We start from the raw sequence: 86491 nt of genomic DNA on the forward strand, positions 1-86491 counted from the left end.
GGGATTTCAGAGTCATTATTTTCCTGAATTAAGTATCCGTCTTTTTCAATATAGTCTTCCTGTAGGTCAGTTTCTATAAAATATTCTGGTTTACCACGCGGCGTTTTTTCAGCTCTCATCTGAGCGAGCCGCTCTTCAGAATTCAGTTGACCATATTTAGGATTCAAAGAAGCCAAAAGGTAGGCAATTTGAGCACTACGCCCTTTTCCTTTTCGACAATGTGCATGGATATTTTGTTCTGGAGGAGTTGATTGACCGATTTTTTTGACATAGGATAATTCTTGCGGAGTTAACTCCAGGGGTTGTTTATCCCGAAGAGGGAAATGGTGCACTTGAATCGGCGCACTTCCATTGATGCTGATTTCATAAGTTATAAATCGTCCTACTTTTTTAATTGGACGTGAAGTAATATGAATATCTTCAAGTTCAGGAATATCAGGAAGAGTCACTCGTCCATTGGCATCGGGGATGAAATAATTAATGAAATCATTTAAAGCCTCATCTGTTCTTATTTCTCTTTTACCGGAATCTTCTTGAGGATAATAAGGAAACACTCGACCTACAGCAAATACATGAGCCACATTATTTGTTAGCAAATTCGTTAAATATCTTGCGATATCATGTTCCGCTTCATAAAGTTCAGGATTTGTTTCAGGGGTAAGTGATCTGGCGGCGCTAGGTCCTGGGGACATGGAAACATTGGCATCTTTGAATTTTAAATAACCCATGCCTATCATTTGCCGAGTTGGTCCTGTTAACTCCATACCTAAGGGATTTGCAAGTCGAAACATAGTCGGTGGTAAAAAATCCGCGAAACACTGTTTCGCCAATCCTTTACTTGGCTGATTCGAGTTTATATGCTGATCATGGCTCAGATCATTGATTACAGAGCGAATGGCAGATTCAAAAATGATCATTTCTCTTAACGAGAGATGCTTGAACCCATAAGATTCGAGTCGTGTTTTAATTTGATGTTCAGCAAATGTTATCTGGTATCGTGCGGCAATATCTTTATTTATAGAGCCGTCTGCATTAAAAACCCCATAAGCGTCCAGTTCACGTAAAGATGCAGATTTAGATTTTCCAAAGGTATCTTTTATTTTTGCAACATTTCCTTCAAGAACAGCTTTATCCATCTTATTAGGATCTGACAAGAGCTGACCTAATCGAATCAGAAACTTACGTTTTTCATCTTCTGAAAACTCAACCTCCTCTTCAATCTCTTCTTCTTCACCGTGTATTATTGGTTTAGATTTGGCTAGTGTCGCGGATAGATCTCTACTTGCATAACGTAAAGAGTCTTCTTTATTGCCACGGCTATCCAATACAGCAATAAAATCTTGATTGTAGGCTGACCTTGGGGCGCCAAGCTCTTTCATTTTTTTATGGCTATAAGCACAGGTAAAGTCTCCGCAAGCATACATATCTTTTTGTGGATGAATAGGCCCTGCGGTTTTAATCGTTACTTGACTCGCATCGATTCCACAATGTTTTAATAACTCTAAAGTCATTTCCTCGATTGCACTTGCACCTCCTGGGCCATAGGGGTCAAATAATTCAACCTGATATTTACCTTTGCCGCCCACGGGTTTTGTTAAATAAATACCTCGCCAATGACCAGGTCCTACTGGAATAAAAATATGGTCAAAACGTTTATTTTTAAGGGCTAAGTCCAAGCCTTCTCGCGCTGCTCCAACAGAGCCTGGGTCAAAGCGGTTTATTGGACCCAATACTTCGATATTCCCATGGGATTGGGGCATTAACAAGGCCATATCGTGGTCTTGTAATTGATCTTTCAGGCTACGCTGATGAATATATTTTAGATCAAAACGACCCACAGCGCGGTGTTTACGCCTATTTTCATGGGTTTCACGATCGTTTTGCTCGATGACCATAGAATAAATTGATGCAGCAACCTTTTGAAGGGAAGACTCATCAAAAGGTTTGTCGAGCTGTTTGCCAACAAGCTTAATAACCTCATCACTTTGAAAACCTAAAGGCACATCATAAGTAGCTGCTAATTTATTGATGGCATCAAGAAGAGTGTTACTTTGAACGGTTAATTTCTTTTTGTAACGTTTAATGAAATTTTCTAGGCTTCTATTTCGATATTCTTCACTTAATGCCATCACTATTCCTCAAGTATGTCATTACTTTGTTAAAAAAAATGCTCGAACTCTCTTGCTCTCAACAATTCGCCAACGGATTTATTGTGTTTTTGTGGCACAGAGCTCCTTATCATTAAGTTTATCTCACGAACATTAAGGAAATATGAGCAATTCGTTAAGGAAAATGTCATTAGATACGGATTAATAATGACATTTTTCCCATCAACACTATTAAGTGTACGACTACTGCCTCTTATGATCAATATTTTTAAATGTTGTTCTTGACAAGGGCATCATGAGTCACAATAATCCGATTGATTTTGAAGTCACTTCGCTGCAAGGACTGCGGGCTCTAACTAGGAAAAGAATATGAAGAATAAAATAGTTATGTTGGCTCTAACCTCTTTATCTTTTACTTGCACCCTTGATGCTTATGCTGTTGATTACCGTTTGAATGGCTTGTCGTTGAGTACTTCTCTAGGGGTCCTATCAGGTAAGGCTCATGAATATGTTTATAACCAAAAGACAGATACTAAGCTAAGCCAGCTCAATTGGCGTATAAAAAATGCTGCAATAATAAACGGGGAATTAAATTATGATGTCCTGACCTGGCTTAGTATTAATGGTAGGGGTTGGATCACCTTGGCGAAAAACAAGGCTGCTATGGATGATTATGATTGGCTCAATCCCTATCAAGAAACCTGGACTGACTGGTCACATCATGAAAATACACATCTTAATTATGCCAATGAATTGGATCTGAATTTTAAAGCTTGGCTGATGCAAAATGAAAATTACAAGCTAGGTCTGGCAGCAGGTTACCAATGGAGTTCCTTTAGCTGGCGAGCAAGTGGTGGTTGTTACCAATATAACAGCGGCACGGATATGGGTTGCTTTCCTGATAATCAACTTGGAATTGGATACCAACAAAAATTCAGAACTCCTTATGTTGGTTTAGCAGGGAAATATTTCATCAATAATTTTGAATTCATTGCTCTTTTAAAATACAGTGGATGGGTTTCAGCACGAGATCATGATGAACATTATGCTCGCAACTTAACGTTTAAAGAATATGGGAGCAACTCTAGATATTATGCTGCGACAATTAATTCTGGCTATCATGTAACACGTAATGCAAAAATTTTTGTTGAAGCGTCTTACAATCATTATTCTAATGGTCGTGCTGATACCGAAGTAATCGACAACGATACCGGTGAGCATTTCTATGAGAACGACTCAGCTGGTTTATCTAACAAAAACTACAGCGTCGCGCTTGGCCTGCAGTACCTTTTTTAGAATGAGGGGAACACCCCTGTACTTGCTGAGGAGGGTAGCCCTGGTCGCTTGCAAGCGGGGCTTTTTCGACAAAGGAGTTGAGCATTGACCTATATCCGTCAAGCGAAGCAACAAGTGGATGTTGGGCATTCTTGCGAAGGCAGGAATCCATCCCTGATGCAGCTGACTGCCAATGTAAAAATGGATCCTCGCCTGCACGGGGATGGCAGTCACTCTACTTGCTTTTCTTTACGCACTGCGACCGGCACTTAGTTTGCTCCCCTATTAGAGAACATGCTGGTTACTTCATCGTGTATTGCGCCGCCGCCATTGATAATATTTCTTAGGGTATTATCCACTTCACCAATATTTTCGTTGGGTGAGTTTTTGGTAAAAAACATTCCTGAGAAATAAGTTCTCCCCTGATTGAGCAGATTGGAGCCCGGCCTTCTTTTTTTCCCTATGTCATGGAGTTGCGAAATTAACAATCCGTTTATTATCAAACCTGCTGCTAAAGCAAAATGGGTGTCAATTAAGAGCAGAGGGGATAGCAGCAAATTTACAACTCCCAAAACCTGTAAGGTTTTTTGCATTTTTACTTCAGGAGTATCGTTTCTAGGCATAGTAAAGCTCCTTATTATTTGTGAAAGACTAGGTGGGAAAATAGAGGAATTCAACCAAGCATATGCCCGATTATAACACAGAGTGCTAAGGTGGCAACTGATTGATATTAATATTGTTTTTCTATTTCCGCTTATTTTTCCTGCCTCTAATTTCGTCCCGTAATTGACTTCAAAACAAAATATTTTATACTAAAAAGTCTCATGCTGTACCATGAATTATCTAAGTTCAGGAAGAACGCCGATGCTTTTCCACCGGTTACCTTTAAAGTCTTTGTCTTATTTTCACAAAGCCCCCATCCCTTTTATGGCTCAAGCCGCTCACTGCCATGGGGATATAGCTGGTTTCCATTGCCTGTATCAGCGTTTATGGGTAATTCGCCAGCCTGATTTGGCTGATTCCCTAGTGAAACATAGCGATTTTGCCAAGTCTTCTCTTGTTTTTAAACAGTTAGTCCCTATTACTGGCCGCCAAGGTTTGGTTCAGTTAAATGATAATGATTGGAAACATAGAGTGCCTGCAATTAAGCCACAGTTTTCTATTCAAGGCCTGAATGAATCATTACCTTTGATAACTACTAATATTGATAATGCATTGCAACAGTTTGATAAAGGGCTCATTGATATTTACCCCATCATTATGAGATTGACCATGGGCAATATATTAGCCTTGATGGGTATTGAAGAGGTGACGGATACCTCACCAATTATTAATGACATGTTGGTATTAAACCATTACTGTGGTCAACGCATGCGGCAATTGCTGCGGTTGCCTTTATTTTTGCCCTTTCCTTCACATCGATTGATTCACAAGAAAACGTTCGAGTTGAGAACCAAATTAGACTTTATATTACAAACAGCCAGAGTCCGCACTAATTCGCCATTACATCAGCTTCAATTACATTGGTCTAGAAGGGAATGCATAGACCACTTGAGCACGTTTTTATTTGCAGGTTTTGAAACGACAGCAAGTTCCATTACTACAGCTCTGCGTTATCTGGCTAACAATCCAGCCTGGCAACAGGCCATACTAGAAGAAAGCACCAACAGTGCACAGTTATCAGTGCATTCAATGAAGCAATGGTCTTGGACTCAAGCGCTTTATTGTGAAACACTTCGTTTGTATCCTCCGGCATATATGCTGGTGCGCCAGCCAACTGCCGATGTTAGTTTATACAATCTGAATTTCCGGTCCAATGATCTAGTGATCATCAATGTTCATGGTATGCACCGACATGAAAAATACTGGCCGGATCCAAAGTTATTTGATATCAGGCGCCATCTGAATAGTTCTCCATTTGCAAATAAAGCATTCATGCCATTTGGTTTGGGTAAGCGTATTTGCACCGGGCATCAGTTGGCCATGACTGAAAGCATGATGATTTTATCTGCAATATGTCGACATTTTCGCTTATCAACACCAAGTATTATCAAACCAATAATGAATGCTGAAATTACTCTACATCCAAGGAGCCATATATGGTTAAATTGCCAGCCACGCTAAGCAGTTGGTTAAGTGAGTATCTGAGACTGGACATGGGACGTGATGAGCGTTTATTTACCCGGTTTTTGTCTTTTGGTTATGAAAAAACTACTTTATCCAGCGTCAGCACTCTTTTTTATGAACAATGTCTATTGGCAAAATGGATGCTAGGCTCACTCATAACTTTGACAGATGATTTCACTGATCATCCTTCATTCAAGAGTATGCAATGGGTAACAAGCTTTATTGCTGCAATCCAAGGTGGTCACCAAGTGGCTCCTCTATCTGCTCATCAGCTGCACGCATTAAACCTGGCATGTCAATTGTACGGATGGTTACAACAATCCATTCATAAGATGACACTGCAGCCAAGACTTATTGCTCTCATTGAGTTTGACTTGCAACAGTACTTTCTCAATATGCGTTTTAGTACCTTTCTCAATAGTGAGCCTTTATTGATTTGTAAACGAGAGTATTTATGGCATGCGCCTCATAACATGGGCATGGTTATTGCGGGAATGATGGATTTGGCCTGCAGTGATTACATTGAGTGGCAGGAAATGGCAGCTATGCGCGAAATTTTTTATTGCTCTCAACGCAGTGGGCATATCTGTAACACATTAACCACCCTGGATAGAGAAACAGAAGAAGGGTGCATCAGCAATGAAATTCAACTAAGAAAAATGCATGGGAAGAATGGGAGCGAAGAAAGCATTATTGAACTTCTGCAACAAGAACGAGCTAATTTGTATCAAAAAATAGCTGAGGAATCTTTAAAAACATTCTCGACCCAAGGCTATGTGCAAGGGCTTCGGCAGCTGCAAACTTTGCATGAAGACATGCAAGGTGTGATATGAAATCCTCACTAACTATCATTGGTGCAGGTGCAAGCGGGCTATTATCAGCACTGGTTTTAGCGCCGCACTATGAAGAGATTTTACTGATAGACCGCTATTGGCCTGATGAGTGTGGTATCAGTCAAGGAACACCTCAAAGTCACCATTTGCACGTACTGTTAGCAGAAGGGCTGCGATTATTAAGTTCCTTATTGCCGGATGTTTGGCAGCAATTAACGGCTGACTCACTCCCTGTTGTTGATTGGGGCAAAGATACCTGGTGGAAAACTACGCAGGGCATACTTAAGCCTAATGATTGCAACGTGAGAACTCATCTGTTTAGCCGGCACTTCTTTAACCAGGTTTTATGGTCTCAATGCCAGCAACGGAAAAACATCAGAACGTTAACCGCTACAGTGGAACAATGGCTGATTGAAAAAAGAAAGATAAAACAATTGCAATTTAAAGAAAGAGAATCGCTAGCTATAACAGGACAGGTTGTTGATGCGCGGGGTAGAGCTTCAAGTTTGCACAAGCAATTGGGTCTGGAAAGTTTACAAGTGAATAATCAATATCGCTATTTTTCTACTCGGTTAGAGCAAAATGATTGGTTAACCGATTTAAAAGCGAAACAGGTTTATATTCAAGCATGTCCTAAAAAACAACCTATTGGTCTGGTTTTGTCGCCCATAGAGGGAAATGCACTGATTTTAACGTTAATTGATACTACAGGTACTATCAAAACTGATGAGCAAAAACAATTGGCGGTAAGCTGCTTATTAAAAAAAAACCAGCTGGGCCATATCTATTGTCAGGGAAAGCCCTGGATTCCTTATGCTAATTTGAATAATAAGCGTTTAATTATTGAACGTCGCCGTTGGCCTTTGAACTTATGGGCTGTAGGAGACAGTATTGGATATCAAAATCCAGTCTATGGACAAGGTTTAACGATTATTCTTAAGCAAGTAGAAATGTTAAAGAGAGGCGGGAGAGTGAATTGGTTGAAGCAAAAACAGCTTCACCGATGCAGTTGGATGCCTTGGTTATTGGCTTCTAATCAGGATATGCTTTGTGAGAAGAATAGTTTTTTTCAATGGGTTATGCAGAAACTTTTGCGACAGGCATCCTATGATCCATCCGTTGGAAAAACATTTATTCAGCTTTTGCACCAAATCAAATCTCCCTGGATTATGTCGAACCCAAGATTGATACTTAAACTTACCCGCAGAGGTGATTATGATTAAGTTATACCAATACCCAGGTGTTTGGGGTATGCCCAGTTTATCACCCTTTTGCAGTAAGATATTTTATTTTTTAACCTGGGCTAAGCTCCCTTTTGAGGTCATCCAGGTCTTCAATCCCCGCCAAGGCCCCAAAGGTAAGTTTCCCGTGATCGAGGATGATGGTGTTGTGGTGGCCGACTCGGAATTTATTATTAAGTATTGCCAGAGCAAATATGGGGTGAATATCGAAGATCCTATTGATGACTTGTCTATAAGACGATTATTAGAGGAACATCTTTATTTCATTATTTTATATTCACGTTGGATCGATCCACAAAACAAAGAACAGATTGATAGAGCATTTAGGCATTTTTTTCCTAAGGGCACAGGAAAACTCGTGTTATCTCTAATCCGTCGACAACTACGAAAGCAAGGCTATTTTCAAGGAATTTCTCGGCATAACAGGCAGCAGATTTATCAAAAAGGCGTTGATGATTTGCAGACTGTTGAGTATTTCATTGTCCAGAGTAAGCAAGATAAGTGTCGTGTTATTGATATGTCGTTGTATGCCTTTTTGCAAGTCATCCAACAAACACCACTAGACATCCCTATTCGTTCTTACCTAATTGAGTCCAAAGCCATACAGGATTATTTAGTTCAAAAGAGAAACCTATTTGAGCAGTAAACTAATCTATATACGATTTGTTCTTAAGAAACTCATAGGGCATACAGTTATTCAAATTTTCAAACCACATCCGTAGCACGGTTTGCTTAAATTCTGTAAAAAATTTTCAACAAGACTAATCTATTATTGCCCACTTTATAAGCGTGGAGTAGAATTTCTGCGGCTGCAGTTAAGAGTAAGCAGAAAACTCAATACATATAAGGAAGCAATAAAGTGGAACGAAGTTCTCCTCCTGTACACCAACATTTCAAATATCGTGCGGACATTGATGGCTTAAGAGCTATTGCTGTCTTATCGGTAGTGGCTTTCCATGCTTTCCCCCAATGGGTGAAGGGAGGGTTCGTTGGTGTAGACATTTTTTTTGTAATTTCCGGCTTTTTGATTTCCACAATCATTTTTGAAGGCCTTGAAAAAAATAGTTTCAGTTTCGTCGATTTTTACAAAAAAAGAATCAAGCGCATATTTCCGGCATTGGTGTTCGTGCTGTTATTTTGCTTAATATTAGGATGGTTCGCCTTATTTCCTCAGGAGTACAAACAGCTGGGGAAACATATTATGGGGGGGGCTGGTTTCATATCTAATTTTTTACTTTGGTTTGAGACAGGGTATTTTGATAATGCAGCGGAAACCAAGCCGTTGTTGCACTTATGGAGTTTAGGCATAGAGGAACAGTTTTATATTATCTGGCCCTTTCTCATTTGGTTCGTATGGAAAAAAAAATTAAATCTATTCTCCGTAACCGTACTGATAGTGCTTATATCGTTTCTCCTTAGCGTAAAAAGAGTTAGCGTAGATGCCACGGCTGCTTTTTATTCACCGCAAACCCGTTTTTGGGAGTTATTATGCGGAAGCTTGTTAGCCTATATTACTTTTTATAATATTAATTTTTTCAATAAGATAGGAAAAAGAATAGATGTAGTCCTTGCCAAAATTATTTACCAACAGGAAAGAGAGTCTAATGGGGAGATATTAAAAAACACCCTTTCTTTCTGCGGGATTGTGCTGATTGCATATTGTCTCCATACGTTTTCAAAAGCCACAACCTTTCCTGGGGCTTTTGCATTACTGCCTGTGTTAGGGGCAATATTCCTCCTTGCAGGGAAAAACTCATGGATAAATCGTACCATCCTTTCCAATCGCATTATGGTATGGTTTGGTTTAATCAGTTATCCGCTCTATTTATGGCATTGGCCCTTACTTTCCTTTGTAAGAATTATGGAAGAAGATCTTCCTAATAGAACTATTCGATTTATTGTGGTTGGACTTTCGATTGTTTTGGCTTGGATGACTTATAAATTAATCGAAAAACCAATACGACATGGAAGTGGGCGGGATAGGACTAAAGTAGCTTTTCTTGTAGGGTTAATGTCCATCATTGCGAGTTTCGGTTTATTTCTACAAAAATATAATGGGCTCGATTTTAGAATTAAAAATCTAAACAATTTAAATAGCGTACACGATATTGTTGCTCTTCCCTTGCTACCCCTAGAAAATACCACTCCATGCGAAAAGATAATTCCTGAGTTCAAGAATTTTAAGTATGCTGGTGATGGCGTTTGTGTTTTATCAAAAAATCAGGAGCCAGATATTATGTTTCTTGGCGATTCTCATACTTGGCATTATCAAAATGCATTATGGAAGCAATTTCCTTCGCAATCGGTTTTGATGCTTGTATCAACCTCCTGCCTGCCCTTTTCCAGTAATTACTTTTTAAAGGGCGAGTGTAGGAAAAAATACGATGAAATACTTTCATTTTTGGAGACTAATAAATCCATTAAAACGGTAGTTTTAGGCGGTTATTGGGCTTATTTAATGACAGGGGGGTTTGAAATACAAGGAACAAACTGGCGTACAGCAAAAGCTATAGATCCGGAAGGAGCTAAGAGTTTCCTGGAAAATGGACGCTATTTTCTTAATAAAGCGCTTAAAGGAAACAAGGAGGTTGTTTTTATAAAAGATATACCTGATTTAAATTTCAATATAAATACGTGCTTTAAAACAAGACCTCTGCAGTTGCCTCATAAAGTGGTTTTTAATAAAGAGTGCTCCATGGATAGAGCCAGTTATGAACAGCGGGCTAGTGGTTATGACAATGTGGTGAACCAATTGTTAGCAGAATTCCCGCGAGTAAAAATTTATGATCCCAGGCCTTTATTTTGTAAAGACGACAAATGTACAGCGCGTGGTGAGGTGCTGCCTTATTACTTTAATGGCGATCATTTAAACTATTATGGTGCGAATATTGTCATTGAAGATTTAAAACATAAAGAACATTTAGATCAAAAAACAGACTTGGTTATGATGGAGCCTAAGAAAACTAGAGGATAATAGATTGGATTCAATGCCTGAAGTATTGTCAACTGTTTTGATTAGAGATCTTTATTTAAGAAGTATTTTACTTACTACATCCCGCGGACAAGCCGCGGGATGTACAAACAAGAGATAATAATCGTGACGATCCTAAGTCTTTAATCCCCAACTTACTATACTGCCGTTGCAGTTAAGAGTAAGCAGAAAACTCAAAACATTAGAAGGAAGCAATAAAGTGGAACGAAGTTCTCATTCGCCTGTGCATCAACATTTCAAATATCGTACAGACATTGATGGCTTAAGAGCTATTGCAGTTTTATCAGTGGTAGCTTTTCACGCTTTTCCTAAATGGATGAAAGGAGGATTTGTTGGCGTAGACATTTTTTTTGTAATTTCTGGCTTTTTGATTTCCACTATTATTTTGGAAGGCCTTGAAAATAATAGGTTCAGTTTCATCGATTTTTACAAAAAAAGAATCAAGCGCATATTTCCGGCATTGGTGTTCGTGCTGTTATTTTGCTTGATATTAGGATGGTTCGCTTTATTTCCTCAAGAGTACAAACAACTGGGGAAGCACGTTATGGGAGGAGCTGGTTTCATTTCTAATTTTTTATTTTGGTTTGAGACAGGGTATTTTGATAATGCAGCGGAAACCAAGCCATTGCTGCACTTATGGAGTTTAGGTATAGAGGAACAGTTTTATATTATCTGGCCCTTTCTCATTTGGTTCGCATGGAAAAATAAATTAAATCTCTTCTCTGTAACTGTATTGTTAGTGCTCATATCGTTCCTGCTCAATGTAAAAAGAGTTGGCGTAGATGCCACGGCTGCTTTTTATTCACCGCAAACCCGTTTTTGGGAGTTATTATGCGGCAGCTTATTAGCCTATATTACTTTTTATAATATCAATTTATTGAGCCGGGTAGGAAAAAAAATAGATGCTGCACTGACCAAAATTATTTATCGAAATCGAAGAGAATCCAATGGGGCACTATTAAAAAATATCCTTTCTTTTTCTGGGCTTTTCATCATTATTTGCTCCTTTTTTACCTTTTCAAAAGCTACGGTTTTTCCTGGGGCCTGGGCTCTAATTCCTGTGCTAGGGGCTTTTCTTCTCGTGGCTGGGAAAAACTCATGGACAAATCGTGTCATTCTTTCCAATCGCATTTTAGTGTGGTTTGGTTTAATCAGTTATCCACTTTATTTATGGCATTGGCCTTTGCTCTCCTTTGTAAAAATTATGGAAGGAGGTTTCCACCATAAAATTTATCAATGGGTGGCAGTTGGACTCTCTATTATTTTAGCCTGGATTACTTATACATTAATTGAAAGACCAATACGGCATGGGCTTGGGAGGGGTAGGGCTAAAGTAGTTTTTCTTGTAAGTTTCATGTCCATTATGGCGGGTTTCGGCTTCTACATAGAAAAAAATAACGGCCTCGACTTTAGGATTAAAAATCTAAATGATTTAAATAGCTTAAACGCAATCATTAATCTTCCCCTCCTTCCAATAGAGCCCGCTTTTGGATGTGCTTTGAAAATTCCTGAGTTTAAGAATTTTAAATTTGCGGGTGATGGTGTTTGTTATTTATCAAAAAATCAAGAACCTGATATTATGTTTCTTGGCGATTCTCATATTTGGCATTATCAGAATGCATTATGGAAACAATTTCCTTCGCAATCGGTTTTGATGCTTGTATCAAGTTCCTGCCTGCCTTTTTCCAGTAATTATTTTTTAAAAGGCGAATGCAGGAAAAAATATGATGAAATTCTATCATTTTTGGAAACGAATAAATCGATTAAAACGGTAGTTTTAGGCGGTTATTGGGCTTATTTAATGACTGGAGGTTTTGAGAAAGAAGGATCTCACTGGCGTATGGCCAAAGCTTTAGATCCGGAAAGAACTAAAAGTTTTCTAGAAAATGGGCGCTATTTTCTTAATAAAGCGCTTAAAGGAAACAAGGAAGTTGTTTTTATAAAAGACATACCTAGCTTAGACTTTAATATAAAAACGTGTTTTAAATCGAGACCACTGCAGCTGCCTCATAAAGGAGGTATTAATGAAAAGTGCTCCATGGATAAGGCTATTTTTGAACAGCGGAACAGTAGTTATGACAATATTGTGAACCAATTATTGGCAGAATTCCCGCAAGTAAAAATTTATGATCCCAGGCCTTTATTTTGTAAAGACGACAAATGTACAGCCCGTGGTGAGGCGCTGCCTTATTACTTTAATGGCGATCATTTAAACTATTACGGTGCGAATATTGTCATTGAAGATTTAAAGCATAAAGAGCATTTAGATGAAAAAACGGACTTGGCCATGATTGAACCTAAGAAAAGCAAGGTACAATAGATTGGTGCAAACGAATAGGTACACTCAGCTATTTTACCTGTTACAAAAAAGATATTGCCCTATGCAAGTCTCTGGTTCTCGCAGTGTATAACAGTTCAATCTTATACAATTACAACGAATTATATCTATGTTATTTACAATTAATCCTTTTTGATTTTATTGTGATTAAAAGGTATTGAATAAATCATTGTGATCTAGTAGATTACATTTTAGGTTAAATAATTACTAAAGGAATAATATTATGCCAACCTATTTTGATCCAATTATGTTGGAAGACACCCTGCTGAACGAAGGCAGCAGCGTTTACTTAGTGAAAATCGGTGATAATAAATTCTGTATTAAAGGCGTATCTTCAGGATTAGAGAGACTACCCGGTGATCCCACTACGCATGCCACAGAATATTGGCCCATTTCCACTGAAACTTTAATTAGCCTTGCAAGTAATGAGATCCTCTTTGAGGATGATAAGTTAACAACTAAACCACTCACAAAAGAGCAGATTAAAGAATTTTTTGATTTTGATCCTAATGAAATATCTCCTCAACAGTTTAATCGCTCCATTACCCAACAATTAACAGATGAATGGACAGAGGATTTAATTCAAAACACATTCGGCCAATCAGCGCTAAACCCTCAGTCATTCTTTTTCCACCCTGTTTTTTTACACGCACATCATGGAAACCATAATCCTGGCGTACAGAATGGTCCTAATCCGATAATTCCAGCAATCCTGGTATTTCATTTGATGCCCACGGAAAATAATGAAGAAGGAGCTGATCCATTAGTTTTTAACATGTTGATGTTTATGATGGATTCCGAAGAGCACCCAGAAGAAGAAAACGAACAAAATAGTTCCAATAATCTAAGAGGAACTTCCTAATTCCATTATTTTAACGTAAAAAGGCAGATTGGTTGGTTCAGAATGAGTCAAAAATCTGCTTCACTAATCGAAAAGCTTTGAGATAATGGTTGAAATTATTCTATACTCTTACATACATAAAAATGAAAGAGAAAAATATGCCACTTGAACGATCTGAATTTGAACCAATTGATAATGCAATTATAAAAACGCTAAATTCATTACTAGAGCATGAGATGGCAGGTGTGGTGCGTTATACCCATTACTCTTTTATGGTTTTTGGTTTTAATCGTATCCCTATTTGTAAATGGATGCGTGACCATGCCCAAGAGAGTTTAAACCATGCTCATTCAATCGGTGAGCTTATTACCCATTTTGCCTATCACCCTACGCTTAAGATTGGCAAATTATTAGAAACCCATGAACATAATATCGGCCATATTTTAGAAGAATCTCTTGAGCATGAAAAACAAGGCTTGAATTTGTATTATCAACTATTACAACTCTCAGAAAAGAAATCTGTGTTAGTCGAAGAATTTGCTAGAAACATGATTCTAGAAGAAGAAATGCATATTGGTGAAATACAAAAAATGCTTATGGATCCCAAGACTTTGAGAGATTAAATAATATTCCCCATATTTTTTATTGTAGCCTGGGTGCGAGTCCGAAGGACTGTAGCCCGGGTTCTACTGCGTTGCAACCAGGCTATATTTATTGGTAATTTCTAACCCCACATTATTACGTTATTGAAAATGCAATCAATTCTCATGAACTTATGGAGAGCCCAATGAGTACTGGGCTAAAAGTCCGGGTTTTATCCAATTTATTTAATTTTAAATTTAACTAAATATATTTAATATGACCAAGTATAAATTTGAACTTACAAAACAAAATGGAGATATTCAGATATCAGCCAAAGAAAGAGCAACAGGTGTAATACATGGCTATGTTCAAATAAGTTCTTCCAAAACCTTGGAAGATAAAGATTTAATAGAAATAGCCCAGCTCTTTGTGAACCAAAATATTAGAGGGTCTGGATTAGGAAGCGAACTTGCATCAAGAGCAATCGAGTATGCTCTTAAAGCGAATAAAGGCATTCAGATGATGATACAGCCTGGATCGGTAGGGTTTTGGAAGAAATATTTTAATAACCGATTTGATGGAAGGCGTATGACCCTATTTGGCGGAGAAGCTTTAAACTCAAAGTTATCTGACGGAGTAGTATTTGAAATATCTATGATGAGCATAATTAAAAATTATAAGTTTCCTTTGGATGAAAGTTTACGAGCTCCGGGAATCGAGCGAATCTGTCAATATATAAGTTGGAGCATTTTGAACAAACAATTTTAAAAGAGTCGTTTTCTGATAAAACTAGGAAATAACAGCGAACCCCTATAATTTTATGGGGTTGTTGTTATTTCCATATATTAAAAAATGTTAGAAATTAAAATAGTGTCTCTCATAGCAGTATAAAGTATGTTTCTGATCGTTTACCATCACCGCGACGGTTTTTGGTGTTGAGAGAACATTGACTTTTGTGATTTTTTCGAGACTGCAAACACGTTCAGTAGAGTCAATATTTAAGAAATAAAAACCGCCTACAGGAGTGACCGTTGCTGGTAAATAGTACACATCATTACGAGACTCTACATTAGTAAAAGTAGGAGCAGTTGTTACTCCAGTAATACTCACTTTGTTATTCACTTCTGTTACATTGGCATTTACATCCACGTTTGTAGCATTCACGTTGCTGCTGGATTCGTTAATATTTGTGTTGGAAGCTCCTTGCTCATTGCTTGAAGGCGTTGCTCCAGGAGCGCTTGTATCCGTAGAAGGAGTAGAAGCAGGTGATGCGTTCGTGTCCGTTGAGGAGGGAGTGCTTGTATCGGTTGAAGAAGGAGTACTTGTATCAGTAGAGGGGGGTGATGTTGTGGCGTTTTGACCATTAGTGTTAGTACTTGTGCCATTAGATTGCATGTCCGTGTCAGCAAAAGCCATAGCACTGCTTAAAAGAAGAGAGGTACATAAAATAGAACCTTTTTTGCTCATTTTCTTTCTCCTTGAAGTTTAGGAACAATAATAATATTAGACTAAAGCTAGAGTTTTGTTAGAAAAAAGAAATTATCAAGAGCAATGATGATATCTAATAATGACATACTTTTAATAAATCATGAGTCTTCCCATGACTCCATTGAACGAATGAAATTGCGAATTGTGCACCAAATGTCAGTTAGTTACATAAAGAGATCTAAAAAATGAAAAATCATACACTTATTCTCAAATGGGCAACTCATTGTCTGCTTTCTCAAGGATACTCCCTACCGCATTCACCTGAAATCATGCTGGAAACCCCTTGGTCTAATGTGATTCGAATTTCAACTTCAAAAGGCAATATTTATTTAAAACAACCTGCACCGTCTATTTCCCAAGAGTCAAAGATCATGCAACTGTTGGCAGATCAATTTCATGCCAGCGTTCCTAGTGTGATAGCGATTAACGATGAGCTGCATTGTTTTCTGATGAAAGATGCTGGGCAATCACTGCGTGAATATTTGAAAAACGAATTTCAGACGAACTTATTGTGTCAAGCCATTAAGCAATACACATCAATGCAACGCTCAACAGAGAACCATATTGAATCGCTACTTGCAGTGGGAGTTCCAGATTGGCGATTAGACAAATTACCCAAACTCTATGATCATATTACTAATCAAGAAGAGTTTTTAAAAGCAGATGGCATGACGGATAAAGAACTACGATCAGTACGCGATTTAAGCTCGCAAATTTCAGCAGAATTCAAGTCATTATCCCAATACAAGATTCCGGAAACAATAGTTCAATCTGATTTTCACAGCAACAATATTCTGATTGATCCGAGTACCAAAAAATTGACATTCATTGATTTGGGCGAGATAGTGATAACTCATCCTTTTTTTTCCTTACATACTTTTCTTCGTCAAGCCATTACCCATCATGGTGTTAAAGAACAGGATCAAACTTATCGCCAGCTTCAAGACACTTGCTTTGAAAATTGGCTGGATGTAGCAGCCAAAGACACTCTCTTAGAAGGATTTTTGATGGCAAAAAAATTATGGCCTATTTATTCCGCACTTGTTCATTATCGGATAATGAACAGCCTCGATCTGCAGGCTTTCAAATCCTTCTATGCCAATAAGCCTAATCATCGACTCGCCAGTATTTTTAGACAATATACTGATCTCACTTAAACCCACTTCTTCCGAGTAAATGAGTTGGATTATTTTAAGATTTCATTCGATTTTTTATTACACTACAGAGATATCTATTTTAATTCATACTCAAATCCGATGTAGATCGATTTGGCATTTCTTGGAAAATCTTACTCACCAAACAATCCATTTCTACTGATTCCGCCCTTTTTCTAAATAGCATATTAACGAAATCGTCCGCTTGAAGCGGCCAATGATCTTCAGGATTGGCTTCATTACTATTTTCTTTCTTGATAATTTTTTCATTTTCTTTTAACAAGTCATTTACAGCTTTTTCATCGTATGCCACTAGGGCTCCTGAACGAATACTTAAAAAGCCGCCTTTGGGAATGACTTTGTATTCTGCATTATCTGACATTCGGACATATTTTTTTTTGTGTGGGTCATAAGCATACATCTCTTCCGGGAGAGGGTTAGGAATAATAAAAAATTTTAGCCCTGATTTTTTTAAGGACAGGGTAACTTGAAATAGCTCAAATCCTGAACTACGAATTGCATCTAACGGTAAATATCCTAATGCTTTTGTTTTTCCAACTTCTGACAAATCGCTCATTTTTGGATGAGAAAAAAAGTCACTAGGCGTTTGATTTGGAAAAAACAGGGGTTTGCTCTGAACAGGTTCTTCATCGTGAGATGTATTAGTTGTTGTTTCACCGGAATCATTTTTTGACGGGGTGAGTTTTTTTAGAAGTTTTTTAAGAGATCTCATAATTGTCAATTGGGTTGATATTTATTCAGATTATAGGCAAAAAACTCTGATGCTTCAAAGCAAAGAGGTTGACAGTACTCTGCAGAATAATGGAATGACCAGAAATGAGCGATTTGAGTGGTTATTATTTGCGATTATCATTAATCGGACTAATCTATAGGTATAAGGAAAAAAGAGGTAAATATTGGAGGAAAACAAATGAAAAAATTATTGATATCTTCCTTTCTCACTGTATTGAGTACGGCAGCCCTGGCTGAGAGTGTCATCATAACAAAAACCCAGACATGGAAAAGCGTACCCATTACAGTAAATGCTGAGAGGCATATCTATACTGTTAATGAGGGAGACGTACCTCTACCTGGGAGCGAATTTTATTATACTTATTCTGGTTATCGATGCATAACAGAGAAAACAAATATTGTTGGCGTAAATGCAGTGGTATATCATGCAGGTATCACTGGTGGAAGTGATATATATTGTTACCCCGAATAATGGTTAAGCAAATTGAAGATATGATCCTGATTGCTTGCAGCTAGGATTTCTAGAGAGTGTTCCAAAGGCCTTGGCTGCAGCAGCAAAGCTACATAACAGATAATTATTTACGTATTTTTTTATTCATATAGTGACTGAGGAATAGCTCCAAAAAACTGATAAAGTTGTTTGATTTTATTAGATTTTTTGACTTGAGACGTATTATAAGCTTTGTGAGAATAAATTGGAGCAGTTTGAGACGGAAATAATTTAAAAGTAATCGATAAAACATTAAAATTCCTAATATAGAACAACTATTAAAATTATAGTCTATTTAAGCTTTATCGAACCACAAACCAACTTATCTTTATCAAAAAAAAGAGACGTTCTTATCTGAAAAACGCATTGCTCCAGCCGGTTGTCGTTTAGTAAATGTTTGATATAAGTCTTTAACGAATTCAAACATCCCCTCAGATAATATGTTAAAAAATATTATAATCAAAAAATATAAAAGTTGATTTTATATCAAGTATTTTAGTCCCGTGTCATTAGATAGCACAAATGGCATTTAATTCAATTTTGGGGAGGGAGATAATTCAACTGCCTCTTTAATCTTCGAAATATAGGCTGGTTCTATATCTTTTTTTTGAGTATCAAAAAAACCAAGATTTTCATGTGCCTGCTTAGCTAGAATAACTCCCAATAGTGAAGATTTATTGCATAGTTCATCCACAGCGTAAAGTTGCTCCTTATGAGGCATTTTTTTTATATTATCAATTACTGCGTCCACCAATTTGTCTTGATTTAATACAAGCATTCTTGCAGTGAGTGACGATAATTCCTTGATGCCGTGTGCAGGCATGGTGTTTAACATGCAACATACAGCGGGCCAATGATTTTTCTCTAATGCCCTACGAAGGGCACTTTTACCTAAAGCATCATCCTGAAAAAAATTGGCACCATGCTTTGCAAGTACTGGAATCACATCGACATTACCTTTATTCGCTGCATAATCACTAGGTGTATAACCATTTCTATCAGCTTGGTTAATACTAATGGAGCTTTGGCTGAGATATTCAAGAATTTCAGGATGATTATACATCGCCGCATAAGCAGCAGGAGGCACCCCATTGGCATCTGTTGCAGCCAAATTAGCTCCGAGCATGGCAAGACATTGCAAACATTCCAATTTACCCGAGGTAGCAGCATAAGAAATGGCCGATAACCCATAAGTATCACATTGATTAATGTCTGCACCACAAGCTTTAAAGATACGTATTAATTGAGGATCATCCTTAACTGCTGCCAAACAAATGGGAAGATGGAGTTTATTGTCAATCAATACATTGTCATTCAGATTCACCCCTGATTCTTTTAAAAATTGAATCAATTCAGGATATACACTATTCAGGGCATGAGCCAGCAAGGTAATTTTTTTATCCTCTGGGCCTTGAATTTCTTTAGATAAATCCATACCGCAGGCAGCTAACTTTTTGAGGGTATCAATATCACCAAGAGTCGCAGCCATGTAGGGTAAAGAGGAGCCTAAATTGGTCCGCATTTCTATCATTTCTGCTGTAACAACACAGGATTGTTTCAATCGCTCCAATTCTTTTTTAATCTCGGGGTTAAAAGTTTGTGCTGAGGTGGATAAAGAAATATGCATGGCAGTAACAGGCCTTTCATTAAAGGCCTTCATGATGTATTTTCCTGGAGAACGAGTATAAGTGATGAATGGAATTCGATTTGCATCGAAAATATGCCATTGTTTTGATTTGTTATTATAGGTAATTCCTATTCTATGATTAGTGCAGGATAGAGAAATAGGTACTCTCATTGTTGGATCTTGCGCAAGAATATTACGGAGATTTTTAAAGTACGAATTCAGGTTTTTTTCAGTAAAAACTCCTGCTTGAGACATCAATGGTACAAGGAGGCCTTTCTCCTCAAGTTTTACAGAGGATGTAGTTTTGTTAGAAATTTTTGTTATATTCTCTTGAGTTAATTTTTCTCCAAAAATTTCTGCATGCTTTTGGGGCTCTTGTGCAAGCTTGACACCATCAAAGAATGGCATAATTTCTGTTGTATCCCTTTCTTTTTTTCTTAAAGCACTTTTGGTTTTAACTTTATTCTTTGCTGCATCAATTAAATTAGGGAGTTGATTCGCAGGAATTGTAAGGAGCAACGATAATCTTTGAATAAATTTATCTTCTTCATCGATTGCTATAGCTTGCATCCACATTTGTGTTAAGCCAGCACAAATTCCATCACTGCTAATGTCATAATTTAGTTCTTTCATTTGTGCCCATATGACGCCATGAGTACTTGGCAAGAATGAAAGAATGAGTGATTGTAAGGAATGCATAGTGACCCTCCTTTTTATAAGTATAGCGAAGGTGGCCACCGATAATAGTTGAAATAGTCTGGAGCTGAACAGTTGACGGGCTCTTGTCAACATGCAACTTTAATTTAGGAATTGGAAATAGGACGTTCCAGTTTAAGTATACAATATACCATTTGTTAAAACGTAACTTTTACATGGTTGGTCCTAACGATATTTCTGAATTACAATTAAAAATTATATAATTTTGTATTCTGCTTTATCAAACCATGAGGACATGAGCACCCCAGATGAATAGAAATTTAAGTCCCTTGAGTTTGCTTTGGATTTCGATTACCAGCATGGTAGGCTCCGGTTGGTTATTTGGCTCTTTATACTCTGCTCATTTTGCCGGCCCTGCGGCCATTTTAGCCTGGCCTTTGGCAGGTTTTTTACTTCTATTTGTTGCCTTTACCTATGCTGAATTAGGTACGATGTTTCCGCAGTCCGATAGCCTGGCGTGCTTACCTTTATATACACACGGCCGCTTAACAAGCGTTATTATGAGCGGCCTGACTTGGTTCTCTCTGGCTATCCTGCCAGTAATTGAAACCCAAGGTGTGATTCAATACGCGAGTAATTACATTCCAGGTCTGGTGACCCATTATGGTGTGCACTATAAAAATGCTCCATTAGGTTATCTGCTGTCTTTAGTGGTATTAATGAGTTTTGTTTTATTGAATTATTTCGGTATTGGTTTGTTTGCCCGTATTAATGCGGCATTTACTGTTTGGAAGATAATAATTCCCACGCTCACCGTGGTCAGCTTAAGCACCATGAGTTATCACCCGGAGAATTTTTCCCAATACGGGGGGTTTATGCCCTATGGTTGGCAGGGTATTATGGCGGCGATGTCAAGCGGGGGTGTCCTTTTCTCTTTGTTGGGGTTTAGGCAAGTAATTATCATGATGGGAGAATTAAAAAAACCAGGGTCATACATCCCGCTGATTTTGGCTGGTTCATTATTATTCACGACCCTACTTTACACAGGATTACAATGGTCCTTTATTGGTAGTGTCAGCGAGCAAGCGCTCGCCAAGGGCTGGGCGAATTTATCATTTACCGGTGAAGCAGGGCCATTTGCAGCTTTGGCTGCACTAGTCGGGATGGTTTGGTTGAGTGTATTATTATATGTTGATGCGTTTATATCACCTTATTCAACCGGTTTAGTTTATTCAACGACTGCAGCGCATATGCTAAGTAGTATGGACTCAGTGATTCACACACCAAAAATCCTGGCTCAGCGAAATAAGTACCAGGTGCCTTGGGTTAGTTTAGGAGTGAACTTTTTACTTGCCGCCATAATGTCGTTTGTATTACATGGATGGCAGGAAATGTCAGCTTTTCTTGTGGCAATATTAATGGTTAGCTATTCCATAGGACCTATAGGGCTTGTTTGCTTACGTAAGCAATTGCCTAATTATAAAAGGCCCTTTCGTTTGCGAGGCGGTAATCTTATTGCTTTTATTGGATTTTATGTCTGTACGGTTGGTGTTTATTGGGCAGGATTTCATAGTGTACGGAAGTTATTGGTGCTCACAATCTTAGGCCTAATATGCTCTTTTCTTTATTGTTTCATAAAAAATACATATCGAAATCTTGATAGCAAACAAGCACTTTGGTTTATAGTGTATCTTTTGGGGCTTAGTGTTTTCTCTTATTTTGGTAATTATGGTGGCAAGCATATCCTGCCTCAGTATTGGGATTTGGTGTATTTATTACTTTTCAGTCTGTCTGTATTTGGGCTTGCTGTATTGTCCAGAAAACCCAGTACGCATACACAAAAACTTGTTGTCGAACTTCATCTGCATACCTTAGTGTGTAAGAATTAATGGAGTGCTTTTTATTGGAGTTTTAGCAAGTTCTTTCTATGTTCTATACTGAGCTTCTCTGGCTCTCTTCCTTGGAACCCTCTTGCCCTAGCTGCTTGACGACCAGAATTTTTGCTTTGATTTTTTTTATTGCGCTCGATACCCTTTGGTTTATAGCACCGACTCCAATAAATTGCGTCAACTCTTGCAGTTTTTAGATCTAAAATAATGCCTTGTGGAGAATATGCTTTAATTCAAGCTGAGCGGTTAGTGAGTCATTAATTTCCTTGGGGCTGTGATGAAACCACCGTGCTTGCTCTTCGCCATAAACACAGCTTTTTCATCCGGAATTTAGACTGGAATCGCTGTGTCTTGATTCGTGCACGCTTGAAAGTACGCCGGATTATCAACCAATCATGAATCCTGCCAAGCCAAACTAATGCGGGACTCATGCCATCCTTATTTATTTTGTTGTGTAGAGGCATTTGCTCTACGGGTTGAGGCGAAATAGCGAGCCCGGGCCTTTAACTCCTCTAGTTGGACTTGTGCATGTAGGGTGTTGAGCTGCACCTGGGTGGTCATTTGTTCGCGTTGATTGACTAAAAATAAAGTGCTGTCGCCTTGATAAAACTTTATTATTTCTCCTTGTTGTACCTTTTGCGCCAAAGCTAATTCTTTTTTTAACAAGCTGACTTGCTGCCTACTTCTGTTGATGCCAATTAAAATGTTTGTAAATTCATTGTTGAGTTGTTCGTACAAAAATCTCTTTTCAACACGAACTTGGCGTAACTCACTTTCTGCCTGGATTAGGTTCCCTTTGGCTTGTCTTTGCAATAAAGGAAATTTAAACGATACACCAACCATTGCTGCTTGTGGAATTAATAAGGGGTCTCCTCCTGCTCCACTTTGCTTAAAGGTGTAGGCGGTCGCATCTAATTGGGGTAGGAGCTCGTTACGTGCCTGATTGCGTTTGAGCTCCATCATATTAGCGAAATTGCTAAGCTTCTTAATCTCTGGATGCTCTCTGAGTTGTGCCTGAATTCTTGCGATGCTATTTGAGGTACTGGTCAAGGCAGGTAAGGACCGCTCACGAGGAACTAGCGGCTTGCCCTGCGGGTCTCGAAAATAAAGAGATAAGTTAATACCTGCTTGTTCAAATATCATTTGACCTTGATTAAGTAATTGTTCTCGTTGAATAATTTGTTGTAAATTTTCACTGATGGCAAGCCTTGGCAAATCCCCTTGATTTGCCTGTTGTTCAATGGCGTGTTGTCGTTTTTTTGCTAAGTCTAAGAGTTGTTTGAATGTGTTTAATTGAAGACCTGCTTCGACCCATTGCCAATAGGCTTTAATCGCTTCTTGGTAAATTTTTATTCTAACCGCTTCAGCATCGTGTATTTTCATGAGCATTAATTGAGCAGAAGATAGTATGCCTGTTCTATCTTTATCGATTAATCGGTCGCGAAGTAAAGGAAGTGATAATCCTGCTCGATATTCTCCACCGGAGTTGGTTAAAAAGTTTTGATAATAACTTGGCCAATTACCTTCTCCATTACGATAGCCCGCAAAAAGCTTCACGCCATTATAAAGGGTCGGGATGGTCAGTTGCGTATCACCGTAATTATTAATATAACCACCCGCCGGTTGCGAGCGGGTACTGGCCTCCAATGATGGGTCAAATTGTCCCTTCGCGTTGATAAATGCACCACTGGCTTTTGCTACTTCAAGATGGGCAATTTTTACTTGGGGGTAATGCATGTCGATGCTTTGCAGCACATTCATTAAGCTTAATTTTTGTGTTTTTTCTGAAGCATAGGCCCCTGAGCAGAATAAAGCGCTTAATCCAATAAAAATAACTAATAATCTGATGAGTTGCGATTCCCTCATAAGCTTGTCTTCTCCGCCACACTTTCTGGAGGAAAGCCGTTAAATTGACGCCATAACTCATACCACAAGGGTACTTCGCCTAATTGCACCCAACCATGTACGCGCACTCCTTGTCTTAAAAAAGTTGGATCGGGCCAGGGTTCATCAGGCACAATCACGACGCGGAATAATCCCATACCGTTATCGGTGGGGTCGATAAAGGAGACTTTCCCGCCAAAGGTCCCTACGGCAATTTGCGGCCAACCTCTAAATTGAATGGCGGGCCATCCTTCAAATTGAAGGCGTGCTTTTTGATTCAGATGAACAAATGGAATGTCGTTACCATCAATCCAAAGTGCTACTGCTCTTGATTCTGTTTCGGGTATAATTTGCGCCAATATTTCCCCTTCTTTAACCACAACACTTTCTTGTCCGGTTAAGCGCTTAAAGATGATTCCCGGGACATGGGCTTTGATGAGCTGGGTTTGCTGCCTGGCAATGCGAACATCAATGCTGACCTTATCAATATTGGCTTGTGCTAATTCGTTTTGGTATTTGGCGTATTCAATTTGAGCTAATTCGTATTGGCGTTTTGAGTTGATGCCCTGCTGATATAAGTTCTTTTGGCGTTCAACATTGGCTTTTCCAGCGATTAATGATTGTTGTGCGGCTTCGATGCGAAGCAAAACGGCCTTTTTTTCCAACTCCAACCGCTTAAGTAATTCGGGATCATTATCGGTAATATCCACGATGGGGTCGCCTGCACTGACACGTACCCCTTCGTCTACGTACCATTTTTTGATTCTGCCATAAATGGGTGAATTGACGGTATGCAATCGCTCAGTGGGTGAAAACGCAATCACTTTTCCACTCCCGAGGGCAAATTGTTGCCAAGGAGTAAAGCTCAGAAATAAAATTAAAATCAGGAGTACTAAAAAAATAATCTTGGCAATTTTGCTTGGATTAGGTAATTTGCCAATCATTTGATAGGCGTGTAGCTTCATGAGAGCACCAAACAGTTAGGTAGTGGTATGAGATTTGGATATTGAGTAATTATAATTAAAAGAGTTTCATTGAGTGCTGCCAAATGGCTTAGCAGCAACTCAATGTCTTTTGTAGTCATTCTATCAAAGAGGCCATCGATGATAATAAGCTGGGGCTTGGCAATCAAGGCACGAATCACCATGAGTTGAATGAGCTCGAGCTCAGTAAACACCTGTTCCCAATCGTAAATAATGCTTTTTAAGCCATGAGGTTGGCGCATGATTTTGTCCATCAGTCTAAAGGATTTTAAAAGCTCTTTTAATCGCTGTATAGAAAAGGACGGCTGATTGAGCCGTATATTGTCATAAATGCTGCCAGCAAACCATTCCTTATCTCTAAGTAACAAGGTGTGCTCACGAAGGGAGCGTCTGTATTCTTCATGACAGAGGGTCTCATTGATATAGGCTGTGAGGTTGGTGTTGTTTTCAAAACCCAAAATAAAATCGGTGAATGAAGTCTTTTTTTGAGTTTCATTCACGCAAATAACTAAAGGATTGCCTGGAGTGCAAAATGCTTTTTCTTGATCTTGAGTCACTAGAGTGATGTTTTTTATAGGAATAACAAGCTCACTTAACTCGGTGTTGATAAGTTCAGTTGGAAGATTTAATACCTGGTCAATTTTATGCTCGGAAGCAACTAAGTCGTAATAGTTTTCCAGAAGAACACTAAAACGTTTAAAAGCATAGATTAACGCGCCAAGCACAATCTCTGCAGCAACGAGCTGACCTAAACTTAATTGATTGTTAATCACGAGATAGCCTCCTAAGCCGAGTAGGAGACTGCTCGCGATTGCTGAGAGGAGATAAAAACCAATCTGATGTTTGATGAGTTGTTTAAAATGCATGTTGCGTGCCTTTAAAAAAGAAACCAGGCGTTTATCTGTTTGTTGGGTCGCATAATGATGATAACGATTAAAGCGAAACAAAAAACGATTGGCTAGTAACTCCTCTAACCAAGCACCTATTTGATGTTTCTCGGTACACTCTTTTTCAGAGCTACTTAAGCCTTTACGATAGGGCAGAAAAACAATTAAAATAATACCGAATACAATAAATCCATCAAATACAAGAAAGAGAGGGTGATAAAAAAGAAGCAAGATTAAACCAAAAAACAACTGCAAACTTAAGTTCACGCCGTAGAGTAAAAGACTTGATAACGCTTTGTTGATGGTCACCACTTCGAAAAAACGATTAACGAGTTCTGGGCCATGATGGGAGGAGAAATTATCTAGTGATAAATGAGTAAATTGACGAGTTAGATTAAGACTTATTCTAACCATTAATTTTTGTTGAATCACTTCGATGATAATACTTTGCCATACATTTAAAGCCCCTAGTGCAATCATTAATATGAGCACCATGATGCTTAGCGTGACTACCGGTTGCAGTAATTTACCAAAGGCAATCAGATTAACTAAGGTTTGAGCCGCAATGGGAATACTTAAGCTAAGTAAACTCACGATGACGCTTATCATGGCTATTGATGCAATAGTTGCTTTATCCAAAACCTCGGCAATTGAATTCATTTCTTGTCTCATCATAAGGCTTATATCCTATATTTAATGCTTTAATTTATCTATGATAAAAAACTCCAGGGAGTCAATTGCTTTATTTGCACCTTCCTTTTTAATTAAGGACACATGGATGTCCCTCAAAGAGGGCAGAAAATCATCATCCAGCCTATCCAAATAGTTAGGAATCATACTGCGTTGTATGGCAGTAATCCCAAGGCCTGCTCGAACAGCAGCCATTTTGCCCGCATAACTTGGGCTACTAAATGCCAACCGCCATTTTAAATGATGTTGATTGAGAGACTCAATGACGTTGCCGCGGTAGACGCAAGGAGTGGGTGAAAGAATCAATGGGATAATTGCTTTATGATTAAGTATGGGCAGTAGCTCTTTTTTGCCTACCCATTCTACGGGCTCATTCCATACATTGACGCCTTCGGTAATTTGATTTTTTTCATTCGTTTTTATCAAAATCAAATCAAATTCATCGTGATGAAATCGTTCGATTAAATTCAGTGTTAAATCGCATTCCACATTGAGCATGACTCTGGGGTGAAGTCTTGAAAATTCCACCAAGATATCCGAGAGCATCATCGATGCAAAGTCTTCCGGCAGACCAAAACGAAGTTCACCCTGAAGCTCCGGGGTTTTAAATCGATCCAGGGACTCACGATGTAGTTCATAAATTCGTTTCGCATAGCTTAAAAAAAGCTCCCCATCAGGGGTTAAGGATAATTCTCGTCCGCGGGTAATTAATTGTTTTTCAATTAAATTCTCAAGCTTGGCGATTTGCTGACTGATGGCGGATTGAGTTCGGCCCACACGTGATGCTGCCTTAGTGAAGCTTTGAGTTTCCGCCACCGCTAAAAAGCATTGTAAAGTTACTGTATCTAGTGACATTAGAACTCCTAATAAAAAACATAAATATTTTTAATTTCACTTATATCAGAATATCTAATATATTTCCATTCTAGCAAAACAATTTCTAATGGGGAATAATGTGAATACAATAGTTCTATTTTTTTTATGTCTCATGTTGGCCTGTCCAATTAGTGCGCTTACCTTTAACTGCGGCTTAATTGCTAGACCAATCATTGCAGCTCGCTTGGCAGGTTATTGTATTGGGTTAGGATTTTTGACAGGGGTAGGTTTACTTTCTTATTTATCCTTATCGCACAATCCTAAAGTCTACTTATTAATTAGCCTCAATACATTGAGCCTTTTGCTATCTAGTTTAGTGTTATTAGTGAGTTTTATTGTGCATCGCTTTTCATTAAGGTACATGCATGGGGACAGACTCTACACACGCTTTTTTCTTCTTTTATCGGCTCTAACCCTAACAGCCATAATTATGGTTCTTGCAGATAATTTATTTTTATTCTGTGGCGCCTGGTTGTTTTCTAATTTATTTCTCGTGCTGTTGATGGTGCATAAGAAAGAATGGGTAGCTTCCAAAAACTCTGGTCTTTTGGCATTTCATACTCTGGCAATAGGAAGCCTGTGTTTACTAATCGCGTTTATTATTTTAAGTGTCACTTACTCAATAAACTCTATTTCGGCTTTAACTTCATTATCCAACCCTGGCTACTTATCATCACTTTCACTTTCAATGAGTCTTATCTTGGTTGCTGGACTTGCCCAATCTGGATTGTTTCCTTTTCATCGATGGCTTATCAGCTCTTTAAATTCACCAACGCCGGTCTCTGCGTTAATGCACGCAGGTCTTATTAATGGCGGAGGTATTCTAATCGTTAAATTTGCACCACTAATGATGTTTTATCCAGGATTGTTAACTGTACTGTTCATAGTCGGCTCTATATCCGCATTACTTGGTACTGTTTGGAAGTTGATGCAGCACGATATCAAGAAAATGTTAGCTTGCTCTACCATGGCGCAAATGGGTTTTATGATGATGCAATGTGGCGTGGGTTTATTTGCTGCAGCCATAGCGCATCTTTGTTGGCATGGATTATTTAAAGCGTATCTTTTTTTAAGTTCAGGCTCTGCGGTGAAACAAAAAAAATCAGAGACTCATTCTTCGAAAGCATCTCCCATCATGCTCCTTACCCCTCTCCTCGGTGGTGTGGTTTCAATGATTTCCTTTGCTGTCGTGACACATAAGTCCATGTCAGTGTATGAGGCAAGTAGCTTTGTCTTGTTCTTTACTTTCATTACCGGTGCACAGCTCATCCTCACTTGGATTCGTGCTCACCAAACGGTGTTAGGTCTCGTCTCAGGCCTTGCGCTTGCTTTGCTTTCAGGGCTTATATATGGCGCGAGTATCCAACTGATTCAGTGGTTAATTCCAAGTATATCGACACTACAAGCACCCCAATTATCGCTAATCCATTGGACCATAATGATTTTATTTGGTGTTTTGTGGGCTGTATTTAATCTTGGGGTACATAAAACGATAGGTCAATCAAAACTGGGCTGTTGGCTTTATATGAATTTGTTTAATTCAAGCCAGCCATCAATGAAAACAGTGACCGCTTTACGAAACGATTATAACTACTAAACGTATTAAGGAGTATTTATGACTAATGCAAAAATGCTAACGAAACACGATGCGATAGGGACAGGAGTTAAAAAGACAGGGGGGGCCAAAAGCAGAGATATTGAAATACAGGCATTAGTGCACAACGCCGCAAAATGCATTGCTCCTGTTTGGCCGCTTGAAACCTTTATTGCATGCAATCCCTTACAAGGCTTTGAAACACAAACATTTGAAGAGGCAATTGCCCAAGGTGGCTTTAGACGCCGAATAGTCGAGCGCAACCGAAAATTAGAGGCGGTTAATCTGCAAATGATTAAATGGTGCGGGGGGTTTTTGGATGCAGGGCAAGGCAGTATTGACATGCCCCATCGTGAGAATGGGTTTTATTTGGGATTCTTAAAGTTAGCTTATTTTGATAAGCAATTGCACCGCAATAAAAAAGAAGCAAAAGAGTTTCTGCAACAATTACCTGAGTCGGCAGAAGAGGCAATTAAAACCTGCCTTTTAAGACTTCATGTTCCAGAAGGACAAGAAGAAGCTTTTCTTTCACAAACACTTCGCCATTTGCCAGGTTGGGCAGGTTTCGTGAAATGGAAGATGGATTGGCAGAATTCAAAAAAAACAGAAGAAATGAGAGTTACTCTCATTGATTTTCTTGCTGTGCGTTTAGTGCTAACTTGCGTCCTCTGGCCTGATGCAGTGAATGAAAGACAAGGTATCGAAGATAGCTCTCTGGTAAAAAAAGTGCTGGCGAAATTAAAAAGCAATGAGGATTCCTATAGACAAAAGCTCTTAAGTCTGATTTTGCGAGAGGTAAAAAAAAGACAGGTTAATCTTGCACGTAGAAGTGCTCAGTTGGTTTTTTGCATTGATGTTCGCTCCGAACCATTTCGTCGTGCTATCGAGTCTTTGGGAGTCTATGAAACGTTTGGCTTTGCCGGATTTTTTGGAATTCCAGTGCGTATTGATGAGTTTGATACCAATAAAAATAAAGAGTGTTGTCCGGTCTTATTGAAACCGAAATATGCTATTAAAGAAATGCCGGCCGCTGCAAATAAAGACGATTTTGAACGTTATCAGCGAGGAAAGGCATTCATTAATAGCTGTAAAAGCCTTTATACGCAACTCAAACACAATGTCTCTACACCCTTTGCCTTAGTTGAATCATTAGGACTTTGGTGTGGTTTGAATATGACTTTAAAATCTTTATCGCCAGAGTTAAGTAACAATTCATTATCAGCCATCAAGAGTTGGTTGAAACCGCCTATGCCAACTAAGGTGGCTTATGAGTTAAGTGAAACGGATGGAGAACAGGGGTTGTCGTTGCAAGAGCAGATTAATTATGCTGAAACGGTGTTACGTCTTATGGGGCTGACTTCAGGTTTTGCGAAACTCATTATTCTCTGCGGTCATGGAAGTACTACCGAAAATAACCCTTATGCTTCAGCTCTGGATTGCGGCGCATGCGGGGGAAATCACGGTGGCATAAACGCGAGACTATTGGCATCCATTCTTAATAAACGAGAGGTTCGACGAGGTTTGGAAGATCGTGGCATGCATATTCCACTGGATACGGTATTTTACGGAGCACTGCATAATACAACTACCGACAGCGTTGAACTTTATACTCAAGACGTAGCAAAACACATTTATCCTGAACTTCTAAGTCAACTGCAAGAGGATTTAAAAGAAGCAAGGCTTTTAACAAATTATGAACGAGGAGTGAAATTGCAGAGTTGCACTCCTTATAAAGACATTATCAGGAGAAGCTTAGACTGGTCTGAAACACGTCCTGAATGGGGTTTGGCAAGAAATGCTGCTTTTATTGTTGCCCCCCGCCATCTGACAAAAAAAATAGCTCTTGACGGTCGTTGTTTCTTACATTCCTATCGCTTTCAGGAGGATAGTGAAGGCACATTACTCGAGACGATTCTGACCGCACCTATGGTAGTGGCTGAATGGATAAATACTCAATATTTGTTTTCTACCTTGGATAACGTTGCCTTTGGAAGTGGCAGCAAGATTACCCACAATGTGGTTGGAACCATTGGGGTGATGCAGGGTAATGGCAGCGATCTAATGCATGGGCTTCCCCTACAGTCGGTTATGAGCTCTGATCACGAAGCGTATCATCAGCCGCAGCGTTTATTAACAGTTGTTTATGCTCCCAAAGAGATGGTTTCTCAAGTGATTGAAAAACACTTGATATTAAAAAACCTATTTTTTAACCAATGGGTGCACTTGGTAGTTATCGACCCAAGGAATCAAGATGCTTATCAATTAAACCAATCTGGTGAGTGGATTTTACTAAAACAATAGTTAGGAGAAAAAAATGAGTGTGATTAAAGTTCAAGAGAGAAAAGATATTGGTATTAATTTACATCTGATGAAAAAAATTGAGATTATTGTTGCTGGAGAACATGAGCATCTTATAACGTCTATGATGGAAGAGGCATCAGTTACAGGGTATACATTAATAAGAAATGTCTCTGGAAAAGGGCATCATGGTTTTCATGAAGGAAAAATCATGTTTAATGACAAATCCTCTTTAGTTTTATTTATTGCCGTTGCGCCTGAAGAGGTAATTGTAACCCTTGCTTTAGGGATGAAAACTTTGTTTCAAAACGAGTCTGGCGTCATGTTTGTTTCCGATGTTTCGGTTGCAAGGCTTGATTATTTTCACATTATGAATACTTAATTATGTACTATAAAAATAAGAACATTTTACTAGCATCCAAGCATGAAAAGGAACAAGCAATTGCTCCATCTTTTATGACTAGGTTATCGTGCACACTAGATGTGCACGATTTTGACACAGATCAATTTGGGACCTTTACTGGAGAGATAGCAAGGACATTAAGTCCCTATGATACCTGTGTTTTAAAAGCAAGATGTGCTGCAGAACACTACGGTTACGATTTAGCGATTGCGAGTGAAGGAAGTTTTGGTTCGCACCCTGCGTTCCCCTTTATTCCTAGTGACCATGAAATCATGGTGTTTTTAGATCGTAAAAACAATTGGGTGATTGCTGAGCAATATACAACACCCAAAACAAATTATCGCATGATGGCCATAACCCCACAAACAGAGCTTGACGATTTTTTAGAAAAAGCAGGATTTCCCGAGCATGCTCTAACTCTTCAAACCAACACAGATAAAACGGTTATTGCAAAAGGGATTAGAGAAATCGAGGCACTCCAAGCTGCTCTAGCTCTTGGTTTTCAACACGAAAAAGAGCTTTTTCTCGCAACGGATATGAGAGCCATGATGAATCCAACCAGGATGAATGCGATTTCTGTACTTGCCGAAAAGCTGGCTCATCGAATTCAATGTTGTTGCCCCAGCTGCCTCACTCCTGGCTTTGGGTTTAAAAAAACCTCAGGTAGTCTTCCTTGCAATGAATGTTCATCCCCGACCTCTCTATACCAGCATGAGGTTTGGGGCTGCATCCAATGTGATTACCAGGAGACACACCCACGAAAAGATGGTTTAAAAGCAGTTGAGCCACAATATTGTGATTATTGTAACCCTTAAAAAGTAACCCAATTAGGAGTATTTTGAAATGCAAGAAAAGCTTTAGTGGGCATCACTATGGGTTCACAAAGTGATTGGCCGATACTTTGTGAGAGGCAAAAATTTTAAAGGCATTAAAAATTTCCTTTGAGGCAGAAATTGTATCAGCACGTCGCACACCAGACTAACTCGATGACGATGCACGAAACGCTGCAGAACGCGGAATACAGATTATTATTGCAGGTGCTGGAGGTGTTTCCATGAATGATGGCAGCAATGACAAGACCTCCTGTTTTTGCTGTCCCAATCACTTCTTACTTATCTAATGGATTGGATTCACTCCTTTCCATAGTACAAATGCCAACAGGTTTACCCGTTGGCACTTTAGCAGGCGCAATTAATGCGGCACTCTTAGCTGCCGCAATCCTTGCTAACAATAACACGGAGATATGTGATAGCTTAGAGCAATACAGGGCGAAACAAACCCAAAAGGTTCTTGATGACAATAAGCCCCAATTAAAGTCATTATGAAACTCGGTATTTCAGGTGCTGGGCAACTTGCAAAAATGTGGGTTTTCGCTGTGTGCTCGTTATTTTTTAGGGATGTCTAAAGTCATAGACGCAAAAATTTCTTTTATGCCAGGGTGCCCCAAAAAAAATGTGCGTCTAAAATGAGCGATTTAGTAGAACTTATTGTATCGAACACTTTTCTTCATTTTGTGGTTCAAGTGCTGCCTCTTGTGTCTTTTTATGCTCTGTTTGCAAGCTTTGTTTCAGCTCAGCCAAGAGGGTGACCAGACTATTCTTTCTTCCTTGCTTTGATTCCTCAGACACCATGTTGTTATATGCATTATCTGCACTTAAGTTATTGCAGACAATAAACGTGTCACCTCTTTTTTGAATTTGGATTCCAGGTGTGTTTGGCCCGCTATTTATAGCCAAAGTAGTATCATTGACCTTATACAGTCCGTACTTGTTATTCAATGGAATGCTTTGTCTCAGTGGAAGTTCAGCAAACCATATTTTAAATGGCTCATAAGTTGTTAAAGCGACGTGTGTTCCAGTATTTTGCGAAAAGGCGATACTACTTTCTTCATATGAAAAAAGACGAATCGTATCATAAAAATCTTTTGCTTTTTGCAGTTCATTTTTCATTTTAGTAGATGCATCGATTAAAGAAAGTTGCGGTTCAAGAAAACTAGCAATCCCATTGAGACAATCTTCAGGCATTTTTCCAAAAAAACTATCACGTGATGTTCTGCCGACTTGGGCAAGTAAAGGCGCAATTTTTTTTATTTCTGACTTAAATAGGAATCCATTTTTTTTAAGCTCCTCCATAAACTCTAAAAATTTAGGATGATTTGCAGCTTCAACTTTTGACTTCTCCCATTCATAACCATAAGCTGCTCTTAGCTCGAAAGAGTATATACTAACTAAAGAATCAAATTGTTTATTTGCTTTAATGGATAGGTAATCAGGATAAGCTTTTTCGAGAGTTTGAATAAGCAACTTCCCATAGAAATTATTTTGAAAGCCATGTCGTCCTGAATTATTTTTTCTGCGAGATTTTTAAGATGTTTTTCTTTCCAGTCAGAATAACTGTTATCAATTTCTAAATTGCTTTGCATGGCATACTCCAGTGAATCAATATTGGACTCTGGCCTATAGTGACAGAGTTTATGCAATAATATCTTCCAATTATTAAGGATTAATTAAGCAGGATAAGAACTTTTTGAATGAACCTACATATCTTTGTCGACTCAAAAATAGATAGTGTAATTAGTTGCTTATGGAAAGTTTGTTTTTAGCAACGTATCCTGGCTGCAAGCAGCCAGGATACTGGGTTACATACCGCTTACTTCCAGATCAAAATCAATATTACCGCGAGTAGCGTGGCTATAGGGACAGACTTTTTCGTGTGTTTCTTGTACTAAAGCACGAGCCTCAGCAGTCGGTAGGGATGGGACTTTAACATTCATTGTAACAGCAAGACCAAAGCCGCCACCTTCACGGGGTCCAATAGAGACTTGGCAGGTTACAGTTGCTCCTGCAACATTTTTTTTGTGCTGGCTGGCTACAAATTCCAAGGCGCCACCAAAGCATGCTGCATAACCAGCAGCAAAAAGATGTTCGGGTGTTGTCGTATTTGGTAGACCAGGGCCTCCCATTGCTTTGGGAACGGAAAAGTTTGCACTGACAGAATGATCTGTCGTTTCCGAATGACCGTTTCGTCCTCCTGTGTTAATCGCCGTTGCAGTGACTAAAGGTTGTATGGTGTTGGCCGACATTTTACGCTCCTTGTTTCTATGTTATTTGAGGTTTGATTATTATAATTTGTAATTTTTTTCAACCACATAGATATCTTTTTAGTGTGAAAATGAAGTGTCTAACTTAGCATATTATTGATGGAGGACACCCTATTTTATTGAATTTTTTTTCAATAGTCCCAATCAACCTGCAGGTCACTAAAAAAATTAATCAAAGTTAGTCCTTCAGCGGGGCACCATTGAAGAGATTTTTAACTGGCCTCAAAACTTACTCTGATAAGTAATCATTTCCATTTTTTAACGATCTGAAATACTCAGACTTGAGTCATTCCTTCGGAAAGTAATGGCTAGATCAATGACTAAATATACCGGAAAATAAAGGCAAGGTAGTACTTGCTACTCTCTTGTAATATGCAAAAAAACAGGTTCTTGCTGCAACACCCAGGCTATGTATGCTTACTTTATTCGCTTATCATCATAGTTGGATTTCATCAGTAACCAGCAAGGAGCTAAGCTGCCCTAGACATAAGCTATCTTAATATTTTTACTTATAGAAAATGTATTGGTACTCATTGGGAAGCTACTTGGGTAGCTGGACGGTCCTGGCATTAAGCCAAACACTACTAATCCTTTTGTATGGACAGCTGGCGCTATATCTTCAAATGCGACATTCACTACATTAGGAAGAAAACGATAACAGTTTTGTTGTTTAAAATCTATTACTGTTGGCAGCTATTGCGGCAGTTGAATAAAATGTAGCTTAACTTTCAAAATAGTTTTAGCTCTACTAAATATATAACTAGAGAATAAAGCACACTAATAAGCAAAAATACGATTAATAAAGTCATTAAGGTAGATTTTATATTAATATAAATTTGGGGTTTCAGAAAAAAAGAATATGCCCCTAGGAAGCCGCAAGCAGCACCGAGCAGTGCACCTCCTATTACATCGGTGAACCAATGAACCTGTAGGATTAAACGAGCAAATGCCTCGAGTATAATGAGAAGGCACGCACTCATTATCCCTAACCAACGATAAGAAATTTGTGGAATTACAAGTGCAGACAGGAAAGTAACATAGGCTGAGCATAAAGTTACATGCCTACTAGGGAAAGCATAGCTTGGTAGCGTACTCGTTGATATTTCCGGTCTGGGATAAGCTATAGCATTCTTTAAAAGGTGTGCTAGTAGAGCTGCAATTAAAACAACACCAATTAAATGTAAGGCGAGCCAATGCTCCTTTTTTCCAAAAAGCATAACACTTGTTATGACAAAAGTAGGTATAACAATATATCTATCGCCAAATAGCGAGACAAAAATGCTCAGCCAATATAAATAATCATTCTGTAATTTTATGCTTAATAAATATAAGTCAACATTAACAGAGAGATAAGGGCTTTGAATTAAAATTGTCCTCACGAGGAGGAAAAATAAAAAAATGCATACCAAGGCACTGATTAATAAATAGAGCTTATTATTCTTTATTTTATCTAATTCCATTTTTTTTCCTAAAAGTGCGTATTTTTAATTTCCTTTTGATTTAATATTCAGGAACACTTTTATCAGCAGGAAGTATTTTTAATTTTTTTCTGTTTTTTCCTTCTCTTAAAAAGTATAGCCAAAGAAACTCTTTAAAAAGTCTGATAGAGATAAAATTGTTTTCGTTGATGATTAATTTAATTGCTGATCAAAAGTTTTTAACGAAGGTTACTTCAATTATTACCCTGGCGTCTAAAAGTTGATTATTTCCATGCGGCATATTTAGTTTCATTTTTAAAAAAATTCATAATTTTAAATTCATTAAATTGTATTTTAGTCAGGTAAAGTCTGATGTATATAAGTAAGTCACGCATACATCTGACTGGTTAAAATAAGCAAGCATTAGCTTTCACATCCTGATTGACCAACTCTTGGGGATTTAAGTCTGAGGAATAAGAAGGCAAAAAAAATGTCTATATCATCATTAAACTTCTTAACATACCGTACTACTTTTTTGCTGTGATGCATGCATGATTATCGACAATCAAAAAACTTTCTGTTTGACCTGACGGCGTAATCTGTCCAAAAATTCTATAAATTTCTTACTGTCACAATGATTCTCAAAGACTATCCAGTTCATAAATCCCTGAGGGCCAATGGCTGCAAGCATAATGACTTTAAAGCGACTGCCAGTCTTCTTTATAACCGGTTTTTTTTGACAAGACCATAGGTTCTACCCCGATTATCACACGATTGAAGGCCCATTTTCATCAGCCCAGTAAATCCTGGCGCTTTTACGCACCGCCCTTACTTTGATTGCAAGATAGGTTTCATTGAGCCATTCAGATACTTTATTAAGATCTCGCTGATAAGCCTGCTTGATTGGCATTTGAGATGAAAATCCTAATCGTTTAAGAAGTTCTCGCAATCCACGGCCTGAATACCTTATGCCAAATCCCTTTTCAATGTAGGTGCATATCGCTTTACTGTTCCACAGGGTATAATCAAGACCAAGTTCATCAGGAGTTTGGTGAGCAACGTTTTTGATAGTTCTTTAATTTGGACTTTAGATAAAAAGCACTGCTCAGACTCCTTTACATCGCGCTTTTTATAATAAAAACTTGATTCACCATTGAGTTTAAAATTTCGTATATACTTACTCACCGAGGTCAGACTAAAACCGAATAGTTTGGCTGCTCAAGGACTGCATAGACCACTTTTTCACGTAACTCTAATAATACTTCTACTGATAACTCCCTGTTACTCATCTCAAACAAATTCAATAATTCTAAACCACATAAAATATCACATAAAATCAATAACTTTTAGACGCCAGGGTAATACCAATGCACGCCCATATGGCGGACAAACTGGTGATAAGCAAATATTTGTATTAGCCTTGCCATACGTCCTTAATCCAAGGAATAGATATGACGATGCAAAATTTAGGGCAACTTTATAAAGGATTGAGTATTCGTCTAGCCAATAAGAACTTTACTGAGGTGAGACCTGCCCCCTTTTAAATTTCGCGTGCAGGATTTTCAAATGGTGAATCAGCTACATAGCCTGTTGCTTGCGCACAGGCTATGTGTTCCATTGAGATAAAGTGCTTAAGGCTTTTGCCAAATTGGGGCGCCGGTATGTCTGTTAAGACAGGTAATATAAGTTTTTGTTCCTTTACGGTCTTTAGAGAAAATAAAAACAAAATCACCCGCAATTTGCCATGATAATATTTTAGCATGGAAGGGTGCATTCCATAAACGTACTCCAGCATAGGTGTAGGCAGTGACGTGATCCTCACTGTCAAAAGTTGAAATAACCATTACCGAGTCAGGAGTAAGCTTCATCCGCTCTTGTTGGAAATCATAATCCTCGATTGGAGCAGCTGATACTTGCGTGATTAGCGCGGTGGAAAAAAACAAGCCAAGGAACATCATTCGAAATAATTTCATTGTAAAAACCTCTTGGATGTAAATAAAGATAAGCCCCTGCAGTCAACTTTCCTACGGGGCGTATAGGACAATTCGATTTGAGTATCGTAAGAATCCTCGCGGACAATACAATTATTCTGTATTTTTGTAAACAACATGAGAGTACGGATAATTCAATTGCTTACAAAAGGAAAAGACCAGATGAATTTTGAATGTTTTGCTTCAAAGTATGGTTGCTTTGAGCTAATTGACGTTTATATTAATTTATAATAGCGTATTCAGGTTGCATGGCCTGAGGGATCAGATAGTTACGGATAATTATGCGTTCACCTAAAATACTCTTTATTAGCTTTGCATTACGACATGTTTATTCCGCAGAGACTACGGGAAATGTAGGATCTTTTAAGATTGGCATTCAATACCTCCATCATTTAACTACTGGTTACACCAATGCTGCTGCACTAGCGTGCGGGATCCCTGTATAACTCATTACTCAACAAGGACGCTACATGATTAAAAGATTAATGATAAAAAAAATATGGAGTGTTTTTTTTCTTGTTTTCATCCATCACTCTGTTTCTGCAGCCCCAGGACGTTTTTTTTCAATTATAGGGAATGGAGCTCCTATTGATGTCAATGTTACTTTATGTCTCAATGCAAAAGGACCGGTAAGTTGTCAAGATTATCATGTTTCCGCTGCCGATTTAAATATACTGACTACTGTACCAAATCATACCTATCCTTTTGCTGGAATTAAGATTAATTCTCCTCAGTATTCAATAGCAGGGTGCACCCAATTAAGCAACGGGTTTTGTACGTTTTCAGTGAGCAACACAGCACCTGCACTGATTAAGATTCAAGTTCCTGATTACATTATTATTGGTGCAGGTACTGCGGGCGCGGTTTTAGCTAAAAAACTCAGTGACGACTTTAACACGTCAGTTGTTGCCTTGCATAATGGACCTAATCTCAATCATGATCCACTTATTAATCTCTCAAAAAACTCCGTGCTCACGGTATTATTAGGATTAATCGGACCTCCACTTTATGCACTCACGAATACGCTTCCCCAAAAATTTGATGATAATCGGATGTTAAATTGGGTTTATGCATTACCGCTGGGCGGCGCATCATCAATTAATGCAGGGGCTTGGGTTCGTGGTACCAATCAAGTTTATTCCCAATGGGAAGCTCTGGCAGGACCAAACTGGTCGGTGGCAAATATTCAGAATGCCTATGTTGAATTAGAACGTTATATGGGGTTAACGCCGAATCCTGCTGCCCGAGGATTTAGCGGGCCACTCCCTATTCGACAAGAAACCGCGCCTACGCAAGTATCAATTAAATTTTCACAAGCAATTATGAATGCTACTCATGTGGGATTTGTTTTGGATTATAATGATCCCAATACCCCTATAGGGGCTTCTCCCCAATTGCAATACACACAAATGGGTCCCGATGGTGCTTTTCGAGCAAGCAGTGCGATTGTTTTTTTAAACAATAATGTCATGGATCAAAATGGCAATGGAGTTCATGGGCGTAAATTGCGGGTACTTTTTAATGCTACTGCAGATAATGTGATTTGGAGCGGTAAGAAGGCAGTAGGAGTGAATTATTTCCAAAACGGTACCGCTAAAAAACTTTATGCAGCCAAAGGAATTATTGTAAGCGCTGGAATTAAAAGCAGTGCGTTTTTAATGCGCTCGGGGGTAGGGGCAGCCCCTTTATTACAGGCACTCAATATTCCTGTAGTCTATAATAACCCTAATGTAGGTCAGGGATTGGCTGATCAACCTCATGTCATACTGATATATACTTCTAATCCCAATGATACGCCTTCATCGCTCGTGCTGCAGATTGCAGGCAATATTATTTCTGCTTTAGCAAATACTCCTATTGGCCAACAACTGATTAAATATATTGGTACGCATGTGAACGCACCAAATGGTTTATTTTCGCAAATTGCAATGTTGCCGGATCCAAGTGGTGCGAATCCAGGAGTACGTGCTGTGCGATGGGCCTCTATTAATCCGATTCCGGGCATCACTGTTGTCCTTGTAGATTTGGTACAACCCGCGAGTACTGGCTTTATTATGATTAAAAGCAGCAATCCTTTTGTAGAACCCAATATGGACTTGGGCGAATTTAAAAATCAATCTGATCTAACGCTTTATATCAATACACTGCAAATTTACATTAAGAATATCAATACCCAACTGCAAGCTATTGATCCGAGCTATCAGATGATTTTCCCTGACCCATCGGTGCTCGACGATGTATCGCAACTTACTGATTTTATCAAGCAAGAAGTGGGAAGTAACATGGTTTTCCAAAGCCATTGCCGTATGGCTCCCTTAAATCAAGGGGGGGTTGTGGATGGTACGGGGCATGTCTATGGAGTGCAACATCTCATTGTGGCGGATGCCTCTGTTGCCCCTGTGCCAATGGATGGCACCCCTATGGCCACAGCTTATTTGATTGCAGCAAAGATAGCGGATATTTTGCAGGGACAATAAAAACGTAGGTCGGGCGAAAGCCCGACAACTCGTTGACTAAATAAAAGAAATTTGTTGGAACTTATGAACTCTAATGCCGGGCATAACGTAGAGTGCAACAACTTGAATACACTGATATAGAGTATCAGAAGCGTCGATTAATTGGGCGTGTGAATAAAGTTTTTAAAACAGCAATGCGATGGTGATTGGGCCTAAACACCCAATCTGCCTCGGCATCAACACTCAGCTATGCAATGTTATATTGAACCTAATTTCATTGACTCTAAGGTTGGCTCTTCCAGTTTCGCTTCTTCTTTCTTTAAGTTTGAGAGCTGCTTTCCTAAATCATCTTGTTTCAGTTTATTGTTCCAAATTAGGAGATGAGTTTTATTGGATATTTCTGTTTTGATAGTTCCAATTTGTTCTGTTGTAAGTTCCTGGGTATGACGATAGTAAGCATAAAGCTGAGCACATATCTCCTCAATTTTTTTCTCCTCACTTAACCCCTCACTATCAGGCTTTAAGTGAAAATCAATCACACAACACAATGTGGTGCGCACATTATTCATATGGAACCAAGACAAAAATGCTCGATAATAAGCACTATTGCGGACAAATACAGGAATAATTGGATTTTGTAAACTCCAGAAACCATCAAGTCTCAGAACATGAATAGGGGTTTTATTCATCAATGCAAGTTTTGCTACCCCGGTGTAGACTCGAGGGGGTTCTTGGCCTAATCGTGCGAAATTACCTTGAGGAAATAGCGCGACACAGCCATGTTCACTAAGTGCTTTGCTCGCATGTTCTAACGCGCCAGCATTTGCAGAGCGCCCATTATCACTTTTAGCTGCAGTTGCTTCGACCGGTATCGCTTTAAACATCTTCAGAAAAGAAGAAACACCGGGTATAGAATTAAAAGCAGTTGTGGCAAAAAACTGAGGTGGTGTGCCCTTCATTTTTGAGGCAACAACAACTGCTTCCCAGCCAGTTCGATGCGGACCTACTGCGATGAGTTTATTTTCTGTTGGTGCAGTAGTGATTTCTAAATCGCCGCTTTTTGTATGCATCATACGGGTCATAAACAACAAAAGACCGGCTATTATACGGGCAAAACGATTTTCATAGTTAAGTTGATTGTTTGACTCAGCGAGTTTTGCAATGGCATACGTCGCTGCAGCGAGAGCAGCAAGTAAGAGCAATACCGTATAAGTACTCGATACTGACTCATCGTAATTATTAGTTGGCTCTAAATGGGAATACACGTTGATTACTCCTTGTAAAGACTAGACATATGAAGAACTAGCTCTCCAAAAACTGCTATAGTACCTTTAAAAATGATGTTGTCAATTAATGCCCAAAAAATAACGTAGAGGCTTTAGGTTTTTGTGAACCAAGGAGGTTGATGTGTCAGTTTTTGATAAAAAATTAATGAATTAAGCCATTTATTCAATAAATGGCACGGAAAGTTGGTTGATATCTATAGGTCGAATCATTTAAAAAGGTGACGATACCTCCAGTCATTTTGACCCAATACCACTTAACCCTATCCTGTTGTCAGCATACCACAAGAAATGCCTGTGACAGTTTTTCTTAAAAGAGGTAAATCTTTCCTTTTCATGGCCTCAATTTGTATGAGATTCAAAGGATGAATCAGGGTTGATCTTAATTGAATACTTTCCCCAAGCCAGGGCTGATGAAAACAAAAATTTTTCTCACCTGTTATCTGATAGAAGAATAGGATGGTTGATTCGAGCTCTGACTGAAAAGGCTCAAGATATTCATTGGAGCCAGCCAATTGGCACAAATACTGCTCCCAGATAGGGAGGTACACTTTAGAAAGGGTTACGCCTAATTGTTTTACAAAGGACGCAAAAAGGGCATTTTCCTTATAGAGAATTTTAAGTCTATTTTTTCCATGGTCATCTAGTTCTGACCACGTTGAACCAACGCCCCACCACGTGGGGAAAAGAAGTCGTGTTTGAGTCCAGCATAGGATCCATGGAATCGCCCGAAGCTTTCTTTGATCAGGCCCTGATTTTCGTTTGGTCGGACGAGAGCCAATCTTTAGCTCTGTCAAAAAATGATAGGGCGAGGCTTGTTCAATTACAGACCAAAACCATTCGCTTTGAATAAGCGCTTTATATTTCTGACTGACCTTTGCAGAAAATAATAGAAGTTCTTCAGGATAATCATCATCCGTGTTTTTATCTTTTTGTGAATAGATATCAAGGAATTTGTCAATCTGACTTTTGAGTATGGAGCTCGAACCAAAGAGTCTTGCGACCATTTCTCCCTGAATGGTTACTTTATAATTAGCCATCATTTCTTTGGACCAGGAAGCGATTTGTTCTTTGATATCCCCGCCCCCTCGTTCAATGCTACCGCCTGAACCGTGAAAAAAAATAGGCTTAAGGCTCTTATTTTCAAGCGTAGACTGAATACTTCTTAAGCTTTGTGCAATCATGAGTCGAGAAGGCAATACGCCATTTTCTTTAGACGAGTCGGAGTATCCCAGCATGACTTCATAGTTTCTACCCCACTGTTGAAGATGCTTTTGCCTAATGTCTTCTGTGATTGAATTATTTAAAATAATATCAGCGCTGGTGAGAGCAAGTTGATTTTCAAACAAGGGCACAACAGGTAGGGCGTAGCTTCTAAAAATTTGTTTCACAAGGTTAATTCCATTTTTTATATCCTCAGCAGACTCAACCATGCTGAGGATAAAACCTCGTATATAGTTTTTGGGATCTGTCCCTTGAGTTATAGAATAGACGTATTCAAGCATTCTGATAATGGTTGTTTTTTTGATACTGGTTATACTCTCTTTTACAACGGCAGAATCTTCCCGGAGTTCTAGAGGTATGACTAAGGCCGGATAGAGCTGAAAAATGGTGGTGATGACAGCAAATTGTTCGGGTCTGAATTTTAAAAACTCTAAAGCTTCTGTTTGTAGAGCGGTTAATTCTTTTTGGAATGCAGAGACCTTTTCATGATCCCTTGGTCGTATTTTCTTAAGATCGTACCCTTTTTGAATAAGTTGTTTGATCTGATTTGCCAAGAGTTTATTTTCAGTTAATGCGGTTGAGAGTTTGATAATTTCTAGTACTTCTCTCAGGTGTTCCTGAATGTAGGCAATAAAAAAAGATCGAGAAAGTTCGAGACTTTTAACCATAATTTTTTCATTAACACCGGAGTGCCCGTCTTTATCACCTCCTACCCAAGTGCGTAATTGGATAGGAATGCCTTTGCTTAAGAGGGAATGATAAAGTTTGATGTTGAGTGGATCGAGTGCATATTGATAGATGTAATGCGCCTCGTCTTCAACGCTTGGTTTTTTTTGATAGGAAATATTAATCTGAAGTGAGATTTTAAGCATTTGATCAAGATGAGATTCATTCATCAGATAGGGGGATTTTAGAATCTCGACAAGATAGTCACGAATTGTTTTAAACAGTGTTAAAAACTCGTTGGTGCGAGCTTCTGTTGGATGCGCTGTTAATACATAATGAATACCCTGAGGCCTGTCAGAGTAGACTTTTGCTTCTCTTTGGTTGATACGAAAAATACGGTAGGCACTTTCACAGGCATTAATGAGCTCCATGATGAGAGAAAACCCATGAGCAATTTGATAAAGCTGATTTCTATCAAGCTTGGAAAGCTCCGCTTGCAGACTAAAAAGCGCATTTCTAAGTACAAATGACTCACTCCCAATTGTGTCTTGCATGGATAGTCGGATTTGTTCAATTCGCTCATATGTTTCTTCTCCATAGACTTCTGCAATGGCTTTTCCTAAACGAGTAAGGGACCAGGAAACCATACGGCTCAGGTCTCTTGGCAGATGGGAGACATTTTGTTTCATCGAAACTCCGATTTCTAAATGGTGTGCGCAAAGTCCGTTCCTTCGGAGCGCCTTACGCCCCTGATTTAAACCCTGATTTAGTAGACTTCTATACGAACTTCTTCAGTTCATTCTCAAATGATTCTGGTGCAATGAAGCCGATTGCAGAATGGCTTGGTACACGTTTTTAATATATTTATACTGGAAAATACGTGGGTTTGCTAACTCTTGTTTTAACTATGCTCATCAATAAAGGATGTCGCAATTTTTTCTGATAAGGCTTTTTCACAAAAAAAGTTCAAAAGTAAATTAACTTTTTGTTCATCCACTACGTACTTAGGGAAAATTGCATAAAGATAAATATCTGGTGAGGATTCATGGGGTAGTACTTGAACTAATGTTTTATTTCTTATTTCTTCATAAACAGAAAAATACGGTGCCCATAGAAGCCCTATGTCTGCAACAGCAGCCTGTTTTAAAACACCTGCATTATTGCTTTTAAAATTTCCCGAAACATGAATGATTTTTTTATTAAAAACCCATTTATTTTGCAAACCATAGAGCGTATTAATCAAACAATTATGTCTTGGTAACTCATCGAGGGTTTTAGGAAGGCCATGTTGAGCAATATACCCAGGCGAAGCAAAAACTTTTCTTTGGATCGAAAATAATCTTTTGCAAACCAGCTTTGAATGTTCTACATTATCAAATGCAATAGCCAAATCAAATGTAGAGGAGTAGAGCTCTTTTGCATCAGAACCTACAATAATATCTATTTCAACCTTAGGATAATGTCGCATAAATTCAATACTTAATGAGGTTAAGTAGGGAATTGCCGGAGTAACAGTAAGATAGAGTTTAATGACACCTTTTAATTCGGTTTGATCAGGAGTTGCAATTACCTTGACTATCTCTAATTGCTCGAAAAGCAGTAATGCCTTTTCATAAAGCCTATGACCTGATTCAGTCACAATTAAGCGCGTTGTAGAGCGAACTAATAAGGTAACTTTTAACTCCTCTTCCAACCAAGTTATTTGTTTACTCAATTTTGAGGGGGATGTGTATAGTTTTTGCGCTGCCTTTGAAAAGCTTTTACAATCAACGGTTGCAATAAAGCTTTTCAAGCAAGATAAAATATTCATGTTAAAATTTTTTTTTATTGAATTCTTTTAAATGATATAGACCTATATGACTGCTTTGTAAATCATGAACATGGCAGTTTACAGCGGAGGCTCGCTATAAATTGCTCCAGTTCATGACAGTTATTCAATGAAAGTATTGCGATTTTTATGCATTATTCACGTATGGATTGGAGGATGCATTCATTTGTTCTGAGCTATCTTCAGTTGTGATATCACCTGAGAAAAATGAAAAATTATTTAATGTACTTGGTTTTGTTTTTTTAGTGAGCCTAAACTCATGGGAATCACGAAAATAGGATAGGAGTCCCAAGCCAAAATTTAAATTAGGATGTTCGCCGAGTACCTGATGATACAGGGCCTGAGGCTCTTTGCACTCTTTTGGGCAAAAGTGTTTTAATAGTTCATTCGCATGATTTTTATTGATTTCACCCCATTTTTCTAGAATAGCAGTCCCATTTTGGAAGGAATAATTACTTGCAAATAGGGGGTTATTAACAGTTTGTGCATTCATGAAGAGATTAGCAACAAGAAATAAGGCGAGTACTCTGGTTTCTTTATAATTTGATGGTTCTGCTGAAAAAACACTAGGTATTAACAACTTAAGCGGTACGAATACAGGATCAATATTGGCAATTACAAAACATAAATTCCAACTATTGTATAAATTCATCCATTCCTTATCAATATGAAACTGAGATACTTTTTTTACTGAATTATCTACTTTTAACACAGGCATCAGTGAATAACTTAAATCTGATGCAAGCACAGTTCCTTGAGGTAACGTGGTTTCAGTGAGTTTAAAAGAAGTGGTGTACTCTCTTTCTTCCATAATACCAATTAGCCCTAAGCCGGCTTGCGCATTTAAAAAACCACTGGTATTTTTATTGTGGCCCGTAGCATCCTCCCATACGGCTTCTAAAATGTTAACGGCCATAGCCGGTAAAGTGCTTGTGGATGCTGCATCAAAATCAGCAAGCTCGATATCAGCATTCCATCCAGATAAACGATTTTGATTTACAAAATCATTGAGATCAGCCTGGCTTTCTGGTTTTGCTTCCATCAGTCGGTGAAATATAATACTGGTTAAGCCAGGATCTATCGAAATCAGTTTTAATCGTTCAAATAAGGTAGCATGGGAAGGTATTCCAAAGAAGAAATTGTAAAAAGGATTACCTGTTGCGCCTGTTCCTCTTTGCTTCATCATATGGTTGTACATATCATGGGCAAAATCGTTGCTATTGGCCATAGTAATTGTTATTGCTTCTAAAAGACATAATAAATTAATTTGTAGCTGTATTGTCGATGCAGCATTTTCGATTTCAGCCTCATCGATTAATCCATTTTTTTCGATGTAGGCAAGTAAAGCACATACAGATTCATTTTTTACAATATCCGATTTGATTTGAGTAATTAACGGATTCAGATCAATTGCTTTACTTCTAATCGTCTGAACAAAAAATCTATATTCTTCATTACCTGTGATTAGTTTATCCAGCCCAAGCGTTAATAATAATTGATTCATTATTTCAGGATTTGATTGAGGTATAATAAATTGTTCAACTCGAGTAAGAAAATTTAACGCTTTTTTTCGATTGCTCATATCGTAATCCTGACTTTAATCTAAGTGTGCTTATTTTACACAAAATGGTTCATTTATAGAATGGATTTATTTGGAAAGTAACAATTTCGAAATTAGCAAATAGTGTAATTGGTGATCATATGTTGTATTTTTTTTGCCCTTCTTAGTGATGGCTTTTCTTTAAAGAGCAGATTATAGACAAACATAGGAAGAGTTTGAAAAAAGGATCCAAATCTAAATTCTCTAATTATCCATTGTACTGAGTGGAGTTGAATTGTTGGGTCGAGCGACGCAACAATTTAAAGTACTTCTACTATATTTAAATCAGAGGCATGTAAAAATCCTCAATGCAATAAGGGGCGTAAATTGTCTGGACTTGTCGGTAGCAAGGAACCTGGGGGTGCTGTAGCGAGGAGTCGGCTTAATTTCGGGATTAAAAGAGTCTATCCAAGTTCCGTTAGACAGTCTTACTAAAAAGCCAAACAGGAAGATCCGATGGAAATTCAGCTTATTAAAAAAGAAGTAAAACAATTTTTACTCAATTCTTTTAGAATTAAGGATATTGGCTATGCGGATAATATTTTTGATACAGGCGCAATGCATTCACTATTTTTCATTCAACTATTAGTTTTTATCGAGAAGAAATATAAACTTGATCTTGAGGTCGGTGAGTTTGAGCCAAATCAGTTAACGAATATTGATGCAATTGCTGGCTTTATTTCGAGTAAACTATAGTTCAATATGGATAATAATGCATGCGGAATGGACACAGGACATGAAACAAAAAAAACTGACTCTATTTGGTGCAGGGACAATGGGTTGTGGCATTGCGCAGCTTTTTGCTCAATGCGGATTTTATGTCACCTTAATTGATAATCGTCAATCGCAATTAGATAAAGCAAAAAACACAATAGCTAAAAATTTGCACTATCTGGCACTAACCCGGAATTTACCATCACACTATTCTGCTGAAACAATATTAGCATCCATTTCTTTTACAAAAAAGCTAGATGAACTCAAGCACTCTGAATACATTATTGAAAATATCCCTGAAAACTGGGAACAGAAGAAAGCGTTATACCAGGTATTCAATGAACAATGCAGCTCAACCTGTATTTTTGGAGTAAACACTTCTTCCATATCTATTACGAAAATAGCATTGCTTGTTAAGCATCCTCAACGCGTTATAGGTGTACACTTTATGAACCCAGCACCAATAATGCCTATGGTGGAGGTGATAAAGGGATATCACACTGACGAACTGACCATAGAAAGCACTAGGATGTTACTGGGACAAGTGCATAAAAAAATGATTGTTGTAAAGGACTCCCCTGGTTTTGTAAGTAATCGGGCAATGATGATTTTTATTAACGAAGCTATTTTTATGGTGCAGGAAAACATTGCATCAATTGAAGACATTGATATTCTATTTAAACAATGTTTTGGACATAAAATGGGGCCGCTGCATACAGCAGATTTAATCGGTTTGGATACGGTTCTCTATTCTTTAGAATCAATACATTCAGCGCTAAACGATCCAAAGTATCGGCCATGCTGGTTATTAAAAAATATGGTTGATGCAGGACTTCTTGGCCAAAAAACTAAAAAAGGATTTTATCAATATGAATAGGGTCTATTTGCAATTCTACTATATTGGCCAAAAAGCCTTAATTTCTTAGTGTATTCTGCACTTCGTTACTAAAAAATGACACAGCTAGCAAATTGTAAACAGAGCATAAGGAGAAGAATTTTGCCAAGCTATCACCCTCGATACTTAAAACACCAGCGATTTTTTAATGAGTTCATAGAAAATTGCCTTCGTCCCCATGCGAAAACCTTTGATAAAGAGCAAAATATTCCACGCGATTTTTTTTATACATTAGCGCAAAATGGTTTTTTAGGCGCTTGCATTCCTAAACAATTTGGTGGGCAACAATGGGATGAATTAACTATTGGTATCATGCATGAAGCGTTTGCTAAAGAGCTTTGTTCCATGGCAAATATTTTAACCGTAGTGGGCATGGTGAATAAGTCACTCATACATTTCGGCTCAAAGGTGCAGAAGCAAACCTGGTTACCCCAGATTGCATCAGGGAAAATTTTAGCTGCATTAGCATTGACAGAAGCTAATATTGGTAGTGATTTGGAACATGTTGAAACCCAATTATTGGATAAAGAGGATGAATTTATTCTTAAGGGAAGTAAAAAATACATTACTTTGGGACAAATAGCGGATTTGTTTCTAGTTTTAGCAAGCTGCCAAGGACAACCCACAGTGGTTTTAGTAGCAAAGGACACACCCGGCATAACGATTTTACCAATGCCTAATTTTTTAGGTTTACGCTCTAATATGTTGGCAGAAATTTTTTTTGATAATTGCCGCATCCCTAAAACAAATCTATTAGGTAGTATCGGTATGGGGTTAGCCTATGTTGCCCAAACTGCTTTGGATGAAGGACGCTATACAACAGCGTGTGGATGTGTCGGTTTAGGACAAGCATGCCTGGATGCGGCTCGTAGCTATGCTCAAGAAAGAATACAATTCGATCGTTCATTAGATGGGCATCAGTTAATTCAAAAAATGATCGCTGAAATGATTGTATACGTTAAAGCTGCTCAAGAATTGTGTTTTAATGCAGGAGTACTGAGACAACAAAAAAATCCAGCATATATTGCTGAAACATTAGTAGCAAAATACTTTGCTTCAAAAATGGTTGTTTTTGTATCGAATCATGCAGTGCAAATATTTGGCGCAGCTGGTTTTGATGAAACTTATCCTGTTGAACGATATTATAGAGATGCCAAGGTAATGGAGATTATCGAAGGAACCTCACAAATGCACGAGATACTCATTTCGAAGCTTTGCATCAGTTAAAAAAGGGAATTTTTATAAAATGAGATCTTCTGAGCAGTACCCAACAATTTGCACCTTGTTCGAAGAACAAGTTAAGAAAAACCCAGAAAATACGGCAATTTATCTGGAAGATCGTCACATTTCGTATGATGTATTTAATAAACAAGTCAATCAATATGCACGATATCTGCAAAAAAAAGGGCTGCCATTACATGGAATTGTCGGCATTCAACTTATGCGTTCTTTGGAAATGCTTGTGGCAATTTTTGCAGTATTAAAGGCAGGAGGAGCATATTTACCAATAGATCCCCATGCCCCTGTAATAAGAAATCAAACCATCCTCGAAGACAGTCAAATCAACTTTCTCATCGTTGATGAGAATCCATTATTGGCCGCACAATATGGGATATATGAAAAGAATAATCTGCACGTATTAAGCATTCGTGACAATGTGAGCCATGAAGAATGCCATAATTTAAACCTTGCCCGAGGAAAGCACGATGTAGCTTATGTGATGTATACCTCAGGTACTACAGGCAAACCCAAAGGGGTCATAATTTCACATCAAGCCTTAGCTAATCGAATCCTATGGATGCAAAATACCTTTCCCTTACGCAGCGATGACGTAGTATTTCATAAAACACACCCTTGTTTTGACATTTCTGTTTGGGAAACCTTCTGGTGGGCTGTTGCAGGCGCTGGAGTCACTCTTTTGCCACCCCAAAAAGAACATGATATCAAGTTATTTATTCATATGATTGAGCAATATCAGCTCGGTGTCATTCATTTTGTACCCTCCGTATTACGTATATTTTTAAGTTATATTAAAGAAGATTTTTCGATACCCCGCTTAAGCTCTTTAAAGTATGTATTCTCAAGTGGCGAGGCGCTTGATGCGAGAAGTGTTAATCTATTTAATAAGCTGTTTCAAGATCAAAAAGCACTTTTGGTCAATTTATACGGCCCTACAGAGGCCACAATTGATGTTTCTTATTTTATTTGTGCAAAGAACAAGCGATATCGGACTATTCCAATTGGAAAGCCTATCCAGAATACTCAATTTTTTGTGTTAGATGAGCGACTCCATTCCACCGGTTTCGAACCCGGGGAACTATTCATTTCCGGAGTTGGATTAGCTCAAGGTTATTTAAATAATCCAGCGCTCACTCAGGCATCGTTCATCGACAATCCTCACTTGCCTGGAGAAAAAATGTATCGTACTGGAGATATAGTCCGTTGGAATAAAAAGCGTGAACTATTATTTTTAGGCCGCAAGGATGATCAGGTAAAACTACACGGTATACGTATTGAATTAGGAGAAATAACCTATCATTTATTAGCGCATCCCAACATTCAGGATGCGGTCGTAGTCTGTGAGAGAGTAGATTTTCTTGACCATCGAATAGTGGCGTTCTTAATTGCCAATAAAAAACAAATAGAGCTTGGTAGTGCTGAGCTTAAATCGTTTTTAAAAACCAGGCTTCCAGATTATATGGTTCCGGAGCATTACATCTGGTTAAGTGCATTGCCAATAAAAGAAAATGGAAAAATCGATAAAGAGAAACTATTGAGTTTCATTTAGCCTCATAAAACCAGGAAATAAAATAACCAATTGGATTGTTATTTAATTTAAATAGGAAAAATGACCTATATTTAAAATATACCTAGTGTAAAGAAGGTTCATTTTAAATGAGGAAGGTAAATAACCACTCAAACAAAGTTGCTATCGTAGGTATGGCTGTAAAATTACCTGGAGCCAATAATCTTGAAGAATATTGGGATCTACTAAGGTTTGGTAAAGAAGCGGTTAGTAAATTTTCTGCAGAGCAGTTACAGCGGTCGGGAATTTCAGAGCAATTGATCGCTACTCCCAACTACAAACCCTACAGAGGAATATTAGATGATATCGAATCAGTTGATACCCCTCCGTCTGAAGTGACTAGCAAAAATTTTGAATTATTAGGCGTTCAAGGTAAAGTGATGTCCCATTTAACTTCCCGTGCTTTGAGTGCTATGAGAAGTCATGCATACAGTTCAAATGACTTCATCAAAAATACAGCGGTATATATTGGCGCCAATAATCAACCAGCCTCTCATTTCTTAGGAGGAGCGTACTACCAAGCAATTAACACTCAAAAAGCGATAGAAAGGTATTACTCAAAAGTAATTGCCCCTTATATTTCTTATCAATTTGGATTTCAAGGAAGCTCCATTGATTTGTATACAGCGTGCTCGTCTTCTTTAACTGCTGTGATCCAAAGTTGTCGCGAGTTAAATAGCAATTTATGTGATATGGCAATCGCAGGTGCATGCTTAATCGATTTACCCCAAGAAGTTGGCTATGTCTACGAAGAAAACGGCTTATTTTCCTCTGACGGTCATTGCCATTCTTTTGATGCTTCGGCATCTGGCACTTTATACTCAAATGGTGCCGGGGTGGTTGTTTTAAAACGACTTGAAGATGCAATTGCAGATAACGATCTAATCCATGCTGTTATTATTGGATCCGCTATGAGTAATGATGGTAATTCTTCAAAAGAAGGATTTATGGCTCCAGGGGTGCATGGACAATATAATTGCATACAATCGGCCTGGAAAAATGCAGGGATTGATCCAAATGATCTTGATTATATTGCAGCTCATGGCTCTTCTACCAAACTAGGTGATGCAACAGAAATATACGCACTAAAAAAAGCGCTAAGGGACGTTCCAAAGACACATCCTCTGCCAATAAGCTCGGTAATAAGTAATCTAGGCCATACGGGGATTGTATCTGGCATGGCTTCAATCATTAAAACAGTACTTATGCTCCAAAATAAAGCTATTGTTCCTTCAATTAACTTTGAAACCCCAAATCCTGATTTTATGTTGGATGATTCCCCCCTCTATATTGCCACTCAATTTCAAGATTTTCCCATAATGAAAAAACGCTATTTGGCTGGTGTTTCCAGCTATGGCGCAGGGGGTAGTAATACCCACCTGGTTATGCATAGCTATGATGGAAACTAGGCACTATTGAAAACTCCACTAACCTGGAAAAATGGCGGCGATTTTATGCGCTAACCAATTGCGTCAGTTGTGCTTATTTTGGCTGATTGTCAACAGACTCTGGTAGAGTCAACCTGTGCTCAAATTAGACCGCGCTACAAGATTTTGACCTTCCCGGATAACATGATTTTTTGGAGGGTCGAGAGGACTCATTCAATATCCGAATTCGACTTCAAGGGGATAAAACGATTTAGCTTACCTGAATACAAATAAATAATCTCAGGTACCTCAATAATCGTTACTTTGGCATCAGGAAAACCTACTTTGCTTAATCGTAAGCGTATGCTGTCTTGCAATTGGAGTTTGTTAATATAGCCAGTGGTTACAATTTTGATGTTAGCTCCATCTATTGTTTGCTCGACCTGATATTCCTGAATATTTTTTTCTGGCAAAAGCGCTCCTAAAAAAAGCGAATGATGTACAAAAATATTGTCAGGATAAGTAAAGTCACATCCGGGTCGACCTTTAGGTGCTTTTATAAGCTGATGTTGGATGCCGCAATCACAGGTTTTATTTAAAAATAAAATTTCGTCCGAGTTTTCATAGCGGATTAGTGGCAAAGTATAATTGTATAAATTAGTGATATACACTTTGGTTGCCATAATTCCTTTATCGACAGGGCGATTTTGTTCATCTAGAGGTTCAATAATGCATAGATCATCATTCAAGTGCATCTCATCCGTATTCGCCCTGCAATTTAAGCCCACCATACCCTCGGTACAGCCAAATATATTAAAAATATCCACTTTAGGCCACGTTTCTTTGATTAAGGCTAAGGTTTGCTCAAAAAGTGGTTCTCCGCCAAGGAGAAGAATCTTGGGGGCGATTTTTATTTGCCCTTTTTGAACTAATTGACATACCTTGTGAATGTATGAAGGAGCGGCTGTCACGATATCAGGAAAAATTTGATTGAGACGAGTGACGACTACGTTTAATGGTGTTACGGCCATAGGCAAAAAATACGTATTTTCATTATGCCGCCAAAAGGTTTTTGCTAAAGAGTAGGCAGCAATAGCCGTGTTTGTCACAAACAGGCTCACCATTTTTGAATTTGCATTTAGTTTTGTCGTTACAATGTGTGTGCGTTCATTATTGTAGAGTGGAAAGCGGATGAATGCAGTGTGAAATGTAATCCATTCATCCCAATCATAAATAAATATACCTCGTTTCCCAGTGCTTCCTGCAGTTGCCACGACATGATAATTGGAGAATAGATACAATGTGTCGAGCCGATCATTTTTTTGGCTTATATGTTTTTCAACTAAGGCTAATGAAAGCTTGGGATTGGTGACAATTGCATCCCAATTTTCCATGAGAATGGTTTTATTTATAGTAGGAAGCTCATCTAATCGCTCTTTGGTGAAATTCTCTACGTTGATTTTGGCGAGCGTTTTTTTATACCAAGGCGATTTTGATTTGGCATGAAGCAATAATGCCCTCAGTCTTTTATTGATTAGGTCTTGCAGTATTTCTTTGGAATAGCGGATTGCTTCTCGATTTTTTTGAAATTGTACCTCGAAATCACGAATATGATGCAATGTTAATTCACGTGGGGTTATTGACCTATAATTCTTCTCCGAAGTTCGATTAACCAAATGATGGAGCATGTTTATAAAGCGAAAAAACGACATATAATTACCTTTCTTATACCCATTCGCATTTTTTAATCTTTTGATTGTAGTATAGATTGTTTTTACCTTTATTTTATATGTGTCAAAAACTGATTAACTAATGATGTAACAACGCAGCCATTGAATTATAGCTCTTCATAAATCAGTACTTTTTGTAGCGCCAGATTTTCCAGAGTACGCTCATTAACCTCAATTCCAAGACCAGGCTTTTTAAAAGGTATTCTCATGCCCTGAATATAAGGGGATCGAGTAAAAATGGATTCATTTAAATCCTGAAATAAGAATAAATCACTATCTAAATCAGTAAATTCAATATTGGACATTGATGAGGCGAAATGAATACCTGCTGCAATACTTAATGGCCCTTCCATCATGCTGCCAACCATGACTTTTAATCCCGCTTGATGAGCTCTTTGTGCCAGAAGCCTTGCCTTCCAAATTCCACCCGCTTTTTGGATCTTGATATTAACTCCGTTTACAGCATTCATATGAATCAATTGTTCCAGCTCATCGATACCGTTTACGCTCTCATCAGCATAAATATTGACTCCATCAAACTGCTTTTTTATGTGAAATAATCCATGATAATCATGCTTATCTACGGGTTGCTCAATAGCAATAACAGTTCCCAAAATCGATTGTATTTCTTTTAAAACTTCTATCGCTTGCCGTGAATCGTTAAAGGATTGGTTGGGATCAATGATATAAGCTACATTTTCAGCAAATACGTTTTTAATTATTCTTGCTATTTCAGGATTAATTTTATCATTTTCCAGTTTCATCTTAATTAGTTGTACTTGAGGATGATTTTGCACAATACTCAGCGCATAAGCTTTGGTTTCTTTCAAACCTAAAACCGGTATGGTCACGCTGTTAGGTGAGCGGTTTTTTCCATTACCAAAAAGCCCATATACCGGTTTATTTATGATCTTTCCTAATAAGTCATGAAAGGCACTATCCAAAGCAGCAGATGCATGAAAGCTGTTCATGTTGTCTTGGAGGAGCTTATAAAAAACTTGTGGCGCGTTGTTAGGGTTAATCGTATAACGTTTAAACTCTTGTAACTGAGAAACCACATACTCAAAAGTTTCTCCAGTCGAAAGTGCAAACGGAGCTGCCTCACCAATGCCGATAAAATGATCATAATGAAGTTGTACTAAAATAGTCTCTAAATGAGTCCAGGTATGTGTAGCAATAGAAAATGGTTGTGGCAATTGATACTTAAGCCGATACATTTTTAATGAAGTTTCCATGTACAACACTCTTAAGAAATACTATAAAGACGCCTATAATAATTGACCTAAAATAAATAGGGTCTGTAAATCAATATTATAGACTTCAAAGTAGAATGTAGTTTGGACAATGAGCGGGGGAGGTATCAGTGATTGATTATATTAAAGTGAATATGTGGGTTATTTATATTGTTACAGCCATCATAAGTACTGGGCTGGTACACATGGTACTTGCCCGGATTAGCCGTCATTTAACTAAAAAGGCAGAACAAAGCAAAATGCTTTTCGCAGAAGCGTTTTTAAAAGCATTTACTTTACCCATGGGTTTTTTAATTTGGTTCTTAGGCTTGTCTTTCACCAGTTCTATTTTTTTAGCTTATAAAAAGAATTCCTTTTTAATCGCCAATCTCTCTGTAATTAAGCAAATAGGCATTGTTTCTATATTATGCTGGGTATTTGTTCGTTTTATAAGATGCCTTGAGGATCTTTATTTAGCTCTTTGTGAGCAACAAGCAAAAGAAGTGGATAAAACACTAGTGCATGCATTACGGCAGCTGTTAACCATTGCAGTGGTTATTATTGGTCTTTTACTTGTTATGCAGGCCATGAACATTCCTGTGGCTGGCTTACTTGCCTTTGGGGGAATTGGCGGGGCTGGAGTTGCTTTGGCTGCCAAGGATTTACTGGCAAATTTTTTTGGTGGTCTGGTTGTTTATCTGGATAGACCCTTTAAGGTAGGAGATTGGATTCGCTCCCCAGATAAAAATATTGAAGGAATTGTAGAGTACATTGGCTGGCGAATGACACGAATCAGGACCTTTGATAAACGTCCATTATATGTTCCTAACGGTGTATTTTTAACTATAAGTGTGGAAAATCCCTCGCGGATGCTGCACCGACGTATTAAAACCAATATTGGAGTTCGTTATCAGGATGCAGATAAAATTAATAAAATAACTCAAGAAATAAAAGACTCTCTTCTTGATCATAAAGAAATTGATACATCTCAAGCAGTGACCGTAAGTTTAGTCGAATTTGGTCCATCTTCGTTAAATATTATGGTTTCCGCTTATTGCAAAACAATAAAAGCAACTCAATTTTATGATGTGCAGCACGAAATTCTGATGAAGATACTAGATATTATTGCTGGTAGTGGCGCTGAATGTGCTTTTCCAACGCAAACTCTTTATGTGCAACCAGCGATTTAAAGAGGTTCTACCTAAATAAAAGAGCATTTTAATCTCAACTAACCTATTTTGATGGTCAAAAAGAAGATTAAAATGCCTGAGAAGGTTGTATTGACAATTGTATTTAGTAATACACCTAACCCAATAGAAACTAATTGGTTAATTTCCAGGAAATATTTTTTCTAATAAATAACTTGATTGCATTAATCAAATACCGCGCTCTTTTGATACTTCAAGGATGATTGGATCCAGGTTACTATATAGTAATCACATGATGAAGGGACCATTTATATGGGTAATAAATTATTGGTTTTATTAATTGGGGTCGTTTCTATTTCTTGCCATGCAGCCGGTGGCTATCTCTGTACTCCAAATAATGTTAAAGAAATAAATCGTGCCATTAAGAGTTATATAGTCAAAACCGCTGTATCTTCAAAAGACGTGACTATTTCCGCAAAAAAATGCGTGGGAAACTACGCTTATGTTGAAGTGGCTCCAAATAAACCCATTACTGATACTGCTATGGTTTATTTGCATAAAGAAGGTAAAGGCTGGAAGGTTATGAATTGGGGGACAAGTTTTGATGAAGCATTTTTAGCTAAACTGCCCAAAGAGTTGAGAAATCCTTAAATTGTCGCGACTATAAGCAGTGACTCAGATTAGACGAATCCTGTTTGGGACATGCTACTTTATAACACCAGATAACTCTTTGCGAATAGGTTGGTTTGGTTGACCCAGCCAATTTGCCTCGTCATTTTCAGGTATTTTTTTAAGAATTTGGAAAATGCTGTTTCTTGATTTACTGACAGTAAGTTTTGTAGTTAATTCTGTTGAGCTGGTTAATGCAGTTAAAATTTTAACGGCCTGCGTTTGTGTAAATTTTTTAAATAATTCCGTGTTAATAAAGATAAGAGCTCTTTTCTCAATGATAGGATATTCTTTCTTAAATTCGATAACGCCTCGAAGCATTAGGTTTAGCGTCTCTCTTTTATAAATATCAAAATAAATGTTTTTTATTGTATTTTGGCACGCATGGAGCTGGGCGCATGCATTATTGAAATCAACAATAGCTTTTGGAATTTTTTTATTTTTTCTGAGTCTACTATATTGTTTTTTTGTAGGTACTATACCTTGTTCTGCTAGTAGTTTTAAGGAATAGTCACAATTTCTTTTTTCATTACTTGAGTATTTTACAGGAAGTGGGTTTTGCTCATTTCCTGGGCGAAGTAATAATTTTCGAAGTTGTTTTTCCAATGAATGTAAAGTGGGTCTATGTCTTGGCTTGGGGGCGAGACATAATTGAATCAGACGCTTGACATCCGGGGATGGCTTTAATAGAGATTGCATCATAGAACCCAGAGCATAAACATCCATGCTTTTGTGGGCTGGTATCGGCTTTTTCGACCAGCATTCAGGTGCAATTTGACTATATTTCTTTTTCTTTGACATCCGATCTTTATTTGTGTCTACAATAAAGATATCAGGATTGAGTAGCTCATCCTTCTTTACGGAAATACCACCATCAAGTAAATAACTTTTACCAGAGTTCATGTCATAATGGATATTATCCGCTTTTAAATCCAGAACAATATATCCCTTATTATGACAATCTTGTAATGCTTCAATTGCGGAAATAAAAAGTTTTATTTGTTGCCTTTGGTTAGTAAAACGCAGCTTCTCATAAGGTACACCAACAATATAAGGAAGCACCAGGCGATAAGTATCTTCACGTTCTATTAATTCAGTGTTTTGTGTAGGGTAAAGAGTCTTGAAAAATTTAAATTTATTATAAACTTCGTTAAAATCAATATCATCGTGATCCCTGGGCTGAAGTACTGCACGTGATTTTTGACCATCAAGGGATTGAAATTTTCTTGCGCAGGCGTACGTTCCTGAACCAATGTCTTTTTCTGGATAATATTCTGTTTCTCCCTCACTTTCGTAACACGATTCCTCAGAACTATCATCATCCTGGAATTTATAATTTTTTGGCATATCCTTTGCTCTTTTCATACTGATTTCCCTAAATCAATTCTGCTTATTTTATAAGGTAAAGTCTATTGAGTGATAAAAAACACTCTGATTTCTTTCAAGAAACGTACGTAAGTGATTGTGAATTGAATCTCTTGGGTCGAACAACTCGATCCTGTTTCCAAGTATATAGAAAAAGGCAATTAAAATTCAAAGCCAGGCGGTTGATTTTGTTGTTCAGCAAAAATAGTGGTGTATGCTGCATAAAACGCCGTCATAGCAGCCACTCCAAAAGCTATAGTTACTGCAGACTTTATTGCTTGTCTTTTAAAAAATGCATATTGCTCCATTTTATTCTCCAAAAAATCGATGATATTATCAATAAATTGCTCTTTCTATCAAATATTTGATCTATCTTTACAGAAAGATTTGGGCATTTTTGACCCAAAACAAGCTATTAAAAAACTCCTAATCTGCTTACTAAAACATCCAATTAGTATTGGTTATTTACCTTGTAAATCATAATCTTAATGACAAAAATATAAAATTTATCAAATTGTATGACGCTCAATTTGGTGATCCAGAAGCCCTATTAATTTATTTCTCATTCTTAGATTAATTTTATTCTCACGCCAAAGTTTTAATACTTCGTCCTTTTCAACCTCAATGACATGGCATAGAAGTGATACGTTTTCAATGCTCTTCATTTGTTTATCATGAATTAATTGATGATTGTGTTTTAAGATTCTTGATTCAAATTGATTTTTTAGTAATTGGTATTCACTAATATGCAAAGACAATTCATTTAATAAACTCGTATTATTTTTAATCAGTGCCTTTTGTTGATGCAGCCAGTTAAGTGCGGCATTAATCATTTGGACTCTTGTTTGCAGCTCAGACAAATGTTCCTTTTGTCTTTCAGAGTGGCCTACTTTATCAATTCCCATCTTTTTAAGAATGTAAGGTAATGATAAGCCTTGTAAGATTAATGTCACAAAAATAACACTCAATACTAAAAAAACCAATAAATCTCGAAGATCAATGTTATTCCTTTGTAGCGTTAAAGTTGGAATTGCAAGCGCTGCTGCAAGAGAAATCCCCCCCCTCATACCTGACCATGCAATAATGAACGAATATTGCCATGGAGGATAAGGATCTTTTTTACGTAAGGAGGGGGATAGTAGTCTGGGTAATGTAATAACAAATCCATATACCCAGATAAAACGCCCTAATATCACTGCAGCGACCACAGAAATTACATATGCAGTTAATGTCCCTAGAGGAATAGAGGAAATACGATCATAAACGGAACGAAAATCTAACCCCACCAATAAAAAGATAAGTGATTGAATCGTGAATGAAAACATTGGCCAGGTTGTGGTTGATGTTAAGCGAAATGCTGGTTTAAAACGAAATGAATATTGATTCCCGATGATAAAACCAACAATAGCAGTAGCAATGATTCCAGATCCTCCTAATTTAATCATAGGAACATAAGCTAGAAAGGGTGTGAGAAAAGAAGCGATAACATGCAGTGATGTATTTGAGATTTTTGTTCTTAATCTTCCAACAAGATGCCCTAAAACTAATCCATAAAGTGTTTCGCCAATAATTATTATACTAAAAGCACTAAAAGCATAGGCAACTGATACTTGATTGGTAATAGTGGCTGCTAAAGCAAAACGAAATAGGGTCAGAGCAGCTGCATCGTTAAATATTCCTTCTCCTTCAAGAATAATAAAAATACGTTCGGGTATACGAATTTTTTCTGCGATTGACACAATGGCAACGCTATCTGGAGGAGAAACGATGGCTCCTAATACAAATGAAACAGGCCATCCTATTTGAGGAGTCAAAGTATGAATGACAATGGCAACCAGTAATGTAATAAATATCACGTGACCAATAGATAATAATGCAATAGGGCGAAATTGTTTTTTCATATCTCGCCATGAACTGAATGCACTGATTTGATAAACCAGTAATGGTAAAAATATATTCAAAACGAGGTCGTGATTGAGTTCAATTGTTGGAAGAAACGGTATAAAACTGAGAAGTATTCCAGTTATAACCAAGATTAATCCAAGAGGAATTGTAGATTTTTGGAATATTTGGCCAGCTATCAAAATAATGCCAAGCAATATGAGATAAATAACATAGGAATCCATTTTTTCTCCAAGGAAAACTTAACTATCTCCAAAATTGCCCACCCAAACTCCAAGAGCGCAGCCAAATTATGAATGCGCAATTTGCCACTGACCATTCACGAAAAAGGGTTGCGTCCACTGTATTTGTAGCTGTTCGTTTTTATCCTTAAGTGATTTCGTTAATGGATTTGCCCGCACGGTAACTGAGTGATTCGAATTATCAATTTTTTTGATGGAAATTAAATTGCTTCGTTGATAGTTAATAAATTGAGGCAATAAGATATCAACATTAGCATCCTTGGCATCAACATCAATAATACAATCATCAAGATTCGCGACATACTGGCTGTTTTCACTACTGTGAATCGTCTTGTGCTTGCAATGATTTGCTGAGGATACCAAGAGCTCATTTTCATTATATTTTTTAGCTTGAGCGAGGCGATTCAAAAACTCAGCAAGATCGCCACTATAGCCACATAAGTTAATGCGAATGTAGGCATCTGTTGCCCCCATCGCATTACCATTATCCACTGCAACATTAAGATCTTTAAGTAAAATCTCCTCGCCAGTCATTTTAACAATGTCAGGGCTATTGAGCTTTGCAAAAAAAGTAGGACTGCCTGGAATGCTTATGACTTCTGTTCCAGGATAACGCTTAAGCATCTCTGTTTTGACAATGTTATGCCGCTTAACAATAGTATTAAAGGCATCGTTGCGAAGGGCTTGCCCTGCATCAGGAAGTGCGATCAGAGCAGACATAAGATTCAACGCGTCAGCAACGCCTGGAGTGCTTTCTCCTGTTGTTAACTTCCAGGTATAGGAAAAGAAATTATGAAAAATACTCGCAGCATATGAATCACTCATAGGAAACCACATATAGCCAAGGCGATAACCCGGTTTTCCCAGCGCTTTGGAAACAGAATTAAACGCCAAAACATGTTTACCCTCATTCCTTGCCTTGGAAAGCCAGGCAATATTGTCTTTAATATATCCTGTACCATCACTACCATAGGATGGTGAAGAAAAGACTAAATCAGCAATAATGATGTTTGCCTGGGTATAGGGCTTGCGAAATGTGCCGTCAGGATTATTAGGTGAGGTTACAAATTCAACCAGTATTTCATCTGGTTTTGGCTTCACTTCACTAGGATCGTTAAAGCCCTGAAATCGTGCATTTGGATAGGGTCGAAAAGTCACTGCATGCTCATGGAATGAATAAAAAGGGATCTTTTCAACAAAAAGGAAGTGTTTTTGTGGTTCTGTCGCAGCGATAGCATAAACGAGAGCAAAAATAATTTGCAGTGATCCATTCGAGGGGCAAAAGGCATAGTTTGTTTCACGAGGATCAAAAAACAATTCTTTATTACCAATGCGTTCATGATAAGTGCGAAGCGTTTGATCTACTTCATTAAAAAAAGCCACGCTTGAAGGGATGAGTAGGCTTTTTTCACCGGGTTGCCCCAAATAAACAGCACTGTCAAAAATATGCACCGCAGGAGGGTTAAGCAGGCCATAACGCTGGTACAATTCAGTGAACATCGGCGTTTCGTTTGGCCGCATGTATATTAGAGGATCAGAGGCATTGGCAGAGGTAGTGACAAATACAAACAAGAAAAAAATTCTGGATTTAAATACTGCCTTCAAAAAATTCGTTGCGAGCACTAGCCTCTCCTATAAATGAGCTCCTTTTACTCATAGTTACAATTAGATTACAAAGGGTCAAGTTTTTTTATTTATTCGATTGGCCCAAGGGTTTAAGGCTTAAAAAAGCTGATATTATTTTTTTACGATGAAATAAATACTGGTTGCAAACAACCGGGCTATGCCCTCTGGGATTTTATTAGTTCCAATGCAGCAAGACGCTATTTTGGGATATTGAGTTTAATAAGCTTATCAGCTTAAGATAACTATGCAGCAGGTTTAAAATACCAAGTTATTATTGTTCAACAAGTGGATTTACAATGCAATCAGAAGAAATATCAAATAAAGAGAGGCCAATCCTTTCTGATGAAGAACTACATGTTCAAGCTAATCAGTATATATGTGAATTTAATCAACTGATTTTTCAAAATCTTCCCTCTGTAATATCACAGATTATTGAACGGGAGGTTTGGAAAAAAAGAAATAATCCTTATAAAAATTTTGGGGAATATGCCCTTGATAAATCATCAGACGGCCTGGGTATTACTAACAATGAAATGTTGTGGTTATTGCGGTCTGCTATGGATATAAACACGCAGCATGTAGCTCATTGGGGTGATGTGATTAGTATGGTGGATAACTGCGTCAGGGTGTATGCGAAAGAAAATAAAATCTCTATTAAAGATTTGAATAATGACCTTAGGGAGCAAGATAATACGAATCCTAATTTGTATCAGGAAAACAATATTACGTATTTACCTTCTCGCTCGAGATCTGTTGACGGGCAACTTTTGAAGTTAAAAAAGAAAGATCCCCTTGCCTATGAAAATGTGATGCAAGGAAAAATAAATATAAACGATGCCTGGGTCAAAGTGCCCAGAAAACAACTACAACCTATTGAAACAATTAAAAATAAATTTTTTAACTTGTCCAAATCAGATCGGGAAGCTTTTTTGGAGTGGCTTGAACAAGAGAAAGATAAGCTTCAAAATTAAATTTGCACAAGCAACAGTACTGCAATTTTGGGAAGGATGTATTTACTATGAATACTAACGGTGTAAGGCTTAAAAAATCCGATAATATTTTTATTGTTTAATAAATCCTGGTGGCGAGCAACCAGGTTATGCTTACTAACGTTTATGTCGAACTGTTTCTTCTTCCTCTTCTTCTGGTGCAGGGGTTAATTCTTCTGGGTTTTTTACAGGCGGTATCGTGGCAATGGTCATATCGCAAAAACGTTTGGTAAAGTCAGTCAACTCTATTTCGGTATATCCTTTGCCTCTAAATTCAGTTTGAAAGGTATCTTCATCATACCCTCGCGCAGACGAACCCTCTTTGACCGGATTAAATCTCGGGCTGCTTTCCTTTGGTGTTTTAAGATGTGTTTTTTTATGCGCACTTAAAACAGTAATCGTTTCGCCATCAATTTCTTTCCCCTTCCATCCATATTCTCTTGCTGTCTCACTCCATGGATTTCTTACTAAAATAAATTTAAGGCTTTTCCCCTCTTTATCTTGTCGCTCGTAGCAATCAACCACCTCGTAATAATGTCCTCCAACCAAGCCCTTTGAAATTTCTTCTCCAATGCCATGAGTTCCTTTTTTTTGTGAAGTGCCTACGTGTTCGGAGGTGCTTACACTGGCAACAACTTCAGTCTTCTTAAGACTATCATGGAGTAATCTGAAAATTGCATCTTGCTTTGCAGTATAAATGCCTGTTCCGCGTTGATGTTGAGAGATTTCATTGAATACATATTCTTTTAGTTTTGATGCGATGTCTTTATTTTGGCTGCCTGAGAAGATGGCATCAATTAGTTTATGAATATCTTGTACATTTGGTTTAGGCAATTGTGCAAACTCCCCAGCGAGTTTTTTGATTTCCTGAGCTTGAGCGCGAGGCATATGTGTTAGAATAGCAGAAAGTCTCTCTACCATTTGATTAAATAAATCAATCTTTTCCCTAGACTGTCTTTGCAATCCTTGTGAATCATTTGGAATACCTAATACATCTGCTGCAAGTTTTTTAATGGGTTGTAATCTCTCTTCAGGTGTTATTTCATCGTCAGTTACATGGGAGATTGATATTAAAATTCCTCGAGCAAAATTTTCAAATATTGTAGCTAAATTAACTCTGGGGCTAATCTCTACGAGTCCTATCGTCTCCCCTGAGTTTCCTAACAATGCTCCATAAACCATTTCGGCTGAACCTCCTTTTAGTGATGACCGATATGTTAATGCGGGAACGTTAAATTGCTGCTCCGTTGTTTGAGCAGGATGGGTTGCTATTTCGAGAGAGATTATTCTTGTTTTTCCAGCCAATTTGCTTACTTCATTTTTAGATACGGTATTCGTTAGCATCCTGTGTATTGCATAAGCCTTTTCTAATAAGAATAAAGCCGGATGAGTATGAGCATCTGTTATGATGGTAGCTAACTTCGTCGCATCTAAAACATAGGTAATTATCTCATCCGTGATTGTATGTGCATCTTCATCACGTACTATGTTATGCAATTTAATCTCTACTTTACCATCATCGTTGAGGTGTAATATTTCATTTATAAATGAGGGATTTTGTTTAAGTATGCTGCCTAATGAGGCAAGCATAGAGCAATTACCTATAGCTCGTTGATTGATATCCGTATTACTGACTTCTCGTTCTGTTAAATCAGATTTTTTCAACTTAAGAAAAGTAGATCCTCCTCCGATGTAAGCACCTTTTCCCCACTTAAGTTCATTTTTGATTTGCTCATCGGTAATAACTATTCTCTTTTCAACAGTTATATGTGTGTAAGGAGTATCAACTAGAACATCTGATGTTTCCGTAGGAGTTGACGTTTGTTTTTTTTTTTCGATGTCTTTTTTAAGCACGCTTAGTATCTTTGAATTAGAACTCATAATAATTTTCTCGCTATACTTTCTATTATTAAAACTCGATAATAGTTATATAGAGTATAGTCCCCATTTCTTTTTTTATTTTGTCCCTCTACCCATGCTTATGGTTTTCATAAAAAATTCTCTACGAGGTAAAAAAACACTAGCCTTTTGTTAAACATTCACGGAAAAGCATCCAATGAAAAATGGAGCAAATTGTTAAAAAAGGGAGATTTAGTATGAAATGTTCAGCAAATGTTGCCTTGGTTTTTACTTCAATTTACCTTTTCAGTACATCAACAGCCTACATGCAGTTTAATATCCATGGTAAGCAAGCAAAAAAAATCTACAATATGCTCACAGGCCTAAAGGTTCAAGAAGATGGGGCAGCGGGACATCTGTAACGTAAGGGAAAAAGCATTTTTTGCAGATATACCAATGCCGATATGGATTTTTCTCTATCTATTTATTTTTTTAATCCATACCCCGTTTTAAAAATCCAGCCAATAATAACCAAGCATATTACGGTAAATGTTAAGATCATTGTAATACTAATTGTGACACTCACATCACTGTGCTCGTAAAAGCTCCAGCGAAATCCACTCACCAAATAGACGACTGGATTTGCCAGTGAAATCTGATACCAGAAAGGAGGCAGCATATGGATGGAATAAAAACTACCGCCAAGAAAGGTGAGTGGTGTAATGATGAGGAGAGGTATCAGTTGTAATTTCTCAAAGCCATCTGCCCATATTCCAGTGATAAAGCCAAGTAGGCTAAAGGTTACACTGGTCATAATTAAAAAAAACGCCATCCAAAGCGGATGTGCAATATGCAATGGTACAAAAAACCAGGCTGTTGCGAGCACAATCACACCAATGATCACCGATTTAGTTGCAGCTGCTCCAACATAACCTAACACTATTTCGACAAAAGATAGTGGGGCAGAGAGAATCTCATAGATAGTACCTGTAAAACGCGGAAAATAAATGCCAAATGATGCATTTGACACACTTTGGCCCAAAACGGTCAGCATAATAAGGCCAGGAACAATAAAAGCCCCATACGGTATGCCATTGATAGCTTGCATGCGAGAGCCAATAGCAGCCCCAAACACAATAAAATAAAGGACTGTTGAGATAACAGGAGATGCAATGCTTTGCCCAAGTGTGCGGAACATACGCGCCATTTCAAATGTATAAATTGCCCGAACACCACGTATGTTCATTTTACCCCCAACAATCCGATGAAAATTTCTTCTAAGCTGCTCTGATGACTATAGATATCTTTTGGCCGTATTCCATGGGATTTTAGATTATCCAATACTTCTGAAATATCATTCTCTGTTTCAGCATCGTAAGTCAAAATCAATTTACCACCATTGTCATCTTTTTCCAGCGTCAAAGGGTAAGCTCTTAATCCTGATGGTATGGTAGATAGTGGCTCGCGTAACACGAAAATCATTTGACGTTTACCCATTTTCTCCATTAAGGTATTTTTTTCCTCAGTCAGAATTAAATTGCCTTTATTAATAATACCTACCCGATCGGCCATTATTTGTGCTTCCTCGATATAGTGTGTGGTAAGAATAATCGTAATACCCGTTTCGCGTAAGGTTCGCACTTGTGCCCACATGGATTTGCGCAGCTCTACATCAACACCAGCTGTCGGCTCATCAAGAAAAAGAATTTCAGGTTCATGTGATAACGCTTTAGCTACCATGACTCGGCGTTTCATTCCACCTGACAAATGTTGAATCTGTTCGTCTTTTTTATCCCAGAGTGAGAGACGTTTCAGTAGCTCCTCAATATATAAAGAACTCTTTGCCTTGCCAAATAAACCTCTGCTGAAGGTAACTGTGTTCCATACCGTTTCAAATGCGTCGGTCGTGAGTTCTTGCGGGACCAGGCCGACAGCAGTGCGTGCCTCGCGGTATTGGGTGATGTTGTCATAGCCCGCTATGGCAACAGTACCGCTGGTAGGCTGCACAATACCGCAAATTGTATTAATGAGTGTCGTTTTTCCTGCACCATTCGGTCCAAGCAACGCAAAAATCTCACCTCGACGAATCTCAAGGTTGATATCTTGCAGCGCTTTAAAACCGTTATCATAAATCTTTTTAAGCGCTGTAATTGAAATAGCGATATCATTTTGCATGAATGACTTACTCCTTACGTCCCAGGGATAATTATGCGCCGAAAGATAATTATATGCTACGTTCAATTTCATTTAACAATTTCAATATGTAAGTTAAATATTTCCCGGCCCGCAACTTTTTTCAATGCAAAGTCAAGAAAAAATATTGGTTATTCTACTTACCGCACCTTCATTGATTATTGAAAAGGCCAAATATTTTATACCCCCTATAAAAAACTTTACATTTTCAGTTAATTTTTAGTTAACCCGCACGCCTGTATTATTAAAAAACAACATGATCAGTATATCGACTGTAAATCATGATTTGTAAAATTAAAAATAATCCAACTATTTTTATTTTGATCTCTAAAAAGAAGCAGACTTAAGCACGGGGAAAATATTATGCAAAACAAACAGAGCAATGAACCAACAAAACACCGCAAATCACCTCCAAGGGAAGGACTCGAAATTAATAAAGGTGTTACAAATGGAGTGGGGGGAATCAATCCAGAACAAGCAAATAATCCGAGAACAATCGAATTAGCAACTGACCAATCAATAACGGCACGACACTTACTTTATTATCCGAATGAGGCTAGTCTGTCTGTGATGGAAAAATGTGCCGATGGAATCAATTGCGTCATGGCGCGGCTAAATCACGATGGTGATGTCATCGGAGATCTTGCAAAAGATGAAATCCTAATTAGCATGTGCACCAGGTTAATGGCTGACGGAGGAACCGGGCGTATCATCGGATTCAACGATAGACTCACCGAACTTGTGGAAATGAGAAAACATACTCCCAAACCAAATGGATACGTCGATGCAATCAAATCACTTGCCAATGATTGTCGAGATAACATGGCTCAAATAACAGCTACTGCTAAGAAAGCTGGGCCTGAAGGTGCTCTTGCCCGCCAAGGTATCCTGTCGTTTATGGGCGACCTTGGAGGCATAGAAAAACATGAAACAGGCTTTGGAGCGGCATACAAAGGTCCTCTTTGCGAGCCCCAAGATGTGTACAACACCTACGTGGCAGGGCTTTGCGATGCCCAGCGCAAACTAAAGGGACAAACAATACCTGCCATTGATTCTGAGGTAAGTGGCTTTGAAATACAATTCCATAAAGCCAGAGAACAAACGTCATTAAAAGGAGGAGGCCTTTCCGCACCTGCGCATACCGCACGTAAAAAAGAAGAGCGTGCACCGATAGGATGGAAGGTCCAAGAGCGACACGGGCTGCTTAATACGGGTGATTTTGCAGAGGATAAACTTAAGGAAATAGACCTGCAGCATACGAAAACCCTAGTTGACGCAGCTTGGCCGAGTTACCTTGTATCTGAGGCTGTTACCAAGGACGTTGTTGAGCCAGTTACTGGGCATGTGTCCGGCACATTCGGTGAGATGGCGGTTACTATGGACCTGTTCTGTGGTACCCCTCCTGAAAGTATTGATTGGAAACATCCCTCCGGTACGCCAATCTCCTCAGCACATAAGGATCAGGTAACTGCTATTGGTGCTTTGGCAGCGGCAGGACTTATCACTGCCGGATTCCATTCAGCTGTTGAAATTTTCCAGCCCATAAGCACGTTTACTACACACCCAACGCACGGATCCTTAGGACCTAAAGCTGTTGTTGAAATGAATCTGCACGCACAGGCTCTTCGACGATTTGCTGAGTACCTGGCCAAATATAAGGATAAGCCAGGCGACTGGGTTCAATACAGCGATGATGGGCAGATTTGTTGCATACTCAGTCTAGAGGAATTAAATCTCTCCAAAGAAGAAGTCCTGAGTAAGGCCCAAAGCATCGAAGATGCTGCGACTAAGTCTGTGGACATGATTTCAGCTCTCCAGGGTGAAGGCGGCACAATAGCAACATTAGAGTTATGCCGAGTGTTGGCCAATCATTCGACCGATCCGAAAAGGGCGCTCAACTTGTGTAGTCTGAATACGCGATTGGAGCAGCTAGGTTTGCGTGGATATAGCCCAGAGCTTAAAGCGGCGCGCGACATTGCAACAGAGCCTGTCAATGACACTCAACAAAAGAAGCTTAAAGATGCCATCGACGTTGCCGAACAAGCTGCTGACCGTAGAGAAGCTGCTATAAAAATAAAACCGGCAGGTGACGAGCAATCATCCTATTTGCTAAGCGCTCTTCAATCAACGCTCGGTAAATTTGCAATTGGTGTTGGTATTGCGGTGGCTGTTGTTGGTACTGCTTTTGTTGTTACTCAAATGAGAAAGTAACTAAGGAGCATATTATGAACAATGCTAATCAAGAACTTCAAATACTAATAGAAAAACTAGATGCTATAGTAGATGAGATTAAACAAGTGCTTGTTTCGACTCGATTTGTCTCTAGTATCAAGAAGGAAGATCAGTTCTTTTTGTCAAAGAAGACGGATTTGGATGCAAAAACACGTATTTTAGTGAAAATTGATAAGTATAAAAAATTAAGAGCGGATGCTCACTACCCACATAATAGTGAATTGGAAGTTACTTCTTTAATGGATATTTTTACAATTACTGAAATTTTAATAAAAAAATTATCTGAAGGAAAAAGCTCATCTGAGTATGTGGATAATGGTTTTTTTAATAGCTTTTCTGATATTACTCACAAAATCGAAAGTCTTATTGCATAGTAAACTTCCGATTAATCCTTTAAACCATCGCCCTGTGAGGGCGATGACTTTTCCCCCACATGCCTAGTCAATATCTGTTTGCTTTTTGCATAATTTAGAGATAAATGTTAAAATATCAACTTGATTTGCTAAAATTAATACAGCTAAAGTGTGACCATGATTTATTAAAAAAGCGTTTGGGAATGAGTGTCCGTGAAAAATGTTTCTGGTTTTTATAAGATGCATCTTTATTTAGGTCAGTATACGAAACCAATATATTTTTCTTTAATTTAATCGGTCAAATTTATATTATCAAGCAAACTTATTGCATTGAGATTATCATGATGGCGCGTTACAAAACCAAAATTAAAAAAAATTCTGAAGATAGTGGTTACGAATCAGGGTACGAATCTGATGGAGAAACAGAGTATTCGCCCATAAAAACTCTTGGAGAAGGTGGTTATGCCAAGGTTAGACTGTTTAAATCTATCTCTAATAAAGCGGTTGCGGTTTTAAATCCAGTTACGATACCTGGAGATATGGGAGAGGCTACGGTTAAACACAGGTTTTTCAAAACGGTTTATTCTGATAAGCAATCTCATTTATTCCCAATGGGAGGAGATTACAGGCTTGTTGTGCCCTACATTCAATTTGAACCATATGAAAAGCTCATAATTGAAACTCCTGAATTACAAAAAACTCTTTTTCACTCCGCTATCCAAGCATTAAAAGATTGTCATGATAAAGGGATTACTGTGCTTGATCTGAAATCAGATAACATTTATTACGATTCCAGCACGCAAAAAAGCTATTTAATTGATGGAGGTCTTTCTGTACCAACAGGAACTACCATCGATCCTTTAGCGTTCCAAAAATCAAATCAAGAGACCGTAGAGTCATATAAAGAGGAATATTGGCACATCCCGCCAGAATGTTGGTCAGTAAAACCAACAGCCGTATTAGCTACTCCTCAAATGGATATATACTGTCTAGGGGTGCTGATGTATGATTTATTCGAAGATCCATCACCTGAGATAAAATCTTTGATAGATAGCTGCCTGGAGAAAGATCCAAAGAAACGACCAACTCTAGAGGAATTAAAAAACTCTTTAGACGCTATCGATGAAAACGCGGAAATCACCAAGTTTAACCCGTGTTAAAATTATATTTATATAACTAAAGCTGCACAGGTCGACTCAACAAATGGAAAGATATTTATTTTAATTGTTTGTTGTGACCAATTGTGAACAAAACCATCCTTGCATTAGTTCTCCAAGCGTGCTTTTCCCATAAACTTATAGCCAATGTGATATTTTTGTTATGTGACAATTTATGAAGTTACGACAAATATCATGCAGTTCACTAGCAATCATGAGAAGTTGAGCTATACTTAAAGTGGTATGGTTTAAATTTTATCAGAATGATGATTTTGTTGTCACCCTGGATGGAGGTCATGAATATGTTCCTAGCTACTGTGAAAGATATCTACGAAGCCCGAGTTAAAATAGGGAATCATCTAATATCAAAAATTAGAGGAATAAAAGCTGACCCTTTGAAAGTATATTTGAGCGTACAGTGTGATTTGGAGTCTTCAGGAGCTAAAGGAGAACTTATAGATCTTCTTACTGGTAAAATTATATACGCATGTCGTAAACAAACTATTGTAGATAAATAATTAAAGGGAAATAGCATAGTTTTAAATTAAAAGTGATGAAAAAATCTCCATCCGAAATAAATTAAGATAAGATTTAATTCTAGTTTTTTAAATCTTATCATTTTATTTATTTACTATTTATCAGCATTGCTTGCTGAGTTATGGAAAACTAGTAACAATAGACGTTGGTGATGGTGTTATCTGCATGCCAGAAACAGGGGTTCGATTAATCAATGCTACGAGAGAGTGCCCCTGGCTTTAAATAAAAGAAATTCTTCTTTTTACGTTTAATAGGCTCTAACAGGCGATACAAAACCCTGTGGTTTTAGTGCCCAAAGCGAGCAATTGATTTTTTGCAGAATATTTTCGGCTGTATTACCAATGAAAAAGCCAGATATCCCTGTTCGTGCTACGGTACCCATAACCAAAATGTCAATTTTATTTTCTTTAATGCATAAAGGGATAAGTTCAGCAGGACGACCTTTCAGGTGATATATGTTTGGTTGCTCTTTTATGCCAGATTCCTGAATCAGTGCACTTAATGCACTATAATGTAACCGACTCTCTTTCATGACCATTTCATCTACTTCTGAGGAAGGGGCATTAATTAGAACACTACGGCGCAGATAGTCTTCCAATACAAACTCCCAGCAAGTAATAACACTTAATTTAGACTCATAATGAATTGAAAGAGAATAGGATAACTTTAAAAGGTTAATAGCAAGATCATGGCCTGAAATTTCTTCATCTCTGGGGTCGATAGCTACAGCGATATGAATAGTTTCATCAGGATTTATCGGACGGTGGAGAAATAAAGTGCAGGGGCATTGGCGTAAGAGGGCCATATCTAATGCCCTAAAACCTTTGTTATTACTATTAATTTGTTCTGCGGCTTTCACTACAAGATCGTATGGATGACGAAGGACGCGTTGAATAATACGAATATCTGGTGCATTTCCACATTCAATTTCTATTTTTATTGATGATTCTTTCTTATGAAGAGATAAGGGTGTTATCGCTGATTTAAGGGTTTGGTTCATTTTTTCTATAAGAAACATCTCATAAGAGCTTTTATATTCATCAAGACTATGAGGAAAGGGAGGGAGCACTATCACAATATCAAGATTCGCCTTATTATCCACTGCCAGTCTTATGGCATGTTGTAAAGCATCTATTTCATCATCAATTCCGTTACTTACAAATAGAATATTGTGAAATTGCTTCATCTTTTTTTTCCTCCATAAGTAAGTCAAATTTACCTTTATTTTTATTTAATTGATTTTTAGAGTAAACTCATCTTTAGTTAATTTTAGTCTATTTTCATGAGCACGTAGTGAATAAGGAAAAAACAAAAGAAAAGGATTATCCAATTGCATCATTCCCTTCCCCTAATCACCACCATCGCCATGGGATTTGCTCTAGCATTAATCTTAGGCTTAATCGCTGCGCGCCTTAAGATTCCTCCATTAGTCGGTTATTTATTGGCAGGTGTTGTTATTGGACCATATACCCCTGGATTGATGGCCGATATTAGTATCGCCCAGGAACTGGCAGAAATAGGGGTCATGCTGCTGATGTTTGGAGTCGGGCTACATTTTTCATTAGCGGATTTAATGCGAGTCCGAAAAATTGCTATCCCAGGAGCAATAGTACAAATTGTTGTGGCAACAATACTTGGATGTGCGGTCGCATTTCTTTGGGGCTGGAGTTACGGCAGTGCTCTAATTTTTGGACTTTCTCTATCCGTAGCCAGTACCGTTGTATTATTGAAAGCACTTGAAGAACGAAGAGCTCTTGAGTCGATTAATGGACACATTGCTATAGGCTGGCTTTTGGTCGAAGATTTAGCTATGGTTGTTGTGTTGGTGTTGCTTCCAGCGCTTTCACACTGGCAGGGTTACAGCTCATCTGTTGGCGTTCACAACGATCCTCTATGGTTTATTTTTGGTTTAACACTTCTTAAGGTATCAACGTTCATTGCATTCATGCTCTTAGTCGGGCGACGATACTTTCCCAAGTTACTCTGGCTTGTTGCTCGTACCGGTTCACGCGAATTGTTTACTTTATGTGTGATTACTGCCGCGATTAGTATAGCTTACGTAGCTTCTAAATTATTTGGCGTTTCATTTGCTCTGGGCGCTTTTTTTGCAGGTATGATTATGCGCGAATCTTCATTCAGTCACCGTGCTGCTGAAGAGTCTCTACCGCTTAGAGATGCGTTTGCGGTGTTGTTTTTTGTTTCAGTTGGCATGCTGTTTAATCCCTCTGTTTTGGTTGAGCAACCTTTACAAATTTTAACTGTGGTGAGTATTATTGTTATTGGTAAGTCAATTGCAGCATTTATATTAGTTCTTGCATTTCGCTATCCACTAAAGTCCGCATTAATTGTGTCAGCAAGTCTAGCGCAAATTGGTGAGTTCTCATTCATTCTTGCTGAGCTAGGGGTGCGATTGGGGATGCTTCCTGAAGAAGGCCAAAGTTTTATTCTCGCCGGTGCACTCATATCCATAGCGATTAACCCTCTTGTATTTAAATTAATAAATCCTGTTCATGCCTGGATCACATCTTACCCTCGATTGCTCCGTTTTTTAGAACGTGCCCATGACTCTTTAGCTGAATTACCTATGTCCACACAAAAGGAGAATCTTGCAGGGCAAGTGGTATTAGTAGGCTATGGGCGTGTAGGGAAACGCGTCGCCCATTTGCTTTCTGAACAAAACATTCCATACGTTGTGATTGAGGAAAACAGAGAATTAATCGAAAATCTGCGAGCCTCTGGCTTTACTGCTGTTTACGGCGATGCATCTGAACCGGCCGTTCTTATTCAAAGCCATATTGCTCATGCCAGTATGCTCATGATTGTCATAGCGGATACCGTACACGTAAGAAAGATGATTCACTATGCACTTGAACTTAATCCAGGAATAGAGATTGTTGTCCGCACACATGATGAAGAAGAAGCGGCGTTATTACGGAAAGAGATTTCAGGCAAAGTGTTTTTTGCCGAAGGAGAAATAGCCAAAAGTATGGGAGAATATGCTTTAAGTCGATACGGAAAATCATGAATTATTGTGACCTAGATCAGCCTTTTGGTGGAAGCTTTGGAGGAACAGCAAGCATATCCACAGTACTAAGATGGAGAATCCTTTTCGCAACACTTCCCATAAGTAAGTAATGCAATCTTGATTTACTCTGCGTGCCAAATGCCAACAAATCAGCGTTCCATTTTTGTGCTTGCCTAATAATGCAATCAGCATAGTAACCGCCAATAATTTTTTTATCAAACCTGCTTTTATCGACATGACATTGCTTAAGGAAATCATCCATTTTTTCTAAAATACCTTTTGTTTTAGGCATATCGATGTCCACAAATTCTTCAATTAAGTCGGCTGGGTTGAAAAATTGTTTATGATGAATATCAATGATATGTAACAACTGGAAAGTTGCATGGGGAAAAGATTTAAATGTAAATTGTACCGTTTCTCTACTCGTTTCTGAAAGGTCTGTTGCTATTACTATCCGTTTGTAAGTAAAATCAGGCTCTTTTTTTACCAGCAACACGGGAACATGGCTTTGGCTAATAATTGATCCGGAAGTAGTACCTAAAACGTACTCATTAATATAATAACGGCCATGCGCGCCCGCAACTATCAATTCACAATGGTTTTCATCAGCATATCGAACAATCTCATTGGCAGCTTTACCAAATACTACTTTTGTTTTGGCAATGAGTGTACGTGTGTCTGTTAATTTCTTTAATATCTGTCCTTCGATCTCTTTTTTTTCAGACAAAAAATGGGCTTGTAATTCAGTATCTGAAAACTGTGCAATATCACTTAATGGTGTTGTTATAACATGGAGGAAATGGATCTGTGCCTGGTTTGACTTTGCTAAATTAATTGCTCGTTGTAAAGCCCAATCGGCATGTTTTGAGAAATCACTGGCAATCAATAAGTTATTAAATATCATAAGCTATCCCTAAATAAAAAAACAGAGTCATTTCTTATCCTAACAAACCCTTGGTAATAGAGGAATACGCAAGTGTGACGACTTTAATGAGCCTCGACTCCAATGCCAGAACAGCGTCTTGCTTGCCTCCAACACATCATTTATGGCTAGGACGATGTCAAAACTGTTCTTTCCTCCAGAGTAGGGCTAGAGTTGGGCTTAATAATATCCTCTTCACTCAACCCCGTATCAAAAAATCTTAGTCCACCTTGCCTGATATTAGAGTTAGTAGGCATGGGAAATTTTTCTGATATAGGTAATAGAGTATTTCTTTGGTATGTATCTGGACTATGGATTTGACTTATTTTTTCTATCAATGGCTTTTCCATCTCAGAAGGATATTGAGTCGATTTTTTTTTATTAAAAATGGTAGGCCAAGTAAAAGCTATCGAGACGAATACTAAAACGACTGGAGACAATATTGCCATGGTAATGGTTAATGCAAGTTTTTCCCCTATAGCTTCTCCCAGCGTTTCACCAACATGAATTCCGCTTCGGATTCCACCGGCAACAGAATAAGCAAGAGAATCGCCTATCAAAGCAAATAATTTGAGCATATTGATGGCTCCATGCTTTATTTTTTGTGCTTTTGTTTGGTTTTCTTCAGGTGGTTCATATATTGATTCAAATTTTTCTTTTAGATCGATATACGTTTTCGGGTTAAATACTTTATATACTTGTGAAAAAGTATTAACCACCATGGTTGTCGAAGTACATATCATGGCAATAAAATGTGCTAAAAGGGTATCAGGAGTTGCACCTATGGCATTAAAAAACTTATTAACCCCTGATACTGTAGTAAACCAAGTGAGTGTCGCATAAACAGCTAAAAAGATCGTACTTACGACTCCTAACAAGACACATCGCAAAAGGCCATAGGGTTTTTTATAATCATCAATAAAAAGATTTTTAAATTTTGTATAATTCTCACGTATGCCTACAGCTTGAAACGAATAAAAAGAGATAGCTGCAACCAAAGATAACCCAATCGTAACAGCCAAAACCAGAGGGTTAGAGGCGAGCAGACCTGCCCCCAAAAAAGTGAGAAGTCCTACGAGACCTGCATATCCAGAAATGCCAGCAGAAATACATGCCAACAACGTCACTATACCAAAAAATAATTTCTGACCTTTATCGAGTATCGTTTTTTCTTTTATATTTTCTTCAAGGGTCTTAAACGTTTTTTGCTTGCTAGGTTGAAAGCCCGCGCTATCAAGCATGGCTTGCCCACGGCTTAATAAACACACTATTCCGTTACAACAGGAAAGTACTATCGCTAAGGCCAGGCTAATACCAAAAGGGGCTCCTAAAGTACTTAATAATCCCAGGCAAAATACCATGCAAAGCGCCATGGAGGTAACCACTTTGCCAATGACTAAGGGCACTCCTTTTAGTAGCCTATTTCTATTTTGAGAGGGGGTTCTTGTAAATTCCTGGCCTTTACAAGAGTAGTTAGCAATCTGTAAGACCTCTTGCTTGGCTAATCTTTTTCCACCCGAAAGTATCTCTCCCCACTTAAAGGTTAGAAAACTCCAAAAATAGTGGGAAAACGGACGTATTAGAAGATCTGATATTCGAAGATCCCCATTGAGAATGGCTTGTTGGACTTTTTGCGATTCTTTTTCAGTAAATTGATATTGGTTGAAAGAAGCAATCATCCAATCTTTTTGAGTACGGAATTTTCTTTTTAAAACCATTATGACTTCAGGGCGTTTATAAGCGCCAAAGTCAATTTCTTCTTGCTCTAATAAACTAACTATTTCTTTCATTACGGCAAATCCCTTTTTAATGCAAATTGTGTAGCTTATTTATAATTTCACAAGAATTCCATTTAAATTTTTAAATAATAATTAATGGCATGATACTGCTATTATTTTCATTAGAAAGAATTGACATACTTTCCGAGTTACATTCTAATCGTATTTTTTCATGATAATGGACAATCATGCCATTTTTGACTTTTCTAAAACCTGCTCCTTATCTTAATGAAATTCAGGATAAAACTATTGTGGAACGGCAATATCGTTATTGGCGTATTCGCACCTTTTATGCAATGTATGTAGGCTATGTTTTGTTTTATTTTACGCGAAAAAGTTTTACCTTCGCGATGCCTGCATTACAAAGCACCTTAGGGATGACCAAAACTGAGCTGGGAATGATTGCCAGCATTTTGAGCTTAAGTTATGGCATCAGCAAATTTTTGAGTGGAATTCTTGGCGATAAGTCAAATCCTCGTTATTTAATGGCGATTGGGCTAATTTTGACAGGTATTTTTAATATTTTGTTTGGTTTGTCTTCCACCTGGTGGTTATTTGCTGTTTTTTGGGGATTAAATGGTTGGTTTCAAGGTTGGGGATGGCCAGGATGTACTAAATTATTAACGCATTGGTATTCTCAATCAGAACGTGGTCGTTGGTGGAGCATTTGGAATACATCGCATAACGTTGGTGGGGCATTAATTCCATTGATTGTTGCTATGTGCGCGCAATATTTCGGCTGGCGTTCAGCCATGTTTGTGCCTGGGGCCATCTGCATTTTAGGAGGTATTTTCTTGATCAATCGATTGAGAGATACACCGCAGTCGCTTGGTTTACCTGCTATAGAGCAATATAAGAAAGATTTTTCCGGTACAGCAAATCACCACCAAGAAAAAACAGAACTCTCAGTCAAAGAAATTCTTTGGAATTATGTGTTAAGCAACCCACATATTTGGATACTGTCTATCTCTTATTTGTTTATTTACATTGTCCGAACAGCTATTAATGATTGGAGCATGATGTACTTAACGGAAGTAAAGGATTATTCCTTAATCACAGCTGGTAGTTGTGTCATATGGTTTGAGGTTGGTGGTTTTTTTGGAAGTCTAACGGCCGGCTGGCTGTCTGATAAAATATTTCAAGGGAAACGCAATCCAATCAATGTGCTTTTTACTGCAGGTGTATTTGCCACCTTGTCGCTATTTACGTTGACCAGAGGATATACACCATTTCTCGATTCTTTGTTTCTTTTTTTCTTTGGCTTTTTTATCTTTGGACCCCAAATGATGATCGGCATGGCGTGTGCGGAGTTATCGCATAAAAAAGCAGCGGCGACTGCAACTGGTTTTGCCGGATTTTTTGCGTATTGTTTAGGGGCTGTTCTCGCAGGGGCTCCTTTGGGTGCAATTATCAAAAATTACGGCTGGGATAATTTCTTCCTGACATTGTTTATTTGCTGTTTGATTCCATTTTTTATGATGCTGCCACTCTGGCATGTGAAAGTCCGTCCAAAGTATCCTAAATCAGAAGTTTCAGGAAAATCTGAGTTTGCTTAACAAGTAGGCTGGGTCATTGTGACCCAGCAAATATTATAAGCTATTGTGCAGTTGTAAGGAGCGAAGCGGATTATGGTATTATTCCCCAAAGTCCAATGAGTGAAAATGCATTTGCGCATTTTATTATAAATTTTTCCTGCAAATGCGTAATGCGTTATACGATGCCGTACAAATACGACGATCTCGCGATGGGGTATTTTAGTCTAATTATACTGAATTGGGAGTTGATTGTAGTTTGTTGAGCATAAATATTAAGCTTTTCGGGATATTTAAAGTATTGAGATAAAGCCTCCCAGTTATTCCACGACTTCATTACAGCAGACACTATTTTTCTAGTCGTTACAGTGGTGGCCCTTAAATGGCGCCATTGCACTGTGGATAGATCCACACACACGCACTAATCTATTGAGATTGCAATCTTACCTTTTCTGTTTCCAGTCTCAATCAGATCATGAGCTAACACTATTTCACTTAACTTCATAACCCGTTCAATAATCGGCTTTATACCGCCCGCATCGACCACTTTTGCAATATCAGCAAGCCTTTTCGCGGATTGAGTTGTAAAAACAAAATGGATCTCTGCATTCACCAGCCAGCCACTAATTAAGTTTTGAGGTTCAGACATATCGACAATTGACACTAACCTTCCTGAGGTTTCCAGTAATGAAAGACTATTTTCTATTGTTTTTTGACCCACTGTATCCAGGATAATATCAAAACCAGAGGGATAGTTTTGACGAAGGTCTTCATACAGCGACTCTCTGCGATAATCATAACTCACATCAGCTCCTAGCATTTCTACAAAATCTTTGTTATGTAGGCTAGATGTAGTTACAACATGAGCTCCGAAAAACTTTGCAATCTGGATTGCATAAACACCGACGCCTCCTGCTCCACCATGAATGAGAACTTTATCACCCGACTTTAGGCGCCCCCTCTCAATCAAACACTCCCATGCGGTACCAGCAGATAACGGTAACGTAGCAGCTTGTTCAAAAGAAATCGTTTCAGGTTTTTTTGCGACTATGGCTGCTTTCTCGACATGATGCGTTGCATAACTACCCTCGTTTTCGAGTAGCCTCGTGACATAGAACACCTCATCTCCGATCTGAAAACCATGGACCCCTTTTCCAACTTTCTCAATGATACCTGCACAATCAACTCCGAGCCTGGCTGGTAATGCAATCAAATTGTTGTAGTCTCCCCTTCTGGTTTGTATGTCGACAGGGTTTACGGAAGCAGCCTTCACTCTGACAAGAACTTCGTCGTAACCTGGATTGGGCGTTGGCTGATCTATCAGCTTCATCACGCTTGAAGCTCCGAATTGTTCAATGATTACAACTTTCATGTTGTGCTCCTAAATTTAAAGTATAATTCGAATTCGAGATTATTAAACTACGCGTGACGATAAGCTGAGTTTATACAGCTTCTATTATTTTACTTTTTTCATCAAGGTGAAGCAGGCCGGACAAAACATTAATTGCAGCATTCTGTCTGAATCAGTGACGGTAGACACTATCAAGAAAGATGACGGTTACACTAAGTAAGAGTTGAGTGATTTGGGGAATTGGCAAAGCAAAGAGCAAAATACAATTGATATTGGCTATGATGATGCAGTAACGCCAGGAACTATAGATGCTCATTATCCAGTGCTTATCAGTGATTTGCCTGCTCCTAAAATCCGTACTTATCCAATTTATACAGTTATTCATTAAGTTAAATAACCCTCTCGTCACTCCAGTTTATGATGTCGTATCAAGATCTGTCCCATAACGGTATAGAAACATATTAAGATTTTAGGCATCTTCACACGAAACTGCCGGTTTTATGTTATCTGTTTTTCGACCATGACGCCTTTTACTAACTCACAGCATAGTCTGTTGTTATAGAAGTATTTAAGGTCAGTCTGTTCTATAATTTAATAAAAATTATAGGCCAACCTTGGGAGTCTTGTTATGGAAAACCAACCTTATGATCAAGAAAAGGCTGACGCTTTTGCCGATAATTTACTAAGTACTTTCAACAGTGCCGCATCAACCCTGATGATTTCGTTGGGGCATCGAACCGGTATTTTTGACATTATGCGGGACATGCCACCTAGTACTTCAGCTGAAATAGCCAAGGCTGCATCACTTAATGAGCGATATGTTAGAGAATGGTTAAATGCATTGGTAACAAGCCATATTATTATTTATGACAAAGTTAGGGCAACTTACAAACTACCTTTGGAACACGCTGCTTTTTTAACACGTCAATCTTCACCAAATAATATGGCAGTGATAGCTCAATTTATCCCGGTATTGGCTTTTGTTGAAAATAAAATTGTTCAGGCCTTTAAAGAAGGCGGGGGGGTTCCCTACGAAGCATATGATCGCTTTCACGAAGTGATGTCTGAAGAAAGCGGACAGACTATCGTTTCATCTCTTTTAGACAGTATACTGCCTTTAGTCGATGGTTTGATAGAGCGGTTAGAATCCGGTATAACGGCCTTGGATATCGGATGTGGTTACGGTAAAGCAATAAATGTGATGGCAGAAAAATTTGCAAATAGTACTTTTTATGGCTACGACATCTGTTCAGAAACCATCGAAAAAGCCCAGATGGAGGCTGGATCAAAAAAGATTAGCAATGTCTTTTTTCAACGTCAGGATCTTGCTCAATGGCAAGATGAAGAGAAATTTGATTTCATCACGGCTTTCGATGTTATTCATGATCAGGCCCATCCTGAGGTTGTATTAAAGAATGTTTATCATGCTTTGAAGGCAAACGGTGTTTTTTTAGCTCAGGATATTAAAACCTCCTCTTTTGTTGAAAATAATATTGATCATATTTTAGGACCATTAATATACACAATTTCTTGTATGCATTGTATGACAGTATCCCTTGCCCAAAATGGTGCTGGTCTCGGAGCGGCATGGGGCGAAGAGTTGGCAGAAGAAATGTTCAAAAAAGCCGGCTTTAAAAGCATTGAAAAGTGTTATTTAAAGCACGATATTATGAATACTTATTATATATTAAAAAAGGAATAGCATACGATGAATCTCAATATTAAGGCTTGATACCCGAGAGGTTTCAAAATGTTTGTTTTAAATAGTCAGGTCTCTGTTACGTAAGCCAATGCAGCAGATTGACAATGTTTTAGTTCAGCATATAAATGAACCGGTGACACATGTTTTTTGTTTAACTATAAAGTCGTTCTGTCGAAAATTTACCTCAAACAAATAACAAAACATCCTTCTTTGATCTTTAGTTTGGCACTGAGTTTCTTTTGGACGTCCCGAACAGACATCTACTCAAGCGATGGCTTCCTGTCGCTGCTCATCAGTACTTAAATCTAATGGGCTAAGATTTTTTAATTGAGGAGAAAGCAAATGCAATCGATGTTGCGAATAGTTCCAAAATTCCCACAATGGGTTTTAGAAGGTTAAGATAATCAATTGTAACTTATTAAATTTTAAAGGAATTTGCTAGTGAGCTCACCAGGGCTTGAATCTAGGACCAACGGATTATGAGACCCCATCATTAGAACTAACTCATTGATTTTAAATCAATAATTTTCAATGGACCCACTCCAAATGTCGTACAGAGTATAACTGTGTCGTACTCAAATACACAAATCTCACGCAAACGATTCCGCGCTCACTTTTATTTTGTTGCTGAGTCTCTATATGAATCCCGTGGGGGGTCTGTGAACTGAACTTTCAGCTGCAATATAATTCAAGGAATTCGTAAATTTTTATCGATTGGCCTATCAAGATCACTTGATCAAGTTAATTTATTCCACTATTCTAGAAGTATGGACATAAAAGAATCTCTAAAAATATTTGATACTCTTTCGCAAGAAACTCGTTTGCAAGTATTTCGATTACTTGTTCAGGCGGGGCCTGGAGGGTTATCAGCAAGCGTAATTGGCGATGAATTAGGCATCCTACACAACACCTTGTCATTTCATTTAAGCCATTTGTCTAATGCTGGGATTGTAACTTCTTGCCGTAAAGGGCGTTATGTTTTTTATTCAGCTAATTTTGAGCTAATGCGCGATTTTATCGAGTTCATGGTTCAGGATTGCTGTAGTAAACAACAAGTCAAAATTCAACAACCTGATACAACAAATTGTCTGGTTATTGAATTAAATAGTTGTTGTCCTTCTACCAAGGAGTAAATCATGAAACGTTTTCATATTCATATTGGCGTTAATAACCTTGCTGATAGCATCAGTTTCTATAATGCCCTTTTTGGAACAGAGCCTGCAAAAGTAAAATCAGATTATGCCAAATGGATGTTGGAAGATCCGCGCATCAATTTTGCAATTTCGACACGTGCTGGCAAGCATGGGGTAGAGCACTTGGGTATTCAAGTAGATGATGCTGATGAGTTAGAGACATTAAGAAAACAATTTTCAGAGGCCAATATTTCAACTCATAGCGATGGTGAAACAACTTGTTGTTATGCTAAATCAGAAAAATCTTGGATCAATGATCCAAGTGGAATTGCATGGGAGGCTTATCATACAATGGAGGATGCCCAATTTTTTTCTGGTAAAAAAGCAACAGAGGGTTCTTGTTCTATGCCAGAAAAAACCACAGCAACCCCATGCAGTGATACAAAGTCAAAAACAACTAGATGTTGTGACTGATGAATACTAAGCCGATGAGATTATTATTTCTTTGTACTGGTAGTTCCTGTCGGTCTATTATGGCTGAAGCTATAACCAATCATTACTCTAATGGGCGCTATCTGGCGTTTAGCGCAGGTAGCGTTCCGACTGGTAGCGTACATCCCAAAGCAATTGAAACTCTTGCCAGTCATGGTATAAAACCAAAAGCACCTCGTAGTGAATTATGGAATGAATTTAAGTCAGATTCGATTGACTTGGTAATTGCAGTCTGTGACCAGGCAGCTCAAGTAAGTTGCCCTATTTTCCCCGTACACCTGAAGAAACTTCATTGGAGTATTCCTGAGCCTGCTACATTAAACGGCTCTGAAATGCAAATTAATAGCGCATTTGAAGAAGTGTTTAGCCACTGAAACTACGCATAGAAAAGGAGTTGTTGTGATGAGGACTTGCAGTACTCGGAGACTTTCTTTTTTAGATAGGTATTTAACCTTCTGGATTTTCTTGACCATGGCAACAGGTGTTGGGATCGGCTCACTCTCTACTGGAACACCACAATTTATCAACTCATTATCTATTGGCTCCACCAATATTCCCATTGCACTGGGATTGATTTTAATGATGTATCCTCCCTTGGCACGGGTAAAATATGAAGAATTACCGCTCGTTTTTAAAGATTGGGGCATCTTGGTGTTGTCTTTAATTCAAAATTGGCTTATTGGTCCATTTCTCATGTTTGGGCTTGCTGCTTTATTTTTACATGGTTATCCCGAGTATATGACTGGACTTATTCTCATTGGTTTGGCGCGATGCATTGCCATGGTGATTGTCTGGAATCAGCTTGCTGAGGGAGATAATCAGTATGTTGCTGCCTTGGTAGCTTTTAATAGCATTTTTCAACTAGTGTTTTTTAGTATTTATGCATGGTTCTTTCTTACAATCTTACCACCGCTGGTGGGCATGGCTGGACAAATAGTTCACATTGATTTTATGACCATTGCAGAAAGTGTCTTTATTTATCTTGGGATTCCTTTTTTTGCTGGATTTCTAACTCGTCTTGTATTGATAAAGCAAAAAGGACTGGATTGGTATGAAACCTATTTTTTACCAAAAATTTCCCCTCTTACCCTGGTTGCTCTGCTGTTTACAATTCTGGCTATGTTTTCTTTGAAAGGGGCTATGGTTTTACAACTTCCTTCAGATGTAATTCGCATAGCTATTCCATTAACGCTTTATTTTATTGTAATGTTCTTTATCAGTTTTGCGATGGGCAAGCTCATTGGTGCTAACTATGAAAAAACAACCGCAGCGTCTTTTACAGCAGCCAGTAATAATTTTGAATTGGCTATTGCCGTAGCAATTGCGACTTTCGGACTTAATTCTGCTATTGCTTTTACGACTGTCATTGGGCCTCTTGTTGAAGTACCTGTGCTTATCTTTTTAGTCAATGTTGCATTTTGGCTAAGAAAACGTTTGTTTTCAGAAAAATCTATTCAGTAAAAACAATAACTTAAAGAATTGATTTCCTGATTTCCCCATATTTATTCATTATACATTCCTTAAGATTACTGTAATCGCAGTAAATTTGGAGGGATAACAAAAAAGTCATGCTCAGCCTCAAAAATACGTCCATATGGATTAAAGGTTCGGCTAATATGGAATATAAACTCGTTCAAAATGGAATGAGAATAGATTTCTTTGTTTAGGTAAAAAAACATAGGGACGAAAGGGACAAGTGGGATCCCCCTGTCATTACTGGGCTAGACTCGTCCCTATCTTCTTTTGCTTCATTGTGACATATGGGACATAAAAATTCTTGATACCGAAGGCGATAGTTAATTCGAAGGTCAGTTACAGCTCGTTGAGAACGCATGCATTTAAAATTCGTCAGAATGAATTTGCTTCATTTCGATGGTTTGAGTTTGGAGAATAATGTATGCCACAAAATCATGTTATTGAATTAGCCAATACACCAAAGCAGCGGCCAGTTTTTTGCGACCATGCGGGGGGGGGGGCGTTTTCG

The 86491-nt window shown here is 38.2% G+C and carries 72 protein-coding genes and 1 pseudogene (1 of these 73 running past the window's edge); 41 read left to right on the top strand and 32 right to left on the bottom strand.

The window, feature by feature from the left end; all coding sequences use genetic code 11:
* Positions 1-2129 carry the start of a hypothetical protein gene (locus Lpar_RS02245; protein ID WP_058516371.1) on the bottom strand. It extends 4252 nt beyond the left edge of the window, so only the first 2129 of its 6381 coding nucleotides appear in the window; the start codon lies at positions 2127-2129; its stop codon lies off the left edge, out of view.
* A gap of 348 nt (positions 2130-2477) precedes the next feature.
* Here Lpar_RS02245 and Lpar_RS02250 point away from each other — a divergent pair, with 348 nt between their 5' ends.
* Together Lpar_RS02250 and Lpar_RS18720 are read left to right on the top strand one after the other, a co-directional pair.
* Entirely contained in the window at positions 2478-3404 is a 927-nt protein-coding gene (locus Lpar_RS02250) for an omptin family outer membrane protease (protein ID WP_058516372.1), read from the top strand.
* Positions 3405-3488: 84 nt separating this feature from the next.
* The gene (locus Lpar_RS18720) at positions 3489-3656 is read left to right on the top strand and encodes a hypothetical protein (protein WP_156416181.1); all 168 of its coding nucleotides are present in this window, start codon (positions 3489-3491) and stop codon (positions 3654-3656) included.
* On the opposite strand, the gene Lpar_RS02255 is transcribed toward Lpar_RS18720, so the two are convergent.
* The gene (locus tag Lpar_RS02255; protein ID WP_058516373.1) at positions 3653-4006 is read right to left on the bottom strand and encodes a hypothetical protein; all 354 of its coding nucleotides are present in this window, start codon (positions 4004-4006) and stop codon (positions 3653-3655) included. The two genes, Lpar_RS18720 and Lpar_RS02255, sit on opposite strands and share 4 nt — an antisense overlap.
* A gap of 241 nt (positions 4007-4247) precedes the next feature.
* On the opposite strand from Lpar_RS02255, the gene Lpar_RS02260 reads away from it, so the two are divergent.
* The 9 genes from Lpar_RS02260 to Lpar_RS02300 all read left to right on the top strand — a co-directional run bounded on the left by Lpar_RS02260 (position 4248) and on the right by Lpar_RS02300 (position 15105).
* Positions 4248-5507 carry a cytochrome P450 gene (locus tag Lpar_RS02260; RefSeq protein ID WP_058516374.1) on the top strand — a complete coding sequence of 420 codons (1260 nt, stop codon included), beginning with the start codon at positions 4248-4250 and terminating at the stop codon, positions 5505-5507.
* Positions 5483-6343 (top strand): hypothetical protein, encoded by an 861-nt coding sequence (locus Lpar_RS02265; protein ID WP_058516375.1) that lies wholly within the window; start codon positions 5483-5485, stop codon positions 6341-6343. Before Lpar_RS02260 ends, Lpar_RS02265 begins: the two co-directional genes overlap by 25 nt.
* Positions 6340-7566, top strand: coding sequence for an FAD-dependent oxidoreductase (locus tag Lpar_RS02270; RefSeq protein ID WP_058516376.1), 1227 nt, complete (start codon positions 6340-6342; stop codon positions 7564-7566). The genes Lpar_RS02265 and Lpar_RS02270 overlap by 4 nt, the downstream gene beginning before the upstream one ends.
* Complete coding sequence (locus tag Lpar_RS02275) at positions 7559-8230, top strand: Tom37 metaxin N-terminal-like domain-containing protein (protein ID WP_058516377.1); 672 nt, start codon at positions 7559-7561, stop codon at positions 8228-8230. Before Lpar_RS02270 ends, Lpar_RS02275 begins: the two co-directional genes overlap by 8 nt.
* A gap of 213 nt (positions 8231-8443) precedes the next feature.
* Complete coding sequence (locus Lpar_RS02280; protein WP_058516378.1) at positions 8444-10558, top strand: acyltransferase family protein; 2115 nt, start codon at positions 8444-8446, stop codon at positions 10556-10558.
* A 217-nt stretch (positions 10559-10775) separates the two neighbouring features.
* On the top strand, positions 10776-12896 hold the full coding sequence (locus Lpar_RS02285; protein WP_058516379.1) for an acyltransferase family protein: 2121 nt from the start codon (positions 10776-10778) through the stop codon (positions 12894-12896).
* A 241-nt stretch (positions 12897-13137) separates the two neighbouring features.
* Positions 13138-13776 (top strand): hypothetical protein, encoded by a 639-nt coding sequence (locus tag Lpar_RS02290; protein ID WP_058516380.1) that lies wholly within the window; start codon positions 13138-13140, stop codon positions 13774-13776.
* Between the two features lie 137 nt (positions 13777-13913).
* A complete protein-coding gene (locus Lpar_RS02295) occupies positions 13914-14378 on the top strand; it encodes a ferritin-like domain-containing protein (RefSeq protein WP_058516381.1) in 465 nt (154 codons plus the stop codon).
* Between the two features lie 235 nt (positions 14379-14613).
* Positions 14614-15105, top strand: a complete 492-nt coding sequence (locus tag Lpar_RS02300; RefSeq protein ID WP_058516382.1) for a GNAT family N-acetyltransferase — start codon at positions 14614-14616, stop codon at positions 15103-15105.
* An 87-nt stretch (positions 15106-15192) separates the two neighbouring features.
* On the opposite strand, the gene Lpar_RS02305 is transcribed toward Lpar_RS02300, so the two are convergent.
* Positions 15193-15804 carry a hypothetical protein gene (locus tag Lpar_RS02305; protein WP_058516383.1) on the bottom strand — a complete coding sequence of 204 codons (612 nt, stop codon included), beginning with the start codon at positions 15802-15804 and terminating at the stop codon, positions 15193-15195.
* A 206-nt stretch (positions 15805-16010) separates the two neighbouring features.
* Between Lpar_RS02305 and Lpar_RS02310 the strand changes: the two genes are divergently transcribed.
* Complete coding sequence (locus tag Lpar_RS02310; RefSeq protein WP_058516384.1) at positions 16011-16982, top strand: aminoglycoside phosphotransferase family protein; 972 nt, start codon at positions 16011-16013, stop codon at positions 16980-16982.
* 79 nt (positions 16983-17061) lie between these two features.
* Here Lpar_RS02310 and Lpar_RS02315 read toward each other — a convergent pair whose 3' ends face one another.
* Complete coding sequence (locus Lpar_RS02315; protein ID WP_058516385.1) at positions 17062-17712, bottom strand: hypothetical protein; 651 nt, start codon at positions 17710-17712, stop codon at positions 17062-17064.
* 198 nt (positions 17713-17910) lie between these two features.
* Between Lpar_RS02315 and Lpar_RS02320 the strand changes: the two genes are divergently transcribed.
* Positions 17911-18204, top strand: coding sequence for a hypothetical protein (locus Lpar_RS02320; protein ID WP_172465759.1), 294 nt, complete (start codon positions 17911-17913; stop codon positions 18202-18204).
* A 547-nt stretch (positions 18205-18751) separates the two neighbouring features.
* On the opposite strand, the gene Lpar_RS02325 is transcribed toward Lpar_RS02320, so the two are convergent.
* Entirely contained in the window at positions 18752-20548 is a 1797-nt protein-coding gene (locus tag Lpar_RS02325; protein WP_058516387.1) for an ankyrin repeat domain-containing protein, read from the bottom strand.
* A gap of 266 nt (positions 20549-20814) precedes the next feature.
* On the opposite strand from Lpar_RS02325, the gene Lpar_RS02330 reads away from it, so the two are divergent.
* Complete coding sequence (locus tag Lpar_RS02330) at positions 20815-22395, top strand: APC family permease (RefSeq protein WP_058516388.1); 1581 nt, start codon at positions 20815-20817, stop codon at positions 22393-22395.
* 438 nt (positions 22396-22833) lie between these two features.
* On the opposite strand, the gene Lpar_RS02335 is transcribed toward Lpar_RS02330, so the two are convergent.
* The 4 genes from Lpar_RS02335 to Lpar_RS02350 are packed head-to-tail and all read right to left on the bottom strand — an operon-like array spanning position 22834 to position 27694.
* The gene (locus tag Lpar_RS02335) at positions 22834-24261 is read right to left on the bottom strand and encodes a TolC family protein (RefSeq protein ID WP_058516389.1); all 1428 of its coding nucleotides are present in this window, start codon (positions 24259-24261) and stop codon (positions 22834-22836) included.
* Positions 24258-25244, bottom strand: a complete 987-nt coding sequence (locus tag Lpar_RS02340) for an HlyD family secretion protein (protein WP_058516390.1) — start codon at positions 25242-25244, stop codon at positions 24258-24260. The genes Lpar_RS02335 and Lpar_RS02340 overlap by 4 nt, the downstream gene beginning before the upstream one ends.
* Entirely contained in the window at positions 25241-26824 is a 1584-nt protein-coding gene (locus tag Lpar_RS02345) for an ABC transporter transmembrane domain-containing protein (RefSeq protein ID WP_172465760.1), read from the bottom strand. The genes Lpar_RS02340 and Lpar_RS02345 overlap by 4 nt, the downstream gene beginning before the upstream one ends.
* A gap of 18 nt (positions 26825-26842) precedes the next feature.
* Positions 26843-27694 carry a LysR substrate-binding domain-containing protein gene (locus Lpar_RS02350; RefSeq protein WP_058516391.1) on the bottom strand — a complete coding sequence of 284 codons (852 nt, stop codon included), beginning with the start codon at positions 27692-27694 and terminating at the stop codon, positions 26843-26845.
* A gap of 100 nt (positions 27695-27794) precedes the next feature.
* Between Lpar_RS02350 and Lpar_RS02355 the strand changes: the two genes are divergently transcribed.
* From Lpar_RS02355 to Lpar_RS19735, 5 genes are all read left to right on the top strand, one after another.
* Positions 27795-29312: a proton-conducting transporter transmembrane domain-containing protein gene (locus Lpar_RS02355; protein ID WP_058516392.1), complete on the top strand. Its 1518-nt coding sequence runs from the start codon at positions 27795-27797 to the stop codon at positions 29310-29312.
* Between the two features lie 18 nt (positions 29313-29330).
* On the top strand, positions 29331-31610 hold the full coding sequence (locus Lpar_RS02360; RefSeq protein ID WP_058516393.1) for a DUF2309 domain-containing protein: 2280 nt from the start codon (positions 29331-29333) through the stop codon (positions 31608-31610).
* Between the two features lie 13 nt (positions 31611-31623).
* Positions 31624-31989 carry a P-II family nitrogen regulator gene (locus tag Lpar_RS02365; protein WP_058516394.1) on the top strand — a complete coding sequence of 122 codons (366 nt, stop codon included), beginning with the start codon at positions 31624-31626 and terminating at the stop codon, positions 31987-31989.
* A 2-nt stretch (positions 31990-31991) separates the two neighbouring features.
* Positions 31992-32825: a DUF6671 family protein gene (locus Lpar_RS02370; protein ID WP_058516395.1), complete on the top strand. Its 834-nt coding sequence runs from the start codon at positions 31992-31994 to the stop codon at positions 32823-32825.
* Between the two features lie 243 nt (positions 32826-33068).
* Positions 33069-33335 (top strand): AIR carboxylase family protein, encoded by a 267-nt coding sequence (locus tag Lpar_RS19735; RefSeq protein WP_425324443.1) that lies wholly within the window; start codon positions 33069-33071, stop codon positions 33333-33335.
* Between the two features lie 159 nt (positions 33336-33494).
* Here the strand turns inward: Lpar_RS19735 and Lpar_RS02380 are convergent, their stop codons facing one another.
* The 5 genes from Lpar_RS02380 to Lpar_RS02395 all read right to left on the bottom strand — a co-directional run bounded on the left by Lpar_RS02380 (position 33495) and on the right by Lpar_RS02395 (position 38501).
* On the bottom strand, positions 33495-34313 hold the full coding sequence (locus tag Lpar_RS02380; protein ID WP_058516396.1) for a hypothetical protein: 819 nt from the start codon (positions 34311-34313) through the stop codon (positions 33495-33497).
* 335 nt (positions 34314-34648) lie between these two features.
* Positions 34649-35092: an organic hydroperoxide resistance protein gene (locus Lpar_RS02385; protein WP_082650316.1), complete on the bottom strand. Its 444-nt coding sequence runs from the start codon at positions 35090-35092 to the stop codon at positions 34649-34651.
* A gap of 746 nt (positions 35093-35838) precedes the next feature.
* Positions 35839-36570, bottom strand: a complete 732-nt coding sequence (locus Lpar_RS02390) for a phosphatase PAP2 family protein (RefSeq protein ID WP_058516397.1) — start codon at positions 36568-36570, stop codon at positions 35839-35841.
* Between the two features lie 724 nt (positions 36571-37294).
* Positions 37295-37597, bottom strand: a complete 303-nt coding sequence (locus tag Lpar_RS18400; protein WP_082650317.1) for a winged helix-turn-helix domain-containing protein — start codon at positions 37595-37597, stop codon at positions 37295-37297.
* A gap of 562 nt (positions 37598-38159) precedes the next feature.
* Positions 38160-38501: a hypothetical protein gene (locus Lpar_RS02395; RefSeq protein WP_058516398.1), complete on the bottom strand. Its 342-nt coding sequence runs from the start codon at positions 38499-38501 to the stop codon at positions 38160-38162.
* Between the two features lie 299 nt (positions 38502-38800).
* On the opposite strand from Lpar_RS02395, the gene Lpar_RS18725 reads away from it, so the two are divergent.
* Together Lpar_RS18725 and Lpar_RS02400 are read left to right on the top strand one after the other, a co-directional pair.
* A complete protein-coding gene (locus Lpar_RS18725; protein WP_156416182.1) occupies positions 38801-38965 on the top strand; it encodes a hypothetical protein in 165 nt (54 codons plus the stop codon).
* Between the two features lie 24 nt (positions 38966-38989).
* A complete protein-coding gene (locus Lpar_RS02400) occupies positions 38990-40996 on the top strand; it encodes a GMC family oxidoreductase (protein WP_058516399.1) in 2007 nt (668 codons plus the stop codon).
* Positions 40997-41232: 236 nt separating this feature from the next.
* Here Lpar_RS02400 and Lpar_RS02405 read toward each other — a convergent pair whose 3' ends face one another.
* From Lpar_RS02405 to Lpar_RS02420, 4 genes are all read right to left on the bottom strand, one after another.
* Positions 41233-42240 (bottom strand): lysophospholipid acyltransferase family protein, encoded by a 1008-nt coding sequence (locus tag Lpar_RS02405; protein ID WP_058516400.1) that lies wholly within the window; start codon positions 42238-42240, stop codon positions 41233-41235.
* Between the two features lie 281 nt (positions 42241-42521).
* Positions 42522-44837: a phosphoenolpyruvate carboxylase gene (locus Lpar_RS02410; RefSeq protein WP_058516401.1), complete on the bottom strand. Its 2316-nt coding sequence runs from the start codon at positions 44835-44837 to the stop codon at positions 42522-42524.
* 212 nt (positions 44838-45049) lie between these two features.
* Positions 45050-45958: a LysR family transcriptional regulator gene (locus tag Lpar_RS02415; RefSeq protein ID WP_058516402.1), complete on the bottom strand. Its 909-nt coding sequence runs from the start codon at positions 45956-45958 to the stop codon at positions 45050-45052.
* 145 nt (positions 45959-46103) lie between these two features.
* A complete protein-coding gene (locus tag Lpar_RS02420; RefSeq protein ID WP_058516403.1) occupies positions 46104-47558 on the bottom strand; it encodes a hypothetical protein in 1455 nt (484 codons plus the stop codon).
* Positions 47559-48032: 474 nt separating this feature from the next.
* Between Lpar_RS02420 and Lpar_RS02425 the strand changes: the two genes are divergently transcribed.
* The 5 genes from Lpar_RS02425 to Lpar_RS02445 all read left to right on the top strand — a co-directional run bounded on the left by Lpar_RS02425 (position 48033) and on the right by Lpar_RS02445 (position 53400).
* Complete coding sequence (locus Lpar_RS02425; protein ID WP_058516404.1) at positions 48033-48272, top strand: acyl carrier protein; 240 nt, start codon at positions 48033-48035, stop codon at positions 48270-48272.
* Between the two features lie 40 nt (positions 48273-48312).
* A complete protein-coding gene (locus Lpar_RS02430) occupies positions 48313-49167 on the top strand; it encodes a 3-hydroxyacyl-CoA dehydrogenase family protein (protein ID WP_058516444.1) in 855 nt (284 codons plus the stop codon).
* Positions 49168-49287: 120 nt separating this feature from the next.
* Entirely contained in the window at positions 49288-50412 is a 1125-nt protein-coding gene (locus tag Lpar_RS02435; RefSeq protein WP_058516405.1) for an acyl-CoA dehydrogenase family protein, read from the top strand.
* Positions 50413-50431: 19 nt separating this feature from the next.
* Positions 50432-51973, top strand: coding sequence for an amino acid adenylation domain-containing protein (locus tag Lpar_RS02440; RefSeq protein WP_058516406.1), 1542 nt, complete (start codon positions 50432-50434; stop codon positions 51971-51973).
* 107 nt (positions 51974-52080) lie between these two features.
* Positions 52081-53400 (top strand): beta-ketoacyl synthase N-terminal-like domain-containing protein, encoded by a 1320-nt coding sequence (locus Lpar_RS02445; protein ID WP_058516407.1) that lies wholly within the window; start codon positions 52081-52083, stop codon positions 53398-53400.
* 188 nt (positions 53401-53588) lie between these two features.
* Here Lpar_RS02445 and Lpar_RS02450 read toward each other — a convergent pair whose 3' ends face one another.
* Both Lpar_RS02450 and Lpar_RS02455 read right to left on the bottom strand, forming a co-directional pair.
* Positions 53589-55070 (bottom strand): phenylacetate--CoA ligase family protein, encoded by a 1482-nt coding sequence (locus Lpar_RS02450; RefSeq protein ID WP_058516408.1) that lies wholly within the window; start codon positions 55068-55070, stop codon positions 53589-53591.
* 125 nt (positions 55071-55195) lie between these two features.
* Positions 55196-56323 (bottom strand): enolase C-terminal domain-like protein, encoded by a 1128-nt coding sequence (locus Lpar_RS02455; RefSeq protein WP_058516409.1) that lies wholly within the window; start codon positions 56321-56323, stop codon positions 55196-55198.
* A gap of 128 nt (positions 56324-56451) precedes the next feature.
* Between Lpar_RS02455 and Lpar_RS02460 the strand changes: the two genes are divergently transcribed.
* A complete protein-coding gene (locus Lpar_RS02460) occupies positions 56452-57510 on the top strand; it encodes a mechanosensitive ion channel family protein (RefSeq protein ID WP_237759329.1) in 1059 nt (352 codons plus the stop codon).
* Between the two features lie 270 nt (positions 57511-57780).
* Positions 57781-58119 carry a hypothetical protein gene (locus tag Lpar_RS02465; protein WP_058516410.1) on the top strand — a complete coding sequence of 113 codons (339 nt, stop codon included), beginning with the start codon at positions 57781-57783 and terminating at the stop codon, positions 58117-58119.
* A gap of 54 nt (positions 58120-58173) precedes the next feature.
* On the opposite strand, the gene Lpar_RS02470 is transcribed toward Lpar_RS02465, so the two are convergent.
* The 4 genes from Lpar_RS02470 to Lpar_RS02480 all read right to left on the bottom strand — a co-directional run bounded on the left by Lpar_RS02470 (position 58174) and on the right by Lpar_RS02480 (position 63146).
* Positions 58174-59502 (bottom strand): protein kinase domain-containing protein, encoded by a 1329-nt coding sequence (locus tag Lpar_RS02470; RefSeq protein WP_058516411.1) that lies wholly within the window; start codon positions 59500-59502, stop codon positions 58174-58176.
* 161 nt (positions 59503-59663) lie between these two features.
* The gene (locus Lpar_RS18730; RefSeq protein WP_156416183.1) at positions 59664-59810 is read right to left on the bottom strand and encodes a hypothetical protein; all 147 of its coding nucleotides are present in this window, start codon (positions 59808-59810) and stop codon (positions 59664-59666) included.
* Positions 59811-60011: 201 nt separating this feature from the next.
* A complete protein-coding gene (locus tag Lpar_RS02475) occupies positions 60012-61628 on the bottom strand; it encodes a cation:proton antiporter (RefSeq protein WP_058516412.1) in 1617 nt (538 codons plus the stop codon).
* A 66-nt stretch (positions 61629-61694) separates the two neighbouring features.
* Positions 61695-63146, bottom strand: a complete 1452-nt coding sequence (locus tag Lpar_RS02480) for an aminotransferase class I/II-fold pyridoxal phosphate-dependent enzyme (RefSeq protein WP_162264335.1) — start codon at positions 63144-63146, stop codon at positions 61695-61697.
* A 422-nt stretch (positions 63147-63568) separates the two neighbouring features.
* Between Lpar_RS02480 and Lpar_RS02485 the strand changes: the two genes are divergently transcribed.
* Entirely contained in the window at positions 63569-64243 is a 675-nt protein-coding gene (locus tag Lpar_RS02485; protein ID WP_058516414.1) for a hypothetical protein, read from the top strand.
* Between the two features lie 135 nt (positions 64244-64378).
* On the opposite strand, the gene Lpar_RS02490 is transcribed toward Lpar_RS02485, so the two are convergent.
* Positions 64379-66142, bottom strand: coding sequence for a C2 family cysteine protease (locus Lpar_RS02490; protein ID WP_082650318.1), 1764 nt, complete (start codon positions 66140-66142; stop codon positions 64379-64381).
* 215 nt (positions 66143-66357) lie between these two features.
* Between Lpar_RS02490 and Lpar_RS02495 the strand changes: the two genes are divergently transcribed.
* A complete protein-coding gene (locus Lpar_RS02495; protein ID WP_156416184.1) occupies positions 66358-66522 on the top strand; it encodes a hypothetical protein in 165 nt (54 codons plus the stop codon).
* Between the two features lie 62 nt (positions 66523-66584).
* Here the strand turns inward: Lpar_RS02495 and Lpar_RS02500 are convergent, their stop codons facing one another.
* Together Lpar_RS02500 and Lpar_RS02505 are read right to left on the bottom strand one after the other, a co-directional pair.
* Positions 66585-67346, bottom strand: a complete 762-nt coding sequence (locus Lpar_RS02500; RefSeq protein ID WP_058516417.1) for an ABC transporter permease — start codon at positions 67344-67346, stop codon at positions 66585-66587.
* Entirely contained in the window at positions 67343-68275 is a 933-nt protein-coding gene (locus Lpar_RS02505; RefSeq protein WP_058516418.1) for an ABC transporter ATP-binding protein, read from the bottom strand. Before Lpar_RS02505 ends, Lpar_RS02500 begins: the two co-directional genes overlap by 4 nt.
* Before the next feature lie 381 nt (positions 68276-68656).
* On the opposite strand from Lpar_RS02505, the gene Lpar_RS02510 reads away from it, so the two are divergent.
* The 3 genes from Lpar_RS02510 (at position 68657) to Lpar_RS02520 (ending at position 72038) form a co-directional block, all read left to right on the top strand.
* Complete coding sequence (locus Lpar_RS02510; protein ID WP_058516419.1) at positions 68657-70504, top strand: hypothetical protein; 1848 nt, start codon at positions 68657-68659, stop codon at positions 70502-70504.
* 14 nt (positions 70505-70518) lie between these two features.
* The gene (locus Lpar_RS02515; protein ID WP_058516420.1) at positions 70519-70899 is read left to right on the top strand and encodes a hypothetical protein; all 381 of its coding nucleotides are present in this window, start codon (positions 70519-70521) and stop codon (positions 70897-70899) included.
* Between the two features lie 320 nt (positions 70900-71219).
* On the top strand, positions 71220-72038 hold the full coding sequence (locus tag Lpar_RS02520; protein WP_237759330.1) for a protein kinase domain-containing protein: 819 nt from the start codon (positions 71220-71222) through the stop codon (positions 72036-72038).
* 781 nt (positions 72039-72819) lie between these two features.
* Here Lpar_RS02520 and Lpar_RS02530 read toward each other — a convergent pair.
* The gene (locus tag Lpar_RS02530; RefSeq protein WP_058516422.1) at positions 72820-73758 is read right to left on the bottom strand and encodes a universal stress protein; all 939 of its coding nucleotides are present in this window, start codon (positions 73756-73758) and stop codon (positions 72820-72822) included.
* A 144-nt stretch (positions 73759-73902) separates the two neighbouring features.
* Between Lpar_RS02530 and Lpar_RS02535 the strand changes: the two genes are divergently transcribed.
* A complete protein-coding gene (locus tag Lpar_RS02535) occupies positions 73903-75597 on the top strand; it encodes a cation:proton antiporter domain-containing protein (RefSeq protein ID WP_058516423.1) in 1695 nt (564 codons plus the stop codon).
* Between the two features lie 16 nt (positions 75598-75613).
* Here Lpar_RS02535 and Lpar_RS02540 read toward each other — a convergent pair whose 3' ends face one another.
* Together Lpar_RS02540 and Lpar_RS02545 are read right to left on the bottom strand one after the other, a co-directional pair.
* Complete coding sequence (locus tag Lpar_RS02540; protein ID WP_058516424.1) at positions 75614-76501, bottom strand: universal stress protein; 888 nt, start codon at positions 76499-76501, stop codon at positions 75614-75616.
* Between the two features lie 146 nt (positions 76502-76647).
* Positions 76648-78309: a hypothetical protein gene (locus Lpar_RS02545; protein ID WP_058516425.1), complete on the bottom strand. Its 1662-nt coding sequence runs from the start codon at positions 78307-78309 to the stop codon at positions 76648-76650.
* Between the two features lie 176 nt (positions 78310-78485).
* Between Lpar_RS02545 and pgtP the strand changes: the two genes are divergently transcribed.
* On the top strand, positions 78486-79853 hold the full coding sequence (pgtP, locus tag Lpar_RS02550; protein ID WP_058516426.1) for an MFS transporter: 1368 nt from the start codon (positions 78486-78488) through the stop codon (positions 79851-79853).
* A 397-nt stretch (positions 79854-80250) separates the two neighbouring features.
* Here pgtP and Lpar_RS02555 read toward each other — a convergent pair whose 3' ends face one another.
* The gene (locus tag Lpar_RS02555; RefSeq protein WP_058516427.1) at positions 80251-81201 is read right to left on the bottom strand and encodes a zinc-binding dehydrogenase; all 951 of its coding nucleotides are present in this window, start codon (positions 81199-81201) and stop codon (positions 80251-80253) included.
* A 211-nt stretch (positions 81202-81412) separates the two neighbouring features.
* Between Lpar_RS02555 and Lpar_RS18405 the strand changes: the two genes are divergently transcribed.
* Both Lpar_RS18405 and Lpar_RS02560 read left to right on the top strand, forming a co-directional pair.
* On the top strand, positions 81413-81568 hold the full coding sequence (locus Lpar_RS18405) for a hypothetical protein (protein WP_237759331.1): 156 nt from the start codon (positions 81413-81415) through the stop codon (positions 81566-81568).
* 240 nt (positions 81569-81808) lie between these two features.
* On the top strand, positions 81809-82882 hold the full coding sequence (locus tag Lpar_RS02560) for a class I SAM-dependent methyltransferase (protein ID WP_058516428.1): 1074 nt from the start codon (positions 81809-81811) through the stop codon (positions 82880-82882).
* 191 nt (positions 82883-83073) lie between these two features.
* Here Lpar_RS02560 and Lpar_RS18410 read toward each other — a convergent pair.
* Positions 83074-83263, bottom strand: a pseudogene (locus tag Lpar_RS18410) (type II toxin-antitoxin system HipA family toxin); the annotation flags it as partial.
* Between the two features lie 386 nt (positions 83264-83649).
* Here Lpar_RS18410 and Lpar_RS02565 point away from each other — a divergent pair.
* The 4 genes from Lpar_RS02565 to arsB are packed head-to-tail and all read left to right on the top strand — an operon-like array spanning position 83650 to position 85968.
* Positions 83650-84015, top strand: coding sequence for an ArsR/SmtB family transcription factor (locus Lpar_RS02565; protein ID WP_058516429.1), 366 nt, complete (start codon positions 83650-83652; stop codon positions 84013-84015).
* A 3-nt stretch (positions 84016-84018) separates the two neighbouring features.
* A complete protein-coding gene (locus Lpar_RS02570; RefSeq protein WP_058516430.1) occupies positions 84019-84489 on the top strand; it encodes an ArsI/CadI family heavy metal resistance metalloenzyme in 471 nt (156 codons plus the stop codon).
* A 14-nt stretch (positions 84490-84503) separates the two neighbouring features.
* Complete coding sequence (locus Lpar_RS02575) at positions 84504-84881, top strand: arsenate reductase ArsC (protein ID WP_237759332.1); 378 nt, start codon at positions 84504-84506, stop codon at positions 84879-84881.
* A gap of 28 nt (positions 84882-84909) precedes the next feature.
* Positions 84910-85968: an ACR3 family arsenite efflux transporter gene (gene arsB, locus Lpar_RS02580; RefSeq protein WP_058516431.1), complete on the top strand. Its 1059-nt coding sequence runs from the start codon at positions 84910-84912 to the stop codon at positions 85966-85968.
* Positions 85969-86491: the final 523 nt, after the last annotated feature.

Source organism: Legionella parisiensis (assembly GCF_001467945.1).
Lineage (GTDB): Bacteria > Pseudomonadota > Gammaproteobacteria > Legionellales > Legionellaceae > Legionella > Legionella parisiensis.

Coding starts and splice junctions, on each gene's coding strand:
- pgtP (WP_058516426.1), top strand. CDS start 78,486: ATGCCATTTTTGACTTTTCTAAAACCTGCTCCTTATCTTAATGAAATT.
- Lpar_RS02450 (WP_058516408.1), bottom strand. CDS start 55,070: ATGTCGTTTTTTCGCTTTATAAACATGCTCCATCATTTGGTTAATCGA.
- Lpar_RS02465 (WP_058516410.1), top strand. CDS start 57,781: ATGGGTAATAAATTATTGGTTTTATTAATTGGGGTCGTTTCTATTTCT.
- Lpar_RS02330 (WP_058516388.1), top strand. CDS start 20,815: ATGAATAGAAATTTAAGTCCCTTGAGTTTGCTTTGGATTTCGATTACC.
- Lpar_RS02275 (WP_058516377.1), top strand. CDS start 7,559: ATGATTAAGTTATACCAATACCCAGGTGTTTGGGGTATGCCCAGTTTA.
- Lpar_RS02365 (WP_058516394.1), top strand. CDS start 31,624: ATGAGTGTGATTAAAGTTCAAGAGAGAAAAGATATTGGTATTAATTTA.
- Lpar_RS02295 (WP_058516381.1), top strand. CDS start 13,914: ATGCCACTTGAACGATCTGAATTTGAACCAATTGATAATGCAATTATA.
- Lpar_RS18725 (WP_156416182.1), top strand. CDS start 38,801: ATGCGTTCACCTAAAATACTCTTTATTAGCTTTGCATTACGACATGTT.
- Lpar_RS02310 (WP_058516384.1), top strand. CDS start 16,011: ATGAAAAATCATACACTTATTCTCAAATGGGCAACTCATTGTCTGCTT.
- Lpar_RS19735 (WP_425324443.1), top strand. CDS start 33,069: ATGATGGCAGCAATGACAAGACCTCCTGTTTTTGCTGTCCCAATCACT.
- Lpar_RS02320 (WP_172465759.1), top strand. CDS start 17,911: ATGAAAAAATTATTGATATCTTCCTTTCTCACTGTATTGAGTACGGCA.
- Lpar_RS02340 (WP_058516390.1), bottom strand. CDS start 25,244: ATGAAGCTACACGCCTATCAAATGATTGGCAAATTACCTAATCCAAGC.
- Lpar_RS02425 (WP_058516404.1), top strand. CDS start 48,033: ATGGAAATTCAGCTTATTAAAAAAGAAGTAAAACAATTTTTACTCAAT.
- Lpar_RS02400 (WP_058516399.1), top strand. CDS start 38,990: ATGATTAAAAGATTAATGATAAAAAAAATATGGAGTGTTTTTTTTCTT.
- Lpar_RS02430 (WP_058516444.1), top strand. CDS start 48,313: ATGAAACAAAAAAAACTGACTCTATTTGGTGCAGGGACAATGGGTTGT.
- Lpar_RS02570 (WP_058516430.1), top strand. CDS start 84,019: ATGAAACGTTTTCATATTCATATTGGCGTTAATAACCTTGCTGATAGC.
- Lpar_RS02250 (WP_058516372.1), top strand. CDS start 2,478: ATGAAGAATAAAATAGTTATGTTGGCTCTAACCTCTTTATCTTTTACT.
- Lpar_RS02335 (WP_058516389.1), bottom strand. CDS start 24,261: ATGAGGGAATCGCAACTCATCAGATTATTAGTTATTTTTATTGGATTA.
- Lpar_RS02565 (WP_058516429.1), top strand. CDS start 83,650: ATGGACATAAAAGAATCTCTAAAAATATTTGATACTCTTTCGCAAGAA.
- Lpar_RS02290 (WP_058516380.1), top strand. CDS start 13,138: ATGCCAACCTATTTTGATCCAATTATGTTGGAAGACACCCTGCTGAAC.
- Lpar_RS02510 (WP_058516419.1), top strand. CDS start 68,657: ATGCAAAACAAACAGAGCAATGAACCAACAAAACACCGCAAATCACCT.
- Lpar_RS02395 (WP_058516398.1), bottom strand. CDS start 38,501: ATGAAATTATTTCGAATGATGTTCCTTGGCTTGTTTTTTTCCACCGCG.
- Lpar_RS02300 (WP_058516382.1), top strand. CDS start 14,614: ATGACCAAGTATAAATTTGAACTTACAAAACAAAATGGAGATATTCAG.
- Lpar_RS02470 (WP_058516411.1), bottom strand. CDS start 59,502: ATGAAAAGAGCAAAGGATATGCCAAAAAATTATAAATTCCAGGATGAT.
- Lpar_RS02500 (WP_058516417.1), bottom strand. CDS start 67,346: ATGAACATACGTGGTGTTCGGGCAATTTATACATTTGAAATGGCGCGT.
- Lpar_RS02345 (WP_172465760.1), bottom strand. CDS start 26,824: ATGATGAGACAAGAAATGAATTCAATTGCCGAGGTTTTGGATAAAGCA.
- Lpar_RS02440 (WP_058516406.1), top strand. CDS start 50,432: ATGAGATCTTCTGAGCAGTACCCAACAATTTGCACCTTGTTCGAAGAA.
- Lpar_RS02555 (WP_058516427.1), bottom strand. CDS start 81,201: ATGAAAGTTGTAATCATTGAACAATTCGGAGCTTCAAGCGTGATGAAG.
- Lpar_RS02560 (WP_058516428.1), top strand. CDS start 81,809: ATGGAAAACCAACCTTATGATCAAGAAAAGGCTGACGCTTTTGCCGAT.
- Lpar_RS18730 (WP_156416183.1), bottom strand. CDS start 59,810: ATGGAGCAATATGCATTTTTTAAAAGACAAGCAATAAAGTCTGCAGTA.
- Lpar_RS02520 (WP_237759330.1), top strand. CDS start 71,220: ATGATGGCGCGTTACAAAACCAAAATTAAAAAAAATTCTGAAGATAGT.
- arsB (WP_058516431.1), top strand. CDS start 84,910: ATGAGGACTTGCAGTACTCGGAGACTTTCTTTTTTAGATAGGTATTTA.
- Lpar_RS02305 (WP_058516383.1), bottom strand. CDS start 15,804: ATGAGCAAAAAAGGTTCTATTTTATGTACCTCTCTTCTTTTAAGCAGT.
- Lpar_RS02475 (WP_058516412.1), bottom strand. CDS start 61,628: ATGGATTCCTATGTTATTTATCTCATATTGCTTGGCATTATTTTGATA.
- Lpar_RS02415 (WP_058516402.1), bottom strand. CDS start 45,958: ATGAATATTTTATCTTGCTTGAAAAGCTTTATTGCAACCGTTGATTGT.
- Lpar_RS02540 (WP_058516424.1), bottom strand. CDS start 76,501: ATGATATTTAATAACTTATTGATTGCCAGTGATTTCTCAAAACATGCC.
- Lpar_RS02490 (WP_082650318.1), bottom strand. CDS start 66,142: ATGAGTTCTAATTCAAAGATACTAAGCGTGCTTAAAAAAGACATCGAA.
- Lpar_RS02420 (WP_058516403.1), bottom strand. CDS start 47,558: ATGAGCAATCGAAAAAAAGCGTTAAATTTTCTTACTCGAGTTGAACAA.
- Lpar_RS02370 (WP_058516395.1), top strand. CDS start 31,992: ATGTACTATAAAAATAAGAACATTTTACTAGCATCCAAGCATGAAAAG.
- Lpar_RS02325 (WP_058516387.1), bottom strand. CDS start 20,548: ATGCATTCCTTACAATCACTCATTCTTTCATTCTTGCCAAGTACTCAT.
- Lpar_RS02315 (WP_058516385.1), bottom strand. CDS start 17,712: ATGAGATCTCTTAAAAAACTTCTAAAAAAACTCACCCCGTCAAAAAAT.
- Lpar_RS02515 (WP_058516420.1), top strand. CDS start 70,519: ATGAACAATGCTAATCAAGAACTTCAAATACTAATAGAAAAACTAGAT.
- Lpar_RS02505 (WP_058516418.1), bottom strand. CDS start 68,275: ATGCAAAATGATATCGCTATTTCAATTACAGCGCTTAAAAAGATTTAT.
- Lpar_RS02495 (WP_156416184.1), top strand. CDS start 66,358: ATGAAATGTTCAGCAAATGTTGCCTTGGTTTTTACTTCAATTTACCTT.
- Lpar_RS02485 (WP_058516414.1), top strand. CDS start 63,569: ATGCAATCAGAAGAAATATCAAATAAAGAGAGGCCAATCCTTTCTGAT.
- Lpar_RS02270 (WP_058516376.1), top strand. CDS start 6,340: ATGAAATCCTCACTAACTATCATTGGTGCAGGTGCAAGCGGGCTATTA.
- Lpar_RS02260 (WP_058516374.1), top strand. CDS start 4,248: ATGCTTTTCCACCGGTTACCTTTAAAGTCTTTGTCTTATTTTCACAAA.
- Lpar_RS02410 (WP_058516401.1), bottom strand. CDS start 44,837: ATGAAACAAAATGTCTCCCATCTGCCAAGAGACCTGAGCCGTATGGTT.
- Lpar_RS02265 (WP_058516375.1), top strand. CDS start 5,483: ATGGTTAAATTGCCAGCCACGCTAAGCAGTTGGTTAAGTGAGTATCTG.
- Lpar_RS02455 (WP_058516409.1), bottom strand. CDS start 56,323: ATGGAAACTTCATTAAAAATGTATCGGCTTAAGTATCAATTGCCACAA.
- Lpar_RS02575 (WP_237759332.1), top strand. CDS start 84,504: ATGAGATTATTATTTCTTTGTACTGGTAGTTCCTGTCGGTCTATTATG.
- Lpar_RS02530 (WP_058516422.1), bottom strand. CDS start 73,758: ATGAAGCAATTTCACAATATTCTATTTGTAAGTAACGGAATTGATGAT.
- Lpar_RS02545 (WP_058516425.1), bottom strand. CDS start 78,309: ATGAAAGAAATAGTTAGTTTATTAGAGCAAGAAGAAATTGACTTTGGC.
- Lpar_RS02480 (WP_162264335.1), bottom strand. CDS start 63,146: ATGTTCACTGAATTGTACCAGCGTTATGGCCTGCTTAACCCTCCTGCG.
- Lpar_RS02385 (WP_082650316.1), bottom strand. CDS start 35,092: ATGTCGGCCAACACCATACAACCTTTAGTCACTGCAACGGCGATTAAC.
- Lpar_RS02350 (WP_058516391.1), bottom strand. CDS start 27,694: ATGTCACTAGATACAGTAACTTTACAATGCTTTTTAGCGGTGGCGGAA.
- Lpar_RS02360 (WP_058516393.1), top strand. CDS start 29,331: ATGACTAATGCAAAAATGCTAACGAAACACGATGCGATAGGGACAGGA.
- Lpar_RS02255 (WP_058516373.1), bottom strand. CDS start 4,006: ATGCCTAGAAACGATACTCCTGAAGTAAAAATGCAAAAAACCTTACAG.
- Lpar_RS02390 (WP_058516397.1), bottom strand. CDS start 36,570: ATGGAATTAGATAAAATAAAGAATAATAAGCTCTATTTATTAATCAGT.
- Lpar_RS02445 (WP_058516407.1), top strand. CDS start 52,081: ATGAGGAAGGTAAATAACCACTCAAACAAAGTTGCTATCGTAGGTATG.